This window comes from Paenarthrobacter sp. NPDC056912, from assembly GCF_042786555.1.
Lineage (GTDB): Bacteria > Actinomycetota > Actinomycetes > Actinomycetales > Micrococcaceae > Arthrobacter.
Window position 1 is genome coordinate 57,672 of sequence record NZ_JBHUCD010000004.1, and the last position, 113,559, is coordinate 171,230.

At 63.0% G+C, this 113,559-nt stretch carries 103 protein-coding genes, 3 tRNA genes and 1 riboswitch (1 of these 107 cut by a window edge); of the genes, 67 read left to right on the top strand and 39 right to left on the bottom strand.

Annotated elements, in window-relative coordinates; translation table 11 throughout:
* Window positions 1-1,434, top strand: partial view of a CitMHS family transporter gene (locus ACFRJ9_RS05685; protein ID WP_377665329.1) — the 3' portion only. The gene continues 69 nt to the left of window position 1, outside the view; only the last 1,434 of its 1,503 coding nucleotides appear in the window; its start codon lies off the left edge, out of view; it ends in the stop codon at window positions 1,432-1,434.
* A gap of 140 nt (window positions 1,435-1,574) precedes the next feature.
* Here the strand turns inward: ACFRJ9_RS05685 and ACFRJ9_RS05690 are convergent, their stop codons facing one another.
* From ACFRJ9_RS05690 to ACFRJ9_RS05705, 4 genes are all read right to left on the bottom strand, one after another.
* A complete protein-coding gene (locus ACFRJ9_RS05690) occupies window positions 1,575-2,033 on the bottom strand; it encodes a hypothetical protein (protein ID WP_377665331.1) in 459 nt (152 codons plus the stop codon).
* A 111-nt stretch (window positions 2,034-2,144) separates the two neighbouring features.
* Complete coding sequence (locus ACFRJ9_RS05695; RefSeq protein ID WP_377665333.1) at window positions 2,145-2,603, bottom strand: hypothetical protein; 459 nt, start codon at window positions 2,601-2,603, stop codon at window positions 2,145-2,147.
* Window positions 2,604-2,677: 74 nt separating this feature from the next.
* Complete coding sequence (locus ACFRJ9_RS05700) at window positions 2,678-4,636, bottom strand: alpha/beta hydrolase (RefSeq protein WP_377665336.1); 1,959 nt, start codon at window positions 4,634-4,636, stop codon at window positions 2,678-2,680.
* Between the two features lie 10 nt (window positions 4,637-4,646).
* Window positions 4,647-5,075 carry a DUF6507 family protein gene (locus ACFRJ9_RS05705; protein WP_377665338.1) on the bottom strand — a complete coding sequence of 143 codons (429 nt, stop codon included), beginning with the start codon at window positions 5,073-5,075 and terminating at the stop codon, window positions 4,647-4,649.
* Window positions 5,076-5,236: 161 nt separating this feature from the next.
* Here ACFRJ9_RS05705 and gatC point away from each other — a divergent pair, with 161 nt between their 5' ends.
* The 6 genes from gatC to ACFRJ9_RS05735 all read left to right on the top strand — a co-directional run bounded on the left by gatC (window position 5,237) and on the right by ACFRJ9_RS05735 (window position 11,750).
* On the top strand, window positions 5,237-5,533 hold the full coding sequence (gene gatC / locus ACFRJ9_RS05710; RefSeq protein ID WP_211711130.1) for an Asp-tRNA(Asn)/Glu-tRNA(Gln) amidotransferase subunit GatC: 297 nt from the start codon (window positions 5,237-5,239) through the stop codon (window positions 5,531-5,533).
* Window positions 5,534-5,538: 5 nt separating this feature from the next.
* Window positions 5,539-7,101: an Asp-tRNA(Asn)/Glu-tRNA(Gln) amidotransferase subunit GatA gene (gatA, locus tag ACFRJ9_RS05715; protein ID WP_377665342.1), complete on the top strand. Its 1,563-nt coding sequence runs from the start codon at window positions 5,539-5,541 to the stop codon at window positions 7,099-7,101.
* Window positions 7,101-8,609 carry an Asp-tRNA(Asn)/Glu-tRNA(Gln) amidotransferase subunit GatB gene (gatB, locus tag ACFRJ9_RS05720; protein WP_377665344.1) on the top strand — a complete coding sequence of 503 codons (1,509 nt, stop codon included), beginning with the start codon at window positions 7,101-7,103 and terminating at the stop codon, window positions 8,607-8,609. Before gatA ends, gatB begins: the two co-directional genes overlap by 1 nt.
* A gap of 359 nt (window positions 8,610-8,968) precedes the next feature.
* The gene (locus ACFRJ9_RS05725; RefSeq protein ID WP_377665346.1) at window positions 8,969-10,060 is read left to right on the top strand and encodes a Gfo/Idh/MocA family protein; all 1,092 of its coding nucleotides are present in this window, start codon (window positions 8,969-8,971) and stop codon (window positions 10,058-10,060) included.
* 4 nt (window positions 10,061-10,064) lie between these two features.
* Complete coding sequence (locus tag ACFRJ9_RS05730) at window positions 10,065-11,096, top strand: Gfo/Idh/MocA family protein (protein WP_377665348.1); 1,032 nt, start codon at window positions 10,065-10,067, stop codon at window positions 11,094-11,096.
* A 93-nt stretch (window positions 11,097-11,189) separates the two neighbouring features.
* A complete protein-coding gene (locus tag ACFRJ9_RS05735; protein WP_377665350.1) occupies window positions 11,190-11,750 on the top strand; it encodes a DUF5666 domain-containing protein in 561 nt (186 codons plus the stop codon).
* Here ACFRJ9_RS05735 and ACFRJ9_RS05740 read toward each other — a convergent pair whose 3' ends face one another.
* Entirely contained in the window at window positions 11,751-12,734 is a 984-nt protein-coding gene (locus ACFRJ9_RS05740) for a formylglycine-generating enzyme family protein (RefSeq protein WP_377665352.1), read from the bottom strand.
* Window positions 12,735-13,133: 399 nt separating this feature from the next.
* Here ACFRJ9_RS05740 and ACFRJ9_RS05745 point away from each other — a divergent pair, with 399 nt between their 5' ends.
* The 5 genes from ACFRJ9_RS05745 (at window position 13,134) to ACFRJ9_RS05765 (ending at window position 19,275) form a co-directional block, all read left to right on the top strand.
* Window positions 13,134-14,165: an ABC transporter permease gene (locus ACFRJ9_RS05745; RefSeq protein WP_377665354.1), complete on the top strand. Its 1,032-nt coding sequence runs from the start codon at window positions 13,134-13,136 to the stop codon at window positions 14,163-14,165.
* Window positions 14,166-14,203: 38 nt separating this feature from the next.
* Window positions 14,204-15,127: a carbohydrate ABC transporter permease gene (locus ACFRJ9_RS05750; protein ID WP_377665356.1), complete on the top strand. Its 924-nt coding sequence runs from the start codon at window positions 14,204-14,206 to the stop codon at window positions 15,125-15,127.
* A gap of 61 nt (window positions 15,128-15,188) precedes the next feature.
* Window positions 15,189-16,847: a sugar ABC transporter substrate-binding protein gene (locus tag ACFRJ9_RS05755; RefSeq protein ID WP_377665358.1), complete on the top strand. Its 1,659-nt coding sequence runs from the start codon at window positions 15,189-15,191 to the stop codon at window positions 16,845-16,847.
* 143 nt (window positions 16,848-16,990) lie between these two features.
* Window positions 16,991-18,064 (top strand): LacI family DNA-binding transcriptional regulator, encoded by a 1,074-nt coding sequence (locus ACFRJ9_RS05760; RefSeq protein ID WP_377665360.1) that lies wholly within the window; start codon window positions 16,991-16,993, stop codon window positions 18,062-18,064.
* A 26-nt stretch (window positions 18,065-18,090) separates the two neighbouring features.
* The gene (locus tag ACFRJ9_RS05765) at window positions 18,091-19,275 is read left to right on the top strand and encodes a Gfo/Idh/MocA family protein (RefSeq protein ID WP_377665363.1); all 1,185 of its coding nucleotides are present in this window, start codon (window positions 18,091-18,093) and stop codon (window positions 19,273-19,275) included.
* Between the two features lie 14 nt (window positions 19,276-19,289).
* Here ACFRJ9_RS05765 and ACFRJ9_RS05770 read toward each other — a convergent pair whose 3' ends face one another.
* Window positions 19,290-20,207, bottom strand: a complete 918-nt coding sequence (locus tag ACFRJ9_RS05770; RefSeq protein WP_377665365.1) for a LysR family transcriptional regulator — start codon at window positions 20,205-20,207, stop codon at window positions 19,290-19,292.
* A 109-nt stretch (window positions 20,208-20,316) separates the two neighbouring features.
* Here ACFRJ9_RS05770 and tdh point away from each other — a divergent pair, with 109 nt between their 5' ends.
* From tdh to hutI, 4 genes are all read left to right on the top strand, one after another.
* On the top strand, window positions 20,317-21,363 hold the full coding sequence (gene tdh / locus ACFRJ9_RS05775) for an L-threonine 3-dehydrogenase (RefSeq protein ID WP_377665367.1): 1,047 nt from the start codon (window positions 20,317-20,319) through the stop codon (window positions 21,361-21,363).
* A gap of 31 nt (window positions 21,364-21,394) precedes the next feature.
* Complete coding sequence (locus ACFRJ9_RS05780; RefSeq protein WP_377665369.1) at window positions 21,395-22,588, top strand: glycine C-acetyltransferase; 1,194 nt, start codon at window positions 21,395-21,397, stop codon at window positions 22,586-22,588.
* A 420-nt stretch (window positions 22,589-23,008) separates the two neighbouring features.
* Window positions 23,009-24,106 carry an NAD(P)/FAD-dependent oxidoreductase gene (locus ACFRJ9_RS05785; protein WP_377665371.1) on the top strand — a complete coding sequence of 366 codons (1,098 nt, stop codon included), beginning with the start codon at window positions 23,009-23,011 and terminating at the stop codon, window positions 24,104-24,106.
* Between the two features lie 11 nt (window positions 24,107-24,117).
* Complete coding sequence (hutI, locus tag ACFRJ9_RS05790; protein WP_377665374.1) at window positions 24,118-25,350, top strand: imidazolonepropionase; 1,233 nt, start codon at window positions 24,118-24,120, stop codon at window positions 25,348-25,350.
* A 65-nt stretch (window positions 25,351-25,415) separates the two neighbouring features.
* Here hutI and ACFRJ9_RS05795 read toward each other — a convergent pair whose 3' ends face one another.
* The gene (locus ACFRJ9_RS05795) at window positions 25,416-29,804 is read right to left on the bottom strand and encodes an endo-alpha-N-acetylgalactosaminidase family protein (RefSeq protein ID WP_377665376.1); all 4,389 of its coding nucleotides are present in this window, start codon (window positions 29,802-29,804) and stop codon (window positions 25,416-25,418) included.
* A 271-nt stretch (window positions 29,805-30,075) separates the two neighbouring features.
* Between ACFRJ9_RS05795 and ACFRJ9_RS05800 the strand changes: the two genes are divergently transcribed.
* Genes ACFRJ9_RS05800 through ACFRJ9_RS05820 form a run of 5 tightly spaced genes read left to right on the top strand, consistent with a single transcriptional unit; the run spans window position 30,076 to window position 34,620 of the window.
* Window positions 30,076-30,993: an SIS domain-containing protein gene (locus ACFRJ9_RS05800; RefSeq protein WP_377665378.1), complete on the top strand. Its 918-nt coding sequence runs from the start codon at window positions 30,076-30,078 to the stop codon at window positions 30,991-30,993.
* A 9-nt stretch (window positions 30,994-31,002) separates the two neighbouring features.
* Entirely contained in the window at window positions 31,003-32,004 is a 1,002-nt protein-coding gene (locus ACFRJ9_RS05805; protein WP_377665381.1) for an ROK family protein, read from the top strand.
* Complete coding sequence (locus tag ACFRJ9_RS05810) at window positions 32,001-32,969, top strand: 1-phosphofructokinase family hexose kinase (protein WP_377665383.1); 969 nt, start codon at window positions 32,001-32,003, stop codon at window positions 32,967-32,969. The genes ACFRJ9_RS05805 and ACFRJ9_RS05810 overlap by 4 nt, the downstream gene beginning before the upstream one ends.
* Entirely contained in the window at window positions 32,951-33,805 is an 855-nt protein-coding gene (locus ACFRJ9_RS05815) for a ketose-bisphosphate aldolase (protein WP_377665385.1), read from the top strand. Before ACFRJ9_RS05810 ends, ACFRJ9_RS05815 begins: the two co-directional genes overlap by 19 nt.
* Before the next feature lie 23 nt (window positions 33,806-33,828).
* The gene (locus ACFRJ9_RS05820) at window positions 33,829-34,620 is read left to right on the top strand and encodes a DeoR/GlpR family DNA-binding transcription regulator (RefSeq protein WP_377665387.1); all 792 of its coding nucleotides are present in this window, start codon (window positions 33,829-33,831) and stop codon (window positions 34,618-34,620) included.
* 25 nt (window positions 34,621-34,645) lie between these two features.
* Here ACFRJ9_RS05820 and ACFRJ9_RS05825 read toward each other — a convergent pair whose 3' ends face one another.
* Window positions 34,646-35,326, bottom strand: coding sequence for a histidine phosphatase family protein (locus ACFRJ9_RS05825; RefSeq protein WP_377665389.1), 681 nt, complete (start codon window positions 35,324-35,326; stop codon window positions 34,646-34,648).
* An 89-nt stretch (window positions 35,327-35,415) separates the two neighbouring features.
* Between ACFRJ9_RS05825 and ACFRJ9_RS05830 the strand changes: the two genes are divergently transcribed.
* A complete protein-coding gene (locus ACFRJ9_RS05830; protein WP_377665391.1) occupies window positions 35,416-36,186 on the top strand; it encodes a CPBP family intramembrane glutamic endopeptidase in 771 nt (256 codons plus the stop codon).
* 154 nt (window positions 36,187-36,340) lie between these two features.
* Here the strand turns inward: ACFRJ9_RS05830 and ACFRJ9_RS05835 are convergent, their stop codons facing one another.
* Complete coding sequence (locus tag ACFRJ9_RS05835) at window positions 36,341-36,979, bottom strand: VOC family protein (RefSeq protein ID WP_018777448.1); 639 nt, start codon at window positions 36,977-36,979, stop codon at window positions 36,341-36,343.
* 201 nt (window positions 36,980-37,180) lie between these two features.
* On the opposite strand from ACFRJ9_RS05835, the gene ACFRJ9_RS05840 reads away from it, so the two are divergent.
* Together ACFRJ9_RS05840 and ACFRJ9_RS05845 are read left to right on the top strand one after the other, a co-directional pair.
* Window positions 37,181-38,521, top strand: a complete 1,341-nt coding sequence (locus ACFRJ9_RS05840; RefSeq protein ID WP_377665393.1) for a bifunctional o-acetylhomoserine/o-acetylserine sulfhydrylase — start codon at window positions 37,181-37,183, stop codon at window positions 38,519-38,521.
* Between the two features lie 174 nt (window positions 38,522-38,695).
* Window positions 38,696-38,811, top strand: a riboswitch (SAM riboswitch).
* 14 nt (window positions 38,812-38,825) lie between these two features.
* The gene (locus ACFRJ9_RS05845) at window positions 38,826-39,947 is read left to right on the top strand and encodes a homoserine O-acetyltransferase (RefSeq protein WP_377665395.1); all 1,122 of its coding nucleotides are present in this window, start codon (window positions 38,826-38,828) and stop codon (window positions 39,945-39,947) included.
* Between the two features lie 18 nt (window positions 39,948-39,965).
* Here ACFRJ9_RS05845 and ACFRJ9_RS05850 read toward each other — a convergent pair whose 3' ends face one another.
* The 3 genes from ACFRJ9_RS05850 to ACFRJ9_RS05860 are packed head-to-tail and all read right to left on the bottom strand — an operon-like array spanning window position 39,966 to window position 42,446.
* The gene (locus ACFRJ9_RS05850; RefSeq protein ID WP_377665397.1) at window positions 39,966-40,379 is read right to left on the bottom strand and encodes a hypothetical protein; all 414 of its coding nucleotides are present in this window, start codon (window positions 40,377-40,379) and stop codon (window positions 39,966-39,968) included.
* 43 nt (window positions 40,380-40,422) lie between these two features.
* A complete protein-coding gene (locus ACFRJ9_RS05855) occupies window positions 40,423-41,574 on the bottom strand; it encodes a winged helix DNA-binding domain-containing protein (RefSeq protein ID WP_377665399.1) in 1,152 nt (383 codons plus the stop codon).
* Window positions 41,575-41,603: 29 nt separating this feature from the next.
* Window positions 41,604-42,446 (bottom strand): SGNH/GDSL hydrolase family protein, encoded by an 843-nt coding sequence (locus ACFRJ9_RS05860; protein ID WP_377665402.1) that lies wholly within the window; start codon window positions 42,444-42,446, stop codon window positions 41,604-41,606.
* Window positions 42,447-42,516: 70 nt separating this feature from the next.
* Here ACFRJ9_RS05860 and ACFRJ9_RS05865 point away from each other — a divergent pair, with 70 nt between their 5' ends.
* A complete protein-coding gene (locus tag ACFRJ9_RS05865; RefSeq protein WP_377665404.1) occupies window positions 42,517-43,167 on the top strand; it encodes an alpha/beta hydrolase in 651 nt (216 codons plus the stop codon).
* Here ACFRJ9_RS05865 and ACFRJ9_RS05870 read toward each other — a convergent pair.
* Entirely contained in the window at window positions 43,164-43,391 is a 228-nt protein-coding gene (locus tag ACFRJ9_RS05870; RefSeq protein ID WP_377665406.1) for an RNA-binding S4 domain-containing protein, read from the bottom strand. The genes ACFRJ9_RS05865 and ACFRJ9_RS05870 overlap by 4 nt on opposite strands.
* 23 nt (window positions 43,392-43,414) lie before the next feature.
* On the opposite strand from ACFRJ9_RS05870, the gene ACFRJ9_RS05875 reads away from it, so the two are divergent.
* The 14 genes from ACFRJ9_RS05875 (at window position 43,415) to ACFRJ9_RS05940 (ending at window position 58,465) form a co-directional block, all read left to right on the top strand.
* Window positions 43,415-44,419 carry a DMT family transporter gene (locus ACFRJ9_RS05875; RefSeq protein ID WP_377665408.1) on the top strand — a complete coding sequence of 335 codons (1,005 nt, stop codon included), beginning with the start codon at window positions 43,415-43,417 and terminating at the stop codon, window positions 44,417-44,419.
* A 154-nt stretch (window positions 44,420-44,573) separates the two neighbouring features.
* On the top strand, window positions 44,574-45,959 hold the full coding sequence (locus ACFRJ9_RS05880) for a glycine--tRNA ligase (protein WP_377665410.1): 1,386 nt from the start codon (window positions 44,574-44,576) through the stop codon (window positions 45,957-45,959).
* Window positions 45,960-45,961: 2 nt separating this feature from the next.
* Window positions 45,962-46,924 carry a GNAT family N-acetyltransferase gene (locus ACFRJ9_RS05885; RefSeq protein ID WP_377665412.1) on the top strand — a complete coding sequence of 321 codons (963 nt, stop codon included), beginning with the start codon at window positions 45,962-45,964 and terminating at the stop codon, window positions 46,922-46,924.
* A gap of 227 nt (window positions 46,925-47,151) precedes the next feature.
* Window positions 47,152-48,525 carry an FAD-binding oxidoreductase gene (locus ACFRJ9_RS05890; protein WP_377665414.1) on the top strand — a complete coding sequence of 458 codons (1,374 nt, stop codon included), beginning with the start codon at window positions 47,152-47,154 and terminating at the stop codon, window positions 48,523-48,525.
* A gap of 54 nt (window positions 48,526-48,579) precedes the next feature.
* Entirely contained in the window at window positions 48,580-50,049 is a 1,470-nt protein-coding gene (locus ACFRJ9_RS05895) for a YibE/F family protein (RefSeq protein WP_377665416.1), read from the top strand.
* A gap of 101 nt (window positions 50,050-50,150) precedes the next feature.
* A complete protein-coding gene (locus ACFRJ9_RS05900) occupies window positions 50,151-51,089 on the top strand; it encodes an ABC transporter ATP-binding protein (protein ID WP_377665418.1) in 939 nt (312 codons plus the stop codon).
* Complete coding sequence (locus ACFRJ9_RS05905) at window positions 51,086-51,862, top strand: ABC transporter permease (protein WP_377665420.1); 777 nt, start codon at window positions 51,086-51,088, stop codon at window positions 51,860-51,862. The genes ACFRJ9_RS05900 and ACFRJ9_RS05905 overlap by 4 nt, the downstream gene beginning before the upstream one ends.
* A 30-nt stretch (window positions 51,863-51,892) precedes the next feature.
* Window positions 51,893-53,005, top strand: a complete 1,113-nt coding sequence (locus tag ACFRJ9_RS05910; RefSeq protein ID WP_377665422.1) for a sensor histidine kinase — start codon at window positions 51,893-51,895, stop codon at window positions 53,003-53,005.
* A complete protein-coding gene (locus ACFRJ9_RS05915) occupies window positions 53,002-53,613 on the top strand; it encodes a response regulator (protein ID WP_377665424.1) in 612 nt (203 codons plus the stop codon). Before ACFRJ9_RS05910 ends, ACFRJ9_RS05915 begins: the two co-directional genes overlap by 4 nt.
* 41 nt (window positions 53,614-53,654) lie before the next feature.
* Window positions 53,655-54,836, top strand: coding sequence for a tRNA dihydrouridine synthase DusB (gene dusB, locus ACFRJ9_RS05920; protein WP_377665426.1), 1,182 nt, complete (start codon window positions 53,655-53,657; stop codon window positions 54,834-54,836).
* 64 nt (window positions 54,837-54,900) lie between these two features.
* On the top strand, window positions 54,901-56,217 hold the full coding sequence (locus ACFRJ9_RS05925) for a deoxyguanosinetriphosphate triphosphohydrolase (protein WP_377665428.1): 1,317 nt from the start codon (window positions 54,901-54,903) through the stop codon (window positions 56,215-56,217).
* Between the two features lie 17 nt (window positions 56,218-56,234).
* On the top strand, window positions 56,235-58,118 hold the full coding sequence (gene dnaG / locus ACFRJ9_RS05930; protein ID WP_377665430.1) for a DNA primase: 1,884 nt from the start codon (window positions 56,235-56,237) through the stop codon (window positions 58,116-58,118).
* An 85-nt stretch (window positions 58,119-58,203) separates the two neighbouring features.
* Window positions 58,204-58,276: transfer RNA gene (locus ACFRJ9_RS05935), tRNA-Asn, on the top strand.
* 116 nt (window positions 58,277-58,392) lie between these two features.
* Window positions 58,393-58,465: transfer RNA gene (locus ACFRJ9_RS05940), tRNA-Asn, on the top strand.
* 45 nt (window positions 58,466-58,510) lie between these two features.
* On the opposite strand, the gene ACFRJ9_RS05945 is transcribed toward ACFRJ9_RS05940, so the two are convergent.
* The 5 genes from ACFRJ9_RS05945 to ACFRJ9_RS05965 form a co-directional block, all read right to left on the bottom strand.
* Entirely contained in the window at window positions 58,511-58,918 is a 408-nt protein-coding gene (locus tag ACFRJ9_RS05945; RefSeq protein ID WP_377665432.1) for a hypothetical protein, read from the bottom strand.
* A 68-nt stretch (window positions 58,919-58,986) separates the two neighbouring features.
* The gene (locus ACFRJ9_RS05950; protein ID WP_377665434.1) at window positions 58,987-60,270 is read right to left on the bottom strand and encodes an alpha/beta hydrolase; all 1,284 of its coding nucleotides are present in this window, start codon (window positions 60,268-60,270) and stop codon (window positions 58,987-58,989) included.
* 22 nt (window positions 60,271-60,292) lie between these two features.
* Entirely contained in the window at window positions 60,293-62,791 is a 2,499-nt protein-coding gene (locus tag ACFRJ9_RS05955) for a bifunctional lysylphosphatidylglycerol flippase/synthetase MprF (RefSeq protein WP_377665436.1), read from the bottom strand.
* A gap of 122 nt (window positions 62,792-62,913) precedes the next feature.
* Window positions 62,914-63,093 (bottom strand): hypothetical protein, encoded by a 180-nt coding sequence (locus ACFRJ9_RS05960; RefSeq protein ID WP_377665438.1) that lies wholly within the window; start codon window positions 63,091-63,093, stop codon window positions 62,914-62,916.
* A 23-nt stretch (window positions 63,094-63,116) separates the two neighbouring features.
* A complete protein-coding gene (locus tag ACFRJ9_RS05965; protein WP_377665440.1) occupies window positions 63,117-64,346 on the bottom strand; it encodes a multidrug effflux MFS transporter in 1,230 nt (409 codons plus the stop codon).
* A 173-nt stretch (window positions 64,347-64,519) separates the two neighbouring features.
* Between ACFRJ9_RS05965 and ACFRJ9_RS05970 the strand changes: the two genes are divergently transcribed.
* The 8 genes from ACFRJ9_RS05970 (at window position 64,520) to ACFRJ9_RS06005 (ending at window position 72,305) form a co-directional block, all read left to right on the top strand.
* Complete coding sequence (locus ACFRJ9_RS05970) at window positions 64,520-65,368, top strand: phage holin family protein (RefSeq protein WP_377665442.1); 849 nt, start codon at window positions 64,520-64,522, stop codon at window positions 65,366-65,368.
* Window positions 65,369-65,415: 47 nt separating this feature from the next.
* The gene (locus ACFRJ9_RS05975) at window positions 65,416-66,039 is read left to right on the top strand and encodes a CDP-alcohol phosphatidyltransferase family protein (protein ID WP_377665444.1); all 624 of its coding nucleotides are present in this window, start codon (window positions 65,416-65,418) and stop codon (window positions 66,037-66,039) included.
* A complete protein-coding gene (locus tag ACFRJ9_RS05980; RefSeq protein ID WP_377665446.1) occupies window positions 66,039-66,944 on the top strand; it encodes a DMT family transporter in 906 nt (301 codons plus the stop codon). Before ACFRJ9_RS05975 ends, ACFRJ9_RS05980 begins: the two co-directional genes overlap by 1 nt.
* A 109-nt stretch (window positions 66,945-67,053) precedes the next feature.
* Window positions 67,054-68,250 carry a glycosyltransferase gene (locus tag ACFRJ9_RS05985; protein WP_377665448.1) on the top strand — a complete coding sequence of 399 codons (1,197 nt, stop codon included), beginning with the start codon at window positions 67,054-67,056 and terminating at the stop codon, window positions 68,248-68,250.
* A gap of 83 nt (window positions 68,251-68,333) precedes the next feature.
* A tRNA-Ile gene (locus tag ACFRJ9_RS05990) sits at window positions 68,334-68,407 on the top strand.
* Between the two features lie 783 nt (window positions 68,408-69,190).
* Window positions 69,191-69,457: a hypothetical protein gene (locus tag ACFRJ9_RS05995; RefSeq protein ID WP_377665450.1), complete on the top strand. Its 267-nt coding sequence runs from the start codon at window positions 69,191-69,193 to the stop codon at window positions 69,455-69,457.
* Between the two features lie 136 nt (window positions 69,458-69,593).
* Window positions 69,594-70,643, top strand: a complete 1,050-nt coding sequence (locus ACFRJ9_RS06000; RefSeq protein ID WP_377665452.1) for a hypothetical protein — start codon at window positions 69,594-69,596, stop codon at window positions 70,641-70,643.
* A 471-nt stretch (window positions 70,644-71,114) separates the two neighbouring features.
* Window positions 71,115-72,305 (top strand): acyl-CoA dehydrogenase family protein, encoded by a 1,191-nt coding sequence (locus tag ACFRJ9_RS06005; protein ID WP_377665454.1) that lies wholly within the window; start codon window positions 71,115-71,117, stop codon window positions 72,303-72,305.
* Window positions 72,306-72,343: 38 nt separating this feature from the next.
* Here the strand turns inward: ACFRJ9_RS06005 and ACFRJ9_RS06010 are convergent, their stop codons facing one another.
* A complete protein-coding gene (locus ACFRJ9_RS06010; protein ID WP_377665456.1) occupies window positions 72,344-72,838 on the bottom strand; it encodes a M23 family metallopeptidase in 495 nt (164 codons plus the stop codon).
* Between the two features lie 407 nt (window positions 72,839-73,245).
* Here ACFRJ9_RS06010 and rpsB point away from each other — a divergent pair, with 407 nt between their 5' ends.
* The 6 genes from rpsB (at window position 73,246) to ACFRJ9_RS06040 (ending at window position 78,146) form a co-directional block, all read left to right on the top strand.
* Window positions 73,246-74,127 (top strand): 30S ribosomal protein S2, encoded by an 882-nt coding sequence (gene rpsB / locus ACFRJ9_RS06015; RefSeq protein ID WP_377665458.1) that lies wholly within the window; start codon window positions 73,246-73,248, stop codon window positions 74,125-74,127.
* Between the two features lie 122 nt (window positions 74,128-74,249).
* Window positions 74,250-75,086, top strand: a complete 837-nt coding sequence (gene tsf / locus ACFRJ9_RS06020; RefSeq protein WP_377665460.1) for a translation elongation factor Ts — start codon at window positions 74,250-74,252, stop codon at window positions 75,084-75,086.
* A gap of 121 nt (window positions 75,087-75,207) precedes the next feature.
* Complete coding sequence (gene pyrH, locus ACFRJ9_RS06025) at window positions 75,208-75,945, top strand: UMP kinase (protein ID WP_377665462.1); 738 nt, start codon at window positions 75,208-75,210, stop codon at window positions 75,943-75,945.
* Between the two features lie 101 nt (window positions 75,946-76,046).
* Window positions 76,047-76,604 (top strand): ribosome recycling factor, encoded by a 558-nt coding sequence (frr, locus tag ACFRJ9_RS06030; RefSeq protein ID WP_377665464.1) that lies wholly within the window; start codon window positions 76,047-76,049, stop codon window positions 76,602-76,604.
* A complete protein-coding gene (locus ACFRJ9_RS06035) occupies window positions 76,604-77,539 on the top strand; it encodes a phosphatidate cytidylyltransferase (protein ID WP_377665466.1) in 936 nt (311 codons plus the stop codon). Before frr ends, ACFRJ9_RS06035 begins: the two co-directional genes overlap by 1 nt.
* 22 nt (window positions 77,540-77,561) lie before the next feature.
* The gene (locus ACFRJ9_RS06040) at window positions 77,562-78,146 is read left to right on the top strand and encodes a DivIVA domain-containing protein (protein WP_377665468.1); all 585 of its coding nucleotides are present in this window, start codon (window positions 77,562-77,564) and stop codon (window positions 78,144-78,146) included.
* Window positions 78,147-78,158: 12 nt separating this feature from the next.
* Here ACFRJ9_RS06040 and ACFRJ9_RS06045 read toward each other — a convergent pair whose 3' ends face one another.
* The 5 genes from ACFRJ9_RS06045 to ACFRJ9_RS06065 all read right to left on the bottom strand — a co-directional run bounded on the left by ACFRJ9_RS06045 (window position 78,159) and on the right by ACFRJ9_RS06065 (window position 82,679).
* Complete coding sequence (locus tag ACFRJ9_RS06045) at window positions 78,159-78,851, bottom strand: hypothetical protein (RefSeq protein ID WP_377665470.1); 693 nt, start codon at window positions 78,849-78,851, stop codon at window positions 78,159-78,161.
* Window positions 78,852-78,912: 61 nt separating this feature from the next.
* Window positions 78,913-80,379, bottom strand: coding sequence for a cation acetate symporter (locus ACFRJ9_RS06050; RefSeq protein ID WP_377665472.1), 1,467 nt, complete (start codon window positions 80,377-80,379; stop codon window positions 78,913-78,915).
* Complete coding sequence (locus tag ACFRJ9_RS06055) at window positions 80,376-80,738, bottom strand: DUF485 domain-containing protein (RefSeq protein ID WP_377665474.1); 363 nt, start codon at window positions 80,736-80,738, stop codon at window positions 80,376-80,378. The genes ACFRJ9_RS06050 and ACFRJ9_RS06055 overlap by 4 nt, the downstream gene beginning before the upstream one ends.
* Window positions 80,735-81,454 carry a LytR/AlgR family response regulator transcription factor gene (locus ACFRJ9_RS06060; protein WP_377665476.1) on the bottom strand — a complete coding sequence of 240 codons (720 nt, stop codon included), beginning with the start codon at window positions 81,452-81,454 and terminating at the stop codon, window positions 80,735-80,737. The genes ACFRJ9_RS06055 and ACFRJ9_RS06060 overlap by 4 nt, the downstream gene beginning before the upstream one ends.
* Window positions 81,455-81,476: 22 nt before the next feature.
* On the bottom strand, window positions 81,477-82,679 hold the full coding sequence (locus ACFRJ9_RS06065; protein ID WP_377665478.1) for a sensor histidine kinase: 1,203 nt from the start codon (window positions 82,677-82,679) through the stop codon (window positions 81,477-81,479).
* Window positions 82,680-83,048: 369 nt separating this feature from the next.
* On the opposite strand from ACFRJ9_RS06065, the gene ACFRJ9_RS06070 reads away from it, so the two are divergent.
* Window positions 83,049-83,429, top strand: coding sequence for a DUF485 domain-containing protein (locus ACFRJ9_RS06070; protein WP_377665480.1), 381 nt, complete (start codon window positions 83,049-83,051; stop codon window positions 83,427-83,429).
* Entirely contained in the window at window positions 83,426-85,042 is a 1,617-nt protein-coding gene (locus ACFRJ9_RS06075) for a cation acetate symporter (protein ID WP_377665482.1), read from the top strand. Before ACFRJ9_RS06070 ends, ACFRJ9_RS06075 begins: the two co-directional genes overlap by 4 nt.
* Window positions 85,043-85,106: 64 nt before the next feature.
* Here the strand turns inward: ACFRJ9_RS06075 and ACFRJ9_RS06080 are convergent, their stop codons facing one another.
* The 5 genes from ACFRJ9_RS06080 to ACFRJ9_RS06100 all read right to left on the bottom strand — a co-directional run bounded on the left by ACFRJ9_RS06080 (window position 85,107) and on the right by ACFRJ9_RS06100 (window position 88,735).
* Window positions 85,107-86,126, bottom strand: a complete 1,020-nt coding sequence (locus ACFRJ9_RS06080) for a PHP domain-containing protein (RefSeq protein WP_377665484.1) — start codon at window positions 86,124-86,126, stop codon at window positions 85,107-85,109.
* Between the two features lie 76 nt (window positions 86,127-86,202).
* On the bottom strand, window positions 86,203-86,805 hold the full coding sequence (locus tag ACFRJ9_RS06085; RefSeq protein WP_377665486.1) for a hypothetical protein: 603 nt from the start codon (window positions 86,803-86,805) through the stop codon (window positions 86,203-86,205).
* A 64-nt stretch (window positions 86,806-86,869) separates the two neighbouring features.
* Entirely contained in the window at window positions 86,870-87,277 is a 408-nt protein-coding gene (locus ACFRJ9_RS06090) for a DUF4383 domain-containing protein (protein WP_377665488.1), read from the bottom strand.
* Between the two features lie 129 nt (window positions 87,278-87,406).
* Window positions 87,407-88,120, bottom strand: a complete 714-nt coding sequence (locus ACFRJ9_RS06095) for a hypothetical protein (protein WP_377665490.1) — start codon at window positions 88,118-88,120, stop codon at window positions 87,407-87,409.
* 144 nt (window positions 88,121-88,264) lie between these two features.
* On the bottom strand, window positions 88,265-88,735 hold the full coding sequence (locus ACFRJ9_RS06100) for an Lrp/AsnC family transcriptional regulator (RefSeq protein ID WP_377665748.1): 471 nt from the start codon (window positions 88,733-88,735) through the stop codon (window positions 88,265-88,267).
* Between the two features lie 195 nt (window positions 88,736-88,930).
* Here ACFRJ9_RS06100 and pdhA point away from each other — a divergent pair, with 195 nt between their 5' ends.
* Genes pdhA through ACFRJ9_RS06115 form a run of 3 tightly spaced genes read left to right on the top strand, consistent with a single transcriptional unit; the run spans window position 88,931 to window position 92,501 of the window.
* A complete protein-coding gene (gene pdhA / locus ACFRJ9_RS06105; protein WP_377665492.1) occupies window positions 88,931-90,100 on the top strand; it encodes a pyruvate dehydrogenase (acetyl-transferring) E1 component subunit alpha in 1,170 nt (389 codons plus the stop codon).
* Window positions 90,100-91,110, top strand: a complete 1,011-nt coding sequence (locus ACFRJ9_RS06110) for an alpha-ketoacid dehydrogenase subunit beta (RefSeq protein ID WP_377665494.1) — start codon at window positions 90,100-90,102, stop codon at window positions 91,108-91,110. Before pdhA ends, ACFRJ9_RS06110 begins: the two co-directional genes overlap by 1 nt.
* Complete coding sequence (locus ACFRJ9_RS06115; RefSeq protein ID WP_377665496.1) at window positions 91,107-92,501, top strand: dihydrolipoamide acetyltransferase family protein; 1,395 nt, start codon at window positions 91,107-91,109, stop codon at window positions 92,499-92,501. Before ACFRJ9_RS06110 ends, ACFRJ9_RS06115 begins: the two co-directional genes overlap by 4 nt.
* A gap of 94 nt (window positions 92,502-92,595) precedes the next feature.
* Here ACFRJ9_RS06115 and ACFRJ9_RS06120 read toward each other — a convergent pair whose 3' ends face one another.
* From ACFRJ9_RS06120 to ACFRJ9_RS06130, 3 genes are all read right to left on the bottom strand, one after another.
* The gene (locus ACFRJ9_RS06120; protein WP_377665498.1) at window positions 92,596-93,468 is read right to left on the bottom strand and encodes an NAD-dependent epimerase/dehydratase family protein; all 873 of its coding nucleotides are present in this window, start codon (window positions 93,466-93,468) and stop codon (window positions 92,596-92,598) included.
* 242 nt (window positions 93,469-93,710) lie between these two features.
* On the bottom strand, window positions 93,711-95,576 hold the full coding sequence (locus ACFRJ9_RS06125; protein WP_377665500.1) for a DUF222 domain-containing protein: 1,866 nt from the start codon (window positions 95,574-95,576) through the stop codon (window positions 93,711-93,713).
* Between the two features lie 78 nt (window positions 95,577-95,654).
* The gene (locus ACFRJ9_RS06130) at window positions 95,655-96,287 is read right to left on the bottom strand and encodes a TetR/AcrR family transcriptional regulator (RefSeq protein ID WP_377665502.1); all 633 of its coding nucleotides are present in this window, start codon (window positions 96,285-96,287) and stop codon (window positions 95,655-95,657) included.
* Between the two features lie 143 nt (window positions 96,288-96,430).
* Between ACFRJ9_RS06130 and ACFRJ9_RS06135 the strand changes: the two genes are divergently transcribed.
* From ACFRJ9_RS06135 to ACFRJ9_RS06165, 7 genes are read left to right on the top strand one after another with little or no spacing between them, the layout of a single operon-like run.
* Window positions 96,431-98,041 (top strand): carboxyl transferase domain-containing protein, encoded by a 1,611-nt coding sequence (locus ACFRJ9_RS06135; protein WP_377665504.1) that lies wholly within the window; start codon window positions 96,431-96,433, stop codon window positions 98,039-98,041.
* A 2-nt stretch (window positions 98,042-98,043) separates the two neighbouring features.
* Window positions 98,044-100,200 (top strand): acetyl/propionyl/methylcrotonyl-CoA carboxylase subunit alpha, encoded by a 2,157-nt coding sequence (locus tag ACFRJ9_RS06140; protein WP_377665506.1) that lies wholly within the window; start codon window positions 98,044-98,046, stop codon window positions 100,198-100,200.
* Entirely contained in the window at window positions 100,197-101,360 is a 1,164-nt protein-coding gene (locus ACFRJ9_RS06145; RefSeq protein WP_377665508.1) for an acyl-CoA dehydrogenase family protein, read from the top strand. The genes ACFRJ9_RS06140 and ACFRJ9_RS06145 overlap by 4 nt, the downstream gene beginning before the upstream one ends.
* Before the next feature lie 20 nt (window positions 101,361-101,380).
* Window positions 101,381-102,163, top strand: coding sequence for a CoA transferase subunit A (locus ACFRJ9_RS06150; protein WP_377665510.1), 783 nt, complete (start codon window positions 101,381-101,383; stop codon window positions 102,161-102,163).
* 2 nt (window positions 102,164-102,165) lie between these two features.
* The gene (locus tag ACFRJ9_RS06155) at window positions 102,166-102,918 is read left to right on the top strand and encodes a CoA transferase subunit B (protein ID WP_377665512.1); all 753 of its coding nucleotides are present in this window, start codon (window positions 102,166-102,168) and stop codon (window positions 102,916-102,918) included.
* Window positions 102,915-103,400 carry a MaoC family dehydratase gene (locus ACFRJ9_RS06160; RefSeq protein ID WP_377665514.1) on the top strand — a complete coding sequence of 162 codons (486 nt, stop codon included), beginning with the start codon at window positions 102,915-102,917 and terminating at the stop codon, window positions 103,398-103,400. Before ACFRJ9_RS06155 ends, ACFRJ9_RS06160 begins: the two co-directional genes overlap by 4 nt.
* A 40-nt stretch (window positions 103,401-103,440) precedes the next feature.
* On the top strand, window positions 103,441-104,313 hold the full coding sequence (locus ACFRJ9_RS06165; RefSeq protein ID WP_377665516.1) for an HpcH/HpaI aldolase/citrate lyase family protein: 873 nt from the start codon (window positions 103,441-103,443) through the stop codon (window positions 104,311-104,313).
* 58 nt (window positions 104,314-104,371) lie between these two features.
* Here the strand turns inward: ACFRJ9_RS06165 and ACFRJ9_RS06170 are convergent, their stop codons facing one another.
* From ACFRJ9_RS06170 to ACFRJ9_RS06200, 7 genes are read right to left on the bottom strand one after another with little or no spacing between them, the layout of a single operon-like run.
* Window positions 104,372-105,475 (bottom strand): Gfo/Idh/MocA family protein, encoded by a 1,104-nt coding sequence (locus ACFRJ9_RS06170; RefSeq protein WP_377665518.1) that lies wholly within the window; start codon window positions 105,473-105,475, stop codon window positions 104,372-104,374.
* Window positions 105,460-106,158 carry a ThuA domain-containing protein gene (locus ACFRJ9_RS06175; protein WP_377665520.1) on the bottom strand — a complete coding sequence of 233 codons (699 nt, stop codon included), beginning with the start codon at window positions 106,156-106,158 and terminating at the stop codon, window positions 105,460-105,462. The genes ACFRJ9_RS06170 and ACFRJ9_RS06175 overlap by 16 nt, the downstream gene beginning before the upstream one ends.
* Before the next feature lie 52 nt (window positions 106,159-106,210).
* Window positions 106,211-107,215, bottom strand: coding sequence for a sugar phosphate isomerase/epimerase family protein (locus tag ACFRJ9_RS06180; RefSeq protein WP_377665522.1), 1,005 nt, complete (start codon window positions 107,213-107,215; stop codon window positions 106,211-106,213).
* A complete protein-coding gene (locus ACFRJ9_RS06185) occupies window positions 107,212-108,456 on the bottom strand; it encodes a Gfo/Idh/MocA family protein (protein ID WP_377665524.1) in 1,245 nt (414 codons plus the stop codon). Before ACFRJ9_RS06185 ends, ACFRJ9_RS06180 begins: the two co-directional genes overlap by 4 nt.
* Window positions 108,457-108,485: 29 nt before the next feature.
* Window positions 108,486-109,391 (bottom strand): carbohydrate ABC transporter permease, encoded by a 906-nt coding sequence (locus ACFRJ9_RS06190; RefSeq protein WP_377665526.1) that lies wholly within the window; start codon window positions 109,389-109,391, stop codon window positions 108,486-108,488.
* Between the two features lies 1 nt (window position 109,392).
* On the bottom strand, window positions 109,393-110,322 hold the full coding sequence (locus ACFRJ9_RS06195) for a carbohydrate ABC transporter permease (RefSeq protein ID WP_377665528.1): 930 nt from the start codon (window positions 110,320-110,322) through the stop codon (window positions 109,393-109,395).
* Window positions 110,319-111,644 (bottom strand): extracellular solute-binding protein, encoded by a 1,326-nt coding sequence (locus ACFRJ9_RS06200; protein ID WP_377665530.1) that lies wholly within the window; start codon window positions 111,642-111,644, stop codon window positions 110,319-110,321. Before ACFRJ9_RS06200 ends, ACFRJ9_RS06195 begins: the two co-directional genes overlap by 4 nt.
* Before the next feature lie 249 nt (window positions 111,645-111,893).
* Here ACFRJ9_RS06200 and ACFRJ9_RS06205 point away from each other — a divergent pair, with 249 nt between their 5' ends.
* Together ACFRJ9_RS06205 and ACFRJ9_RS06210 are read left to right on the top strand one after the other, a co-directional pair.
* Entirely contained in the window at window positions 111,894-112,946 is a 1,053-nt protein-coding gene (locus tag ACFRJ9_RS06205) for a LacI family DNA-binding transcriptional regulator (protein ID WP_377665532.1), read from the top strand.
* A gap of 248 nt (window positions 112,947-113,194) precedes the next feature.
* Window positions 113,195-113,545 carry a hypothetical protein gene (locus ACFRJ9_RS06210; protein WP_377665534.1) on the top strand — a complete coding sequence of 117 codons (351 nt, stop codon included), beginning with the start codon at window positions 113,195-113,197 and terminating at the stop codon, window positions 113,543-113,545.
* The last annotated feature ends 14 nt before the right edge of the window (window positions 113,546-113,559 follow it).

The following is a 113,559-nucleotide window of genomic DNA, read 5'->3' on the forward strand; positions in this document are numbered from 1 at the left end:
CCCGTTCTGGCGCTGGTCATTGTCCCCACCGTCTTTGGCCTCTTCGCCGGTGCCGGTCTTGGCATTGGCCCCATGGTCATGGAATCAATGAAGTCGATGACATCGACGGCCGCGCTCCTGATGTTCGCCATCATCTACTTCGGCCTGATGATCGACGTCGGACTGTTCGACCCCCTGGTGAAGTTCATCCTCCGAAAGCTGGGCAACGACCCCGCAAAGGTTGTCCTCGGCACCGCCATCCTGGCTGCCGCTGTGTCCCTTGACGGCGACGGCTCCACTACCTTCATTCTCACCACGGCCGCGATGCTGCCGGTCTACCTGCGCCTCAAGATGAGCCCTGTGGTCCTCACCTGTGTGGCGGGCCTCGCCAACGGCACCATGAACATCCTTCCGTGGGGTGGTCCCACCGCCCGCGCCGCCACCGCGCTGCACTTGGACGTCAACGATGTTTTCGTCCCCATGGTCCCGTCCCTCATCGTTGGCCTCATCGTGGTGCTGGTCTTCTCCTGGCTGCTGGGCCTCCAGGAACGCAACCGCCTCCGTACCACCGCTCCCGAGATCTGGGGCGACGTCGCCGATCCTGCTGACGCGTTCGACGGCGGCAACGGCCGCGGCGGTTCAGTCGCCGCCGGTTCGGGCTCGGGTTCGGGCAAGGGCCGCTTCGGCTTTGGCCGCACCGGCTCCACCACAACCGCAGGCAAGCCGGGCGCCGCCGGAGGTTCCGGCGTCGCGGTCCTGGAAGATCCGGCAACCCTCGTTGACGACCACGACACCGCCATGGCCGACACTGCGCTGGACCCCAACCGCACCACACTGCGTCCCAAGCTGTTCTGGTTCAACCTGGGCCTGACTGTCGCGGTAATGGTGGTGCTGGTGGCCAACATTGTTCCTCTTCCGTTCGTTTTCATGGTTGGTTCGGCCATCGCCTTGCTGGTCAACTTCCCCAAGGTCAAGGAACAGGGCGCCCAGCTGATCGCCCACGCACCGTCCATAGTGGCCGTCGTCAGTATGGTCATGGCTGCTGCTGTGCTCACCGGTGTCCTGAACGGCACGGGCATGGTCAAGGCAATGTCCGAATGGCTCGTCCAGATCATCCCCGCAGACATGGGCCCGTTCATGGCGGTAATCACCGGCCTGCTCAGCATCCCGATGACGTTCTTCATGAGCAACGACGCCTTCTACTTCGGAGTCCTTCCGGTCCTCAGCGAAACCGCCGCGCACTACGGGGTCGGAGCAGCGGACATGGCTCGCGCTTCCATCACTGGCCAGCCCTTCCACCTCCAGAGCCCGCTGGTCCCGGCAATCCTCCTGCTGGTCTCCCTCGCCAAGGTAGATCTGGGCGACCACCACAAAAAGGTCCTCTGGCGCACGGCAGTGATCTCGATCGTCATGCTGGGAGTCGGAGTCCTGACCGGAGCAATCGGCATCGGCTAACCAGTTACCGCTTCAAGTGTCGAGTTCGCGGGTTCGCTACCAATTCGCCGTTCAGCAACAGCGCATTGTGCAGCGGACCCGCGATTTGGCGTTAAGGTATCTCTTCGGCCGAGCGGGCGGGATCGGGATGTGGCAGCCATTCAGGTGGTCTTCTTCCTGGCGGCCGGGTCCAAAGTGCATTCGCCCATCACCATGATGTAGCTTGTTTCTTTGGACGGCGTGAACTGTACGAGGAGCCTTCTTGGGCTTTCTGCATTGAGTTGGATGCCTGTGGTGTTTCCGCCCATGTTTTCGAAGATATTTCCAATGGTGTATCCCTTGGCCTCCAAATGAGCCTTCATTCGGTCAACAGCAGCCTGAGGGTCTTCTACGGGGCCGCCTTCGATCTGGCGCTGGTATAGCCGGCCGTCGGCCCGGGCGTGCACCCCACAAGGTTCTGACACGTAATCCGCTGTGTCGTTGCGGTCCCACCCGGGCCATGTCGTGCCCGAGTGCTGAACTGTGTCGTGAACAGCATCCATGAAGTCCGTGAACACCTCTTCAGCGGTCCGCTCACCGGGTCCCTGCTCGCCTTGCTGACCATCATTCGTCGAGTTCATGCCACATCCTGTCATCACCAAACACCCGACTGTGAGTATTGAGATCAAGAAATGCTGCGGGCTGTGGGGATGTCTACGTTTGAGCGGGCGGGGCTGGGAGGAGACGCCCACTCAGGTGGTCTTCTTCCTGGCGGCCGGGTCCAAGGTGCATTCACCCATCACCTTGATGTAGCTTGTTTCTTTGGACGGCGTGAACTGTACGAGGAGCCTTCTTGGGCTTCTGGCATTGAGTTGGATGCCTGTGGTGTTTCCGCCCATGTTGTCGAAGATGTTGCCGATGGTGTATTCCTTTGCCTTCAGATGTGCCTTCATTCGTTCCACAGCGGCCTGCGGATCATCGACGGGACCACCCCTTATCTGGCGCTGGTATAGCCGGCCGTCGGCCCGTGCGTGTACCCCACAAGGTTCTGACACGTAATCCGCTGTGTCGTTGCGGTCCCACCCGGGCCATGTCGTGCCCGAGTGCTGAACTGTGTCCTCCATGGCATCCATAAATTCCGTGAACACCTCCTCGGCGCTTCGCTCGCCGGGTCCTGGCTCGCCTTGCTGCCCATCATTCGTTGAGTTCATGCCACACCCTGTCATCATCAAACACCCCACCATCATCGATACCAACCACGTTTTGCGATTGGGTTTTGTCGTCGTCATTTGCTCCGCTCCTCGGTGAGTTCTTCCGGGGTGAGATCACGCTCGATCAAGGGCCCGGTGGGGTAGTCCATCCCGCCGTAGCCGGGCCTCGCTTCGTGGCGGAGCGGAATCAGTTCCTTGATCAGATGGCCGCGACCGGTTGAGGTCAACGCGATGTTATGGGCGGACTCCGTCCTCGGGTCCAGGTAGCCGTGGTCGCTGGTGGCGGCGAAGACGGTGTCGCCGCTGCCGTCGGCTGCCCATCCTTTGGCATCGTGCCCGGTCGTTCTCGTGTAGACCGTGCCCGTGTCCGGGTCGTAGCCGCCTCCGGAGGAGAAATTCTTTCCCCCGAACCAGTCACCGGTAGGATCCCACCGCCCCTCTCGACCCCTGAGCCCGCTGCCGAGGATCCCCAACGGGGCGACCCGATCCTCACTGGCCGCGGTCACATACACTTCGGGTTTTCCGGCCGGGTCTTTGGCCACATGCAGGTCCGCCGCGGAGCCGATTTCCCGCCACTCGATACCCGCAGACCCGAAAAACGTCGCCGTCGCTACCTCATGCCTGGTTGCCTTCAGCGCGTAGGACGCCGTAGTGGTGCCGTAGGAGTGGGCCACCACGTTCAACCGCGGCCGACCGGCGTCGTCCTCTGGGGTCGCCCGGGTTTCGGTGAAGCCATCCAACGCGGCGGCGAGTTTAGCCCCGCCAGCTTTGGCCAGCTCGGTCGACAACACCTCGCCGCTCGGTGGCTCCTCCGGACTGTCATACCCAACCCACGACACAACGGAATTGGACTCTTTGTCCTTACTGATTAGATCGGCAAACACCTGCCCGTCATAGAGGTCCTGGGCTGATTTTGTCCATGATTCCAGCCCGTCTGCCACGGTGGTTTTCATGCCCGGGACGTTCCAGGTCACGTTCGTGGCGGTGTCCAGATCCCCGATCGCAACCGCCACCAAGGGTTTTCCGTTCTCGTCCGGGGTGAAGGACACGATGCTCCGCGGGGGCGCCAGCAACTTGTCAGCGGGCTTAAGCGCTTTGTAGATGACCTGCAGCGCGGCCTTGTCCTCTGCCCTGGTCCGGGGGTCCTTGAACACGGCGTCAAGGTTGATCCGGTTCGCTTTCGCCCTGGCTTTGTAGGGGATCCCGTTCAGGTTCCCGATCACCCCGGGGGCGGCGACCATCAACGCGGCCTGCTGTTCCGGGGACAACCCCGCCCACCAGTCACGGACCTGGTCCACCGGCGGAGGGGAAGCAAGGCCGGAGCGAAGGAAATCGGCTTCGGCCATCCCGTAGTCAAGCAACTGGCCCGGCGTCAACGATTTCAGCAGCGCCAGCATTTCCAGCGACCCGGCGGCACCGGCCTCTGCGGTGCTCTCCAGGTACTGCAGCCGGGACCGGGTCCGGTCCACCGCGAGGTCCGTCGCCGTTCCGGCGTCGTAATATGCCGGTACCGGACCGTCCGCCGGAGGCACGCTGTTGATCCGGCGGGCGCAATCGTTCTCGGCCTGCTCATGCTCAGCCGCCAGCGAACGGACACGCCGTTGCAGATCGTCGGCCTCGTAAGCCACCGCCGTACCGCTCATCGAGGCCGATTCATCACCCATACCCTCCATGAGCGCCATCCGCTCCAGGTACGTGTCCCGCTCACGGTAGAAAGCCTCGATCTCATCTAGCAGCAACCCACGGCGCCGGTTCAAATCCCGGACGGTGTCCGCGTAGCCCAGCAACGCCCGGTACACCACCACCACACCCGTCCGGAGCGCCTCACTCACTTGCACGGGCTTCCCGAACGCAGCCACCAGCTCCGCCGCTTCCGGAGCCCGGTACACATCCGCCAGGCCCGACCATTCCGACGCCGCAGCCTGCACCACATTCACAACACCCTGCGCGTGTTCCAGCAACGGAGCCGCTGCTTCCTCCAACGCCGCAGGATCCGGCCACCCCTCCACCACCGATGTATCAATCTCGTACATGGCCGGGCCCCTAACCCACCGGCACCGGACAGAACCTGCCCACCCGGAAACCCAGCCCGGACCAAGCCACCACGCTTCCGGAATGAGCCAGCGACGTGGCCACCATCTGCTCATCACCGGTGACATACGCGGTGATCGCAGCCTGCGCACCACCAAAGATATTGGCCGTCCGCTGCGCCAAGGCCCGCAGGCCAGGGACCAGCACCGTCCCGCCATAAAGCCGGAGGGCAACATGAACGGGGCCCCCGTGGAGAACTCCGCTCAACTCATCACCAACATGCCGGAACTTTGCCTGCACCGGACCAAACCCACCGGTGCGCTGCTTCACTGCAGCCACCACGGCCAACACCCCGCCAGAATCAATGTCGTACGCCAACCAATCGCCTTCCACTAGGTCAAACCCGCCCCGTTCATCCATCGAAATGACAAACTCGGGCATGGGCATATACCTATGACGTGACCTTTCAGGCCAAAACGTGACGACGAATCAAGTCTCGGGCTGAGGCCCGCACGTCCTGGGCGCCAGCCCACCGTCTGACCGGCACACCCAAGCCAAGTAGACTGGTCCGGAAAACCATTTGAACTTTGCAGGGGAGATCCATGGCTGCGATCAACCGTGACGACGTCGCGCATCTGGCGCGACTCGCTCACATTGAAATGAGTGCCGAAGAACTGGACAGGATGGCCGGGGAGCTTGCCGTCATCGTTGATTCGGTGAAGTCCGTCAGCGAAGCCGCCGGGGAGGATGTCCCGGCTACGTCCCACCCGATTCCGTTGACCAACGTGTTCCGTGAGGACGTTGTGGGGCACACGTTTACGGCTGAGCAGGCGTTGTCCGGTGCGCCGGATGCTTTCGAGAACCGTTTCAAGGTCCCGGCAATCCTGGATGAGGACTAATCACTATGACTGAGCTGAAGAACGAACTCATCCGCCACTCCGCTGCTGATCTCGCTGCGAAGCTGGCCGCCCGCGAAGTTTCCGCCGTCGAGGTGACGCAGGCGCACCTTGACCGCATCGCCCTTGTAGATGGCGGGGCCGATGGCATCCACGCGTTTTTGCACGTTAACAGCGAGGAAGCTTTGGCTGTCGCAGCCGAAGTTGATGCTGCTCGCGCTGCCGGCGGTGCTGCTGCCGAGGAACTGCACGCCCTTGCCGGTGTGCCGATCGCGGTCAAGGACCTCATTGTCACCATTGGCCAGCCGACGACAGCTGGTTCGAAGATTCTTGAGGGCTGGCACAGCCCGTATGACGCCACCGTGGTGAAGAAGCTCCGCGCGGCCAAGATGCCCATCCTGGGCAAGACCAACCTTGACGAGTTCGCCATGGGTTCCTCCACGGAGCACTCGGCATATGGTCCTACCCGCAACCCGTGGGACCTGGACCGCATTCCTGGTGGTTCGGGCGGTGGCTCCGCTGCCGCCGTCGCCGCTTTTGAAGCGCCGCTGGCGCTCGGCACGGACACCGGTGGATCCATCCGCCAGCCCGGCGCCGTCACCGGAACTGTGGGCATGAAGCCGACGTACGGTGCCGTTTCCCGCTACGGTGCGATCGCCATGGCGTCGTCGCTTGACCAGATCGGCCCGGTGTCCCGCACAGTACTGGACTCCGCCCTGCTGCAGGAAGTCATCGGCGGCCACGATCCCTTTGACTCCACGTCCCTGACGGACCCGTTCAACAACCTGGTTGCTGCTGCCCGCGTGGGCAACGTTGCAGGCATGAGGATCGGCATCATCAAGGAACTGCACGGCGAGGGCTACCAGGCCGGCGTCGAGAACCGCTTCAACGAATCCCTGCAGCTGCTGAAGGATGCCGGTGCCGAAATCGTCGAGGTTTCCTGCCCCAACCTGAAGTACGCATTGGGCGCCTACTACCTGATCATGCCGTCCGAGGTGTCCAGCAACCTGGCCAAGTTCGACGGCGTCCGCTACGGCATGCGCGTGCTGCCCACGGACGGTCCGATGACCATTGAGCGGGTCATGGGTGCTACCCGTGCTGCCGGCTTCGGTGACGAGGTCAAGCGCCGCATCATCCTTGGCACGTACGCACTGAGCGCCGGATACTACGACGCCTACTACGGCTCGGCGCAGAAGGTCCGCACGCTGATCCAGCGCGACTTCGACGCCGCGTTCGCGCAGGCCGATGTCCTGATCTCTCCCACGGCGCCCACCACGGCGTTCAAACTGGGAGAGAAGCTGGACGATCCTTTGGCCATGTACCTCAATGACGTGGCCACCATTCCCGCCAACCTGGCCGGCATCCCGGGGCTTTCCTTGCCCGGTGGCCTGGCTGACGAGGACGGCCTGCCTGTTGGTATCCAGTTGCTGGCTCCTGCCCGCGAGGACGCCCGCCTGTACCGCGTCGGTGCCGTGCTCGAAACCATCCTTGAGGAGAAGTGGGGCGGCCCGCTCCTGGCGCAAGCCCCGCTGTTAGGCTCCGCTTCCAACAGCGCCGGAGGTTCCAACTAATGTCCGTCGACGCAACCCTGAGCTTCGAAGAGGCCATGGAGAAGTACGATCCCGTCCTGGGGTTCGAGGTCCACGTGGAGCTCAACACCAAGACCAAGATGTTCTCCTCCGCGCCAAACGTCTTTGGCGACGAGCCGAACACCAACGTCAACGAGGTTGACTTGGGCATGCCCGGTGTTCTCCCGGTGGTGAACAAGACCGCGGTGGAATCCTCCATCAAGATCGGCCTTGCCTTGAACTGCAAGATCGCCGAGACCTGCCGCTTCGCCCGGAAGAACTACTTCTACCCGGACACTCCCAAGAACTTCCAGACCTCACAGTACGACGAGCCGATCGCCTACGACGGTTACCTCGACATCGAACTGGAGGACGGTACGGTCTTCCGCGTGGAGATCGAACGCGCCCACATGGAAGAGGACGCCGGCAAGCTCACCCACATGGGTGGCGCCGCGGGCCGCATCCAGGGCGCCGACTACTCGCTGGTGGACTACAACCGTTCGGGTGTTCCGCTGGTTGAAATCGTCACCAAGCCGATCGAAGGCGCCGGCAGCCGCGCGCCTGAGCTGGCCAAGGCTTACGTCGCTGCCGTCCGTGAGATCGTGAAGAACCTCGGCGTTTCCGACGCCAAGATGGAGCGCGGAAACGTCCGTTGCGACGCCAACGTCTCCCTGCGCCCCCACGGCCAGGAGCGTTTCGGCATCCGCTCGGAGACCAAGAACGTGAACTCGCTGCGCGCGGTTGAACACGCCGTTCGCTACGAGATCCAGCGCCACGCTGCCGTCCTGGATTCCGGCCAGCCGATTGTCCAGGAGACGCGCCACTGGCACGAGGACACGCGTTCGACGACGTCGGGCCGGCCCAAGTCCGACGCCGACGATTACCGCTACTTCCCGGAGCCGGACCTGGTTCCCGTCGTTGCCTCCCGTGAGTGGGTGGAAGAACTCCGCGCCACCCTTCCCGAGCCGCCGGCAGAGCGCCGCAAGCGCCTCAAGGAAGCCTGGGGCTACTCGGACCTGGAATTCCGCGACGTTGTCAACGCCGGTGTCATGGATTCCATCGAGGAGACCATCGCTGCAGGTGCGTCCGCCGATGTCGCCCGCAAGTGGTGGATGGGCGAGATCGTCGGCCGCGCCAAGGTTGCCGACGTCGATCCCGCCGAACTCGGTGTCACGCCGCAGGTCATCGTTGAGCTGAACAAGCTCGTCGAAGACGGCAAGATCAACAACAAGATGGCCACTCAGGTCCTGGACGGTGTCCTTGCCGGCGAGGGTACCCCGGCGGAGATCGTCGAGAAGCGTGGCCTGGCTGTTGTGTCCGACGACGGTCCCCTCCTGGAAGCCATCGACGCCGCATTGGCTGCTCAGCCGGACGTCGCGGAGAAGATCCGCAGTGGCAAGATCCAAGCCATTGGCGCGATCGTTGGCGGTGTCATGAAAGCCACCCGTGGCCAGGCTGACGCTGGCCGCGTCAAGGAACTCATCCTGGAGAAGCTCGGCGTAGAGGGCTAAAGCTCCGGCGGTCCCACGCCCAAGTAGCTCGCAGTTGTGGTTGTTTTGAGAGTTCAGAACAACCACAACTGCGGGCTACTTTTTTGTGCGCGGGGCGCCATCGGACGCGGACACTCGATCCGGACTGATGACAGCTGATTTCTGCGAGCAGTTTCGATCATGATCTTGCAAAAAGAGATGACCGTCACATATGGTTTTGTTAAACGATTAACGAGTATGGCCTGAATCACAGTGAGGTTTTCGCTGAGTCGCAGTTAGGCGCATTTTGGGGGCTCAAAACGTGCTGTACTGCGACCTGCTTGGGATAGCGGGGTCTGGAAAGCCCGGTCATGACGGCTTGTAGTGACTCATCAACCGTGATGACCGGTGCCCTTTCCTGTGTTTCCGGTCGGGCCGCCGCGCGGCGGGTGCAACATCAACCTGTAAAAACTGCAAACGATAGAAGGAAAATGACACAGAAGACCAAGACGCCCCGCATCGGACTTGTTGGCGCCGGTGGAATCAGCCACCAGCACCTTCCGCACCTTCTAAACCTGGGAGCCGACGTCTACGTCTACTCCCAAGAGGGGGCTTCGGCGCTTGTCGCTCAATATGGGGGTACTGCCGTTGACAGTCTGGATGAGTTGTTCGAGAAGGTCGACTACGTCGACATTGCAACTCCGACGCACACCCATGCTGATCTGATTCGAAAGGCTCTTGAAGCCGGGAAAGATGTCATCTCAGAGAAGCCGCTGACCCGAACAGACGCCGAAGCCGCAGAAATCGTCGCATTGGCCCAGAAGCTCGGGCGGAAGCTTTACCCCGGACACGTAGTTCGATTCTTCCCCGAATATGTTCGGCTCTTCGAAGCTGTCGCTAAAGGAACCTTGGGCGACCTTGCCGTTCTCAGGTTCTCCAGGTCGGGCGCCTTCCCCACCAGGACTCCATGGTTCGCTGATCGAGAGCTATCTGGAGGCCTCATCATGGACCAAATGATTCATGACCTAGACACTGCCCGATGGATCGCCGGCGAGATCACTAACGTATCGGCAGTCTCCTTCCGAACCGGTACTTCATATGAACCCGTCGAAGCAGCACATGTGCTTCTGACGCACGCATCAGGGGCGATCAGCCACGTAGCTGGACTATGGGGACCGAAGCATATCCGCTTCACGACCGAATATTCGGTAACCGGAACCAAGGGAAGCCTGCAACATTCCTCTGCCTCGGAGCTGAACTACTTGGCCGACCTAGCCGCACCAACAACGGGTGGCGAGCTCGTTCCTGATAGTGATCCAGCGGAGAGCCCCTACTTCTTGGAAATTCGGGAGTTCGTTCAGTCCTTCCTTAGCGACGATGAACCCAGAGTGTCCATGCACGACGGCGCCGAGGCCGTACGAATCGCGAACGCGGCCCTCCTGTCGTTGGAAACTGGCCAGCCTGTAGAACTTCTCACGACATCAGGAAAGTGACCCGATGAACTACAGCCCTGAACAGCCTCTCAAAGTTGCTGTCATGTCCTTCGCCCACACTCACGCTATGGGGTATGTAAGGCTCCTGCAGGGGAGTCAAGGTGTAACTGTCCTGACATCTGACCCAGGCCCGCACCCGGTTGGCGAATTACGGGGACGGGCGATGGCGGAGCGGCTGGGCGTGGACTATGTGGATACTTTTGAGGAACTGCTGGCTTGGCGCCCGGATGCCGTCGTCATCACCAGCGAGAACGCCCGCCACCGGGAACTGGTAGAGCTTGCTGCAGCTGCCGGTGCAGACATTCTTTGCGAAAAGCCGCTCGCGACCACTCTTGAGGACGGCATTGCAATCCGGAAAGCAGTAGAGGGCGCGGATGTCATGCTCATGATGGCCTTCCCGGTGAGGTTTGCCAGTACCTTCCAAAAGCTCAAAGCCGCCCACCTTAATGGCGCCTTGGGTCAAATCGTGTCAGTGCGTGGCAGCAATAACGGCCAACTTCCCAGCATGCGTTCGTGGTTTTCCGATCCCGCGCTCTCGGGCGGAGGTGCGCTGGTGGATCACGTAGTTCACATCGCTGATCTCCTTGAAGGCCTGATGGGTGCGAACCCGCTAAGCGTTACCGCAGTCGTCAACCAAAAACTCCACTCCGAACGCGCTCGGGCTGAAACAGCGGGATTGGTCACAATCTCCTACGACAACGGTGTGATCGCCGGAATCGACTGTTCCTGGAGCCTTCCGGATACCGCCCCTACCTGGGGTGGCGTGAAGCTGAGCGTTGCCGGAACAGCCGGAACGGTTGATATCGACTTCTTCGGCCCGAGCGCCCGTGGCTTGGAAGCTGCGACAGGTGCCCCGATTGAGCTGCCCTATGGCCCCAATTTTGACGGTGCTCTTCTGAGGGCCTTCCTCAAGGGCGTACGAGGGGGAGTGCAGCCGCAGCCTGATGTAAACGTTGGACTACGAACCCTTCGCATCGTCCTTGCCGCGCAGAAGTCTGCCCTGACGGGCGCGACGGTGAGCATCTCCGACGTTTAGTGCCCAGGTAGCTCGCAGTTGTGGTTGTTTTGAGAGCCCAGAACAACCACAACTGCGAGCTACTTTCTTATGCGAGGGGCGCACAATGGATGCATGGCCACCATGACACCGGGCCTTCACCGGGCCCTTCTCGCCGGCGGGATCGCCGTTGTTCTGACCGGCGGCGGTGCAGCTGCCGTGTGGGCAGGCACCCAACCCAGCCCTTCGCCGTCGAGCACTACACCAAGCGCCACCGATTCACCGAGCCCCTCCGCCCCTGCTGACGAGAAGCCTGGTGAGGGACGCGGACATGCCATCCATGGCGAGCACGTCGTGAAGAACCCGGACGGAACGTATCGCACGGTGATCACGCAGGCCGGAACCATCGAAGCAGTCAGCGATTCCGAAGTGACCGTCAAGAGCGAGGACGGCTTCACGCAGCGGTACGACATCAATGCCGACACGCGTATTTCCAAGCTTCCCGGAGACCTGTCGGAGCTGCGGAACGGCAAAGGAAGGCCCACTCTGCCGTCTGCCAGCGCGGCGGACCTGAAAATCGGTGACACTGTCAGGGTCGCCGGCACCAAGAACGGCACAGTGACAGCAACGCGCATCGTGTCAGGCGAGTTCCCTGCTGCGCTCAAGGGGCACGGCATGAAGCACGCCCACAAGTAGTTACAGCGCTACCGTCCTGAAGCCGAGGTTGGCGCTGGCCGAATCCGAGGTGTTCGAGCTCCTTGCGGCCAGCCGGTAACGGTTGCAATACGAGTCGTGGCAGAGGTAGGAGCCGCCACGCATCACCCTGCCGCGCCCGATCGTGGGTCCTTGGGGGTCTTGGACCGTCCCGGCAGAGAGGCACGTCTTGTAGTACTTGGGCAGGAACCAGTCGCTGCACCACTCCCAGACGTTCCCGCTGGTCTGGTACAGGCCGTAGCCGTTGGGCGCAAATGAACGGACCGGTGCCGTGGTGAGGTAGCCGTCCTCGACGTCGTTACGGACCGGAAATTCACCCTGCCAGATGTTGCAGTTGTGGGCTGCCGCGCCGGCGGCCTTGTTGTGAAGATCGTTGCCCCAGGGGTAGCGCTGACCGGCCACACCGCCGCGGGCAGCGTACTCCCATTCGGCCTCGGTAGGCAGGCGTCGCCCGGCCCATTCGCAGTATGCCAAGGCATCGTTGTGCGACACGTGGGTCACGGGGTGGTCCGGGAAGTCCTGCCAGTTGGAGAGGGGGCCGGCCGGGTGGGCCCAGTCCGCGCCGCGCACGTTGAACCACCACGGCACGCCGTTGACCCGGTTGAGGATGTCCTGTTCGTTCGCTTCGACGGCCAGGTGGAACACAGCCGAGGTCCCGAAGACCTCTGACTCCGTGCGGTGACCGGAGGCATCGATGAACTCCGCGAATTCTTCGTTGGTCACGGTGGTGGCACTGATGCGGAAGGGGGACATCGTCACCTGGTGTACCGGGGACTCGCCGTCGCCCTCGTACCCTTCATCGAAGGGGTCGCCCATGGCGAAGCGCCCGGCCGGGATATCGACGTCGGGCTGGCGCGCCGCTGCGGAACGGGTCACGGGAGGCGACCCCTGAGCGGAACGCACGACGACGGTGCTCTCGCCGCTGGCTCCGCCCGCCTCGGTCAGGGGGAGAGCCAGACCTGGCATCGAATGATCCCTGGCGCCTGCGCCCGGACTGCAACAATCTGCCATACCAACCCCTTGTGTGATTCCACCGCTGCCCGCCTCGTCTGCCGGCAGCGCACCTCTTCCCGCTACGCGCACCACCCTTTCCCCGGCAGTGCACCTTTTCCCGCCGCGCGCACCCGCTCCTACTGGTGCGAACGGCGGCAACGGGTGCGGCGCTGCCAGCCAACCCTCGGCAGGCGTGCCGCTCGTCAAATTCTACCGGTGCCCATCTCCCGCAGAAATGATGAAAGCTGATTTTTGTGAGCAGTTTCGATCACGATCTTGCAAATGAGACGGCGGTCACTTATGGTTTGTTAAACGGTTAACGAGCGTGGCTTGAATCACATGTGGTTCTAGCTCAGCACTTGAGGAGACAGTATGAACTCGACGACGAAACAAGCTCCGGCATTGCCGGAAGCGCGCCGAGTCCCGGAGTCCGAGGCAGGAAGAACCTTGGCCGGCCCGCGGAAACGCAAGGGCAGCAAAGCCCCCAAGCAGAGCTTCCGGTCCCGTCTGAAGCGCGACAAGCAGATGCTCCTCATGATGGTCCCGGGCGTGGCCTTCCTGTTGCTCTTCTTCTACATCCCCATCCTGGGCAACGTTATCGCTTTCCAGGACTACCAGCCTTACCTCGGCATCGGCGACAGCCTTTTTGTCGGATGGCAGAACTTCGTGGACCTGTTCGCAAACCCGGACTTCACCCACGCCTTCTGGAACACCCTGTACCTGGCGGCCTGGCAGTTGGTCTTCCTCTTCCCGGTCCCGCTGGTCCTTGCGCTGATCGTTGATTCACTGATCAGCACACGGGTCCGCAAGGTCTTCCAAAGCATCGCCTACCTCCCTCACTTCCTGTCCTGGGTTCTGGTGATCGCCTTCTTCCAGCAGATGCTGGGCGGCGCAGGCTTTGTCAACAATCTGCTCCGGGACTGGGGCATGGACCCGATTCCCTTCATGACCAACCCCGAGACCTTCCCCTTGATGGTGGTGGTCCAGATGATCTGGAAAGACGCGGGCTGGGCCATGATCATCTTCCTGGCCGCGCTGGCGAGCATCGATGCCTCGCTGTACGAAGCGGCCGCTGCGGACGGCGCAGGACGGTGGCGCCGGATGTGGCACATCACCCTTCCAGGTCTGAGGCCGGTCATCGTGTTGCTCCTGATCCTGCGTATCGGCGACATTCTCTCGGTTGGTTTCGAGCAGTTCATCCTCCAACGGGATGCCGTGGGAGCCGGCGCCGCCGAAGTACTGGACACCTTCACCTACTACACCGGTGTAGTAGGAGGCGGGTGGAGCTCTGGCGCGGCAGCCGGCCTGGCGAAGGGCGTGGTCAGTGCCCTGCTGATCTACGGAGCCAACAAACTTGCCCACCGCTTCGGCGAAGACGGAATTTTTGCAAAGCAAGCACGCTAAGCCCGGTTAGCACGCCGCTTTCAGATTAGGAGACACCCATGGCAACAACACTTTTCACCAGGAAACCCCGGGAACTGACGTACAGCCCCAAGCGCCCGGTGTGGAAGGAAAAGCCTTCCGCCCTGTACCAGACGGTCAAAGCAGTGGTCTTGATCGTGTTCAGCTTGTCCATCCTGACGCCCATCCTCCTGGTGGTCTCAACCTCACTGGCGGACACCGAACAACTCGTGAAGGCCGGCGGCTTCGTCCTCTGGCCCGAGCGACCCACCTTGGAGGCCTACGCCACCATCTTCAAGGGCCCCATGGTCCTGCAGTCACTCGGCGTGAGCATGCTGATCACCGCAGTAGGCACCATATTGGCCCTCTTCGTGACCATCACCATGGCCTATGCCACCAGCCGTACCGTCCTCTTTGGCCGTCCTGTGATCCTCGCGGTGCTGTTCACGCTCCTGTTCGCCCCGGGCCTCATTCCGTCCTTCCTGATGATCCGCCAGCTTGGCCTGCTGGACTCGTTGTGGTCCCTGATCCTCCCCGGCATTTTCGGGGCGTTCAACTTTGTGGTGATGCGCTCGTTCTTCATGAACATCCCCAATGAACTGATCGAAAGTGCCAGGATCGACGGCGCCAACGACTGGCAGATCCTGTGGAGGATCGTCATGCCGTTGTCCAAGGCAGTGATCGCGGTTGTCGGTTTGTTCTACGCAGTGGGCTTCTGGAACTCGTTCTTCAACGCCCTGCTGTACATCAACGACCACAGCAAATGGCCCATCCAGCTGCTGCTCCGCAACTTCGTTGTCCAGGGAAGCGGCGCGGCAGACCAACTGGGAATCACCACCACGCCTCCGCCGCAGTCCATCCAGATGGCCGTTGTGGTGGTGGCACTGGTCCCCATCCTGATGGTCTACCCGTTCCTCCAAAAGCACTTTGCCAAGGGCGTCATCACCGGCGCCGTCAAGGGCTAGCCCCAAGAACTGCCCACCAGTACTGAAACCCCAACCAAAAGTAACCAGAAAGGGTTATGCCATGACGAGCACTTCCTCACAGGCTGGATTCAGCCGCCGCGGTTTCCTTGGCCTTGCAGGCCTGGCCGTGACCGCCGTCGGCCTGTCTGCCTGCGGTGGTGGCGGAGCCGCGAGCAGCGGAGGCGCCGCTGCCTCCGCCTCGGTCAAGTTGCCCACCTACAAGGAATTCACCGGTGTGACCCCGGATATTGCAGGCAACGCCAAAGGCCTCCAGGCCGGCTACTTCAAACTGCCCACCGCTGTGCAGTCCGTGAAGACGCCGCCCCTCAAAGGCAAGGTGAGCGGTCTGACAGAAACGTTCGACACCATGAGTCCGGGGCTGCACGACAACCCCTTCTGGCAGCGCCTCAACGCCAAGCTCGGCGGCGACCTTGAACTGCAGATCGCCGAAGACATTGGAGACGGCTACCCGGCCAAGTTCGCCACCGTCCTGGCCAGCAACGACCTCCCGGACATGATGTGGGTTCCGCCGAACCAGGGCATCCCGAACGTGGGTCCCATGCTGGAAGCCAAATTCCAGGACCTCACGCCGTACCTCTCCGGTGACGCTGTCCTCGAGTACCCCAACCTCGCTGCGCTTAAGCCCGATTCCTGGAAGACCGCCGTCGTCAACGGCAAGATCTGGGGCGCACCCATCCCGAGCACCCCGTTCGGCCAGGTGTACCTCGGCAACCACGACGTCTGGGCTCAGGTGGGCGGCTTCGAGGCCAGCAGCGCGGAGGAGTTCCTGGACAAAGCCAAGGAGCTGACCCGTCCAGGCGACCAGAAGTACGCTTTGGAGCCGGCCTACACCAATGCCCTCCACATGGTCACCGAATGGTACGGCGCCCCGAACAGCTGGGCAGTGAACGAAGACCGTACGCTCACGCACCTCTTCGAAACGGACGAGTACGCGGCCGGCGTGGAATTCACCGCCAAGATGTTCGCGGCTGGCGTGTTCTACCCGGACTCGAAGGCCACGGATATCCGTTCGCGCGTGGTCAACGGCAGCGTCGCAGCCCAGGTGGTCTCCGGCCCTCACGACATCCGCGGCTACCGGGCACTGAACAAGCAGACCAAGTTCGACATCCTGGTTCCGTTCAGCGCCGACGGCAAGGTCAAGCCGACCTACGACATGGGTTACGGCACTGTTGGATTCACGCCGTTCAAGAAGGCTGACGAGGGCAAGATCCGCGAATTGCTCGCGCTCGTCAACTACCTGTCCGCACCGTTCGGCACGGTGGAGTACATGCAGAAGAACTTCGGCGAGCTGGGCCAGGACTACACGATTGACGCCTCGGGCAACCCGGCCCGCACGGAAACCGGAACCACCAACGCTCCGGGCCTGGTCTCGGCGCTCAACATCATGTCCAGCCCGGAGAACGTCATCTTCAACCCGGGCTTCGACGACGATACCCGCTATGTCAGCCAGCAGGAAGAGAAGTTGCTCGAACTGGCGTGGCGCAACCCGACCAACGGGTCCTACTCGGACACCAACGCCAAGGTGGGCGCCAAGATCACCAAGCAGCTCCGGGACAAGGTGGTGGACATCATCACGGGCCGCGCCAAGATCGATGAGCTCAAGGATGCTGTCAAGCGCTGGAAGAGCGAAGGCGGCGACAAGATGCGCGAGGAGTACCAGGCAGCACTGGACCCGGCCGCACCGGTCTTCAAGAGCTGACTTCACGTTGCGGGGCCCGCTCTGCGCGTCGTGGACGCTTCCGGACACGCAGAGCAGGCCTCTCAACACAACATCATTCGGCACGTAAGAATGACACAACAAGCGGGCTCACCAGCCGCCGACCACAGACACCAGGGGGAAACATGGCAAAAGCGAGCAGTACGGGAATCCGTCCCACCATCCGGATGGTGGCCGAGCTTGCCGGCGTTTCCACAGCCACGGTTTCCTACGTGTTGTCAGGACGGCGCGGCGACGGCGGCCCGGGCGTTTCGGACCCGACGGCGGAGAAGGTCAAGTCGGCTGCAGAGCGGCTGGGGTACCGGCCCAACCAGGCGGCCCGAGCCATCCGGACTGGCCGGACCAACACAGTGATTCTTTCGCTGACGATGCTGTCCGATCCGTGGTCGTTGTCCGTCATTGAGGCAGTGCAGCGGGCCGCGGCACCGTTCGGGATCACGCCGATGATCCTCGGCGACGCCGACTGGGTCAAGGTTCTGGGCACCCACAACGCCGACGCTGTGTTCGTGGACGCCGTCCGTGAAGATCAGCGGGACGCGCTGCGGCGGCTGGCCGATCACGGGACCACGCTCGTGGTGTTTGACGAGGAGCTTGAGGCCGAGAAATTTGACGTCATCCGTTCCATCGCCGAACCGGGATGCCGGATGGCTGTGGAGCACTTGTTGCACGGTCACCGTCGGATCGCTTGCCTGAGCCGGGCCACGCCGGACGGTACGGCCGGGGGAAACCGTTACCGCGCATACTCGGATGCCCTGGCAGGCGCGGGAATTCCGGAACGGCAGGACTATCTGGGCCTGTTCGATGGAACCACGGCCGGAGCGTACGCAGCGGCGATGCGTTTGCTGGCAATGCCGGACCGTCCCACCGCGATCTACGCCACCACGGATTTCGCGGCGGTCAGTGCGGTCAACGCCGCGCAAAGGCTGGGTCTGGTGGTGGGCAAGGACGTGGACATCATCGGTGTGGGCAACACGGTTGAGGGTGAGCGGATGACGCCGTCACTGAGCACTGTTGGTCCCGTGGACTTCTTCGACAAACTCGCCCGTTTGCTCCTGCGGCGGGCAAGCGGCCAGGACGTGGCAACCAACGAACGGGCAACTGGCGGGGACGCCGGAGCCCCCTTGGTCCTTGACTTCCCGTGGCACTTGTTCGTGCGCGAATCGGCGCCGCATCGCAGCGCCGCAACCAGACTTTATTAGGAAACAGCAGAAGGAAATTGCACACCATGGAAAAGGATTTGAAGGTCGGAATCGTGGGCTTCGGCCTGCGTTCGGGATTGTGGCGACACGCCCACAAGCCGGGGCAGGGTTCGGAAGTCACGATTGTCTGCGACTTGAGCGAGCGCGGTCGGGCGGATGCGGCAGAGCGCATCCCCTCTGCCCGGGTCACGGGCGACCTCGAGGAACTGCTGGCCAGCGGTATCGACGCCGTTCTGGTCCTGACCCCCGATAACCAGCACGCCGCCGTCGCCGTTCTTACGCTCAAGGCAGGCATCCCGACGTTCTGCGAGAAGCCGCTGGACGTCACGCTGGATGCTGCGGACTTGATTCTGCAGACCGCTTATGAGACCGGGACCCGGTTGTACGTGGGGCACAACATGCGTCACATGCCGGTTGTAGTACAGATGCGCCAACTCATCGAGGACGGCCGGATCGGCGACGTCAAGGCGATCTGGTGCCGACACTTTGTGGGCAATGGCGGCGACTACTACTTCAAGGACTGGCACGCGCAGCGCGCCAACGTTACGTCCTTGCTGCTGCAAAAGGGTGCGCACGACATCGACGTTATCCACTGGCTGGCCGGTGGCTACACCAAGCGTGTTTCCGCGGTAGGCGACCTCGCCGTGTATGGCGATGTGACCAGCCGCAGCAACAACGACGGCAAGCGCATGGGCGAGTGGTTCTCGGTGGACAACTGGCCGCCCACGGAGCAGAAGGACCTGGCAGAGGTGATCGACGTCGAGGACATCTCCATGATGAACATGGTCCTGGACAACGGGGTGCTGGCCTCCTACCAGCAATGCCACTTCACGCCGGACTACTGGCGTAACTACACCATCATCGGTACCAAGGGGCGGATCGAAAACTTCGGCGACGGTCCCGGAGAGACCATCAATGTGTGGACCAGCCGGACCTCCGGTTTCGCGGCACCGGACGAGGTCATCGAGATCCAGGACGGCGAAGGTGGCCACGGTGGCGCGGATCCGCGCCTGATCGAGGAATTCCTCCGGTTCGCCTCGGAGGGCGGCCAGACCCAGACGAGTCCCATCGCCGCTCGCCAGGCCGTGGTGGCGGGTATCCTCGCTGCCCAGTCACTGCGCGGCGACGGCTCGGCTTTGGAAGTCCCGGAGCTCCCGGCTGAGCTCGTGGAGTACTTCGACGCCGGCCAGCCCGCCTTGGTCCGCGACTGACCGACCTACTTGGGTTAGCGGGGTTTTGAAAGCCCGGTCATGACGGTTTGAAGTGACTCGCAAACCGTCATGACCGATTTCCGTTTAAGTGTTTCCGGGCGGGCCAGGATGTCGATCTTGCGCACCGAGTTCACACCCGCGAGGGGCCGCAGCACCACCCCGGCATCCAGGACGCGGCGCGCCGTGAACCTCGGCAGCAGCCCGATCGCGCCACCTGCCGAGACGAGCGCGGCAACCGTTGAATAGTCATTGATGCGGTGCAGCACCTCTGCCGGGCGCCCGCTCACGGCAACGACGGCGGCCAGGACGTCCGCGGGGGAGTAGCCATCGCGGCTGGTCACCCACGGTTCATCGACGACGTCGGACGGCTCCAGTTCGCTACGGGACGCCAGCGGGTGATCTGCGGGCAACGCAATGTCCAGCGGCTCGTCGGCCAGCGAAATAACGGCCACTTTGTCTTCGGGCCATGGTGGGCTGTTGTCCATCCGATGCGCCAGGACCAGGTCGTAGCGGGCAACGAGGCCCGGGAAATCCTCCTGTGCCACATCCTCGTCCGAGAGTCGCAACCTCGGCGAGTTCCCGCCGTCGGACGCCAACAGGGCCGCCAGCGGCGCGAACAGCGCCTGCCCCGCACTGTGGAAGGCGCTTACGCTCACGGGTGCGTCGGGAGCATCGTGGTACGCGCCGATTGCTGCCCGCGCATCTGCCATGGCGTTCACGACGGCGGCACCGGCCTCAGCGAGGACCCGGCCTGCGTCGGTCAGCACCAGGGCCCGGCCTTCCTTGCGCGTCAACGGCACATCCACCGACCTCTGTAACAGAGCGAGTTGTTGGGAAACGGCCGACGGCGTGACCATCAAAGTCTCCGCCACTGCCTTCACGCTGCCAAGGTCGCCGAGTTCCCTGAGCATCTGCAACTGATGGATTTCCATTAGCAAATCCTAAATCGTTGATTGAGAAGAATCTAGTTGTGCTAAATCGTAGGCGGGGCTCTAATGGACTCAGCAGCAGTGAAGCAGCGACTAGCCAGTGAGGAATTCCATGAAGGCTCTGTACAAATCCGGACCGCACGCAGGGTTCGAACTCGTCGACCGCCCCGAGCCCGAGGCCGGTCCGTCCGACGTCAAGATCCGTGTCATGACCACTGGCATCTGCGGCACCGACCTCCATATCCAGAGCTGGGACGCCTGGGCGCAGGGCATCATCGAGGCGCCTCTGATCGCCGGCCACGAGTTCTACGGTGAAGTGGTTGAAATCGGCGAGGACGTCCGCGACGTCAAGGTGGGGGACAGGGTCTCCGGTGAAGGCCACGTAGTCTGCGGGATCTGCCGCAACTGCCGCGCCGGGCGCCGCCAGATGTGCATCCACACGGTGTCTGTCGGCGTACAGCGCGACGGCGCATTCGCAGAGTTCGTTGTCATCCCGGAAACGAACGTCTGGGTACACCACGACGAATCCGTCACCCCTGAACTCGGTGCCATCTTTGATCCCTTCGGCAACGCCGTCCACACGGCCCTCAGCTTCCCGTTGGTCGGAGAAGACGTGCTCATCACAGGCGCCGGGCCTATCGGCCTCATGGCCATCGCCGTCGCCCGCCACGCCGGCGCACGCAAGATCGCCATTACCGACGTCTCGGCTCCGCGCCTGGAACTCGCCCGGCAGATGGGCGTGGACCTCGCCGTCGACGTGTCCAAAATGCGGGTCCGTGAGGCACAGCAGGAACTCGGCATGCGCGAAGGCTTCGACATCGGACTCGAAATGTCCGGACACCCCACGGCGCTGCCTGAGATGATCAACAACATGAACCATGGCGGCCGCATCGCCATGCTGGGCCTTCCCAGCCAGTCCATCGACATCGACTGGGGCAAGGTTGTCACGCACATGCTGACCCTCAAGGGGATTTATGGCCGCGAAATGTTCGAGACCTGGTACGCCATGAGCGCCATGCTGTCCTCCAACCCCGTGCTGCACCGCAGCATCTCCGCCGTCGTCACCGACAAGCTGTCCGCAGCCGACTGGGAAAAGGGCTTCGAAATCGCCCGCAACGGCACCGGCGGCAAAGTGGTCCTCGACTGGACTGAACTGTAAGCGGATCCCCGAAAAACTTTAGGAGCACCCCATGTACTCAGCCATCAAAGACCAACTGCAGGGCGAACTGGACCAGATCCGCGAGGCCGGACTGTTCAAGACCGAGCGCCACATCGATTCCCCGCAGGCCAGCCACATCGCGGCAGGACAGCTCGGCCAGCCCGCCAACAGGGTTCTGAACTTCTGCGCGAACAACTACCTTGGCCTGGCCGATCACCCGGACATCATCGCCGCCGCCAAGTCAGCCATGGACGAGCGCGGCTTCGGTATGGCCTCCGTGCGCTTCATCTGCGGCACGCAGGACCTCCACCTGGAACTTGAAACCCGTGTCTCGGCCTTCCTTGGCACCGAGGACACCATCTTGTTCTCCAGCTGCTTCGACGCCAACGGCGGCGTGTTCGAGTCCTTGTTCGGCCCCGAAGACGCCATCATCTCGGACTCCCTGAACCACGCATCCATCATCGACGGCATCCGCCTGAGCAAGGCCAAGCGTTTCCGCTACGCCAACCAGGACATGGCCGACCTCGAGGCGAAGCTGGTTGAGGCCGAGGGCTCCCGCCGGAAGATCATCGTCACGGACGGCGTGTTCTCCATGGACGGCTACCTCGCGCCGCTCGAAGCCATCTGCGACCTCGCCGAGAAACACGACGCCCTGGTCATGGTGGACGACTCCCACGCCGTGGGCTTCATGGGCTCTACCGGCGCCGGAACCCCTGAGCACGCTGGTGTTTCCGAGCGCGTGGACATTTACACGGGCACGTTCGGCAAAGCACTTGGCGGCGCCTCGGGCGGTTACGTGTCAGGTCGCGGCGAGATCGTCGCCATGCTGCGCCAGAAAGCCCGCCCGTACCTGTTCTCCAACTCCCTCGCCCCGGCCATCGTTGCGGCCACCATCAAGGCGATCGAACTTGTGCAGGAATCCGGTGAACTTCGCACCCGCCTCTTCGAGAACGCTGCGCTCTTCCGCAGCCGCATGAGCGAGGAAGGCTTCGAACTGCTCGACGGCGAACACGCCATCATCCCGGTAATGTTCGGCGACGCCGTGGTGGCAGCCAAGGTTGCCGACGAAATGCTCAACAACGGCGTTTTCGTCACGGCCTTCAGCTTCCCCGTAGTGCCCAAGGGTGTGGCCCGTATCCGCGTCCAGCTCTCCGCCGCGCACAGCACGGACGACGTCGAAGCGTGCGTTCAGGCGTTCGTCAAGAGTCGCGCCGCGGTCGCCTAAGTACGTCGCTCTTTCACCTACCGTCACTTTCCGACCGACGCCCTCTCACTTTCTTGACGGAAGTGAGAGGGCGTTTGGGTTAAAGGGCTATGAGGTGAGCGAGCGTCTGCAGGTAGTTGCTCGCCAGGCAGAGCGCCGACGACGTCGAAGCGTGTGTTCAGGCGTTCGTCAAGAGTCGCGCCGCAGTCGCCTAAGTACGACGCTCTTTCACTTACCGTCACTTTCCCACCGACGCTCTTTCACTTACCGTCTCTTTCCCACCGACGCTCTTTCACTTTCTTGACGGAAGTGACAAAGCGTCGCGTTCTTGGGGGTGGTGATGTGGGAGAGGGCGTGGGGTTAGGGGTGGTGATGTGAGAGAGCGTCGGGGGCAGGAGCGGAATCCTGTCCCTGCCCGGCACCGTCTGAAAGGATGGCACCATGGCATCGAATTATGACGTGGTAATCGTTGGCGGCGGGATCGCAGGTCTGTCCTTGGCTTCGGCCCTCGCGGGAAAATGCACGGTGGCTCTCGTAGAGGCAGAACAAACCCTTGCCTTCCACACGTCCTCCCGGTCGGCTCGCCAACTGATTCCCAGTTGCGGGCCGACGGTGGTGCAGGAGCTGACCGTCCGGACGCTGGAGATGCTCGCGGAAAGGGATGCTCAAGCCGCCCAGCCGATCCTGACACCCAGAGGCTTCATGCTGGTGGGGGACCAGGAGACGGTGCGCGCAGAGGCCAGAGGCAACATGCATCCCATAACCCACGAAGAAGCCATGCGCCTGTGCCCGGCGCTCAACCCGGAATCCTTTACGGCTGCGGGGCTGGACAACGGCTCCTTCGGCTGTAATGCACCATTGCTGCTCGAGGAACACCGGCAGGTTGCAGAAGCCGCCGGCGTTGACATCATCACCGGCGCCAAAGTGCATTCGGCCCAGCGCTTGGGGAGCGGCTGGCAGGTAGGGGCAGGCACGGAAGGCTTCCAGTCCGCCGTCGTGGTTAATGCCGCTGGTGCGTGGGCTGACGAGCTGGCTGTCATCAGCGGCGTGGAAAAGCTGGGACTTCAGCCGTTCCGGCGGACCGCTGCGATCGTGAATGTACAGAACCCGCTCACGCCGGAAACACCCATGGTGTGTGCCGCTGACGATACGTTCTACTTCCGGGCCGAGGGCAACCAGGTGCTGATCTCGCCGTCGGAAACCGTGCCGAGCGGCGCTGAGGATGCCAAGCCCTACCCGGGTGACATTCAAAAGCTCATCAACAAGCTCAACGCTGTGACCACCTTGGGCATCCATTCCGTGGACCGTGCTTGGACGGGATTGCGGACCGAGGCCGCGGACGGCGTTCCCGTGGTCGGCTTCGACGCCGAGGCAACCGGCTTCTTCTGGCTGGCCGGTCAGGGCGGATACGGTTTCCAGACGTCGTCGGCCATCGCCGAGCTGGCCGCCGCACTGATCCTCGGCACGATTCCACCGAACAGTCCGGAATCCCGGACAGCGGAGGACCTCGCGGCTGTCCGCTGGTCCATCCGGCGCTGAACAATAGGGTCATGAGCGGAAACACGAACGGGACCAGCACACTCATCACCAACATCGGCGAGCTGATGACCCAGGACCTGGAACACCGGGTCCTGAAGGACGCGGCGATCGTGTTCGACGGTGAACGCATCGCGTGGATAGGGTCCAGCAAGGACGCCCCCGCGGCTGACGAGAAGATCGACGCCGAAGGCCGCGCCGTCCTGCCCGGTTGGGTCGATTCGCATTCCCACCTTGTTTTCGCGGGTGACCGCACAGCGGAGTTCGAAGCGCGAATGGCCGGCGAAAGCTACAGCGCCGGCGGAATCGCGGTCACGACGGGCGCCACCCGCAGTGTCAGCGACGACGAACTGACCCGCCTCGTGCGGGAACGCGTGGCTGAGGCCGTCTCGCAAGGCACCACGTACCTGGAGAGCAAGACCGGCTACGGACTGGATGTTGAGAACGAAGCCCGCAGTGCCCGCATCGCCGCGGCCGAAGTGGACGAGGTCACCTACCTTGGCGCGCACTTGGTCCCGAACGGCGCCGATCCGGAGGAATACACGGACCTGGTGTGCGGGGAAATGCTGGACGCCGTCCTGCCGCACGTCCGCTGGGCGGATGTCTTTTGCGAACGTGGAGCTTTCACGGAGGACCAGTCGCGCCGGGTCCTCACCGCGGCCCGCAACGCCGGCCTGGGCCTGCGCGTGCACGGCAACCAGCTCGGAGAGGGGCCCGGTGTGGCGTTGGCCGTGGAGTTCGCAGCTGCGAGCGTGGACCACGTGAACTACCTTTCGGACAAGGACGTCGCAGCGCTCGCTGAAACGTGGGCCGGTTGGGATCCCGCCACAGCTCAAGGAACAAAGGGCACCGTCGCAACCTGCCTTCCCGCTTGCGACTTGTCCACCCGCCAGCCCCTGGCACCTGGTCGCGAACTGCTCGACGCCGGCGTGCAGATTGCGCTCGCAGCCAACTGCAACCCCGGAACCTCGTACACCAGCTCCATGGCATTCTGCGTCACTACAGCCGTGCTCCAGATGCACCTCAGCGTCCACGAAGCCGTTCGGGCGGCCACATTCGGCGGCGCCTTGGCGTTGGGCCGCGAGTCGGGGAACGACGTCGACGGCGAACGGGCGGTGGGGTCGCTCGCGGTCGGTCATCGCGCAGACCTGCACATGCTGAAAGCGCCGTCGGCCACGCATCTGGCCTACCGTCCCGGGATCCCGCTGACACACTCGGTGTGGCGGGCTGGCGTGCGCGCCGTCTAAGACGACACGAAGAAGGGCGGTGTTCCGGTAGGAACACCGCCCTTCTTTACTGAGGCGTGAAAGGACTAGGCGCAGCTGAACTTCGCGTCCGCCCAATCACCCCAGTCGTCGCCGGCATCGTCACCGTTCTTGTCGGCGATCAGCTCGACGTTCTGGACACCTGTGATGTCCACGTTGAGGGGCAGTGCTGTGGAGTCGGCGCTGAGGACGGGTGTGCGGAGAAGTTCGCGGCCATCGCCCTTCACAATGAACACCACCGATCCATGCAGGCCCTTGTTCAACTTGGCGTCGTCCACGCCCACCACAGCGGCGAAGGCCTGGCACTTGGCCTCGGTGGCGATGCTGATTTTCGAGTCGGCGTGGACGCCGATGCCCTTCGGGTACACGACGCCGTCGAGCCGCAATGCGGGACCGTCGCCGGCGTTCTGCTCACCGTTGGCGCGGTCCCGTTCTGCCGGTCCCCAACCGTTGGTGCTGCCGATCCAGGGCAGGTCCGAGGCGAAGACTGTGCCCTGCAGGACGGGCGCCGGTGGCTCCTGGGACGTGGAGGAGCAGGTGAACTTGGCATCGGCCCAGTCCGCGTGGTCGTTGCCGTTGGAGTCGCCGGCGTCGTTGGCTACCAGCTCCACGTACTGGGCGCCTGTGACGTCAACGGTAAGCGGCAGGGGAGCGCTGGTGGCTCCCAGTACCGGGGTTGTGACCTTTGTGGTGCCGTCCGCCACCACGGAGAACTTCACGCTGCCCCGCGTCGGCTGGGCGTCATCAATGCCTACCGTGGCGGTAAAGGCAGTGCAGTAGCCGCCGAGGTAGTAGCGGACATTGCCGTTGGCGTGGGCACCCAAGCCCTTGGCGTAGACAGTGCCGTTCAGGGTGAGCGGCGTTCCGTCCCCGGCGCCTGTTCCGCCGTTGGACTGATCCTTCTCAACAGGACCCCAGCCGTTGGTGGCACTGACCCAGGGGTGATCGCTGGCGAACACGGTGGTCTGCGGCGGCTTGGGCAGGGTCCGGACGGTGGCAGTGGTGCTGATGGTTCGGCTGCCTGCCGGCGAAGAAGTAGTGGTGTAGCTGGCTTTGGCCGTGATGGGGTAGTCGCCGTCAGCCGAAGGGGGTGCGGTGACTTTCCACGTGGTTGCAAGGGTGCCTCCTGCGGGCAGGGTGGCCGCGGTTGCCGGGGTGGACGGGGTTGCCGTCCAGCCCTCGGGCAGTTCGAGGGCAACGGCCAGTCCGCTGATGGCGGCCGGTTCGTCAGAAACAAACGTGGTCACGAAATCCTGTGCCTTGCCCTGCTGGACTACATCGCCCTGAAGTGCCGCTGAGAGCTGTGCGCAGGCCGGGACAGCTTCAGAGGCGCCGAGGTCCTCCACCAGGAGGTTGTCCAGGGTGAAGTCGGAACCATTCGAGCTGCCCGTGCGCTGCAGCCCCACGAAGTAGTCCCCGCAGAAGCCGGTATCCAGGATCTGCTCGAACCGTCCGGTGGAGGTTTTCGCGTCGATTGGCTGGCTACCTGTGACTGCGGGGCCTGCCTGCGAGTCATAACCGGAAACCCAGGCGTACTGACCGGCCTTGGAGTTCTGGTAATCGAAGGACACCTTGTACTTGTGGCCCGCCTGGAAAGGGACTGTGGCTTCGGTGGTGCGGTACACCATGCCCGGACCGTCGTCGGGGGCGAGGTTCTCATCGTGGGCAATCAGTGACCAGTTGCCGTCCAGCACTTCGTCTATGACGTTGCTGTCCCAGCCCTTCTGGGTGAAGGGTTCGCGGCGTTCGGTGATGTGGGTACGGGGGTCGGTGGAGCCGCCGGCGTCGCCCTTCACGAATGGCCCCCAGCCCTGGTCGACGTTCTCGAAGTCCTCGCTGAGCACTCCACTGGTGGCGACGCGGGTGGTCTTCACCGCCCGGAAGTCATCGACGCGCACTGTGGCATCGCCGTCGGCCGCTTTCACGGAAACGGTGGCCATGGTGTTGTTCTTGGGCACGTCCACCAGGACCCTTACACGCTGGAACGCGGTACCGTGCTTTTCGTCGCCTGCCACGTAGTTTTCGGCGTTGGACGAATCGATGGTGATGCTCTCCGTCTTGCCCTTGATGTCTACCGACAGTGTGGTGGGCCGGGTCTTGCCAGGCTGGATTTCGATCCACGCGCTGACTGATTGCGTTCCGGCGTCGAGCTTTACTTCCTGACTGATGGACGACGCCGCTGCCCCCATTTCGGCGAACCGGCGGCCTTTGTCGTCGCGGACCTGGGTGACGGTTCCGGCCGGGTTCCACGGGGAGAGGTCGGTGCCGTTGAAGCCGGGATCATTGAACGCCGTGCCGTCGCCGAAGTCGGCCTTCTTGGGGAGATCGGCCTTGTTGTTCTTCGGGGCAAGGACGTAGGGCGTCTTGGCGTCTGCCGTGATGCTGACCTGGCCGTTGACGACGGGAACATCCGCGACCTTCACGCGTCCGTTGTCCGTCAGCTTGAACAGTTCCAGCGAGGTGGACTTGGCGAACTCCTTGGTGAGGGTCCAGGTGCTGGCGCCACCGGCAGGGTTGTAGTGGTAGAGCTTGTCCGCCTTGCCGTTTTCCTTGGAAGACCACGGAAGCAGATACGTGCCGCCTTGCAACACGGATGTCCCGCTCACCGTGATGTTGCGTTCGGCCGCGGTGTTTCCGGTGACGGCCACGCCGTCGGCGAGGTCGATGCGTTCCGGGGTCCACTTGGTGATGTCGTGGTGCTGCAGGAACTTTGCCGGAAGGTTGGCCGTCCAGACGTTCTCACTGAACGCGTTGAAGTCGTTTTGTCCGGTCCAGCCTTCGAACTCCACGATGTGGCTCACACCGAGCTTGGGGTCCGGGTTCCAGACGTCGGACTGGGTGTTGTTGATGAAGCGCAGGATCTGGGAGTTGATGCCCTTGTTGGTGGAGCCGCCGTATTTCTCGTCGTTGGCCCAGTGGGACCAGGTGTTGTTCCGGGACAGGTGGTCAGCCCATTCGGAGCCTACCCGGAAGCCGTTCTTGACGAGTTCCTGCTGCAGGCGTTCGGCGAGCCAGCCGAACTCGTAGTAGACGTCCACGTAGACGAAGTCCAGGTTCTTGTCCGTGGCTTCGCGGAGTTCCTTGATGCGTTGGGCGAGCTTGCCGGAGTTAATGTCCTGCCGCTGGTTGATGTAGTAGGACTGGTCCAGCCAGTTCCATCCCAGCCCCTTGTCGGCGCGGAGCAGGTCTTCGCTGAAGGACTTGGCTTCAGGGTAGATCTCCGTGGCGTTGATGTGGACGCCGAAGCTGGCGTTCCAGTCCTTGCCTTCCTTGACCAGCTTGTTGAGGTCTTCGAGCCCACCGGCGCGGGTGTTGAAGTTGTTTCCGTAGTCCGTGTTGGCTGAGTCGTGGCCTTCGCTGGTGTAGCCCTTGAGCATGGCCACCTGGCCCAGCCCGTCGGTTGCCAGGGAGATGCGCTTGACGTCGTCCAAGGTCCGCAGGAACGGGTGGGTTGCCTGGGAAGCGAAGTTGAACGGGATATGGGTGATCACGTTGTCCGGAGTCTGTTCGCCCTTGTTCGGGCTGACTTGGATGGATCGCATGGCGATCGCTGCGTCCTGCCAGTCCACGCCACCATCGGCGTTGGCGTCGGCAGTGATGGCAACGCGGGTCCAAGGGAGTTCCTCGGTGGTGGCGGAGCCTTCGGCACGGTAAAGCCACTGCCCGCTGGCTACGCCCATGGACACGCCGCCCGCGCCGTCAGTGACAGCTTGGCGCCAGAAGCGGCCCTTGTCTTTCGATCCGGGACCGGACGAGGTGTCGTAGAGGGCGTTCGACTCGAAGGCAGCACCCAAGGATGCGGTGTTGGCCAGCGCGTAGGCCGAACTCTTGGCGGCGGCATCCAATGGAGTCGCAGCAGTAATAGGAGTGAACTCGTCGCCGGTGACGCTCCTGTCCACGGAAAGGTTCGCCGTGGACACCTGGGCTCCGGGCTGCGCTGAGCCCACGGTCACCAGGTTCAGTCGTGGCAGCTGCAGCGTCTTGACCTGGTGCTCTGCCGAGTCCTTGATCTCCGTGACATTGAAGGAGACCACGTTCTTTTTCACGGACAGCCGGGCTTTGATGACGGTGTTGCCGAAATCGGGCACGGTCAGGACGTAGTCCCTTGTGTCTTTTCCGGCGGCGGTGGAGGTCCCGCTGACCGCGTACTCCGTGCCGTTGAGGGTAATGGTGCCCAGTCGCGTGGTGGTGCCATCGAGCCGGGCTTTGGTGGATCGGTCCGTATAGCCGAGGACTTGGGGGAAGACAGTGGAGACGTCAACGCTCAACTGGCCTGACGAGATGGTGGCAGTGTCGGCGGCGCTGACGATGTCTGCTGAGCGGTTGGTGGCCGCCGCGGCGGCCGGGTCAATGGCCAGGAGGCCTAGCGAGGATGAAGCGACGACGCAGGCCAAGCTCAGCGAGGCGAGGCGTCCAGGGGATGGCAAGCCGGGCATTATGCTCCTTCTTGATTTTTCCAAGCGAGTAACAATCATGTTCTTGCGGACCGTCTAAGACTGCTGCATCGGACAGAAGTTGACAAGAGTTCACGAAATATTGACTAAATCGAACAACTCAGAACACGTTTTCGCCTCTCAAGGACGGCATGACGCCTCCTGCGTGTCGTGAGCGCTTTTCTCCTGTGGATGATCCTTGTGAGATCGAAAATGATCGTTTAGTGTTTCTATAGATCAGAAAACGTCATTAACTGAGCGGGAGCGGAACACGATGAGCGAGAACACACTGGGCGCCTTCATGGAGGAAGAGCTGGTCTCCCAGCCGGAGGTTTGGCAGCGCGCCGTCGAGCAGGCACGCGCCGAGCAGCTGCTCCCCGCAGATGGAAAGCGCATCGCAGTCATTGGCTGTGGAACGTCCTGGTTCATGGCCCAGAGCTATGCAGCCGCCCGCGAATCTGCCGGCAAGGGCGTGACGGATGCGTTCGCAGCGTCCGAGGCCTTCCTGAACAGCAACAGTGCGGACCGCCAGTACGACGCCGTTGTGGCCATTACGCGCTCAGGCACCACCACGGAGGTACTTGAGATCCTGGCGGAGCTGAAGGGAATCGTCCCCACCGTTGCGATCATCGGCGACACGACCTCGCCGATCATCGAGCTGGCAGACGCAGTGGTTGGCCTCCAGTACGCCGATGAGCGTTCGGTGGTGCAGACCCGCTTCGCCACCACGGCATTGGTTTACATGCTGACCTCCCTTGGCATCGATGTGCAGCAGGCCATCGCCGATGCACGTGGCGCCGTAACCGCTCCGGTTTCCCAGGAGCTCCTGGATGCTGAGCAGTTCACCTTCCTCGGCACCGGATGGACCGTTGGCCTGGCCCACGAAGCCGGCCTGAAGATGCGCGAAGCAGTTCAGGGCTGGACCGAGTCCTACCCCGCCATGGAGTACCGCCACGGTCCTATCTCCATCGCTGCTCCGGGCCGCGTCACCTGGTTGTTCGGAACCCAGCCGGAGGGGCTGGACAACGACATGGCCATCACCGGCGCCCTCTACATCCACACGGACAAGCACCCGCTGGCCGAATTGGCACGCGTGCACAAAGTGACCCTGGAGCGTGCACGCGTCCGCGGACTGAATCCGGACCTGCCCCGCAACCTGACGCGTTCCGTCATCCTCGACGCCTCCGCCTAGGTACCTGTCATGGTTCTCGGAGCCGCCGCAGCACCGGTCCTCTCATTCGACGTTGGCGGGACCGACATCAAGGCCGGGTTGGTAGATGCCCATGGTGCCGTTCTTGGCATGCGCCGCGTTCCCACGCCGCTGGACTCGGCACGTCCCGGGGAGGCGGTCCTGGACCGGCTCGCGGAACTTGCGGCCGAACTGGCATCCGAGTTCCCGGGTGCCGCGGCCCAGGCTGCAGGCATCATCGTCCCCGGCATCGTTGACTCGGCAGCCGGGGTGGGCGTCTACTCTGCCAACCTCGGATGGCGGGACTTTCCGTTCACTGCCGAAGCGCAGAAGCGGCTCGGGATTCCCGTGGCGTTCGATCACGATGTCCGTTCGGCTGCAGCTGTGGAGCACAGCTTCGGTGGATCGAAAGAGTTCAACGAGGTGGTTGTGATGGTGGTGGGCACCGGCATTGCCGCCGCTGTGTTCTCAGGCGGCCAAGCGGTCACCGCCGGCGGTTTCGCCGGTGAACTGGGCCATGCCCAGGTGCCGGATCCCGACGCCGGTCCGGGAACCGCTCGCTCGACCATCCTGGAAGCTGTCGGTTCCGCCGGTGCGATTGCCAAACGCTATGGCCATGCGTCAGGCAGCAAAGTGGACGGTGCGCGTGACGTCCTGCTCAAGGCAGGCTCAGGGGATGCCCTTGCCGCCCGTATCTGGGCCGACGCCGTGGATGCCCTGGCCTTCACTATCTGCCAGTGCGTGAACATCATCGGGACCGAAGCCGTAGTGATCGGTGGAGGACTTGCCGAAGCCGGTGACGAATTGCTTGAGCCGCTCCGGGAGCGGGTGGAGCAGATCCTCGATTTCCAGCGGCGTCCCCGGCTGATCCGGGCACAGTTGGGCCAGGACGCAGGTCTGCTGGGCGCTGCCTTGAACGCGCGGGCCCTCCTGGAAAACAATGCCGTCCAGTCGACACCCACTGTCATTCCGCAGCACACCGTTGCTGCCGCACCGCACGGAGGCACGCAGTGAACCGATCATCGGTGAACCGCATCATCACGGTCACGCCCAACCCGGCCATCGACATGACGTACACCGTCCAGGGGATCACCGAGGGGGCCAGCCACCGAGTGCCCACGCCTTTGAGCCGCGCCGGTGGCAAGGGAATCAACGTTGCCCGCGTGACTCATCAAATCGGATACCCGGTCCTTGCCATCGCCCCCACTGGCGGTGCGGCGGGCCAGACGCTCGCAGCTGAACTGTGGACCAGCGGGGTGCCCCACACATTGGTTGGAGTTGCCGCCGAGACCCGCCGCAGCATCGCGCTCGTGGACACAGTGGCCGGCGAAACGTCCATCTTCAACGAGGAAGGCCAAGCCCTCCTGCCGGACGAGTGGCGCTCGCTGCGTGCCGCGGTTGTGGAGGCCGTGAGCGGCAACCGCAACCTGCCCGCTTCGGTCCTGGTGGGCTCCGGCAGCCTTCCGCAGGATGCGCCAGCTGACTTCTACCCGTCACTGATCCGCTTGGCCCACGACGCCAGCATCCCGGCCATCATCGACACCTCCGGACCCGGAATCATCGCCGCAGCCAAGGCAGGCGCCGACATCCTGAAGCCGAACCACCACGAACTCGCCGAGGCAACGGGGGAGTCCAGCCTGGAAGCTGCGGCGTTGTCGCTGATATCCATGGGTGCCCGAACAGTGCTGGTCAGCGCCGGGGCCGAGGGCATGCTCGCCTTCGACCATGCCGCCCCCGGCGGCTACTGGACCGCCCGGCTGCCGGAGGCTTTGAGCGGCAACCCCACAGGAGCGGGCGACGCCGGTGTGGCGGCTGCCGCCGTCGCCCTCGCCGAAGGCATCACAGCGCCTCGCGACATTCTTCGCCGGGCTACCGCATGGTCCGCCGCGGCAGTGCTCATGCCCGCCGCGGGCGAGATCTCCCCGCGGTTCCAGGAGCTGGAAGACCAACTGATCGTGACATGGAAGGAGACCCGGTGACCCTGGTCAACACACGGGAACTGATGGACAAGGCCGCAGCAGACGGCACAGGCCAAGGCGCGTTCAACATCATCCATGTGGAAACAGCTGAAGGATTGGTTGCCGGCGCAGAAGCCGCCGGTGTTCCGCTGATCCTGCAGATTTCCGAGAACTGCGCCAAATTCCATGGCGGTCTGGAACCGATCGCCTCCGCAGCGCTGGCAATCGCCCGCGCGGCCTCAGTACCCGTCGCCCTCCACCTTGACCATGCGGAGTCAGAGGACCTCGCGCTGGCCGCCGTGGACCTTGGATTCGGATCGGTCATGTACGACGGCGCCCACTTGCCCTATGAGTGGAACGTGGAGGTGACACAGCGGGTGGCGCGGTACGCCCATGAGCGCGGTGTCTACGTTGAAGCTGAACTCGGCAAAGTAGGCGGCAAGGACGGAGCCCACGCACCGGGAGTCCGGACCGACCCCGAAGAAGCGAAGGCGTTCGTCGAAGCCACGGGGGTGGACGCACTTGCGGTCGCGGTTGGTTCTTCGCACGCCATGACCGAACGCAGCGCAGCTTTGGACCTGCACCTGATCGCCCGGCTCAAGTCCGCAGTGGGAAAACCGCTGGTCCTTCACGGTTCCTCCGGCGTCACAGATGAGATGCTCGTAGCTGCTATCGGCGCTGGTATGACTAAGATCAACGTATCCACACATTTGAACGGGTTCTTTACCCGCGCCGTCCGTGAGTACCTCGATGCCAACCCCGCAGTGGTGGATTCCCGGAAGTACATCAAGGCCGGCCGGGACGCCCTGGTGCTGGAATCCGCACGTATGTTGACGCTGTTCGCCAAAGCGAAATAGCCGGAACCCGCGAAAGGCTTGTCATGACCCGCACCGATCGGCTGACCGCCATCCTTGATCTCCTGGCCGAATCGGGCCATGTGGAAGTCGAGGACATCGTCACGCGGCTCGGCGTGTCACCCGCAACGGCCCGCCGGGATCTTGACAGCCTCGCCAAGCAGCGGCTGCTGAGCAGAACCCGCGGTGGCGCCACCACTGGATCGGTGTCCTACGACCTGCCTGGACGCTACAACCGTGATGACCATGCGGAGGCCAAGCAGGACATTGCCCAGGCTGCGTCGGCGCTGATTCGTCCCGGAGCCGTGATCGGCCTGAGCGGAGGAACCACCAACACGGCGTTGGCGCAACTCCTGTCCACCCGTGAGGACCTCAATGCGCCGTCCAACAGGCCTACGCTCACCGTGGTGACCAACGCGATCAACATTGCCTCGCAACTCGCCGTCCGCCCGAACATCAAGATCATGGTCACCGGTGGCATCCTCAATCCGCGGTCCTACGAGCTCGTGGGCCCCTACACGGACGTCATCATGCAGAAGGTTGCCTTGGATATCGCGTTCATCGGCGTCAACGGCGTGGACCCGGACCTTGGACCCACCATCACGGACGAGGGCGAAGCCATGGTCAACACCGTGATGGCGCGGCGCGCCACCGAGTCCTACGTGGTGGCCGACTCCTCCAAAGTGGGTCGCCGCTCCTTCGCCGCCATGGCAGGGTACGAGTTCCGGCACCTCATTACGGACTCTGGTATCAGCGCCGAAGACAAAGCTGCGTTCGAGGCCAAGGGCACCGAAGTCATCGTCGCGCGCCCCAGTTAGTCCTCGGGGCCTGGGGGCAGTCTTCCTAGAACCGCATTCTCGGTGCATGCAGGACTGAATCGTCCACATCCCTGGGCACCCACTGGCTAAACGGTGAATCCAGGCTGTACTGGTCGCCGTCGTTCCTGATCAGTGTGCGCAACTCGGCATTGTCCGGGTTGTTGAGTGACTCGAAGTACTCCACGGTCCAATGGAACCAGCGCATGCAGAACAGGCGCATGGTCAGTCCGTGTGTCACCAGGAGCGTGTTGGGCGCATACGTGGGCTTCTGCCAGTGACGGTAGAGCGTCTCCATGAACGAGGACACGCGGTCGTACACATCAGAGCCTGATTCCCCCTCGCGGAACCTGTAGAAGAAATGGCCGTAGAGATTTCGAAGTTCCTTTTGGTCTTCGATTTCTCCTGCGATCTGGAAGTTGGCCCAGTCCTGTTCCCGGAGCCGCGGTTCCTCTATCACGCGTTCGATCAGCGGGCCAAGGTTCATGGCTTCGAGTGTCTGGTAGGCGCGAAGGTACGGCGAAACGTATACGCAGACCTGTTCACCGTCGAGCTTGCGCCGCAGTCCCTCGCCAGCGATCCGTGCCTGCTCCACGCCGCGCTCCGTGAGAGGGATCCGGTAGTCCGGTACGCGGTTGTAGATGGTGGTATCGGCGTTGGCGGCTGACTGTCCGTGCCGGATCATGAAAATTCTCGCTGGGGCGCCCATCCCACCAAGCATAGGGTGGCCGTTCTCCAAGGCGCGGCAAGGCGGCCGGTTCCCGGGAAAGTGGCAGCTACAGCGGGCAAGATAGGTACATGTTCCTTGCTTCCCATCGCCGGCTCCGTGCCGAAGTCCTCATTGTGCTCGGTCTGTCGCTGGGCCAATCGGCCGTGTACTCCGTGGTGCAGTTGTTGGACAAGATGACCCGTGCCCCGCTGTCTGAGGCGACGTCAACGCTGAACAGGTCCCAGAGCACCCGCGAGTACTTCGACCTCACGTACCAGCTGCTGGACATCTTCTTCGCGTTGGTGCCCGTGGCGTTGGTGTTCTATTTCCTTTCCATGCCCGGCCGTTCACAGGCGGAAGGCAGCACCTCGGCTTTTGCCCGGCTCGGTTTCAACTTCGCGCGGCCGGGCAAGGACGTGCTGCAGGGGCTTGGACTCGCAGCTGCCATAGGGATACCGTCCCTGGGCCTCTACGCTGCGGGCCGGGCTCTGGGGATCACCACGGAGATCGTGCCCAGCGGTTTGGATGCGTACTGGTGGACTGTGCCGGTGCTGGTTCTCTCCGCCGTGCGCCACGCGATCGTGGAAGAAGTGATCGTGGTGGGGTACCTGCTGGACCGTTTCGGGAAGTTCGGTTGGAGTACGCCCGTTGCCATCGTTGTCAGCGCGTTGTTGCGGGGCAGCTATCACTTGTACCAAGGCTTCGGGCCATTCATCGGCAACGTCGTGATGGGCCTGATCTTTGCCTGGATCTACACCAAGACCAAACGGGTGATGCCGCTGGTGATAGCCCACGCGACCTTGGACATTGTGGCTTTCGTGGGATTCAGCCTGTTCGGCAAATCGATCGGCCTCGGCTGACCCGCATAGGCATTGGTGGTCAGTTGGGTCACCGGCGCGTTAAAGATATCCGGCCGCCATCGGTGGGTGACGTCATTGGCACCCGCTGATGGCGGCCGAAGTTTTACCCGGACATGGTTGACCGGGGCGGGACGAGCCCGTTGGGATGGAGCGATCAGATGGTGACGGCTCCGGATGCTGTTTCGAAAGTGACGGCCATGATGCCCGGGGTGCCACGCGGTGCGATCCACTGAACCGCGACGTCCTCGAGCGGCTTTTCCACCGGCTCACCCAGCCACTCAGTGACCCGTTCTGCCGAGCCCGCAATGGTGAGGCTGGACATCTTGACGTCACTTTCGTAGACCTTGGACGGGTGCAGTGAGGGGTCGCCCTCCCACTTGAGCAGGTACGGCACCTGGGGATCGGCGATCAAGCCGAGGATGCCGATCTGCTGCCACACCAGTTCGCGGCCGTCCGGGAACTTGCGGTTACCGGGGACGGCAGCGCGTCCGAGGCGTTCCTCGAATGGGGCGAGGTCGTCAACGGCGACGCACCATCCCATCCAACCGCCTCCGGCGGCAGAACGTGCTCGGACTGCTTGGCCAAAGGGGGCTTTGTCGGACGCCGGGTGGTCCAGGACCTCCACGACTTCCAGGTATTTGTTATCCGCCAGGGGAATGATCATGTTCCGGGTACCAAAGCGCGGGTGCACTCCGCCCCGGACTGCGTCCACTCCCAGAGCCGCGGAAATTCGTTCGGTTGTGGCCAAAAGGCCATCTCGTTCACAAGCGTAAGAGACGTGATCCATGCGCATGGCTTCATCTTGGCACTTTGTGATCGGGGTCTCAGCTAAGGGAAGCCTAACTAAGGTGGGATGTTGAGCGCGGGTGGCGGGAGGCGTCATGGCGGGACGCGGAAAGACAGAAAAATTCTGCGCGCGTCACAAAGCTGTCCCGGACCGCGGACACTTCCTAGACTGGCCCCAGCTCACACCAAGCAGATCAACGTCGAACCCATGCGCCACGATAAGGAGAACGCCATGTCCCAGGGATGGTCTTTCGAAACCCGCCAGATCCATGCAGGCCAGGAGCCTGATGCCGCCACGGGAGCGCGTTCGCTGCCGATCTACCAAACCACGTCCTTCGTTTTCCCCAGTGCCGAAAGTGCTGCCAACCGATTTGCCCTGGCTGAGTTGGCGCCGATCTACACCCGCATCGGCAACCCGACGCAGGACGCCGTGGAGCAGCGGATTGCCGGCCTTGAGGGCGGTTTGGCTGCGCTCCTGCTCAGCTCGGGACAGGCCGCTGAAACCTTCGCCATCCTCAACATTGCCGAGGCCGGAGACCACCTGGTGGCCAGCCCCAGCCTCTACGGCGGTACCTACAACCTGCTGGCGCACACCTTGAAGAAGTTCGGCATTTCCGTCACGTTCGTGGAGGATCCGGACAACCTGGACCAGTGGCGTGACGCGGTGCAGCCCAACACCAAGCTGTTCTTCGGCGAGGTCGTCTCCAACCCGCGCCAGGACGTTCTGGACATCGAGGGCATCGCCGGCGTGGCACACGAGGCCGGAGTTCCCCTCATTGTGGACAATACGCTGTCCACTCCCTACCTGATCCGTCCCATCGAGTGGGGCGCAGACATCGTGGTCCACTCCGCCACCAAGTATCTCGGCGGCCACGGCTCGGCCATCGCCGGTGTGATTGTGGACTCCGGCAACTTCGATTTCGGCAAGGATCCGGAACGTTTCCCCGGCTTCAACACCCCGGACCCCAGCTACAACGGGCTGGTCTACGCCCGTGACCTCGGCAAGGATGGCGCGCTCGGGGCCAACCTCTCGTACATCTTGAAGGCGCGTGTCCAGTTGCTTCGCGACCTCGGCTCGGCCGTGTCCCCGTTCAACGCCTTCCTTATCGCCCAGGGCCTGGAGACCCTGAGCCTGCGCATCGAACGTCACGTAGCGAACGCCACCAAGGTGGCCGAATGGCTGGAAGGCCATAACGACGTCGAATCGGTCGCCTATGCCGGTTTGCCCTCCAGCCCTTGGTACGACCGTGGACGCAAGTATGGTCCCAACGGTACGGGCGCCGTGGTGGCATTCAACATCAAGGGCGGCGTGGAGGCCGGCAAGCGGTTCGTGGACGCCCTGGAGCTCCACTCCCACGTTGCCAACATCGGCGACGTCCGCTCCCTGGTCATCCACCCGGCGTCGACAACCCACAGCCAGCTGACGGTGGAGCAACAGGTGGCCGCCGGCGTCAACCCCGGCCTGGTGCGCCTGTCCGTGGGCATCGAGCACGTGGACGACATCCTCGCCGACCTCGAAGCTGGATTCAGGGCCGCCAAGGGCGCCTGAGCGCTGGCCGGAATGACCGCCTGACACCTTTGGCTGGTGTGCCGCCCGGACCGTAGATTATTCGCCGGGCGGCGCTCCAAAGTGCTTGCTCATGAACGAACCAGCCCCAAACCGTCACACTGCTGTCACATTCTTCGCCAGAACAGCAGTGTTTTTCCTAGACTCTACGTATTAGGTCATGAGTGCCAGTGACAGCCCCGGCTTGCTGGCCGGCAACCCTCCTTCCGCGGTGGGGTGCCCCGGGTGAGGACCTGGCCTGTCGCACGCAAGGCGACGGGCAAGCGCGAGGTTAGGTGTCAAAGGAATGACCATTACTGCTACAGCCCTATCCACATCCGAGGAACAAGACGGAACGGTCAAGTACGCCAGCATCGGTTCGCTGGAACTTGAGGCCGGAGGCTTCCTTCCGGATGTTGTCTTGTCTTTCGAGACCTGGGGACAGCTCAACGCCGATGCATCCAACGCAGTTTTGGTGCAGCATGCACTCACCGGAAGCACGCACGTTGCCCGCGGAGCCACGGATGAAGAGGGCTGGTGGGAACAGCTCGTCGGTCCGGGCGCCACTATCGACACCAACAGGTTCTTCGTGGTCTCCATCAACATCCTGGGCGGCTGCTATGGCAGCACCGGTCCATCCTCCGAAGCACCTGACGGGCGGCCCTGGGGCTCCCGCTTCCCCTTGATCACGCTCCGGGACAGTACTTTGGCAGAGGCTCGCCTGGCCGACGCCCTGGGCATTGATGCCTGGCATGCCGTGCTGGGCGGGTCCATGGGTGGAGCCCGGGCGCTGGAGTGGGCCGTGACGTTCCCGGAACGCGTCAAGCGGTGCGCCGTGATTTCGGTGGGTGCCTACAGCACTGCCGAGCAGATTGCCTTCGCGCAGTCGCAGACCCTGGCCATCCGGCAGGATCCCCACTTCAACAATGGCGACTACTACGGTGGCCCAGCCCCCGAAAACGGCCTGGCCCTGGCCCGGCGGATCGCCCACATCACCTACCGCTCCGCGCTGGAGTTGGACTTCCGCTTCGGCAGGGAGGCGCAGCCGCAGGAGAAGCCGCTGGCAGCAGCAGTACTGGGGGAGCGTGGCCGCTATCAGGTGGAGAGCTACCTCGACCACCAAGGCACCAAGCTGGTTCGCCGGTTCGATGCCAACAGTTACATCGCCATCACCGAGGCACTCATGAGCCACGACGTCACGCGCGGCCGCGGCAGCCTCAGCGAGGCCTTGGCGCGCGCCAGTGCGGAGTTCTTCGTCGCGGCCGTGGACTCCGACCGTCTCTACTTTCCGGCGCAGTCACGGGAACTGGCCGAGGCCCTTCCCGGCGATGTTCCCGTGCATGTCATCCAGGCACCCATCGGCCACGACGGCTTCCTGACGGAGATCGGTCAGCTCTCGGCACAGCTCCGCTCGGCCTTCTTCGCCTAGAACAGCGGGGCTTACCGCTTAGCCGTTCATGATTTCGCCGCGCTGCTTCATGTAGTCCTCCATGGCGATCTCGCCGTTGCTGAACTTCGCGTCCAGTTCTGCCAGCTTCCGTGCGCGGTAGCCCTGCGGTTCCGGGCTGCCGCCGGCTGGTGCCGGTGATGAAGCGTTCGACGGCGTGACCTCCGGCGGTGGTGAGCCTGCCGGGCGGACGTCGGCTGGCCCGGTGGGGTAGCCGGGGTAATTTTGGGGCGGGTAGCCGGGGCCGGGGTAATTTTGGGGCGGGTAATTTTGGGGCGGGTAGTTCTGCGGCGGGTAGCCGGGACCGGGGAAGTTGCCGTCCTGGAGCCGGCGTGCCCGGGACCTGTTGTACATGCGGATTCCCACGGGGATGATCCACGAGCAGACGATGATCCAGAAGATCAGATTGTTCACAGTGCAGGCCTCCTAGGTCTTATCCCAGCTTAGCCCCGTCACTTCACACCAGTTTTGTCTCCATTCCCAGGAAGCGGCCGTAGCGAGCGGCTTCGGCTTCCAAGGCCTTCTGTTCGGCGGTGCTAGCCGGCCGGTTCATGCGGACGTCGAGTTCGCAGGCGCCGGCGGAGAATCCGTGCCGCCACCATCCTGCCAGCCGGCCGTCCAGCAACACCACATGCATGGGGCCGTTGTCTTCCGGAAAGAAGGGTGCCGTGCCGCCCAAGTAGTGCCTGGACTGGGAATAGCCCATCACGTACTCGTCGTAGCACTGGATGAGGTCCACACGGGGCGAGGACCCTTCAGCCTGAGCGGAGTCGTTGGAGACCACCTCGGCTTCCTCCGCGGCCAGGTGGAAGTCCAGACCGTCGTGCCGCACGGTAGCCAAGGCTCCGGGAGACAAGATGTGGGCGGCCTGGATCCCCAGCTTGATGTCCCGCATGGTCAACCCGGACCAGGCCGCGCAGTCCTTCACCGTAGCGGGACCGCGGCTCCGGAAGTACCGCAACGTCAACTGGCCCAGGGCCTTTTCGCGCTGGTCTCCGGTCAGGGGGCCAGGGACACTGTCCGGTACCCGTTCTTCGAACAGGGCGTAGGTCTGCTTCAGGGCTCCAGCGGCCGAACGGACGGGGGAGCCGCTGACCAGGATCTTGCTGATCTCCGCGTGCATGAGGTGGTAGATGAAGCCCAGGCCCTTACTGGGAAAGCCTGCCTGTCCCAGGACCTCGGCGAGTTCTTCACGTGTTTTGTGGGCACCTCCGGCCACGGTTTCTGCCAGGATTTCACCGCTGCGTGCGGCGGCTGCCGGGTCGATGCCCGTCTGCCGGTACATGCCTTTGTTGCCTTGGTGGAGCCGGTCCGCGGACAACCCCATCAACCAGCCCAGATCGTCACGGTGCACAAAATGCCACGTGGGCCGGAGGATGTGGGTGCGCAGGATGGTGCCGTCGGCAACCGCCTGCTCCACGTCCGCGGCGGTGGCCCGTGGTGTCCTCTGCGCAAGGGTCCAGCGCGCATAGGGGAACTCCTGCGATTGGACGGCCAGGAGGTTCCGGACTACGTCACCGGGAGTCGCAGCCAGGGGAGTCCGCAACTGTTGCCGCCTGAGCCGGACCTTCACCACCGTGTCCGGGTTCAGGGCGGCTTCAGCAATCACAGTGATCTCCTTCGTGCTTGAACGGCACATTAGTTGCGTGGCAGCAAGGTGCCGCTGGGCCCGAAGACGGGTCCCGGCGTCGGACGTTTGGGTGCGATGCCGTCGCCGGAAGACTGGTGCCGGATCCGGCGGATGACCCACGGGACGAAGTACTCGCGTGCCCACACCAGATCGGATGAGCGGGCCTCCCGCCACGTACGCGGGGGAAGCGCCTTGGGCATCAGGGGCTCCAAGGTGTGTTGGACGTTCAATGCGTCCAGGACCATCATGGCGATGGTGTGGTGGCCAAGAGGTGAGAAGTGCAACCGGTCGGCATCCCACATTTGGGAATCCGCCAGCTGCCGCAAGGACCACATGTCCGCAATGACGGCGTCGTGGCGGGCAGCTACCGTCCTCAGGTTCTCGTTGTAGATGGCCACCTTGCCGCGGATGCGGCCCAGCACCGAAGCTGCAGTATCCGGACCGTTGAACAGGACCACGGTTGCCCCGCCCGAGCTCAGGTCTCCGACTGCGACGTCGAGTTTCTCTGCCAGCAGGTCGGGATCGCCGCCGGGGCGGATGAGGTCGTTGCCGCCGGCAGAAATGGACACCAGATCCGGCTGCAGTTCCAGGCATGGGCCAACTTGTTCATCGAGGATCTGCTGCAGCAGCCGGCCGCGAATGGCCAGGTTGGCGTACGCGAAATCCTCGTGCCCGCGTCCCAACTCTTCAGCAACACGATCCGCCCAACCGCGGTGGCCGCCGGGGTTTGCCGGTTCGGGGTCGCCGATCCCTTCAGTGAACGAGTCGCCCAGGGCCACGTAACGGCTCCAAGGGTGCTTTTGAACAGACTCGCCGGGTTTCAACAAATGATTGTTCTCACTCACGTTCATATCCTGCCCCCTGACAGCCGACCTACGCCACCGTAGGTTGTTACCCGGGGGTAACTGCAAGAATGGACGCATGACTGAAGCCCCCGCCTTCCCTGAGCCCGTAGTCCTGTGGTCCCACGACGAAGCCGAACGTTCCGGCAAGCCACTCCTGGTCCTGCTGCACGGTTACGGATCCAACGAGGAAGACCTTTTCAGCCTGGCCGGGCTGCTTCCCGAGGGGTTCGTCGTGGCTGCGCTTCGCGCTCCGATGCCCATGGGTCCGGGGTTCACCTGGTTCCCGCTGACGGCATCCATTGACTACTCTCTGGATGCCGTGAAGCTCGCTGCCGACTACGCACTGGAGTGGCTGGACACGGTCAAGGCCAACCATTCTTCAGTGACGCTGCTCGGTTTCTCCATGGGCATGGCGATGGCGACCACCATGTTCCGGTACCGTCCCGCGGACTTCGCTGCCGTCGTCGGGCTTTCAGGGTTTGTGATCGACGCCGGCGCTGACGCCGCCTTCCGGGATGACGAACTGGACGGTTCCGTGCCGATGTTCTGGGGCCGGGACCAGCAGGATCCCGTGATCACCCAGGACAAGATCGAATACACCATGGGCTGGGTGCGCAAGCATGTGGACCTCACCAAAGTGCTCTATACCGGCATGTGGCACGGCATCAACCAGCAGGAGATCGGGCACGTGGGCGAGTTCCTCACCCACAAAGTACTGACTGACTAGGCTGCGGTGATCCGGACCGTCTGTCCATTGACGGTCACGGTATCGCCGGCGTGGAGTTGGCGGCCGCGTCGCTCGTCGATCTCGTTGTTGACCTTGACCAAGCCGTTCTTGATGAGCTCCGTGGCTTCAACGCCGTCCTCCACCAGGTTGGCAAGCTTCAGCAGTTGGCCGAGGCGGATCATGTCGTCGCGGATGGGGATCTCTTCGATTTCGGGGTTGCTCATACAGCAATGATGCCTGAAGTAGTGTGGTGACGGTGCCGCAGCCTTCTCCCCGTTCCGCCCTTCCGCTTACCGTAGGCCTCCCCATTGCCGTAGCAACGGGATTGGTCATTCCGCTCCAAGGAAGGATCAACGGAGCTCTCGGCGCCACACTCGACGACGGCATCGCGGCCGCTGTGGTGAGCTTCACCACAGGCCTGGTGCTGATCAGCGCGATTTCGTTGGCGACACCCAAAGGAAGGGCCGGTCTCCAGCGCATCATCCCCGCGGTCCGGAACCGCAGCTTTCCCCGCTTCTATGTCCTGGCCGGTGCCATCGGCGCGTTGTTCGTCTTCGCGCAATCGTTCACCGTTGCCCTGCTGGGCGTCGCACTGTTCACTGTGGCCGCGGTGACGGGACAGACCCTCAGCGGGTTGCTCGTTGACCGCATGGGCATCGGCCCCGGTGGCCGCCGTGCCATCACGGGCGTCCGGGTCCTAGGCAGCGTCCTGACCGTTGCCGCCGTCGCCTGGGCTGTTTCACCTAGGTTCGGCGGCGACGCCGACATGGCCTCGCTGGTGCTGCCGGTCCTCCTGCCGCTCGCTGCCGGGTTCCTCATGAGCTTCCAGCAGGCCATGAACGGAACCGCCACAGTTCACTACGGGACGCCGGTAGCGGCCACGCTGGTCAACTTCATTGCCGGTTCCACCATTCTGTGGATTGCGTGGCTCATCAAGCTCGCCGTCGCGGGACCGGGCAATCCGCTTCCGGCCGAATGGTGGTACTACCTTGGCGGACCCATGGGCTGCCTCTTCATCGGCCTGGCAGCGTTGCTGGTCCGCAGCCTTGGTGTACTGATCACCGGACTGGGCATGATTGCCGGGCAGCTGGTTGGGTCGCTGGTGCTCGACGTCGTGATCCCCAGTCCCGGCGCGGTGGTCGCCTTGCCCACGGTGCTGGGGACGATCCTCACCCTGGCCGCGATCATCGTAGCCACCTTGCCCTGGCCCAGGGGAGCATTCGCACGGAGAGGTGCGGCCAAAGGCCGGTAGGCTAGGAGGCGCAGTGCCCTGAAGTACTTTTTCCAGTAGTCTCAAGTACTTTGCAGTAAATTTCCCCCAGCACCCCGCCGGACAACCTCGTCCGGAATCCGGGGCAACCACCGCGGACCGCACCCAGCGGCCCTGTAGAACAAATGGAGTACCCATGGCAGCAAAATCCGTCCTTGACCAGGTCATTTCCCTCTCCAAGCGGAGGGGCTTTGTCTTCCAGGCCGGTGAAATCTATGGTGGCTCCCGTTCTGCCTGGGACTACGGTCCCCTCGGTGCGGAACTGAAGGAAAACATCAAGCGCCAGTGGTGGCAGAGCATGGTCCGCGGCCGCGAAGACGTCGTAGGCCTGGATTCCTCCGTCATCCTTCCGCGCCAGGTATGGGAAGCGTCCGGCCACGTGGAGGTCTTCTCTGACCCCCTCGTTGAGTGCCTCTCCTGCCACAAGCGCTACCGCGCTGACCACCTCGAGGAAGAGTACGAGGAAAAGAAGGGCCGCCCGGCAGAAAACGGCCTGAAGGACATCGCCTGCGCCAACTGCGGCACCCGTGGCGAATGGACCGAACCGCAGGAATTCTCCGGCCTGCTGAAGACCTTCCTCGGCCCTGTTGCCAGCGACGAAGGCATGCACTACCTGCGCCCCGAAACCGCACAGGGCATCTTTGTGAACTTCAACAACGTGCTCACCACGTCCCGGAAGAAGCCGCCGTTCGGCATCGGCCAGATCGGCAAGTCCTTCCGCAACGAGATCACCCCGGGCAACTTCATTTTCCGTACGCGCGAGTTCGAGCAGATGGAAATGGAATTCTTCGTAGAGCCCGGCACCGATGAAGACTGGCACCAGTACTGGATGAAGGAGCGCATGTCCTGGTACACGGGCCTGGGTATCCGTGAAGACAACCTGCGCTTCTTCGAGCACCCGCTGGAGAAGCTCAGCCACTACTCCAAGGGCACCACGGACATCGAGTACCGATTTGGTTTCCAGGGCTCCGAGTGGGGCGAGCTTGAGGGTATCGCCAACCGCACGGACTTCGACCTTTCCACGCACGCCAAGGCTTCCGGCACGGACCTGAGCTACTTCAACCAGGCCACCAACGAGCGCTACACACCGTTCGTGATCGAGCCCGCCGCAGGCCTGACCCGCTCCTTCATGGCATTCCTGATTGACGCCTACACCGAAGACGAGGCACCCAACGCCAAGGGCGGCGTCGACGTCCGCACGGTACTGAAGCTGGATCCGCGCCTGGCCCCGGTCAAGGCTGCCGTCCTGCCGCTGAGCCGTAACGAGGACCTGTCGCCGAAGGCCAAGGCCCTGGGCGCCCAGTTGCGCAAGAACTGGAACATCGACTTCGACGACGCCGGCGCCATCGGCCGCCGCTACCGTCGCCAGGACGAGATCGGCACTCCGTTCTGCATCACCGTGGACTTCGACACCCTTGAAGACCAGGCTGTGACCATCCGCGAGCGCGACACCATGAGCCAGGAACGCGTTTCCCTGGACAAGGTTGAGGGCTACCTGGCAGCACGACTGATCGGCGCCTAATCGTGGCTTTGGAATACCGCGAATGGAAAGAAGGCGACGACCTCGCCCTTCTGGAAATCTGGGGCGGTCCGGAGACACTTCCCGCTGAGCAGTTCCGGGCCGCCTTGGCGCCGTCCAGCAACCAGCCGTGGCGCCGGTGCATCGTAGCCGAGGACGTGGTGGACGGTGTGCGGATTCCCGTTGCCGCAGGCGTGGTCCACGAGGCTTCCCTGCACCCGGAACGTCTTTGGGCTTACATCGAGGTTGCCAAGGATCATCGCCGCAGCGGCGTCGGTGCCACCCTCCTGACCATGCTTCGCCGCGAAGCCGGGAACTCGCCGTCGGGCGTTTCCAAGCTCCGCAGCAAAGTGGAACCGGATACTGCAGGGGCGGCTTTTGCCGCGGCCGCGGGGCTCGCCCCGATCCAGCGTTCACAGCTGGTAGTGGTGGAACCCGAGCCGCTAAGGCTGCCGCGTTTTGGCGATGGTTCCGAGGAAGCAGCCTCAGAACGCGTGGAGGATCTGGCCACTGGTTCGGTTGAGCTTAGCGACGTTGTTGGCAAGTACTACTCGCACGTCCACCACTGGGACAGCCCGGGGGAGCTCAGCATTGCCACCGTGCAGCGCTTGTTCCTGCACGACCTCACGGGAGCGCACGGCGCTATTGTGTTGCGTGCGCCGAAGGCTTCCGCTTTCGGCCAGGGCGTCCCGGCCAGCCGCAAGGGAAAAATCCAGGCTTTTGCCATCAGTTACGCCCAAGGCGACTCCGATGAGCCATCGGATGTCTTCCTGGGGCATGACCCTTCGTTGCAGGCAGAGGATGCCCAGGCTGCTGTGCGGGATCTGTTGGCGCTTATCGCCTATCAGCACCCCGTGTTGTTGGAAGTTGATGAATCCATGACTGCCTTGCGCAGTGTGCTCGGCCCGTTGCTGGAATCCGGCAAAGCCAGCGTGCGCGGCGCTGACACGGTGATCGTCAGCGACTGACCTGAGTTTCCGCACTTCATCGGTCCACCCACAATCCTGCCCCACCCGGTGTCCCCGGGAAGGGCAGGATTGTGTGTTTAAGGAATGTCACCTCGTTTACCAAGAGGTTCTTGACGCCGCCCGGGCTGAGGAGTAGGCCTATCGACGTAAGCCCCCACGCCATCACATCTGGAGGGGAGAGGCGTGTGGAACAGTCGGTCTCACGTCTGAATCGGTGGTAACAAGCAATGAACGAAATAGCCCTGGATGGGCTGCGGGAACAGCTGCGCGGGCAACTCATCACTCCCGAAGACCCTGACTACGACTCGGCCCGCGCGGTCTTCAACGCCATGGTGGATAAACGGCCCGCCGGAGTTCTCCGCGTCGCACAAGTCTCCGACGTCATTGCCGGCGTGAACTTCGCCCGGGAAAACGCCATGCCCTTGGCCATCAGGGGAGGCGGACACAGCGCCCCGGGGTTCGGGACCTGGGATGACGCTTTGGTGCTGGACTTCGTCAACCGCACGGGTGTGAGGGTGGATCCGGAAAAACAGACTGCCCGGGCCGAAGCCGGTACCACGTGGGCGGACTTCAACCACGCCACGCACGCGTTCGGGCTCGCAACAACCGGCGGGATCGTGGGTTCCACGGGAGTAGCCGGACTGACGCTGGGCGGTGGTATTGGCTACTTGACCCGTAAATACGGCTTGTCATGCGACAACCTGATCTCGGCTGACGTGGTGACCGCGGACGGGAAGTTCCTGGTGGCCAGCGAAGACCGGAACGAGGACCTGTTCTGGGCCCTTCGCGGCGGCGGCGGCAACTTTGGCGTGGTGACGTCCTTGGAGTTCAAGCTCCATCCGGTGGACATGGTCTACGCCGGAATCGTCCTTTACGGGGCAGAGAACACTCCAGCGGTGGCCAGGTTCTATCGGGACTACATTGCCTCGGCGCCGGAGGAATTCGGTGCCTTCCTGGGCTTCCACCAGGGTCCTCCGGTGCCCTTCCTCCCTGAAGAATGGCATGGGAAGCCAGTGTGCGTGGTGGTGGGAATGTGGACCGGTGACTTGGCCGAGGGAGCTGCCCGATGGCAGCCTTTCCTTGACGCTGCGCCGGTTGCGGGGTCCATGGTGGGGCCCATGCCGTATCCGGCCTTGAACGTGGCCTTCGACGGGCTGAACCAGAAGGGCATGCAGGGCTACTGGAAGGCCAACTTCCTGCGCGAACTCAATGACGGTGCGATCGGTGCGCATGCCCAGTTCGGAGCTACCGTCACCAGCGTCAATACGTCGGTACACGTGTACCCGATTGACGGGGCAGCATCCCGGGTTGGTGTCCAGGACACGGCGTTCGCCCACCGGGACATGAAATTCTCACCGGTGATCGCTACGCAGTGGGTTGATCCGGCCGACAATGAAGCCAATATTGCGTGGGCCCGCGGCTACGCCGCCGCGTTGGCTCCCCATTCGGAAGCAGGGGGCTATATCAACTTCATGGACTCGGAGGACCAGAACCGCGTCGCAGACAACTACGGGCCCAACTGGGACAGGTTGGTGGCCGTCAAGACAAAATATGATCCCGGGAATTTCTTCCGCGTCAACCAGAACATCGCGCCAGCCTGAGTCCAAGGACGTCGTCCTTCCCGCGTAGGGTTGTTGCATGAGGTTTTGCTGCTGATGGGCCACGGTCACTCCCACGGTCATCCTGAAAGTTCCGAGCTCACCGCGCAGGCACTTGCTTCGCGCAAAAGGGCCAATTGGCTCCTGGCAGCGGTCCTGGTGCCGCTGGGTGTCCTGACAGTGGTGGCCATGTTGGTCATGTGGCCCTCGGGCAGCCGGGACGGGATTTCGTTCGCGAGCCCGTACCAGGCCGCCCCGGGGGTCACGTTCGACACCGGTCGGATCCAGAGTGTCGTCCAGGAGAGCTGCACGCAGACCGGCCAGTCGGACACCGGCCAAACCGGCCAGTCGGACACCGGACAATCCGGCCAGTCGGGCGGATCCCAATGCACCTTCGCCTTCACCCAGCCGGACAAGGGCGGGGACGTGGTCAAGGTGGTCATCAACCCTGACGTAGCCAAGTCGCATGGCGTGGACGTGGGGGACTCCATCCGCTACCTGAACCTCTCTGCAGTCCAAGGGGCAGCCGCCGGCAGCGGCTCGCCGTCGTACGTTTTTGTCGACTTTGTCCGCAGCGCTCCCATCGCCCTGCTGGCCATCTTGTACGCGGTAGTGGTGATCGCGGTGGCGCGCTGGCGGGGTTTCCGTGCCCTCCTGGGCCTGGTGGGTGCCTACTTCGTCCTGGTCAGCTTCATCCTGCCCGGCCTCGTGGAAGGAAAACCACCGCTCCTGTTGGCTTTGGTGGGGTCAACGGTAATCATGATCGGGGTGCTGTATTTCGCGCACGGGTTCTCGGCGCGAACGTCCACGGCGTTGCTGGGTACGATTTTCGGGCTCGGCATAACGGCCCTTCTTGCGGCGTGGGCCACCGACGCCGCAAACCTGGCCGGTGTGGGGGACCACGACGCGTCCACTCTTGTGAACATGTCGGACCAGATCTCGATTTCCGGGATCATCCTTTGCGGCCTCATCATTTCGGGCCTTGGCGTGCTCAACGACGTGACCATCACGCAGTCCTCGGCCGTGTGGGAACTGTATGAGCTGGCACCGACCACGAGTGCCCGCAAACTCTTCTCCTCGGCCATGAGGATCGGCCGGGACCACATTGCCTCCACGGTGTACACCATCGCCTTCGCCTACGCCGGTGCCGCATTGCCCATCCTCATCATCGTGATGCTGTATGACCGTCCGCTGGACGAGGCCCTTACCAGCGCGGAACTGTCCGAGGAAGTGATCCGCACCCTGGTGGGTTCCATTGGCCTGGTCCTGGCCATTCCGGTCACGACTCTCATCGCCGTCCTGGTGGTGAAGGCGACCGGACTGAAGCGCCTTTCCGCGGACGGTGCCACGCCGGTCAGCCCGGAGGACGTGGACGATACCGGCGCGCTGGCCGCAGCGGCCGCCGTCGTGCGTTCCGATGCGAAGGACAAGCCCGGCGGCGGTTCTCGCCGTGACCGGGACGGCGGGCCGGTGCTGCCGGGGAGCCGGCGTGCCCAGCGGGAAGCGGAACGGCGCGGAACGGAGTAGGCCGGATGACATTTGTCATCCAGGATGCATGACACCCGCTAGGGGTGCTGGCGGCCAAGCAGGGCTTGAATGGAGAGATAAGACCTACGCCAGGGAGAGCAATGACAATAGCGGGTGTGCCGGCCGTCCACGCTGCCGGACTTCACAAGAGCTTCGGAAAGGTCCACGCTGTCCGCGGCCTGGACCTGACCGTGCAGCAGGGGGAGGTAGTGGCCTTCCTGGGCCCCAATGGTGCCGGCAAGACCACCACTATCGACATGATCCTGGGCCTCAGCGCCCCGGACAAGGGCGAGGTCGCAGTCTTCGGCCACACGCCGCGGGCAGCGATCGCCAGGGGACAAGTGGCCGCGGTGATGCAGACCGGCGGCTTGCTGCGCGATATCAGCGTCCGCGAGACCGTCCAGCTTACCGCCGCGATGTTCGACTCCTCCCGCCCGGTCAACGAAGTCCTGACCCGCGCGGGCATCCTGGACATCGCGGACCGCAAGGTGGAGAAATGCTCAGGCGGTCAACAGCAGCGCCTGCGCTTTGCCATGGCGCTGGTCTCCGATCCCGGGCTGCTGATCCTCGACGAGCCGACCACCGGGATGGACGTTGCCGGCCGACGCGATTTCTGGTCCGCCATCCGGGCTGACGCGTCACGGGGACGGACAGTCATCTTCGCCACGCACTACCTCGAGGAAGCCGACGCCTACGCCGACCGGATTGTCCTGGTCCGCCAAGGAGCCATCGTTGCCGACGGCACGGCGGCGCAGGTCAAGAACCTCGCGTCCGGCCGGACCGTGCGGGCAACACTGCCGCCGGAGGACCGGGACCTCCTGGCCGGCCTGCCGCCGGCAGCCAAGGTGGATTACGACGCCGGACGCCTCACCGTCCGAACGGCCGACTCGGATTCCGTAGTCCGCTACCTGCTCAACACCACCGGCGCCCACGATCTTGAAGTGGTCGCAAACAACCTCGAGGAGGCCTTCGTGGCACTCACCGCGGATGAACCCGGCACGGAAGCCGCCCGCCACGCATTCGAAGGAGACCGGGTATGACCCAGGCAACAGCCGTCCAGGACCGGAAACCCTCCGCCGGCGGCGTCAACAGCACATTCCTGTGGATCGAGATCAAGCGGATGCTCCGCAACCGGCGAACCATGATCTTCACGGTCCTGATGCCGGCAATCTTTTTCTTCATCTTCGGGTTGTCGAACAAGGACCAACTGCTTCCCAACGGACATAGCTACGGGCAGTACATCCTAATCAGCCTGACCGTCTATGCGGCCATGACGGCAGCCACTGGCGCGGGCAGCCAGGTGGCTGTTGAACGGGCACAGGGCTGGAGCAGGCAACTGCGGCTCACTCCGCTCCTGCCGGGTGCCTACATTGCCGTCAAAGCCGCGGCCGCGCTGACCCTGTCCCTGGTTGCCGTCATCGCCCAGTTCATCATTGGTGCCTTGGCCGGGGTGACCATGGACGCGCAGACCTGGCTCACGGCGGGGCTTGTCGCCTGGTTGGGATCACTTGTCTTCGCGGCCCTTGGCTTGTTTGTCGGGTACCTCATGCCCAGCCAGAACGTCATGCAGATCCTTGGCCCGGCACTGGCCATCCTGGCCATGCTCGGCGGGTTGTTCATGCCGATCGAGATCATGGGTGACACCTTTGGAGAGATTGCCCGGTTCACGCCCGCCTACGGGATCGGACAGCTGGCCCGGAGCCCCATCACCGGCGAGTTCGATGCCATGTGGATCGTCAATGTGCTGGTGTGGCTTGCCATCTTCGTTGGCGGGGCAGCCATGGCCTTCCGCCGCGACACCAAGCGTGTGTGAGCACGTCCCGCGGTGACTAAGGTGGGATCCATGACCAGTCCTGCCCTTGCCGATACCTTCCGTGGGCCCGGACCCCGCAAATGGTTCGTCGGTGCAGGGTTCTCCATCGTTCTCTGGGCCTGGCCCACGTGGAACCTGGTGTGGTCCGTCGATGAACCGGTGGTGTGGAAGTTGGCGGCCTCAGCATCATTGGTGGCCTTCTTCGCCGCCTACGCCGTGCTGCCGATGTTCAGCCGGCGCCGCGGATCCCGAACGGGACTCGCGTGTGCCGGGATCTTGCTGGGACTGAACGGCGTGGTGATTCTCCTGGTCGGCAAGGAGGCACTGTGGACCTGGCCATTCCTGGCCTGCGCCCTCGCGATGACGGTGTTGCCGCCCCGCGTGGACTTCGCCCTCATTGTGATCCTGGCCGCCATTTCCCTGGCCACTGAGCTGGTGACGGGCAACCCGGCGGAGGCATTCTTCCAACCGGCGCTCATCTTGTCCCTCGGCTTCATGATGTCTTCCTTTGCGCGATTGATCCGACAGACGGCCCAGCTCCGTGAAGCCCAAACCGGGCTCGCTGACGCCGCGGTGGCGGCGGAGCGGAGCCGGGTTGCCCGGGACATGCACGACATCCTCGGCCATTCCTTGACGGTGATCGCCGTCAAGGCCGAATTGGCGGGACGGTTGATGGAAGGGGCACCTCCGGGGCCGGCCGCGGACAGGGCCGCGGCGGAGATCAGCGACGTGCAGGACCTCGCGCGGGGTGCGCTCGCGGACGTTCGGGCAACGGTAGCGGGTTACCGCGGAGTCAATGTCCTTGCGGAGCTCGCAGTGGCACGAACGGCGCTCGAATCTGCCGGGATCGAGGCTGAGCTGCCCGGCACCGTCGAGCAGGTTCCGGCCAGGCACCGGGAACTGTTCGGATGGGTGCTCCGCGAAGGCGTCACCAATGTGATGCGGCACTCAGGTGCCGGCCGCTGCCGGGTCCTGTTGACGGCGTCGAGCGTCTCGGTGGAGGACGACGGCGTGGGGCCGGATGCCGCTGGTTCCTTCGGTAACGGCCTGGCAGGGATCCGCGAGCGAGCAGCAGCGGCCGGTGGACACGTCCGCGTCGGCCCGAGTGACCTGGGAGGGTTCAGATTGGCAGTTGACGTATGAGTATCCGTTTGGTGATTGCCGACGACCAGGCATTGGTGCGGGGAGCCCTGGCCGCCTTGTTGGGGCTTGAACCGGACATCGAGGTGGTGGCAGAGCTGGGTGACGGCACCGGAGTGGCTGACGCAGTGGTGGAATTTTCGGCGGACGTGGCGATGCTCGATGTCGAGATGCCCGGGCTGGACGGGATCAGTGCCGCGGCCGCTGTCCGTCGGGCGGCTCCCTCATGCCGGGTATTGATGGTCACCACGTTTGGGCGCCCGGGCTACCTTAAGCGCGCCATGCAAGCAGGTGCTTCCGGTTTCGTGGTCAAGGACACCCCTGCGCGGCAGCTCGCGGAGGCTGTGCGGCGCGTGCACAGCGGCCTCCGGGTGGTAGACCCCGTGCTCGCTGCGGAATCGTTGACGTTTGGGGACAGCCCCTTGACCGAGCGGGAAGCCGAGGTGCTCCGGGCAGCGTCCGACGGCGGAACAGTGGCAGACATTGCCAAAACCGCGATGCTCTCGGAGGGCACCGTGCGGAACTACCTCTCCGCTGCGATGGCCAAGACGGGCGGCCGGACCAGGGCGGAAGCTGTTCGGCTGGCGGAGGACAACGGCTGGCTTCTCTAAGCGGGTCGAGCCGATTTGCCCGCATTTGAGACAATGGACGGGTGACTGTAGTAGCGACGCCCCCTGCACCAAAGCTTGAGCTCCCGCCATTGAAGCTCGGTGGGATCACCGTGGACACCCCGGTAATCCTTGCTCCGATGGCTGGCATCACCAACTCTGCCTTCCGCAGGCTGTGCCGTGAATACGGCGGCGGCATGTACGTGGCCGAGATGGTGACTTCGCGTGCCCTGGTGGAACGGACCCCGGAATCCCTGCGGATCATCTCCCACGATGAAGATGAAAAGGTCCGCTCTGTTCAGCTTTACGGTGTGGATCCGGTGACGGTGGGCGCAGCGGTGCGGATGCTCGTCGAAGAAGACCGTGCCGACCACATCGACCTCAACTTCGGCTGCCCGGTTCCCAAGGTCACCCGTCGTGGCGGCGGCTCTGCCCTGCCGTGGAAGATCGACCTCTTCACGTCCATCGTCAACACAGCGGTCAAGGAAGCTTCCAAAGGCGGCATCCCGCTGACCATCAAGATGCGCAAGGGCATTGACGAGGACCACCTGACGTACCTCGACGCCGGCCGCATCGCCCGCGATGCCGGCGTGGCAGCGGTTGCCCTTCACGGCCGCACCGCCGCACAGTTCTATTCCGGCCAGGCCGATTGGTCAGCCATTGCACGCCTCCGTGAAGCGCTGCCGGATATCCCGGTGCTGGGTAACGGTGACATCTGGTCGGCTGAGGACGCAGTCCGCATGGTCCGGGAAACCGGTGTGGACGGGGTAGTCGTAGGCCGTGGCTGCCAGGGGCGTCCCTGGTTGTTCGGCGACCTGCAGGCCGCCTTCGAAGGCAGCGACCAGCGCCACCGGCCGGGCCTTCGCGAGGTGGCTGAGGGGGTCTACCGGCACGCTGAGCTGATGGTGGAAACGTTCGGAAACGACGAATACAAGGCGCTTCGCGAAATCCGCAAGCACATGGCCTGGTACTTCAAGGGTTACGTGGTGGGCGGTGAACTGCGCTCCAAGCTGGCCCAGGTACCCACCCTTGAGGTCCTGCGCGAACTCCTCGAGGAGCTCGACATGGACTCGCCGTACCCGGGAGTCGATTCGGAAGGTCCCCGGGGCCGCGCGGGCTCGCCCAAGAAGCCCGCCCTTCCCAAGGACTGGCTGGTCAGCCGCCAGCTGAACGCGGAACAGAGCCGCGAAATCTCCGCCGCAGAGCTGGACGTTTCGGGCGGCTAGCCTCACACGTGTAAGACTGGCTCAAGAGGCACCACACCACGGCGCTTGAAGGAGGCAGATACCCATGGGAACCGAAGCGATGCTCGGCCAGAACGGAACGTCGCACGATTTCGTGCTGGCAATCCCCGGCTACACCGAAGCGGATTCTGCGCGTTGGGTTGAAGAGCCGCGCAAGAACACGTACCGCTCCGACTTTGAGCGGGACCGGGCGCGCGTGCTGCATTCCTCGGCCTTGCGGAGGCTGGGGGCCAAGACGCAGGTCGTGGCCCCGGACACTGACGATTTCGTTCGGACCCGCCTGACCCACAGCCTGGAAGTAGCCCAAGTGGGCCGCGAACTTGGCCGTTCCTTGGGCTGCGATCCGGACGTGGTGGACACCGCGTGCCTGAGCCACGACCTTGGCCACCCGCCTTTCGGCCACAACGGCGAGTCCGCGCTCAATGAGGTGGCCCACGCAATCGGCGGTTTTGAAGGCAATGCCCAAACCCTTCGGCTCCTGACCCGGCTCGAACCCAAGGTCCTCGCCGAGGATGGCAGGCCCGCCGGCCTCAACCTCACCCGCGCCAGCCTGGATGCGGCGTCCAAATACCCGTGGTCCGCCGTCGATGCCCCGGTCATCCATGGACACCGCACCAGCAAGTTCGGCGCCTACGAGGACGATCTTCCGGTCTTCGAATGGCTCCGGGAGGGCGCTCCGGGAAACCGTTCCTGCATCGAAGCGCAGGTGATGGACCTGGCCGATGACATTTCGTATTCGGTTCACGACGTCGAGGACGCGATCGTGGCCGGGCATTTCCAGTTGAAATGGATGGAGAACCCGGACCATCGCGCACGCGTGGTGGGCTACACCAAGCAGTGGTACCTTCCGCACAACGACCCCGCCGACATCGATGCCGCCTTGGCCCGGCTTGAAGGCACGGCGGTCTGGGTCCGCGAGGCCGACGGCAGCCGCAAGTCGATGGCTGCCCTGAAAGACATGACCAGCCAGCTCATCGGCCGTTTCTGCCAGAGCGCCATGGAGACCACGCGCAACCATTTCGGCCCGGCACATCTGACGCGCTACGACGCTGAGCTCATGGTTCCAGAGGACACCGTGACAGAGATCGCGGTCCTCAAAGGCCTGGCCACCACCTTCGTCATTTCCACCGATCACCGCCAGCCCGTGTACGAGCGCCAGCGCGAAGTTCTGCATGCGCTGGTAGGCGTTTTGAACGCCTCCGGTGACCGCCATCTGGAGCCGATGTTCGCCGCCGACTGGCGCGACGCCGTCGACGACGGTGCCCGGCTGCGCGTGGTGATCGACCAAGTGGCGTCGCTGACCGACGTCTCGGCCCTGGCCATGTACGAGCGCCTGGTAGGAAGCCTGCCCTCCCTCTGGTAACCCACTAGGATGGTCACGTGGCTGGCTTGATAAAACGTGAAGATATCGACGAAGTACGCCAGCGCACGGACATCAAGGAAGTCGTTGACGGTTACGTCACGCTCAAGGGTGCCGGTTTGGGCAGCTTCAAGGGGCTCTGCCCTTTCCACGATGAACGCTCGCCCTCTTTCACGGTTCGTCCCCAAGTCGGCAGATATCACTGTTTCGGCTGCGGTGAGGACGGTGACGCGATCTCCTTCGTCCAGAAGATGGATCACAGCTCCTTCCATGAGGCCGTGGAAAAGCTCGCCGCCAGGATCGGTTACGAGCTGCGTTACGAGGACGGCGGAACGGGTCCCAGCCGCGAGGAAGTGGGCAAGCGCCAGCGCCTGCTGGATGCCCACAAGATCGCCGATGAATTCTTCCGCGCCCAACTGCTGACGCCCGGAGCCGCCGAGGGACGCAACTTCCTGGACGGCCGTGGCTTCGACCGCGCCGCAGCCGAGCATTTCGGCGTCGGCTATGCGCCGCAGGGGTGGGACGCGCTGCTGAAGCACTTGCGCGGGCGCGGCTTCACTGACGCGGAGCTGAAGCTCACCGGCATGTTCTCAGCCGGGGGATCCGGAAACCAACAGAGGATCTACGACCGCTTCCGCGGCAGGCTGATCTGGCCCATCCGCGACATCGCCGGCGACACCATCGGCTTTGGCGCGCGGAAGCTCTACGAGGACGATCAAGGTCCCAAATACTTGAACACCCCGGAGACCACGCTCTACAAGAAGTCGCAGGTCCTCTACGGGATCGACATCGCCAAACGCAATATCGCCAAGGAACGGCAATTGGTGGTGGTTGAGGGGTACACCGACGTCATGGCCTGCCACCTTGCAGGAGTCACGACGGCGGTAGCCACCTGCGGTACTGCCTTCGGCACCGAGCACATCAAGATCGCCCGGCGGCTGCTCTCCGACGACGGCACCGGGGGAGAAGTGGTCTTTACCTTCGACGGTGACGCCGCGGGCCAGAAAGCAGCCCTGCGCGCCTTCGAAGAGGACCAACGGTTCACAGCTCAGACCTATGTCGCAGTGGAACCCACGGGTGCCGACCCGTGTGATCTTCGCCAACTCAAAGGTGACGCCGCAGTCCGGGACCTCATCGGCAGCCGGAAACCCCTTTTCGAGTTCGCTATCCGGGCCACGCTCCGGCGGCACAACCTGGACACCGTGGAAGGCCGCGTGGCTGCGTTGCGCGAGGCCGCCCCTGTGGTGGCCCAAATCCGGGATTCGGCCACCAGGCCTGCCTACACCCGCGAACTCGCCGGATGGCTGGGCATGCCGATTGAAGAAGTCAGCCGCTACGTAGGCGGTGCGGCCAAACGCGCCGCTGCCGGCGGCACGGCTGAACCAGCGACGACGGCGGCGGCACCGCCGTCCACAGGTACCGTTTTTCATCGTCCCGACCCGCGTGACCCCGTGGCCGGCATGGAGCGCCAAGCGCTCGAAGTGGTCCTCCAGGAGCCAGCCGTGCTCGGTGGCGGAGCCTGGGAACGGTTCGAGGCGTCCTACTTTGCTACGCCCGCCTATTCGGCTGTCCACGCTGCCATACGGGCCGCAGGCCTGGCCCATGTGGCTGATCCCGTGGCGTGGGTGGAACAGGTCATGCAGGAAGTCCCTGAGCCCCTGCGCCCGTTGGTGTCAGAGCTGGCGGTGACGCCCTTGCCCGCCAGCACGCCCGAAGCCATGCAGCGGTACTGCAGGGATATCCTCGCAAGGCTCTTCGAACTGCAGATCACCCGCATCAAGGCGGACAAGATGGGCCAGCTCCAGCGGCTCGATTCTGCTGCCAACCCGGAGGAGTTCCAGCGGCTGAACCGTGAGCTGATGGAACTCGAGATGCAGCGGCGTGCCCTGCGATCGGATGCCTGACGTGCCGTACGGGGCCGCCCGCCAGTGGTTCCGGGGCTCGATTTCGTTTTCCGGCAGCCCCCTGTTAAGCTAGTAACCGCTTCATTCCTCCGTAGCTCAATTGGCAGAGCATTCGACTGTTAATCGAAGGGTTACTGGTTCAAGTCCAGTCGGAGGAGCGCGCAATACCCCCGTTCCGAATCATCGGAACGGGGGTATTTTTTATGTGCGAATCGTCTCAGGAAGCCGATTTCGCATTCCGGTAGAACCTTTGCTAAAGTCATAACCGCTTCATTCCTCCGTAGCTCAATTGGCAGAGCATTCGACTGTTAATCGAAGGGTTACTGGTTCAAGTCCAGTCGGAGGAGCACACGACCCCGTATCGGCTTCAGGCCGATACGGGGTCTACTTTTTTAGACGAAATCCATCTCCACCTGGAGGAAGCGGGCCGCCTCTGCCACGGCCGCCAGGAAGGCTTCCTGTTCGGTGGGCGGAGTGCGGGGGTCGCGTGGGTGCCATTCGTGGGGAGCGGAGTACACGCGGGTGAATCCACCGCCAGGCGGGGCGTAAAAGATGCCGAACCGCTGTACCGGCCATTCGGGCGAGGTCTCCGGCGCAACCAGCAGGGCGGCGTCGGTTTCCGGGTTGTACCACTGGGCGATGGGCCGGCGTCGGTCTTCCACGAAAAGTCCGGCAGCGTAGAGCGCCGCAGATTGGGGACTGGTCACTGAGCACAAGCGCTCCCACCACAGCGGCAGGATGCGTTCATCCCGACGCTGCCAGGGTGCCGGAAGCGGCTGAAGCTCTTGCCAATGTGGCACAACTCAACTTTATCGCCGGGGCCGGGCGCAGAAAAGGGGGCTCGCGGGAGGTCTTGGGCAGTCCTTGCCTACTTGGAGAGGCCCAAGCGGGGATAGAGCACCTCGAAGCCCTTGGTCAGGCCGGCGTTCAGCGCGATCCCCACGTGTCCGCCGTTGGGAATCTCGTAATAGGTCACGTTCATCCCCGCGGACCGTGCCGCCGCGGACACCGCCTTGGCAGCGGCTACGTAGGTGACGTCGTCAGAGCCCACCGTGAAAACGGCGGTGGTGTCCGGGAACTGCTTGCCCTTCATGATGTTGATGGGTTTCTGGGCGTCGTAAGCGGCCTGGTTGCCGCCGAAGATGGTTGCCAGGTTGCCCGCCGGATCCTCGGCGCCCGGGAATTCCTCGCCCGAAATGTCCACGACATTGCCCCACATCTCCGGGTATTTGACACCGAAGGAGATGGCGCACTGGCCGCCGTTGGAGTATCCGGCAATGGTCCAGTGGTCTCGGTCCGGGAGGATGTTCAGGTTGGCCTTGGCCCAATTGACCACGTCCACGTTGATGTACTTCTCCACGTTGCCGTACTTGGCGGTATCCAGGCAGAGCGTGTCATCCTGGTCCGGACCGATCTGGTCCGCGACGATGGCAATCGGGGCCAGGCCGTTGTTCCTGGCCGCGAATTCGTCCAGCGCAGCAGAGACGTACTGCGGATCGGGAAGGCCAGGCTGGCCCATCATCAGGACAAACAGGGGCAGGCGCGGTGGATTCGCCGTCAGGGCCGCCGGAGGCAGGTAGATGCCAGCCGGCCGGGCGTTGAATCCTGATGCGGTTGCCGGAATGACCTGTGTTCCCACTTCGCCCTTGGCCGGCATATCGGCCGGCGGGTTCCAGCTCTGCCAGAGCGGGCCTGCAGGGATGGAACTGTCCGGGTCCGGCTTGCTGAGTTGGATGGCGCCTTCGGTGGAGATTCCCAGTGCCGAGCCAAGCGTCTTATTGAGTCCGAACTCCGTGTTGACGCCCAGCGCCGTGACCAGGAGGAACACGGGGACGGAGATTGCGGCCACCACCTTCCGCCACCGCGGGCTCCCTCGGAAGCTGACCACAGCCAGCCCCAAGCCTGCAAAGCACGTGATCGCCCAGAACCATACACGGGGAGTGAGCCCCACGTGGAAGACATCCATGACGTCCTCCACCATCCACACCGTGAACCACCCCACCAGCGCGGCCACAACGATCGCCGTGGCCGCGATCCGCGCCCAGCGGGCCGAAGGCCTGAGGAACAGGACCAGAAAGAGCCCGACGCCGATCACCACAGCCGTGGTCATCACGCCAGGGCCGCTGATTTCGAGTTTCAGGATGTCGTTCATGGCTGCACCAGCGGTTCAGGGCTCATGCGGCCGGCTCCCTGGCCACCATCTGCCGCAGCAGGCCCGCACTTTGTGCGGGGGAGAGGCCAGGCAGATAGGCCGAGCCAACGGCGATACCGATCGAGGGCAGCGCCAAGGGGTCCTGGTAATACATGTACAAGGTGCGGTGCTCCGGTTGGAACCGTGATTTGAAAGCAGCCAGCGATTTGAAGCCGTACATCGGTTCCAGTGCGTTGCCCAGCAGTGCCAGGACACGGTCCAGCGCAGTATGGTCACCCTCACCGGCGTCTGCGCCGGCGTTGGCCAAGGGAGAGCCGGACAATGAGATCTGCGGGACTTCTTCCTTGAAATGGGTTACCGCGGAGGCGATCAGGAACTCCATGACGCCCTTGAAGCCGGTGGTCCGGCGCCGCATGAAGTCCAGGGTCCAGCCGGCCACGGCACCGTTGTCGAAGACGGGAAGCCAGCTGGTCACGCCGTGGACCAGTCCGTCGTCGTCCACAGCAACGCAGCAAAGTACTTCGTGGTCTTTCAACTCGTTGAGTCCGCCCAACGTGAAGCCCATCTCCGGAAGGGCCTTGTCAGCCACCCATTCTTCGGAGATTTCGGCCAGTTGGGCCCGCGTCCCCGGCGGCATGTCCACATAGCGGTACCAGTGGTCCTTGATGGACAGCTTTTCTGCCCGGTTCAGGGCTGTGCGGACATTCTGCCATTCCTTGCCTTTGAAGGTCATGGCCTGGACATTGAGCAGGGTCTCCTCGGCTACCTCCAATTTGCGGAAGCCCCTGGGGAGGAGCGGGGCATCCAGCTGGGCTGTGGCCGAGTAGAAGCACGGTATGAGGCCAAGGCTTGAGCAGTGGGCGAGGAAGCCGGTAGCGGCAGCACCATGATGCTCGGTGCCGCCGAACGGGCCGGCCACGGTCAACGCCACGCCGTTATGGACCTGATAGGCGACGCCGGCCTTCCGGTCGGGGGTGAACCAGTACTGGTTGTTGTCCCACAGCGCCATCCAGGACAGTGTTCCGCCGCCGTCGTGGAGAAGCTCACGGGCGTGGCCCAAATCCGCGGTCGGATCGGTGGCCAGCATCCGGAAACGCTGGAAGTTGTTCAAGACCAGCACCAGGATGCAGAGCCAGATGACATCCCCGCCCAAACCGTAGAGAACGGTGCTCAGCAGGCCCTGGGGTAGCTCCACGACGAATGGAACGGGGAAGGGCACCAGGATGTGCGTCAGCTGGCCGGCGAGGTCCCACAACGTGGAACGCCCGGGGTTGCCCTCAACGAACCAGAACACCACATACAGAACCACTGCGGCGACGGCAAGGATCAGCGAGGTCCTGCCCAGGAGGCGGTAACTGGCATCGCTGGATTCCACCCGGAATTTGTGGCGGTTCAGCAGCAGCAGGGCCACGATGATCACCGGTGCCAGCACGGCCGGGACCGCATAAAGCAGGAGGTATCCGAAGTCGTCATCGCCCAACGTGACCTCGGGATCCGTGACGTATTGCAGGATGGACAGGACGGTCACCGCTGCCAGGTAGGTCTGGATGACCAAGGTCAGCCGGTAGGCGAGCCGGCGGCCCCTGCGGAGTCCTTCAGCGCAGACGAGCAGCAACAACACTGGAATCAGCGTCAGGATGGCCGCGCCGAAGCTTTGAACCCCCACTATGCCCTGGAGCGTTACGCAGCTCTTGTCGTTGTCGCAGGCTTCCTGCACCTCGTCGGCGCCAGGGCTGGCCTGCAGCATCACCTCCGAAACCACCGAGAGCGGCCCGATCTCCAAGGTGCCCGTGAGCTGGGTCAGCAATGGTCCCACCGCAAAGACCCCCACCACGGTGCCCACCAGGAACCGGGTTTCGCGAATGGTCGATGAATGGAGCGACCCCGCCCTGCGGCGCAGCACCAGCGATTGGACCGCCCAGCCGGCCAGTATGCCGATGACGGCACCGGCGAGTGCCTGAAGGGTTTGGGCGACGCCCACGAAGAGCGCGAACATTACCGTTGCGGCCAGCAACCACGTCCGCAGGCGCCGACGCCACAGGGACTCAAGTCCCGCCGTCGCGCATCCCAAGGCGGCAGCCGCGCCGCCATAGGCGCCTACCACGTATTCGCCGCCCAGGAAACTGAGCCATTGGTCGCTGTTGTCCGTTCCGAAGGCAACCAGCCCAATGAGCACCAGAGCGCTGAGGGCCGAGCCCGCCACGAAAGCAGCGAGCGCAAGCCACGGGCCCATGGTTCGCTCGGCGATCCCGACGCCCACCAGGATCGCCACGGTGCACGCAAGATAGTCCAGCAGGGAAGTGGCAAAGAAAGCTGAGGTAAAAACAGACCACCAAGGTCCCGGTTCCACAGCCAAACCAAGGCCCACCTGGTCCAGCAATGATTCGCTGGGACCGGCAAGAAGGCTTCCGGTGGCAGCGCCCAAGACCCACAGCAGCGCCACGAGTCCCAGTGTCAAGGGCAGCCGCCGCACGGCCAACAAGCCGCGTACAGAACCCCGATATCCCACAGCCGCACTCATGTGATGTCCCCTTCACCGGTGAAGCACGGGTTAGCCCCGGCTGGCCACCATTCTGCCCTGCCCGACGCCGGAAAGGGAGAGGCGCGGACGGACGACGACGGCGCGTCGCCCGGCAGGGTCAGCTAGTCCCGGTTCCAGGGACCCGGATTCACGCGGTACAGCACGGCAGCCCCGATCACCGCACCCAGGATGGCTCCGAAGAGCGCACTCCCGGCAAGACGGCCCAGGAGGGCGCCGGCGACGGCGCCCAACAACGCGCCCAGGAAGAGGCCACGGCCGTTGCGGTGCGGTTTCTTGGTCATAATCACAGCCTACGGGGCCACTGCTAATGGATGGACGGAACGGTGCGCGGGCGGACCACCAGCCACAGCGCGGTCATGGAACCGGCAATACAGACGGCCTGGACTGCACCCATGGGAACGGCAGAGCTGACACCCAGCCAGCCGACCACCGGGGGGACGATACCGGCCATCATGAACTGGGCCGCACCCAAAAGGGACGCGGCGGTACCGGCCTGGGCGCCGTGCTTGGCCAACGACAACACCTGGACGCACGGGAACATGAAACCAGTGGCGCAGATGTAGAACCACAACGGAATGAGGATGCCCCACAAACCAACGTGGAGCAGGTCCAGGACGATGATGAGGATGGCCATGAGCAGCATGAAGGCAGTTGCCCCGGCCACAATCCATTGGGGTGCGATCCGCCTGATCAGCCGCGAGCTGATCTGGACGCCGGCAACAATGCCCAACGAGTTCACGCCGAACAAGAGGCCGTACTCCTGCGGAGAAAAGTCGTAGATGTTCTGGAACAGGAAGGTGGAGGCGGAAAGGTACGCGAACAAACCGCCGAAGTTGAGGCTGCCCACCATCAGCATGCCCACGAAGATCCGGTCCGTCAGGACTGTCTTGTAGCGCTGGCGCACGGTGACGGTGGACTTTCCTCGCTGTTCGGCCGGCAGGGTTTCCTTGATGAAGAAGATCGCGGCGATGATGACCAGCAGCCCGTAGCCGGCAAGGAAGAAGAAAATGCCCGGCCACGGGAAGACCAGGAGCAGCTGGGAGCCGATGATGGGAGCAAGGATCGGTGCCAGCCCGTTGACCAAAGACATCCGGGAAAACATGCGAACCATGGAGTAGCCGTGGAAGAGATCACGAACCATTGCCATGGCAACCACTCCGCCACCGGCCGCGCCGATGCCCATGAGTACACGGAAGAGTGACAGCATCCCGATATCAGCGGCCATCGCCGCGCCGAGCGAGGATCCAATGTGCAGGGCCGTAGCGAGGATCAGTGGAAGGCGACGCCCGAACTTGTCGCTGAACGGACCCACTACCAGCTGACCTAGACCGAAGCCCACCGTGGTACCGGTCAACGTGAGCTGGATTGCCGCCGCCGAAACGTCGAAGCTGTCCTCCAGGGCCGGGAACGCAGGCAGGTAGAGGTCCACGGTAAAGGGACCCAGGGCCGTCAAGGCGCCCAGCAGGACTATGTAGACAAGTTTTTCGCGTCGGCTCAGGGAATCGCCCGGAGCAATGGGGGAGGTCACGATCATCAATCCTATGGCCCAGATCATATTTATTGGGCGAATGACTGGCGCGTCGCAGCGCGGCCCCGAAAGTTCAGCCGGAACCTGAATGATAGTTTTGTGGACAGGTGTGCGCGGCGATCCATTTCCGGCCGCGTTCGCCCAACACGATGCCAAGAGGAAGCAGTTAGGCGGAACCCATGAGTGGACGTCACACCGGCCGGACCAGTCAAGGACCAGCCATTCGAACTTTGCCGAAGACCCTCAAGCTCGTTGCACGGTTGGCCCCGAGGCAAATCAACGATGAAATTGCCTTGGCCAAGGTGGAACTCAAGCGCAAGGCCACCCAGGTAGGGATCGCAGGTGCCTTCTTCGGCGTTGCGCTGGTGTTCCTCTCACTCCTGGTGATCGCGCTGGTTGTGGCGGCGATTCTCGGACTGGCAACCATCATGCCGGGCTGGCTTGCAGCGCTGATCGTCGCAGCCTTCTTCCTGTTGGTGGTGGCAATCTCCGCCCTGATAGGCACCGCCAAGTTCAAGAAGGCCATGCCATTGGTCCCCGAGGACACCATCCGGGGCATCAAGCACGATCTGGGTATCGCCAAGGAAGGGTCCGCATTCGACGAATCCATCCTGGATCCCAACTCGCCCGCTGCCAAGGCAGCGAAGGCCGCTAAGGAAGCCGCCGCGGAGAAGGCAAAAGCCGAGAAGGCCGCCAAGGAAGCAGCCAAGGAAGCAGACGCAGTCAAGGCGCCCACCGAAGCCGAACTTCGCTCGCGTTTGAACAAGCGCCGCGAACACCTCACCGGCGTCCGGGACGAACTCGGCGAGCAGTTGGACGTCAAAAAGCAGGGTCAGGCCCTGCTGGAGAGTGCCAACGGCAAATTCCAGGAGGGCAAGGAATTCGCTTCCGCGAAGCTGGCCGACCTTGGAGAGTCCGTTCCACAGGACCTTTCGGAGAGGCTTGCCGCCCGCTGGAAGGACCTCGTCGCTTTCGCCACCGCCGCTGCCGTCCTGGCGGTTGCCCTCAGGAAGCTGCTGAAGAAGTAGCTGCCGATCGCAGCAGCACAGACTGAAGATACAGAAAGGGGGACAGGATGAGACTGATCGGTGCTGGATCGCGGCCCGACCGGCCGCAGGTTGACCACGACCTCATCTTCACTGTCCCCAACCTCCTCACCGTTCTTCGCTTCATGGGCGTGCCGCTGTTCGTATGGCTCGTCCTGTGGAAACAAGAATATGGATTGGCCGTTCTGGTGCTGGTCATCATGGGAAGCACGGACTGGGTTGACGGCTACATTGCCCGCCGCTTCGACCAAACGTCCAAGCTTGGCAGGATCCTGGATCCCATGGCGGACCGGGCCGCGCTCCTGGCTGTGGCCGTCACCTTGGCCATTGCCGGCGTCGTGCAGTGGTGGTACTTGGCCGCGCTGATGGTGCCTGATGCCATCCTGGCCGTTGCCTCACTGATCTATTTCCGCAACCATCCGGACCTTCCGGTGAGCATCGTCGGAAAGATCCGAACGGCCTTGCTGCTGGTCGGTACGCCACTGCTGGTCCTGTCCAAGCTGCCGATCCCGTTCACCGAGTTCTATTTCGTGGCAGCATGGACTTTCCTGGGCCTCGGACTGCTGGGTCACTGGATTGCGGCCTACAACTACTTCTGGGCGATCTTGCGTAAGGGTAAAGAACTGAAAACCAACGACGACGGACGCGGCTGATGGTGTGGCTGGCGGTTTTCCTCGCGCTGCTCGGTGCCTTTTTCCTTGCCATCGGTGCCCAGCGCCAAGGCAGTGCGGTAAAGGCCGACACGGGTGGCCTGGCGCTCAGTTCCAACGGCTTCCTTCGGCTGCTGCGTAATCCCCGCTGGATGCTCGGTTTGTTGTTCCTGTGCCTGGGAATGGCATTGAACGCGGTGGCCCTGGTCTCCGCCCCCCTGACAGTGGTGCAACCCATCGGGGCGATCGCCTTGGTCATCACTACCGTGGTCAATGCCAAGGACCAGAACCTGAGCATCAACCGGGCCACGGTGGTGGCCATTACTGCCTGCGTTACCGGTTCGGCGCTGTTCGTGCTGCTGGCAGTGAACGTCACGCAGGAAAACCATCACGTGAACGCGGAGGACGAGCTGACCATTGTCCTTTTGCTTGCTTTGGCCGTAGGCATTTTCGGAACGTTGGCGGTTCTCTTCAAGCACCGCATGAGCGCGTTTGTGTACATCCTGGGAGCCGGGGTCCTGTTCGGTTTCGTCGCGGTGCTGACCCGGATCATCGGCAAGCACTTGCTCGATCCCAACGGCATGTTCCTGCTCAACGTGCAGTGGTACACGGTGATCGCCATCATCGCTGCCGGAGGTCTGGGATCATGGTTCGTCCAGAGCGCGTACTCGGGCGGTCCGCCGGACCTGGTCATCGCTGGATTGACCGTCATCGACCCCATGGTGGGCATCGCGATCGGCATCGTCATCCTTGGTGAGCTTCGTCCCGATGTCCACGCCGTGATGGCGATCGCGATGGCTGCGGCGGCTTCCCTTGCTATCGTGGGGGTTATTGCCCTGAGCCGGCACCATCCGGAAGTCACCAAACGCAAGAAGGACGCGAAGGCGGCTGCCAGCCGGAAGGCTTAGGGGAGCGCTTTACCTTGCGCCACCGCTACACGCGGACCGGCAACCCGGCGACAACGCAGCATTGCCATAATCAACGCTGTCCGCACCGTGACCATCAGGAGTTCTCCACGTGACCATTCCCGACACCAACAAACCCCTCACCCTTTTGATTGCAGCGGATACCTACCCGCCGCACGTCAATGGTGCTGCCCAGTTCGGCTACCGCCTGGCCAAGGGGATGACGGCACGAGGACACAACGTGCACGTGTTGGCTTGCCGCCCGGACACAGGCAAAAGCTACTCCGAGTTCCGCGATGAAGCCACGGTGCACCGTCTCCGTTCCCACGGCGTGTTCACCCACGAGTACTTCCGCATCTGCTTCCCCTGGGAAATCAAGAAGGAAATCAGCCTCCTGTTCGACAAGGTTCAGCCTGACGTCGTTCACATCCAGAGCCACTACATGATTGGCGAGCAGGTCCTATACGAGGCCGTGAGGCGCGGCATCAGGGTAGTTGCCACCAACCACTTCATGCCTGAGAACCTGAACCCGTTCCTGCCCTTCCCGCAGTGGTTCAAGGACATCGTGGGTCGGATCTCCTGGAAGGACATGGGCAAAGTCATGGGCCAGGCCGACGTCGTCACCACGCCCACGCCGCTGGCGGCAAAAGCCATGCACCAGCATGCTTTCCTGCGCAAGGTGCTGCCGTTGTCCAACGGCATCGACTCTTCTGCGTATGAGCTTCAGCCGGGCGAGACCATCGAGCCCCACAGCAACCCGACCGTTCTCTTTGCCGGTCGCCTCGCCGAAGAGAAGCACGTCGATGTCCTCATCGACGCCGTGGCCAAGACGCCCAAGGAACTCAACGTCCACTTGGAGATCGTAGGCGGCGGCGAAGTGCGGCCCGCCCTTGAAGCCCAGGTCGCGAAACTGGGTCTTGGAAACCGGGTGAGGTTCCTGGGCCTCGCCAGTGACGAAGACCTTCGTGAGGCGTACATCAAGGCTGATATTTTCTGCATGCCCGGCACCGCCGAACTGCAGTCCTTGGTGACCTTGGAGGCCATGTCCGCGTCAACGCCCGTGCTGCTGGCCAATGCCATGGCCTTGCCGCACCTGGTCCGTGACGGGGAAAACGGCTACTTGTTTACGCCCAACGACAGCACCGAGCTGGCAGGGAAGATCACGGCGTTGGTTGAGCTTCCCAAAGACCAGCTCCAGGCCATGGGCAAGCTGAGCCGCGAGATGGTTGAGCCCCACAGCATCAACGGCACACTCCAGACGTTCGAGGACCTTTACCGCGGGGCTTCGTACGAGGACATGGTGGTGTGACCGAAGCACTCCCCGCTAGCTATTAGTATTGCTAGAGTGCTTTGCCCGTACCGATGCTTCCGAGCGTCGGCACGGGCCATCACGGGGCTATAGCTCAGCTGGTTAGAGCGCGGGACTCATAATCCTAAGGTCCTCGGTTCAAGTCCGAGTAGCCCTACCGCTAGATTCTGCGGGTTTCAGCGTGTTTTGCGTTGAACCCGTAGAATCTCGTGGCACTACGGTGTCACTATCTCAAGTTATCCACAGGTTTTCGAAGAAAGCTCTGTGAATCCGATCACATTGAAGCCTTGATGACGCCTGATGCCCATCGGGAGATTCGGATCGCGTTGGCAGCTCGTCCCGATGTCACAGCGGAGCAACTCGCGTGGGTAGCCGACTGTGATGACGTTTAATTACTGAACCGAGCGGTGTCGCATCCTCGAACCTCACCGGCGACGATCCAAACCATTCGTCAGCGGGCTGAGGATCGGGAAGGCGACACGTGGAAGCACCTCCGTGCCTTCATAGAACGGAAGTGTGGCCCTTCTCAAGATAACTTGATGACATGAGGAAAACTGGGGGAGCAGCCGCGGTACTACTTCTGGCTGGACTGGCGCTGACTGGATGTGCCAATAGCGAGCCAAGCCCATCATCGTCGGACCAAACAACGACGCAGCAGGCCTCCGGAGCTTCCTCCGGCACTGCGTCAAAGGCGATGACGGCTGAAGAAGCTCGCGGCGCTGATGGGAACACGCAGAAGGGCTCAGTTCTGAAGTCAGGTGAATGGGCCACGTTCAGTAGGTCCGGCGACGTGACTCGGATAAGGGTGACAGTGCTAGGTCGTGCGGACATTCCTGAAAGCAATCCGAAGAAGGATCGTCTTTCACACTCCGTCATAGCCCGAGTGGAACGCGAAGTCGTGAGCGGCGGTGGAGAGTCTCTCAACTTGAGTATGACTCCCATGCTCGGACTGAACTGGGCAGTCATTGGCGACGACGGATTTGAGGCTGCATCGCCAGCATCAGGCGTGAATCTGTCCTACCCAGCCGAATGCGGAGTTCAGCCAGTTGGTTCTGTAAAGATGACTCCGGGTACAGTCGCCCAAAAGTGCTTAGCTTTCGATATTGATGCGCGCGATGTCTACAACGGCAAAGCCACTACATTCGCGCCTGAACTCGCTGACTATGACATCTTCTGGTCTGATCCTCTGTTCGCTCCTGAGAAGTAGGCCCAGCGGCGCAGCGATGGTGTTGGAAGCTCCTGGTATCTGAAGTCGCAGCGTTCCCCCGTGCCCACTAGCCGTTCTGTCGGACCGGTTTTTCCTCGGATAGGCTTTACAGAATCATTATCGGGGAGAGGACTACATGCAGGACCACGTCGCCCAGCTCGTGACCAGCGCGTTAGACGCCTTCGATCAGCCGGGAAAGTCAGTGGCCGCCCTTGTGCGGCAGGCGGCCCGTATCGCGGCCTTGCGTCAGGACTACCTTGCGCAGTACCGGTTTCAGATGGAATTAATCGATGTCGGCACGGGAGCGGCTAAGACCGACCCCACCATCGCAATGATCAACGGAAACCTTGTCACCCTTCTTGGAGCCGCGGATGCCGGTGCCCAGGTAGTCGAGATGTACATGCACTATTACAGCGGGCGCAAGATATCAGGCAGTGACAACTTGTACGTCATATCCGTGGCTCAGCTTGAATCGTATCTGGCTCAGGCGCGAGGGGTGTACAACGAATACTCAGTCGCTGACAAGACAAGCAACTACTACGCCCACACGACTGCAGTCGCGGCTGATAAGCAACAGGCGAAGCTACTTCCGATTATCCATCAACACGAGTCGATCCTCGAGCGCATTCGGCAGGACGTTTACAACTACCTGCTTCAAACAGAAACTAGCCTGCACAGCGGTAAGCCATCCAGCAGCGTGTTTGAACGAGGACTTGAGTACGTCCGGGCGTCGCTGGCTGAATACGCGCCTGCGGCTTTGGAGAAGTTTGCTGCGGCGGAGGCAAGCCTTGCGGCAGGAACACCTGAAGACCTAACGCATGCGCTGACCAGTACCCGGCGAATGATTAAAGACCTCGCCGACGCCTTGTACCCACCTACCGGGCAAACCATCATCGGTGAGGACAGGATAGAACGGGTCATGAATGACGATGCTTACAGGAACCGGCTTATTCAGTTTGCCAAGGAAATGCTTGGCAATAGCCTGAGCGGCAAGGTCCTTGGGGAGACGCTTGCTAGCTATGGCAAGCGCATCTCCAATCTTGACTCCATGGCGAACAAGGGCGTGCACAGTGATGTCACTGCTTCTGAGGCGGAGCAATGTGTCATTTGGACCTTCATGCTGGCTGCTGACCTGTTGCGAATTGCCGACGGAACATCGCAGGACCTGAAGCCCGCATCCAAGTAACTGTGCTCGTCGCAATACAACGGTTGAGAACGCCTACTGTCTCCGGACGCTACAGGCCGACGGTAAGGAGACGGTTAGAATCCGAACATGATCTCTGATTCTGTTCCATGGCGGTACGAACTCCAGCCAATAGCCAGCCGCTTGGAACGCAAGATGCGTCAAGAGCACTGGACGGAGCAGTCGAGTTAGCGTGTGGGGAAGGACTTGATGATGGCGGGATACGCAATTTCCTAAGGTCCTCGGTTCAAGTCCGAGTAGCCCTACATCTCACACGGGAACCGTGGTTGACGATAAGTCGTCGGCCACGGCTCTTTCGCGTTCGCCCGTCCGTGCGGTATGTTACTCAGCAGTAACTTACTACTCGCCGGTAACCTGTCCGCCCTGCCGCCTCCTGGTGCAGTGCCGTCCGGCCGCGAACAAGAAGCCGCGAACAAGTAGTGGTCGCAGAAGACCACCTTTGAAGGAGCGAATATGTCCAACGCCGCATTCGACGCCAGCACCCTCCCTTACGCCGATGGCGACTTCTATGCCTTCGAGCAGATGCTGACCGGCAAGGAGCAGGACCGTCTCGCCGAGGTTCGGGAGTTCCTGGCCCGCGAGGTCAAGCCAATAGCCGTGGACTGCTGGAACCGTGCCGAATTCCCCATGGATCTCATTCCGAAGCTTGGAGAGCTCGACCTGGTCAGCCCTGTGCGCCGCCAGGGCTATTCGAACCTGTTCGCCGGCATGCTCCACGCGGAAGTGACCCGGGCCGATGCCTCGATTGCCACGTTCATGGGGGTCCATGACGGCCTCTTCACGGGATCCATTGAAGCCTTGGCGTCCCAGGAGCAGCAGGATGCCTGGCTGCCGGACATCTATTCCCTGAAGAAGATCGGCGCCTTCGGCCTGACCGAGCCGCTCGGCGGTTCCGATGTTGCCGGCGGAACCCGTACCACCGCCCGGCGCGACGGTGATAACTGGATCCTCAACGGCGCCAAGCGCTGGATCGGCAACGCCACCTTTTCCGATTGGGTAGTCATCTACGCCAAGGACGTGGCCGACAACCAGGTCAAGGCCTTCCTTGTGGACACCACGCTGCCCGGTTATTCCGCCAGCAAGATCGAGAACAAGATTTCCCTGCGGACCGTTCAGAACGCGGACATTGTGCTGGACAACGTGGTGGTACCGGACTTCTTCAAGCTGGCCAACGGCAACAGCTTCCGGGACACCAACAAGGTCTTGAAGGTCACCCGGCTGGCTGTCGCGTGGCAGGCTGTGGGTCTCCAGCTTGCAGCCTTCGACGTCGCACGCGCCTATGCCGTTGAGCGTCAGCAGTTCGGCCGTCCCCTGGCCGCATTCCAATTGGTGCAGGACCAGTTGGTTCAGATCCTCGGCAATACCGTGGCTTCCATGGGCATGATGGTGCGCCTTGCCCAGCTTGAGGATGCCGGCATAGCCAAGGATGAGCAGTCCGCGTTGGCGAAGGCGTTCACCACTGCGCGCATGCGCGAAAGCGTAGCCATGGGCCGGAGCATCCTGGGTGGCAATGGCATCGTTACGGACTACGGTATGGCCAAGGTTTTCTCTGATGCCGAGGCCATCTACTCCTACGAGGGCACCCACGAGATCAACACCTTGGTGACGGGCCGTGCCATCACCGGAGTCTCCGCAATCGTCTGAGCCCTTCCTTTCGTTGGGGCGCATGTAGTGCGTCCCTGTCAATGGAGCGGAAGCAGGACGGACGGCCGCATGTCCTCCACAAAGCCCAAGGGGTTGACGTAGTCGTCGCCGCTGCGAACGCCCCAGTGCAGGCAACTGCTGTTCCTGCAATGGCCCGGCTCAAGGGAACCGATGACCTGGCCTTTGTGCACAGTGTCTCCCTCCTTCAGTCCGCTGGTCACCGGTTCGAAGCTGCTCCGCAGGCCGTCGCCGTGGTCGAGGGTAAGGACCGGGCGGTCGACCACGACGCCGGCAAAGGTCACCACGCCATCCGACGGCGCGGTGACTGGTGCGCCGTCGGACGTCGGACCCAAATCCACGCCTCGATGCCCGCTCAGCCACGGTTTGTCGGGTGGATCGAATAGCCTGAGGGCGCTTGGTTTGGGGGAGAGCGGCCAACTCCATGAGGCCGTTGCCGGGGCGGCCGCGGCGGGTGCTCCTGCCAGGATTGAGGCAGCAATGATTGTGGACGCCAAAAGTTTCGGGAATGCCATGGATCCAGCCTTTCGCGGAGGCGGCGGCATGGCTATCCGGGGCCGGCCGTATGTGGACAATGCCGAGGTGCGGGCGGTCAGACAGGTGGGGCTGCTGTAGTACACTTGGTGGAGCAGTTTGCTGTGCCCTCAAGCTATTTCAGAAGCGCGTCTCATTCAGATGTGTGAAGGTCCCAAACTGACTACGCGTATCCAGCCCTCCACCAGCCGAGCCATGTGGTTTCCGGTTGCGGAGGATTGTGCCTCTTGCGGTCCGGCTGAGCCTATGGCTCCTTGCCGGATGAGAAGTGCAATGGATGCCAGGAGCCGCGCCCGTCCGGGCAAGGCTAAACAACCGTCAACTATTGGCAGGGTAAGAGCAGCCCCATGGGCTCTCTCATGAATGACCTGCCGGAAGGAGCGTCGGCATGCCCGTCGTAACTATGCGCCAGCTGCTTGACAGCGGCGTCCACTTTGGACACCAGACCCGTCGTTGGAACCCGAAGATGAAGCGCTTCATCTTCACGGAACGCAACGGCATCTACATCATCGACCTTCAGCAGTCGCTGTCCTACATCGACCGCGCTTACGAGTTCGTCAAGGCTACTGTCGCCCACGGCGGCACCGTCCTGTTCGTCGGCACCAAGAAGCAGGCTCAGGAAGCAATTGCCGAGCAGGCTACCCGTGTTGGCCAGCCGTACGTCAACCAGCGTTGGTTGGGCGGTATGCTCACCAACTTCCAGACCGTCGCCAAGCGCATCCAGCGCATGAAGGAACTCGAAGAGATCAACTTCGAGGACGTCGCCGGCTCGGGCTACACCAAGAAGGAGCTCCTGCTCCTCAAGCGTGAACTCACCAAGCTGGAAACCAACCTCGGTGGTATCCGCAACCTGACCAAGGCTCCCTCGGTCCTCTGGGTTGTTGACACCAAGAAGGAACACCTGGCTGTTGACGAAGCCAAGAAGCTGAACATCCCGGTTGTTGCCATCCTGGACACCAACTGCGATCCCGACGAAGTCGACTTCCCGATCCCGGGTAACGACGACGCCATCCGCTCCGTCAACCTGCTCACCCGCGTTGTTGCCGACGCCGTTGCTGAGGGCCTCATCGCCCGCAACCAGCGCGCAACCGGCACCACCGAAGCTCCGGAAGAGCCGCTGGCTGAGTGGGAGCGCGAGCTCCTCGAAGGCAGCAAGGCTGAAGAAGCTCCGGCCGCAGAAGCAACGGAAGCCCCCGCTGCCGAAGCAACTGAGGCTCCGGCCGCAGAAGCAACCGAAGCTGCCTCCGGCGAAGCCGAAGAAGCCAAGTAAATTTGGACCTTCCCTGACGCCGGCAACGGCGGCAGGGGCCACTGACAGGATGGCGGCTCACATGGTGGGCTGCCGTCCTGTCGGTTCGTAATCACATAAATTTTCTAGACAGAGGGGTTCACATGGCGAACTACACTGCTGCTGACATCAAGGCCCTGCGCGAGCGCACCGGCGCCGGCATGATGGACGTCAAGAAGGCTCTTGACGAGGCCAACGGTGACGCCGAGAAGGCCATCGAGATCATCCGCATCAAGGGCCTCAAGGGCGCTACCAAGCGCGAAGGCCGCTCCACCGCTGAAGGCCTGGTTGCTGCCAAGGTCAACGGCGGCGTGGGCGTAATGATCGAGGTCAACTGCGAGACCGACTTCGTCGCCAAGGCTGACAAGTTCATCCAGCTGGCTGACAAGGTCCTCACGGTTGCTGTCGAGTCCGGCGCTGCCGACCTCGAAACCCTGCTGGCCACCGAGGTTGACGGCAAGCCGCTGTCCGAGGTTGTCATCGAAGAGGGCGCAGTCCTCGGCGAAAAGGTTGTTGTCCGCCGTATTTCCCGCGTTGAGGGAACCACGGTTGACGCTTACCTGCACAAGACCTCCAAGGACCTCCCGGCCCAGGTCGGCGTTCTGTTCGCTGTTGACGGTGAAGGCGAAGCCGCTGCCACCGCAGCGCACGACATCGCTGTCCACGTTGCAGCCATGGCTCCGAACTACCTCACCCGCGAAGACGTCCCGGCCGAACTGGTCGAGTCCGAGCGCCGCATCGCTGAAGAGACCGCCAAGGCTGAAGGCAAGCCGGAAGCTGCTCTCCCCAAGATCGTTGAAGGCCGCGTAACGGGCTTCTACAAGGGTGAAGTTCTGGTTGACCAGGCATTCGCCAAGGATTCCAAGAAGACCGTTGCACAGGTTCTCGAAGAAGCCGGTGTGAAGGCCACTGCAGTTACCCGATTCCGCGTCGGAAACTAGTAAGTCGTGAAAAGGGGTGGTCACTTCGGTGGCCGCCCCTTTTTCATGCACCCGTCCGGGTAGTACCTGCGCGGACCCACAGCACGATAATCTAGCCAGAGTCCACCAACGGGAAGGCACCATGGAAACCGTCAACACTGCAATCCAGCCCGATAAACCCCGCCGACGTGTACTGCTGAAGCTTTCCGGCGAGGTCATCGGCGGAGGCAAGCTCGGCGTCGATCCCGAGACCGTCAGGGCAATCGCCAAGCAGATCGCCGCAGCCGTTACGGATGTGGAAGTAGCCATCGTGGTCGGTGGCGGAAACTTCTTCCGCGGTGCCGAACTGTCCCAAAGCGGTATGGACCGCTCCCGCGCCGACTACATGGGCATGCTGGGGACGGTCATGAACTGCCTCGCCCTCCAGGACTTCCTGGAGCAGGCCGGCGTTGAAACGCGTGTCCAAAGTGCCATCACCATGGGCCAGGTTGCCGAGGCCTACATTCCCCGCCGCGCCATCCGCCACATGGAAAAGGGCCGCGTCGTTATTTTCGGTGCCGGTGCTGGCCTGCCCTACTTCTCCACCGACACCGTGGCTGCCCAGCGTGCGCTCGAGGTACACGCGGACGTTGTCCTCATGGCCAAGAGCGGCGTGGACGGCGTCTACACTGCTGATCCCAAGAAGGACCCCACGGCCGAAAAGCTGGATGTGCTCAGCTACGACGACGCACTGCGCCGCGACATCCGGGTCATGGACCAGACCGCCATGACCATGTGCAAGGACAACCAGCTCTCCATGGTGGTCTTCGGCATGGAAGGCGAGGGCAATGTCACCCGTGCCATCCTCGGCGAAACGCTGGGAACCCTGGTTACTCCCTAGCAAGGGCTAGGATATTTCTAGGACCGTCCGCCCCTTGTGGCGGATCTTTACTGTGCATTGCCGCCCGCAGCCGGGCAGCAGCTATTTCTGAGGAGAAACCCGTGATCGAAGAGACCTTGCTTGAAGCTGGCGAGAAGATGGACAAGGCGGTAGAGGTCGCCAAGGATGACTTCGCCACCATCCGTACCGGCCGGGCCAACCCCGGGCTCTACAGCAAAGTGATCGTCGAGTACTACGGCACGCCTACTCCGCTGCAGCAGCTGGCCTCCTTCGCGGTGCCCGATGCCCGGACCATCCTGATCACCCCTTACGACAAGACCGCTCTCCGTGACATTGAAAAGGCGTTGAGCGATTCCGAGGTTGGCGCCAATCCTTCCAACGACGGCAACGTCATCCGCGTGACCATCCCGGAGCTCACCAAGGAGCGCCGCAAGGAGTACGTGAAGATCGTCAAGGGCAAGGGTGAAGACGCGAAGGTCTCTATCCGCAGCATCCGCCGCAAGGCCAAGGACACGCTGGACAAGCTCGTCAAGGACGGCGAAGCCGGCGAGGACGATGGCGCACGCGGTGAGAAGGAACTCGACGCCATTACCAAGCAGCACGTTGACAGCATCGACGAACTGCTCAAGCGCAAGGAAGCCGAGCTGCTCGAGGTCTGATGAACCAGGCTGAGCCGGCGCCCGCTGACAGGGCCCCGACACGCGACACACCCAAACGGGCCAGGCGGTTGCGGGAGAACCCCACGCCGAAGGCGGGCCGCAATCTGCCGGCCGCGATCGGCGTCGGGCTTGCCATGCTTTTCGCCGTACTGGGTGGATTGCTTTTCCTGCCGCTCGGGTTCGTCCTTGTCACCACGGCCTTCGCCGTGCTGGGTGTGTGGGAAGTTTTCCGGGCGCTCGAGGCCCAGGGCACCAGGCTGCCGATCATTCCCGTAATGATCGGCACCTTGGTGATGCCGGTGTCGGCCTACTTCGGCGGCCTTGAAGGCTTGCTGTTCACCATGACGGCCAGTTCCGTGGCCGTACTGCTGTGGCGTTCCATTGAGAGCGCTGCAGGCGCACCCCGCAGCGTATTCGCCGGTGTGTTCACTCTGGCCTGGATTCCGTTCCTGATCAGTTTCGCGGCGCTTCCGCTCCATGCTGCCGGCGGCGCCACCCCGGTGGGTTTCTGGCCGGACGGGATACCTGCCGGTGCCTGGCAGATCGCTGCGATGCTGCTGTTGGTGGTCTCCAACGACACCTTCGGGTACATCGTTGGTGCGTCGTTCGGCAAGCATCCCATGGCGCCCAAGATCAGTCCCAAGAAATCCTGGGAAGGCTTCGCGGGGTCCGTGGGAGGGGCCATGGTGATAGGTGTCCTCGCGTGCATCTTCATGCTGGACAAGCCCTGGTGGGTTGGTCTGGTGCTGGCCATCGGCATGGTGGCCGCGGCTACCGCGGGTGACCTTGCGGAGTCCATGGTCAAGCGTGAACTCGGAGTCAAGGATATGAGCAGTATCCTTCCCGGTCACGGTGGCGTCATGGACCGTTTGGACTCCATAGTTTTCGCGGCCCCTGTAGCCTATGTTCTGTTCGCGCTGCTGAGCGGCGTCTGACAACCCCGATGAAGGAAAAGTAGTGGCCTTGGATATTCGACGCCAGATTCCCGCAACGTTCCACCGCGTGGAGCGCAGCAAGTACGGCTATAACGCCAAACAGGTGGACGAGTTCCTCCAACGCGCCCGGACCTCGTTTGAGAATCCTGTGGGCACAGCGAACCAGGTGGCCAGCATTGATGTCCGTTCGGTCGCATTTGATCCCGTCAAGGGTGGCTACGACGCGCAAAGTGTCGACGCCGCCCTGGACCGATTGGAAGACGCTTTTGCCCGCCGTGAACGGGACGACCTCATAGGCCAGCAGGGCGAAGACGCCTGGCTGCGCCAGATTGGCAAACTCTCCGGAATCCTGCGCGGCAGGCTGCATCGGCCCGATGGTGAGCGGTTCCGCCGCCCCACCAGGAAGAGTATCCGCAGCTACAACGTCCAGGACGTTGATGACTTGTGCCTGGAACTCATCGGCTACCTCGAGAACGATCAACCCTTGAGCGTAGATACAGTGCGCCGGGCCGTTTTCCGTGCCGCCAAGGGCGCTGAAGGCTACGAGGAAGCCCAAGTGGACGCATTCCTGGCGCGCGTTGTTGAACTCATGGCAGCGATCGACTAGGAAGCAGATCCGTCAGACTTCGGTGGGGAAGATAGCTTTGTAGTTCTTCCACACCGCGAAGTAGCGGCGCCCTCCGCGGGCCATTGATATGCCAAAGAACGTCAATGCGGCCGCTACGGCCACGGCTACGCCCAACGGCACCGGAAGACCGGCGGCCACCATGGCTGAGCCAACCAGCAGCGCAATCAGGGCAGAGTTCGCAGTCACCATGAACACCATGCTGCTGCCGGCTACTTGGCTGAAGTCCCTTCTGCCCCCGAAGAAGTAGTAGGTCCGCTTGGCACCTTCCTCGTCGTCGCTATAACCGGCCATGAGGTATCGCGCCATGCCGGGATCCAGGTCCACGTAGGCCGCGCGCAGCCGGTTCATGGCTACGACATACATCAGGTCCTCCATACCTACGCTCATGACGCGTATCTGCGTGAGCAAACCGACCACGACGTCGATGCTGAGGATGGTCAGCGCGAAGGCCCGGAATGCCTCGGAGAACTGTGTCGCCTGACCGACGAGCGCGACGCTGAGCAGGCTTGCTGAAGTGAACGTCAGGAACATGCTGATGCGGGTGAGAACCTCGCTTTGAGTGGTGCTCCTTGAAGCGAGCAGGCTCCAGTGCTCGGTCGCCAGGAACTGGGCCCTGATGCCCGGCGATACTGCCGGTTGGGCGGCTGGCGGTTCGGGGGTGGCATCTCCCGGTTCCTCGGACATGGCGTCATTGTCCACCTTGGAGGATACGCGGACAACAGGCCGCCCCTTGGAGCATCAGTGGCTATCTCTCTGTTACCACCGGCCGCTCCGGCACATGCAGGCGCGACATCACCCGGCTCACCGACTCCGGCACACGGTTCTTCGTTGCCAGGGACACGACAGCCGTCACAGCAAACGCCGCGGGGACAGTCCAGGCCGCCGGCTGCGCAAGCCAAGCCGGCGCGCCGGCCGGACTCATGACGGTCCCAGCCACCATGGCGCCGCCGCACAACAGGGCGCCGGTCAGCATGCCGGCTATGGCACCGGCGTCGGTCAATCCCCGCCACCAGATCCCCAAAAGCAGGACCGGGCAGATGGTGGAGGCCGTGAAGGCAAACACGAGGCCGACACTTCCAGCCAAAGCCAGGGTGTCGGTCATGAAGGCAAAACCCAAAGGCACGACGGCGGCCAGCAGCGCTGCGACACGGAAACCTTTGACGCTACCGCCGAAGAGGTCCTGGCTGATGACCCCGGACAACGACACCACCAGCCCGGACGTGGTGGACAGGAACGCGGCGAAGGCGCCGGCCACGACAAGCGCGGACAACATGTCCCCGGCCGCGCCGCCCACCAGCTTGCCGGGCAGCAGCAGGACCAAGGCATCGGCTTGACCTGCCTGCGCGAGTTCGGGGGCGAACATCCTCCCCACCGCGCCGGAGATCGTTGGAAACAGATAGAAAACAGACAGCAACCCCAGCACGATCAGGGTGGTCCTGCGGGCGGACTGCCCGTCCGGGTTGGTGTAAAAGCGCACCAGTACGTGCGGCAGGCCCAACGTTCCAAAGAGCAACGCCACCAACAACGAAATGTGCTGATAGGCGCCGGCGGCCGGTTGATTGGTCGGGTTTACCGGGAGAGAGGCCTCCGGTTGCACCCCGTTTCCGGCGAGCACCAACAGCACGAATACCACTGGCACTGCCAGTGCGGTCAACTTCAGCCAATATTGGAAAGCCTGGACGAAGGTAATCGATCGCATGCCACCTGCCACGACCGTCAGGCACACCACCACCACAACGGCAGTGGACCCCACCCAGGACGGCAAGCCGGTGGTAATCCGGATGGTCAGGGCGGCGCCATGGAGTTGCGGAACAATGTACAACCAGCCCACGGCTACCACTACCAGGCTCGTGACGCGGCGGACCGCCGCGGAATCCAGCCGGGCTTCAGTGAAATCGGGGATGGTGTAGGCGCCGGAACGTCGCAGCGGAGCGGCCACGAAAAGCAAAAGCATCAGGTAACCGGCGGTGTAGCCCACCGGGAACCAGAGCGCATCCGTTCCTGAAAGCAGGATCAGCCCGGCGACGCCGAGGAAGCTCGCCGCGGACAGGTACTCACCACCGATCGCCGAGGCATTCCACCAGGGCGGGACGGTCCGGGAGGCAACGTAGAAGTCGCCCGTTGTACGCGAGATGCGCAGACCGTAGAAGCCGATTGCCGCCGTCGCAAGTGAAACGGCGAGGAAGGCAACCAAAGCAACCGCAGGGTTCATTTGTCCTCCACAAGGTCCCGGTATCGGGCCTCGTTGCGGGCCGCCGCACGATTGTAGAGCCATGCACTAAGGCCGATCACCGGATAGACTCCGACGCCGAGCAGGAGCCAGGCGAGCGGTATGCCCAGCACGCGGGTATCCGCAACCCCTGGCCCGAAGACCAGCAGCAGCGCGAAGGCGCCAAGGATCACCAGGAAACCGCAGGCAACCACTACGGCGAGCCGCAACTGGGAGCGGATGAGGGAACGGATGAAGACCTGTCCGGCGTCGGAATCCTCAGCGACCTCACGCGCGTAGGGCGGCCGCCCTGGCGTGGCGGTGGCTGATTGGCGCGGTGCAGTGACGCGGACGCGAGTCATCCCTGCGGCCGGATGCGGGTGGACTGAAGCTTGTCCCTGACCGAGGGCAGGTGCCGTCGGCTGATGGGCAATTCAGCGTCCGCCACTGTGACGCTCGGGCCGGTCGCGGAAAGTTTGAGGTGTTCCACATGGTTCAGCGCGATCAGATACGAGCGATGGATCCGGATGAACCCGGCCTCCGCCCACTTTTGTTCGAGGTCGTTGAGGGGTACCCGGATAAGGTAGCTGGCCTCGGCAGTGTGCAGCCTGGCATAGTCACCTTGGGCCTGCACATAGCTGACATCATCGCGGCGGATCATGCGGGTGGTGCTGCCCAGATCTACCGTGATCATCTCCGGAGCGGGAGTTCCGTCCTTGATGAGATCGCTGATGCGGTCCACCGAACGGGCCAGGCGTTCCGCCCGAAGGGGCTTCAACAAGTAGTCCACGGCGGCAAGGTCGAAGGCTTCCAGCGCGCAATCTTCATCCGCGGTGACGAAAACGACGGCGGGCGGGCTGCTGGTGCGGGCAATGGCACGGGCGATGTCCAGGCCCGACAGCGCCGGCATGTGGATGTCAAGGAAGACAGCGTCAATGGATTCCGTTTCCAACGCCCGCAGTGCCTCGGCTCCCGAAGACGCACGGTGGATGGCACCAATCCTGTCGTCCCGCCCGAGCAGGAAGGCCAACTCCTCCACGGCGGGAAGTTCGTCATCAGCGACGAGCACATTGATCATGACTAAAGATTAGCCCCGCGGCTCAGGCATCGTGGCCGGGCTGCGACTTTGGCACCCGCATGGTGATCAACGTTCCCTCGCCGGGGGCTGTGTCGATGACAAGTCCGTGGTCGTCCCCATAGACCTGCCTCAAGCGGGCGTCCACATTGCGCAGTCCCACATGGTCGCCGTCTGTGTGCCCGGCCAGCACCGACCGCAGGTGGTCCGGGTCCATGCCCACGCCGTCGTCCTCGATGGTCACTTCGGCGAACGCTCCGGAATCGTTCGCGCAAATGGTGATATGGCCCGGGCCTTCCTTGGCTTCCAGGCCGTGCCGCACGGCATTTTCCACGAGCGGTTGAAGGCTGAGGAAGGGAATGACTGTGCTCAAGACCTCGGGGGCGATCCGCAGGCTAACCTGGACGCGCTCACCAAACCGGGCCCGCTCCAATAGGAGGTAACGGTCGATGCAACGCAGTTCCTCGGCCACCGTGGTGAAGTCTCCATGCCGGCGGAACGAGTATCGGGTGAAGTCGGCGAACTCCACCACTAGCTCCCTTGCCCGCGCCGGATCCGTATTGATGAACGAGGCGATCGCGTTCAAGGAGTTGTAGATGAAGTGAGGGCTGATCTGGGCACGCAACGCCCGGACTTCGGCTTCCATCAGCAGCGTCCGCGAAGCTTCAAGTTCTGCCAGCTCAAGCTGGGCGGCGATCCAGTCAGCTACCTCGCTGGTGGCCCGCACCAGTCCGGCCCCGGCAGCCGGGGCCAAGGCGGCCACCGAGCCCACCACCCTGGACCCGGCCCGGATGGGGGCGATAACGGCGCTGAAGCCGTGGTTGCCGTGGTCGTATTTGCCGGTGTGGGGGTGCCCGGCGTGCGGTACGACGGCGGTTCGGCCCGTGGCCAAGACTTCGGCCGCCAGACGCATCAGATGCGGCCGCAAGTCCTCTGCGACGCCGTCCCAGGCAAGGACAGAGTCGGTATCCGTGATGGCCAGGGCGTCACAGCCCAGGAGGGTCCGGAGCTGTTTGCTGGCCTTGGCTGCCCCTGCTGGTTGCAGACCGCCGCGAAGATGCTGACCGGCCCGCGACGCGGCGTGCAGCGTGTTGTAGGTTGCACGCTCGGCGTCCGTTCCAAGGTCACGGAAGGAGCGGATCACCTTCAGGCCAACACCCACGACGACGGCGACGGCGAGCACGATCACGGCAATCGCGGCTGCTGTGAAGAGCGGGGAGTCGGGCATAAGCCCAGCGTAGCCAATATGCGCGACCTCCTTTGCCGGGAGGGGTGGGATGTGAGTGAGGGTCTGCCGGGAGGGGTGGGATGTGAGTGAGGGTCTGCCGGGAGGGGGTGGGATGTGAGTGAGGGTCTGCCGGGAGGGGTGGTTCGAACGCTCTCTCATGTCCCGTCGGGTTTCCTGGGATGCTCTCTCATGTCCCGCCGGGGTCTCCGGGATGCTCTCTCACATGCCGTTTGGCGCAGGGCCGCGACCGTTGAGCGACGGCAGCGGGCCAACCTCTGGAACAGGCGCAGGACGGCGTTCGATAGTGATTGCAGTCACATTGGCAAGGCGTGTGGAGCTGATGTGGACACATCCCAATCAGGAGGAACCATGGGTAATGAGGCCCAACCCCAGGACGCAGCGGCGTCCGTGGACTTCCAGGAAGTCCAGCAGACGGAACGGTTCAAGACACTGCGAAAGCGGCACCGCAGCTTCGTCTTCCCGATGGCAGTAGCGTTCCTGCTCTGGTATTTCGCTTACGTTCTCTTGGCCGCCTATGCGGTCGACTTCATGTCCATCAAGGTCTGGGGCAACATCAACGTCGGCCTGATCCTCGGCCTGCTCCAGTTCGTCACCACCTTCGGCATCACGGCGTGGTACGTGAGCTACTCCAACAGGAAACTGGACCCGATCGCGGCGGAAATCCGCCACGAAATCGAGGGCCACGAATTCGATAAGGACGGCAATGTGATCAGCGGGGCAGGAAAATGAACACCATGGTCCCGGCAGTCAACGTTGCTGCCCTGAAAGACACCACGCTCCTCAATATGGGCATCTTCGCCTTGTTCGTCGCGGTCACCATGGTGATCGTCTTCCGTGCCAGCCGTAACAACAAGACCGCAGCCGACTACTACGCCGCCGGACGGTCCTTCACCGGATCACAAAACGGCACGGCCATCGCCGGCGACTACCTCTCCGCGGCGTCGTTCCTGGGCATTACGGGCGCCATTGCCATCAACGGGTATGACGGGTTCCTCTACTCGATCGGTTTCCTGGTTGCCTGGCTTGTGGCACTGCTCCTAGTGGCCGAATTGCTGCGGAACACCGGCAAATTCACCATGGCCGACGTCCTGTCCTTCCGGCTGCGGCAACGGCCCGTCCGTATCGCCGCGGCGCTATCCACGCTCGCTGTCTGTTTCTTCTACCTCCTGGCCCAAATGGCAGGAGCTGGCAGCCTGATTTCGCTCCTGCTGGGCATCAGCGACTGGGGCGGACAAGCTTTGGTGATCATCGTCGTCGGCGCCTTGATGATCATGTACGTGCTCATCGGCGGCATGAAAGGCACTACCTGGGTCCAGATCATCAAAGCCATCCTGCTGATCGCCGGCGCCGCGGTCATGACGGCTATGGTGCTTGCGATCTATGGTTTCAACCTGTCCAGCCTCCTGGGGTCCGCAGCTGAGGCCGCCAACAACCCGGCTGTCCTCAACCCAGGCCTGCAGTACGGCAAGACTGAAACGTCCAAGCTCGACTTCATGTCGCTCGGCCTGGCCCTGGTCCTCGGAACAGCAGCCCTGCCGCACGTGCTGATGCGCTTCTACACGGTTCCCACCGCCAAGGAAGCACGCAAGTCGGTGGTCTGGGCGATCTGGCTGATCGGCTTGTTCTACCTCTTCACCTTGGTGCTGGGGTACGGCGCGGCCGCCCTGGTGGGTGCGGAAACCATCAAATCCGCACCCGGCGGAGTCAACTCGGCAGCCCCCTTGCTGGCCTTCCACCTTGGCGGTCCGCTGCTTCTTGGCTTCATTTCAGCGGTCGCCTTCGCCACCATCTTGGCGGTGGTGGCCGGCCTGACCATCACGGCGGCGGCATCCTTCGCCCACGACATCTACGCGAACGTCATCTCCAAGGGCAAGGCGGACGCAACCACTGAGGTGAAGGTCGCACGGCGCACCGTCGTGGTGATCGGTGTCCTTGCCATCCTCGGTGGCATCTTCGCCAACGGCCAGAACGTGGCCTTCCTGGTGGCGCTTGCCTTCGCTGTGGCAGCATCCGCGAACCTGCCCACCATTGTGTACTCCCTGTTCTGGAAGAAATTCACCACGCAAGGCGCTGTGTGGAGCATGTACGGTGGCCTGGCAGCGGCCATCCTGCTGATCACGTTCTCGCCGGTGGTGTCGGGTGCCAAGACATCCATGATTCCCGGCGCCAACTTCGCATTCTTCCCGCTGAGCAACCCGGGCATTGTGTCCATCCCGTTGGCCTTCTTCCTGGGCTGGCTCGGAACGGTGCTGGACAAGCGGCGTGAAGATCCGGCCAAGCAGGCGGAGATGGAGGTACGCTCCCTGACAGGTATCGGTGCCGAGAAAGCTGTGGATCACTAGATCCGCAACAAAGAGGCTCCTCCTTTTGCACGAACAAGGAGGAGCCTCTTTGTGCAGGCGGCTGTCACTTCTTCAAGCTGAGCCACTCCTGCAGTTGTTCCAGTGGCCACGTGGTGACAATCCGTTCCTTCGGAACTCCGAGGGCTTCGGCGCGTTCGGCGCCGTATTGCAGGAAATCGAGTTGCCCGGGGGCGTGGGCGTCACTGTCGATGCTGAACAGGCAGCCAGCATCGAGGGCCACTTTGATGAGGTTGTCCGGAGGGTCCTGCCGTTCGGGCCGGGAGTTGATTTCGACGGCGACACCCCACCCGGCGCACTCTTCGAAAACCTTGGCGGCGTCGAATTCGGACTCAGGCCGGGTGCCCCGCGATCCCTGGACGAGGCGGCCGGTGCAATGCCCCAGGACGTTGGTGTGAGGGTCCCGGATGCCACCTAGCATCCTGGCGGTCATGGTCTTTTTGTCGGCGCGAAGCTTGGAATGGACGCTGGCTACCACTACATCCAACTTGTCCAGCATGTCCGATGTCTGGTCCAGTGTTCCGTCCTCAAGAATGTCCACTTCGATGCCCTTGAGCAGCTTGAATCCATCCTGGGAGGAGTTGATGCCTTCCACTACACCGAGCTGCTTCTCCAGTCGCTCGACGCTGAGGCCGTTGGCGATAGTCAAATTGGGGGAGTGGTCGGTGAGGGCGAGGTAGTCGCGGCCGAGGGTCCTGGCTGCTGCCACCATGGCTTCGATGGGGGAACCGCCGTCGGACCAGTTGCTGTGGCTGTGCAGGTCGCCCCGCAACGCTGACCGGAGGCTGTGCCCGCCAGCGGTCAGGGCTTCGGTGCCGCGTTCACGGAGATCTGCCAGATAGCCAGGGACCCGGTCTTCCATGGCCTGGGTGATGACTTCGGCACTGCGGTTGCCGACGCCCTTGAGGCTTGTAACCCGTCCGGCGAGGACAAGCCTCGCCAACTCTTCGGGCGGCAGTTGCCGTACGACGTCGGCAGCCTTACGAAAGGCTTGGACCTTGAAAGAGGGGGCCTGGCTGCGTTCCAGCCAGAAGGAGATTTCGTCGAGCGCCTCAATGGGATCCATGGCTCCATGATCCACGAACCGGACACACCACCAACAGAGGGCAGAGTCAACGGTGTGCCGGTCCTGGCCAACTCACCTAGTGGTGGTGGCTTGGAGTCAGGGCGGGATTCGTGCCCTGGGACGGGTCCGGTGCCTGGCCGTGCTCGCCATGTGGGACAGCGTGCTGGCCCGCCATGGACGCGGCCAGGCCCGGCGTTGCCACTGAAGCAACAACGACGGCGGCTCCGAACGCGGCTGCCAGAAGCCGCCCGGTCCTTGGCTGGCCGTGGGCGCCGCCGCCGTTGGTCTTGTGCTGCCGCCGTAGCCAGCCTGCTCCGGCAAGTGCCATGAGCGTCAGGCCTACAGCGGCAAGATGGCTCACATCGAGTGAGCGCGGTGTTGCAGTCAAACCCACGGCAAGGACTGCGACGTGCGTTGCGGCCGCCGCAGCCAAGACGGGAATGGCATATCGAGGAAAGACGAGGGAGTTGCGGTGCAGCCCCCACAGCGACCAAGCCAGGAAGGCAAGGCCGGCTGCGAGGGTAGCCACACCGGCAACCACCATGGCAGGTGTCACTGACGAGGCACCGGTGAGGTAGCCGGCGGCAAGGGAAAGCTCAACCATCCCGGCTGCCGTGGCAGCGAAATAGACGAACAACACGGTTGCCGCGCTCAACGTCGGGTGGTTCTTGGTCTCCATGGCTCTTGCCGGCCTCTCGCTCAGTAACCGTGATCAGTGTCTGTAACTCGGGTCAGTGCAGGGATCAGGCTCGGGCGGAAGCGACAGTTGCCTTGTCCTGGGAGAGGGCGACACCCAGCAGGACAACGGCGCTGGCAAGGTGCAGCACATTGTCTGCGCCGTTAAGGGCGATGATGTTCAGCGAGGTTCCTACGAGGAACAGGCCGAGGATACCCACCAGGAGGTAGACGCCACCCACGGCGGTGTTGACGGACTTGGACAGCGTGACGCCGTTGAGTCCGGCGTACAGCAGGGCAGCGCCGATGGCCAAGTGGATCACGTTGTGAAGCGGGTTCACATCAAAAATGATCAGCGTTGCACCTTGGGTGGCGAAGAAGCCGATTCCCGAGGTGACGAAGAATCCGAGGACGCCTACCAAGAGGTAAACGGCTCCGAAGATGGTGGCGATCAAGCGATTGGGCGAAGTACGCATTGGTCAGAACCTTCCGGTGATGGCCGGAATTTCCGGCCGTCCTGCTGAGCCCCGGGTGGGGCTCTCAAGCAGTGATTCGGACCATGCGTCGTGGTGGATGGGTGGAAGCCGGGTTATTTTTTTCCGTCGCTACGGACGGAGGCGGATACTGCTCATTTTGAGGTCGTTGCCGCCCTCGAAGACGTACTTGAGGTCGATGGTCTTGCCGTCGCATTGCAGCTTTCCGGCAATGTCGGCTTTGTTGTTGCCGTTCTCCGAATTCACGCTCACGGAGGTGTAGTTCGGCTTGCAGGAGCCATCCAACTGGAGGCTGGCAATGCCATCGACGAAGGACTGCTTGTCCAACTCGTCCTTCAGCGCCTGGTTCAGGTAGTTGTCGTAGGCCTGCTCCGTCTGGCCTGACACCACCAGGGTGGTGAATTCGTCTGCCAGCGACCTCGCCTTGGACGTCGCGTTGCCCACTAGGTTGACGAGGAGCAGGACCCCAACCACTGCCAACACAATCACGCCCGCAACAATGCTGAGGACAATCCAGAGAACTTTCCTGCTTTTCGCCGGTGGCGGAACCTGCTGGCCGTACTGGCCTGGCGGGTACTGGCCCGGCGGATACTGGCCGGGCGGGTAGGGGTTTTGGGCTTGCGGATAAGGGTTGCCGACCTGCGGATATGGGTTGCCCGGAGGTGCATACTGCGGTTCGCCTGGGGGAGCAGCGGGCGACGGCGGCTGTTGCCATTGCGGACTCGCGGCGGGCTGCGGCGGGTACCCGGGACCGGGCGGCACTGGTGGCGGGTTCTGCCCCGGCTGGTTTTGTTCGGGCTGGGTGGGTTCTTGCGGGTTGCTCACGATAGTGCCCCTTTCGGCGGCCTTTGCCGGCGCCGCCACCTGGTCGGGAACCGCTGGCCGGCCCCCAATGCGTCCACTTGAATCAAATCGCATCTGCCGTTCCGCGGGCAATAGGCGCACCGGCAGCTGCTCCGGATGGCGCCTTTACGCCTCTGATCTCCTGCCCAGCAGCGGTTGTACGCGATAGGGGATCATTTCTCGCATGGCCAGTGCGGTGTCCGTGCGATCAACTCCATCGCAGGCGAGGATCTTGCCATTGATGCGGTAAAGGTCTTCAGCGTCCAGGGCCACTACACGCAGGAGGAGGTCCGCCGATCCTGTGAGCCCAAAACCTTCCAGGATCTCCGGAATGTCGGCCAGGTCCCGGGCCAGGGAGGCAAGCTTCTGTTGCTGCACGTGGACTGTGATGAAAGCTGTGAGCGGGTAGCCCAAGGCAACCGGATTGATACGCCTCTCGAAGGACAGGAATGCGTGCTTCTTTTCGAGTTGGGCCACGCGCGCCTGGACGGTGTTCCGGGACAGGCCAAGCTTTTGGGCGAGGGCAACCACCGTGCCGCGGGGGTCCTGGGCCATCGCGGAAAGAAGCCGGGTGTCAGTGCCATCCAAAGGTTGCATAATGCGCAAGATTAGCACGGTGGCGATGGTCGAAACAGGGCATAATGCTCAACTTCCTTCGGGGTAGTTGTACCCGATGCGTCTTGTGAGTAGGGTCACAGTTAACTTCGGCGAAGGTGCCGGAGGGCCGGTCTGCGGCAGGATCAAAAGTCCAGCCAGCGCCGACGAACACGAGCCGGAAGGTTGCGATCACCTGTGTTGACGGATCAGGCGGGCAAGGGAGTGCTTCAAGACACTCCCGGCCCAGGACAAAGTGCACAAAATCCCCTGCGGACTGGCGGCAATCTGCTCCAGTTGGTGTCGCCGGAAGGCGACCGCATCAGCCATCCCGAATTCGATGTCTGGGTTAAGGACATCGGCGATGAGCAATTGTGCTCCCTCTATGAGGACATGACCGTCATCCGCCGTATCGACACCGAGGCCACGGCACTCCAACGCCAAGGTGAACTGGCGCTGTGGCCACCGCTTCTTGGCCAGGAAGCAGCCCAGATCGGCTCGAGCCGCTCGCTGCGGGACGACGACTTCGCCTTCCCCAGCTACCGCGAAAGCGGGGTTGCCTATGTACGCGGCGCGCACCTTTCCGAGATCGCCCGGGTGTGGCGCGGCAATGCGTCCTATGGGTGGGACCCGCAGCGCATCAATCTGGCAACGCCCCAGATCATTATCGGTTCACAAAGCCTGCACGCCACGGGCTACGCCATGGGGGTCCAGTTGGACGGCGCCAACACCGCGGTCCTTGCGTACTTCGGCGACGGTGCCACCAGTGAAGGCGACGTGAACGAGGCCATGGTGTTCGCTGCCAGTTACAAGGCGCCCGTGGTGTTCTTCTGCCAGAACAACCATTGGGCCATCTCCGAGCCTGTCCGTATCCAGTCGCACGTCCAGTTGGCTGACAGGCCCACCGGGTTCGGCATCCCGAGCATGCGGGTGGACGGCAACGACGTCCTGGCTGTCATGGCGGCTACACGTGCAGCGCTGGACAGGGCACGCACGGGTGGTGGACCTACCTTCATCGAGGCCGTCACGTACCGCATGGGTCCGCACACCACTGCCGATGACCCGACCCGGTACCGCGACCCCATCGAGCTGGAAGACTGGGCCGCGAAGGATCCGATCCTGAGGCTGCGCAAGCTCCTGGAGGCCAAAGGCCTGCTCACCGAGGACGTGGAAGCACGAGTTAAGGCCAAGGCGGATGCTGTGGCCGCGGAGCTCCGGTCCAGTTGCATCGACATGCAGGATCCGCAGCCCCTGGACGTGTTCAACCACGTCTACAGCACACCCAATTCCTGGATTGAACGCCAGAAGGATCACTACTCGCGTTACCTGAACAGCTTCAACCAGCCCGTCGAGGAAGGTGCACTCTGATGTCCAAGCTCACATTTGCCCGAGCCATCAACGCCGGACTCCGGAAGTCGCTCGAAAACGATCCCAAAGTGGTCCTCATGGGCGAAGATATCGGTGCCCTGGGTGGCGTCTTCCGCGTCACGGACGGCCTGCAGAAGGACTTTGGAAAGCACCGCGTGATCGATTCGCCGCTGGCCGAGTCCGGCATTATCGGCACCGCGGTTGGCTTGGCCTACCGCGGCTACCGCCCTGTGTGCGAGATCCAGTTCGACGGTTTCATCTACCCGGCGTTCGACCAGATCGTCAGCCAGGTGGCAAAGATGCACTACCGCACGCAGGGCCGCGTCAAGATGCCCATCACCATCCGTGTTCCTTTCGGCGGCGGCATCGGATCTCCCGAGCACCACTCCGAATCACCCGAAGCGTACTTCACACACACCTCGGGCTTGCGTGTGGTGGCTGTCTCCAATCCGCAGGACGCGTACACGATGATCCAGCAGGCCATTGCCTCGGACGATCCCGTGCTCTACTTCGAACCGAAGCGCCGTTATCACGACAAGGGTGACGTGGACGAGTCATTGGACCTCTCCGCAGCTCTGCCCCTGGATAAGGCGGCTGTGGTGGCCACTGGCTCGGATGTCACGCTGGTTGCCTACGGGCCTCTGGTCAAAACCGCCAAGGACGCCGCGCTGGCTGCCGCCGATGAAGGCATCTCCGTGGAGGTGATCGACCTCCGGTCCCTGGCACCCGTCGATTACCCGGTGGTGGAAGCCTCCGTCCGCAAGACCGGGCGATTGGTGATAACCCACGAAGCCGGGCAATCCGGTGGCCTCGGCGCTGAAATCGCGGCCAGCATCACCGAACGCTGCTTCAACTACCTTGAGTCCGCCCCCGTTCGCATTACCGGATTCGACGTGCCGTATCCATACTCGAAGCTTGAAATGCATCACTTGCCGGATCTGGACAGGATCCTCGATGGCGTGGACCGCGCCTTGGGCCGCCGCAACTCGTTGAGTGGACTGGAAGGATGACCGCCACCATGATCAAGGAATTCAGGCTGCCGGACCTTGGCGAAGGCCTGACCGAGTCGGAAATCCTGAGCTGGAAGGTCGCGGTGGGGGACACCGTCACCCTCAACCAGGTCATCGCCGAGGTTGAGACCGCCAAGGCCGTGGTGGAGTTGCCATCCCCGTTCGCCGGTGTGGTGGCCGTTCTCCATGAGCAGCCCGGAACTGTTGTGGAGGTCGGCAAGCCGATCGTGTCCTTTGAGGTGGACGACGCCGGTTCTTCCAACGGGGGTGGCGCACCGGCCGCTGGTGACCGGTCCGCCGTCGAGACTTCTGCGAAGGGTGCGCCGGCCGCTGGCGGGATTGAAGCGGTGGGTGCCCCCGCCAAACGCGAGCCGAACCTGGTAGGGTATGGCGCCGTCGTCGAACATTCCGGCCGTCCCACCCGTCGTGCCCGTGCCCAAGTACAGGAGGTTAGGTCCGCAAGGCCGGAGACTGCTGCGATCGCCGAGCCCGTCGTGGCACGTCAAGCAGAGACCGAAATCCCTGAACGTCCGCGGTCGACCCCGCCTGTCCGCAAACTTGCCCGCGACCTAGGCATCGACCTGCAACTGGTTTCGGGAACCGGACCGGGCGGACTCATCACCCGGGCGGACGTCCAGAACTTCTCCGGCGCAGTGGAAGCCCCCGCCGAGGTTGCCGCAGGGCAGAGCGAGCGCGAGACGCGGACACCCATCAAGGGTGTTCGAAAGTTCACGGCGGCGGCCATGGTCCAGAGTGCGTTCACGGCACCGCATGTGACCGAATTCCTGACCATCGATGTCACTGCCACCATGGAGTTGCTGAACCGCCTCAAGGGCAGCAGGGCCTTTGAAGGCTACAAGCTGACCCCGCTCACCATCGCAGCCAAGGCTGTCCTGGTGGCCCTCAGGAACAACCCCACCCTGAACTCCCGCTGGGATGAGGCCAACCAGGAAATCGTCCAGTTCAACTACGTGAACCTGGGAATCGCGGCCGCAACGCCGCGCGGCCTTACGGTCCCGAATATCAAGGACGCTGAGCGATTGTCGCTGCGTGAGCTCTCCACGGCGTTGACTGAGCTGACGGACACCGCCCGGTCCGGGAAAACGTCGCCGTCGGACCTCTCGGGAGGGACCATCTCCATCACCAACATCGGTGTGTTCGGGATCGACGCCGGAACGCCCATCCTGAATCCGGGCGAGGCAGCCATCGTGGCCTTGGGCGCCGTACGGAAAGCACCATGGGTCCACAATGACCAGATTGCCGTCCGGCAGGTCATGTCCCTCAGCTTGTCTTTCGACCACCGCTTGGTGGACGGAGAACAGGGTTCGAGGTTCCTGGCCGACCTGGGTGCCATCCTGGCAGATCCCGCCATGGTCATGACCATGATCTGACGCGACCGAAAGCTGCGCCGGCCCATCCCTTTACGAGTGCTTGCAGGAAACTGCGGCTAAGGGGTGGGCCGTCGCGCGTCAGCGGTCATGAAGGCTAATCTTCGGTGGGCGTGGTGCGGTTGGAATGAACGTCGCGCCAGCTGTGTTCGGGTTCGAAACCAAGCTGCCTGCGCGCCTTGTCGATGGAGAGCATCGTTTCGTGTTCGCCCAGTTCCTTGAGGACCTCGACGCCGGGGAACACTTCCGCTGCAAGTTCCGCGCTGCTCCGGCTCATCACGGTATCCGAAGCGGCAATGATGAAGGTCTCGAAGCCCGGGGCGCCGTGTTCCAGCGCCCGGACCACTGCCTGGGCGCCGTCCCTGGCATCGATGTAGCCCCAGAGATTCCACTTTCGCAGTGTGGCATCGGAGTCGAAGGACGGGAAGGCGTCGTAGTCTTCGGGGTCCATGACGTTGGAGAAACGCAGAGCTGTAATGCTCAGATCCGGGTCCCAGCGCGTGAGCTGGATGGCCATCTGCTCCTCGAGGTGCTTGACCAGCGAATAGGTGCTTTCCGGTCGAGCCGTGTATTCCTCATCCACAGGAATGTAGGGAGGGGCGATGTCGAAGGGGAGGCCCAATACGGTCTCGCTGGAAGCGTAAACCACCTTCTTGACGCCAGCTCTGCGTGCCGCCTGGAAGACGTTGTAGGTGGACACCATGTTGTTTTCGAAGATCGCGGCGTCTGGCGCGAGCCCCGGTGCGGGAATGGCGGCCAGGTGAACGATTGCGTCCAAGCCGTCGTGTTGGTCGTCCAGGCCCATGATGACATCCAGGACCTGACCGTAATTGCGGAGGTCCACGTTGACGTAGCCCCGGCCGCGGGTGCCGACGCGATCCACGTTGAGGACCTGGTGGCCATCCTGCGTGAGTCGCCGGACCACGCTCCTGCCCAGTTTCCCGCTTCCGCCGGTGACGGCAATCCTCATGGTGCGCTCCTTGATCGTGGCTGGACCTTACCCGCGGTACGTTGCCGGTTTCAGCATGGGTTCGGTTTTCCAGCCTAAGGGGCGCAACTTCTGAGCACAGCCCCTAAGGCAGGCCCTGTGAGTCCTAGGAAAATTGGAACGACCCAAAGGACATCGCGATGCTGGCGGGGCGTACGGCATTGGCCGTCCCGGTCCGTAATGAGCGCCCATAATTCCCGGCGCGCACCAAGCGCCACCCCCCCTCATGTTTTGAGGGGTGTGTGGTGGTGGTTTTTGCGGGGTGTTTGGTGGGGGTCGATGTGGGGTGGGGGGATGAACCAGGGCACGCCGGTTTTCATGGTGATGGTCCAGTGTTCTTTGTGGATGAGGTGGTGGTGGTGGCTGCAGAGGAGGGTGCCGTTGTCGGTTCCTGTGGTGCCTTGTTTGGACCAGTAGGTGATGTGGTGGGCTTCGCACCAGGGTGCGGGCATGGTGCAGTCGGGGAAGGTGCAGCCGCCGTCGCGGGCGGTGATGGCGTGGCGGATGTGGGGTGGGAAGATCCGGGTGGTGCGGCCGATGTCCAGGACGCGGGAGTCGCTGCCGAGCAGGATGGGGATGATGTCGGCGTCGCAGGCGATTTTGCGGATGGTGGTGGGGTGGATGGGGCCGGTGAAGGTTGCGGTGGCGGTGCTGGTGCTGGGTTGGTTCGGGTTTGAGGCGTTGACTTGGTTGAGGAGGTCGCGGTGGTCGATGGTGACTCTGAGTTGGGGTCGGAGTCCGCCGTTGGCGGGGAGTTTGCCGGTGGTCATCGCGACGCTGCAGGCCCCGACCAGGCCGTCGAGGAGTTTCTGGGCCCGGGAGCGCCGGTCCAGGACCGGGGAGGATCCCGCGCCCATAACGGTACCCGCGCCCTCCCCGGTGCCTCCGCCCTCCCCGGTGCCTCCGCCCACGCCGTTACTCGCGTCGTTGGCGGGGTTTCCGTCGATGGTGGTGGTGTCGGGGGTTGTGGTGTTTTGGTGTCGGGGGTTGGTGGCGGTGTTCATGGCGGTGAGGAGGGTTTCGTATTGTTCGGCGGTGGCGAAGATTTCCAGGTGGTGCAGGCCGTGGCGGGGTTTGCGGCGGAGGAAGGCGCCTTGGAGGTGCCGGAGGGTTTCTTCGGAAGGTTCCGGTCCGTCCTGGTCGAGGGCGTCGGTCCAGCGTTTGGCTATTTTGGTGACGAAGTCCGGGTCGGAGTCGATGGCGGTGGCGGTGAGGGCTTGTTCCATGGTCGCGGCGGTCTCGTCGGTGATGAGGTGCCGGACGGTGTTCAGTGCGGTGCTGATGATCGTCGCGGACCGGGACGGTACTTGCGCAGAAACGAGGGCGTCGGCGAGGATTTCGCGGCGGGCCGGGATGTGTTGGCCGGTCATTCCCACACCGGGGAGCACCTCGGCGGCGAGGGCGAGCCGGCGGCGTGCTTCGCTGATGCCGATCCGGAGCCGGGCACGGAGGAACTCCGCGGCGTTCCGGTACCCATCATCCGACGGGCTGGTATTCGCTGCTTCCGCCAGTGCTGCGCATGTGTGGGCTGCTCCCGCCACCGCCGTGGCTCCCGCTGAGGCCGCGGCTGCCGCCACCGCCGTGGCTCCCGCTGGTTCAGTCCACCCGGTCCGCCATTCCGGCGCCGCTGCTGACGACCGTGCCGGCGATGCTTGCTGCGCTTCGCTTCGGGTCCGTTCAACAGCCTGCGCCGCGACAACCTGAAGGTACTCGATCGACCGCGAGATGTCCTCGATCCTGCCGGCGAAGTCTGCCGCTTCTGCCAAGGAGAACAAGGGAGCTTGGGCGGCAGCGGCCAGCCGTGCGGAGTCCAGAAGAGCCTCGCCGTCCTCAAGAAGGGTCCTGAGATTCGATGCCGCAGCCGAAGCAGGTTCCGGACGTACGGAATTCCCGGCGACCGTGTCCGGCCCAGTGAGCAGCCCAACACGGTGGAAGTGGCCGATGACGGTGACGGGCGTCGTCGAATCCTTGAACCCAGCCTTGAACAAGTGCGGCTGGCCCACATATCGCCGTGAACGGATCGCGGCCAGGGCAGCGACAGCAGGGGACGAAGCCGCCCATGATGCCGTCAACTGCCCCATATCTTCCATGAACAGATCATTTCAGCGGGGTCCGACACTATTAGCGGCAGTTCCGAAGGCCGCTCAAACCTTCCGGAAACTCAACGATCAGGCCGACGTCAGAGCTGCCAAAGCCATCTGCTCCAGGATGGGGCGGGCGGACTTCACCGCGATCTTCCGGCCGTGGTGGCGCACCGAGTGCGGGGTTGAGTTGATCAGGCCAAAGGCCGCGTGTGCCCGGACGCGCAGGCCGGGAATGTCCGCGCCTTCGTGGATCCGTGCAAGGACGTCCACCCACGTTTCCACGTAGCTCCGCTGCAAGGACCTGACCTCGGATTTGTCGACTTCGCTGAGGCTGCCAAAGTCCCGGTCCTGGACCCGGATGACGTCCGGATGGCTCAGGGCGAAGTCCACGTGGAACTGGATCAGCCCCTTCAGTGCGTCGGTGGGGTTGTCCGCCTCCGAGACCACACGTTGGCCACCGTCCAGCAGGTCCCGGCTGACGCTGAGGAGAAGTTCGCCCAGGACGGCCTGTTTGCCGGGAAAATGACGGTAGACCGCGGGACCGCTGACGCCTGCCGCCGCTCCGAGGTCCTCAAGCGACACCCGGGTGAAGCCGTTTTCCGCAAAGAGACCAGCAGCGGCGGACAAAAGGGCCAACCTGCGCAGTTCCTTGGCTTGGCCTCGCTGTGTTGCTGCGGCTCTGGTGCCGTCAATGCTTGTTTCCGGGTCTCCGGTCACGTTCTCCTCCTAGGCGCCAGTCCCGGCACGGCGGGCTTGTGGGCTCAGCTCTGCTGGACATCACAGTTAATAAAGACTAACCTAAATTTCAGTTACGTGGCACTAACCGAAATGGCCTGTGGCCGGGAATGGAACAGGGGTCGATGGAGACAATTACCAGCCTGACGGGAGCCGCCGGCGGCACCTTCGAGGCCAACCAGACGGCACAAGTGGCCTTGGTAGGGGAACTGAAGGAGCGCCTGGCGACGGCGGCCCTGGGCGGCCCGGCCAAGTCCAGGGAGCGGCATATCGCCCGCGGGAAGCTCCTGCCTAGGGAACGCATCGACTACCTGCTCGATGACGGCAGCCCGTTCCTCGAGATCGCACCCCTGGCGGCCAACGGCATGTACAACGATGATTCGCCAGGTGCCGGGGTGATCGCCGGCATTGGCCTGGTCCATGGCCGCTATGTGCTGGTGATTTCCAACGACGCCACCGTCAAGGGCGGTACCTATTACCCCATGACCGTGAAGAAGCACCTCCGGGCGCAGGAAATCGCCCTGGAGAACAAGCTTCCCTGCATCTACCTCGTGGATTCCGGCGGAGCGTTTCTCCCCAAGCAGGACGAGGTTTTCCCCGACAAGGAGCACTTCGGCCGGATCTTCTTCAACCAAGCCAGGATGTCTGCGGCCAAGATCCCGCAGATCGCCTCCGTGATGGGCTCGTGCACGGCTGGCGGCGCCTATGTGCCGGCCATGAGCGACGAGACAGTCATCGTCCGCAACCAGGGCACCATCTTCCTGGGTGGCCCGCCCTTGGTCAAAGCAGCCATCGGCGAGATCGTCACTGCCGAGGAATTGGGCGGCGGTGACGTTCATTCAAGGATTTCCGGGGTTACGGACCACCTCGCCGAGAACGATCAGCACGCACTGGAGATCGTTCGGGACATAGTAGCGACGTTGCCGAAGCCGGCGCAGCCGGCCTGGGACGTGCTCGACGTCGTCCTGCCGCCCGTCGTCGATCCTTCAGAGATCTACGGCGTGGTTCCCACAGACGTCAACGCCCAATACGACGTCCGGGAAGTCATCGCGAGGCTCGTGGACGGCTCCGAATTCCATGAGTTCAAGAAGAACTACGGCACCACCTTGGTGACCGGCTTCGCGCATCTGCACGGCCATCCCGTCGGCATCGTGGCCAATAACGGCGTCCTCTTCAGCGAGTCGTCCTTGAAGGGCGCCCACTTCATCGAGCTCTGCGACCAGCGCGGTATTCCGCTGATCTTCCTGCAGAACCTCTCCGGTTTCATGGTGGGCAAGGACTACGAGCAAGGCGGCATCGCCAAGAACGGCGCCAAGATGGTCACTGCCGTGGCGACGGCCCGGGTGCCCAAACTCACGGTGGTCATCGGCGGCTCGTTCGGCGCAGGCAACTACTCCATGTGCGGCCGGGCATACTCGCCACGGTTCCTGTGGATGTGGCCGGCCGCCCGCATTTCCGTGATGGGCGGCAACCAGGCCTCCAGCGTTCTCGCCACGGTCAAACGCGACCAATACGAGGCAGCCGGCCAGGAATGGTCAGCCGAAGACGAAGAAGCCTTCAAGGCCCCCATCAAACAGCAATACGAAGACCAAGGAAGTCCCTACTACTCCACCGCCCGGCTGTGGGACGACGGCATCATCGATCCCGCCGACACCCGCCGAGTCCTGGGCATGGCCCTGGACGTCGTTTCCCGCCAACAACTGCCCGAGACCTCTTTCGGCCTCTTCAGGATGTGACCATGAGCCTGCCAACAACAGAGACGGCCCCGCCCGCTGAGGCCGCCCGAACATTTACTGCCGTCCTCGTAGCCAACCGTGGTGAGATCGCCTGCCGTGTCATTCGGACGCTGAAGGAGATGGGTGTCCGCTCCGTCGCGGTGTACTCGGACGCGGACAAGGACGCCAAACACGTGGCACTCGCCGATACTGCCGTCGCCATCGGCGGCACGGCACCTGCGGAAAGCTACCTGAAAATCGAGGCCATCATTGACGCCTGCCGCCGCAGCGGGGCAGAGGCCGTGCACCCTGGGTATGGTTTCCTGTCCGAGAATGTGGAGTTCGCCAAAGCGCTGGACGCTGCGGGCATCACGTTCATCGGACCCGGTATTGGTGCCATCGAAGTGATGGGCGACAAGATCCGCTCCAAGAACCACGTGCTGGCCTACGACGTTCCGTGTGTTCCCGGCATCGCCAAACCCGGACTCACCGACCAGGATCTGCTGGAAGCAGCACCCGAAGTCGGCTTCCCCTTGCTGATCAAGCCCTCGGCAGGCGGTGGCGGCAAGGGCATGCACGTGGTGGAGCGGGCCGAGGACATGCCAGCCATCCTCCAGACTGCGCGGCGCGTGGCGGCCTCTGCTTTTGGTGATGACACGCTCTTCCTAGAACGGCTCATCCGGGCTCCCCGCCACATCGAAGTTCAGGTTCTCGCGGACAACCATGGCAACGTCATCCACCTCGGCGAGCGGGAATGCTCCCTCCAACGCCGGCACCAAAAGGTCATCGAAGAAGCTCCCTCCGCCCTCTTTGAATCGCTGGCCGACGGCGGCGCCCAGCGGACACGGATTGGTGAAGCGGCCTGCAACGCAGCGCGTTCGGTCAATTACAGCGGTGCCGGAACCGTGGAGTTCCTGGTGTCCGATGAACACCCGGACGAGTTCTTCTTCATGGAGATGAACACCCGGCTTCAAGTAGAGCATCCCGTCACGGAGATGGTCACCGGAATCGACCTCGTGGAATGGCAGGTGAGGATCGCCGCCGGCGAGGTACTCACCGTGGCGCAGTCCGACGTCGTACTTAAGGGCCATGCTGTGGAGGCGCGTGTCTACGCGGAGGTGCCCGAGCGGAACTTCATGCCTTCCATGGGGCGTATCGTGGCGCTCGCCGAGCACGGTGCGGTGGATGCAAGAGTGTCCGGTCAGCAGCAGGCCCATGCCAATGTGCGGATCGACTCCGCCATGCGGGACACCCTGCAGATCACGGGGGACTACGATCCCATGCTCGCCAAGGTCATCGCGTGGGGCGAGGACAGGGCAGAGGCGCTGAACACCCTGGACGCTGCGCTGGGCCGCTACACGCTGCTGGGCGTGGACACGAACGTCGAGTACTTGCGCCTGCTGATCAACGACGCCGACGTCCGTGCCGGGCACCTCGATACCGGGCTGATCGAGCGCAAGCTGCCGTCCATGCAGTTCCGGCATGCGGGTCTCAAGGAGCTGATCGCCGCAGCCCTCACACTGTGGCTGGAACGCCAGGGCTCGGCGCTCGCCGGTGATGCGTGGAAGACGCCCGATGCCTGGCGCGTTGGCGCCCGCGGTGCATGGACCGCCACCTTTGGCGTCCCAGGCGCTGGAACAGCAACGGTGTCCGTCACGGAACAGGACGGTTCAGTCACGGCAACGGTCGACGGTGGTGGCCCGGTCAACGTCCGTGTGGCCGACCGTAGCGGCACCAGCATTGTCCTGGAGTTCGACAGCGGACTGGTCACCTATGCGGTTGGCGTGGCGCCGGGCGCCGTTCGGGAGATTTTCGTGGGCAACGATGGGTGGTCCTGCCGCCTTGAGGCCTTGGACCGCGCCGAGCGCCTGCGCAGGATGCTGGCAGGCATTCAACGGGACGAGGGAGCGGCGGACCCCGAGGTGCGCTCGCCCATGCCCGGGACGGTGGTGTCCGTGTCCGTGGCGGACGGTGACTCCGTGGAGGAAGGACAGGTCCTCCTAGCCGTCGAAGCCATGAAGATGGAGCACCAATTGGTGGCGTCCGTCGCAGGAACCGTCCACCTCAGCAGCAAACCCGGCGACCTGGTCAAAGCAGACCAAGTACTCGCCACCATTCACGTAGCCGTCACCGCTGAAGAAACGGCCGGCAACAACACAGACAAGGAAGTCCAGGCATGAGCACGTTTGAACTCACTGAGGAATACCAGGACCTCAGCGACTCCGTCCGGGAGTTCGCCGACGAGGTAGTAGCCCCCGTTTCCGCCAAGCACGACGAAGAGCACAGCTTTCCCTACGAAGTGGTCAAGCAGATGGGGGAGATGGGCCTGTTCGGCCTGCCGTTCCCCGAAGAGTTCGGCGGCATGGGCGGGGACTACTTCGCCCTAGCATTGGCACTGGAGCAACTTGGACGCGTGGACCAGTCCGTGGCGATCACCCTGGAAGCCGGAGTGTCGCTGGGCGCCATGCCTGTCTACCGCTTCGGCACGGAGGCCCAGAAGCAGGAGTGGTTGCCGGCGTTGGCGTCCGGTCGGTCCTTGGCCGGTTTTGGATTGACGGAGCGTGAGGCCGGATCTGATGCCGGCGGCACCAAAACGCACGCCCACCTGGAAAACGGGGAATGGGTTATCAACGGCAACAAGGAGTTCATCACCAACTCCGGCACGGACATCACCACCCTGGTCACGGTCACTGCAGTGACGGGCCAGAAGGAGAACGCCGACGGCAGCACCAAGAAGGAAATCTCCACCATACTGGTGCCCACGGACACACCGGGTTTCACCGCCGAAAAGGCCTACAACAAGGTAGGCTGGAACGCCTCCGACACCCACCCGCTGACCTTGGACAACGTCCGGGTTCCCGAAGCCAACCTGTTGGGGGAACGCGGCCGAGGCTACGCGAACTTCCTCTCCATCCTGGACGAGGGCCGCATCGCGATCGCCGCGCTGGCTACAGGAGCTGCCCAAGGGTGTGTGGACCAGTCCGTGAAGTACGCCAAGGAACGCAGCGCTTTCGGACAGAACATCGGCAAGTACCAGGCCATCCAGTTCAAGATCGCCCGGATGCAGGCCAGGGCCCACACAGCCCGCTTGGCGTACTACGACGCCGCCTCCAGGATGCTCGCGGGCAAGCCGTTCAAGACCGAAGCGGCCATCGCTAAGATGGTCGCAGGCGAGGCAGCCATGGACAACGCGCGGGACGCCACCCAGGTGTTCGGCGGCTATGGCTTCATCAACGAATTCACTGTGGCACGGCATTACCGCGACTCCAAGATCCTGGAGATCGGGGAAGGCACCACCGAAGTCCAGTTGATGCTCATCGCCCGCGAGCTGGGTCTCTAACCGTACGGGAAGGATCAAGGATGATTGACAAGGTTGTTGCCAGCGCCGCGGAAGCGGTGAAGGACATCCCGGACGGAGCCTCGCTCGCGGTGGGAGGTTTTGGCCTATGCGGTATCCCCGTCTCCCTGATCGATGCGCTCCACAGCCAAGGCACTACCGATCTTGAGACGGTCAGCAACAACTGCGGGGTGGACGACTGGGGCTTGGGAATCCTCCTCAAGGACGGGCGCATCCGCCGAACCATCAGCTCGTATGTGGGCGAGAACAAAGAATTCGCGCGGCAGTACCTGGCAGGGGAGCTGGAAGTGGTCCTGACCCCGCAGGGTACCTTGGCCGAGAAGTTGCGCGCCGGCGGCGCGGGCATCCCGGCGTTCTACACCAAGGCCGGTGTGGGAACCCAAGTATCCGAAGGTGGCCTGCCGCAAAAGTACGACGCCGACGGCAACGTTGCGCTTGCCTCATCGCCCAAGGAGGTGCGCACCTTCAAAGACGCCGACTATGTCCTGGAAGAGTCCCTGACTCCGGACTTCGGGCTGGTCCATGCGTGGAAGGGTGACCGACACGGGAACCTCGTCTTCCATGCGACGGCCATGAACTTCAACCCACTCTGCGCCATGGCGGCAAGGACCACCATTGCCGAAGTGGAGGAGCTGGTGGAACCCGGTGAGCTGGACCCGGAACACATCCACACGCCCGGCATTTTCGTCCAGCGTGTGGTGGTGGCGCCGTCCAGCGAGAAGCGGATTGAGAAGCGGACCGTCGCCTTGCCGGCATCGGCAAGCAGTGAAAAGGCAGGAGCCTAGCCATGGAATCGAACAGTCTCCAGGACCTGCCGCCACGCCCCGAAGCCGTGCGGCACGAATACCGACGTGCCGACGTCGAACATCACGAGGCCAAAGGCTGGACGCGTAACGAACTGGCCGCCCGGGTAGCCAAAGAGCTGGCCAACGGACAGTACGTCAACCTTGGTATCGGAATGCCCACCTTGATCCCCAACTACATTCCGGACGGTGTGGAGGTCATCCTGCATTCCGAGAACGGCATCCTGGGGGTAGGTCCCTACCCGGCGGAGGACAAGGTGGATCCGGACCTCATCAACGCCGGCAAGGAAACGGTGACCACCAATGCGGGGGCCGCGTTCTTTGACTCTGCGTCGTCGTTCGGCATGATCCGTGGCGGGCATGTTGATGTGGCGGTCCTGGGTGCCATGGAGGTGGCGGCCAACGGTGACCTCGCCAACTGGATGATTCCCGGCAAGATGGTCAAGGGCATGGGTGGCGCCATGGACCTGGTGTTCGGTGCCAAGAAAGTCATCGTCATGATGGAACACGTGGACCGCAACGGCCGGCCGAAAATCGTCCAGGACTGCACGCTCCCACTCACCGGGAAGGGCTGTGTGGACCGCATCATCACTGACCTTGCGGTGATCGATGTGGTGAAGGACGAAGGAGACCCACGTCTGGTCCTCCGCGAGCTGGCCCCCAACGTCACCCTGGACGACGTCGTGGCAGCCACCGGCGCTGAACTGTTCGAAGAGGATCAGGAGCTCACTGTATGACGCGGGTCGTGGAGCAGCGCGGGCTGTATTTCGATGAACTTGAAGAGGGCGTGATTTACGCCCACAAACCCGGACGCACGGTCACCGAGGCGGACAACGTCCTCTTCACCACCATGACCATGAACACCCAGGCGTTGCACCTCGATGCGGCCTGGAGCTCCTCGCAGCCGTTCGGGCAGCGGCTCATGAACTCGATGTTCACGTTGTCCACCATGGTGGGGCAGTCCGTGACCCAACTGACGCAGGGGACCATCATCGCGCAGTTGGGGCTGACCGATGTCACCTTTCCGCACCCGCTCTATCACGGGGATACCCTGTACACGGAAACGGTGATCACCGGGAAACGGTTGTCGTCGTCCCGTCCCGGACAGGGCGTGGTGACCATGCAGCATACCGGCCGCAACCAGGACGGGGCAGTGGTGGCGTTGGCCACCCGTACCTGCCTGATGTGGACCAAGGAAGCGCACGCTGCGCAGTCCTAGTTTTCCGAACGTGTCAGCACCTCACCAGCAAGGAACCCGCATGCCCTCTCCCGACTCATCGTCCACCACAGCGGTGCCGCCGTTCACCATGGGTCCGGCCCTTCTGTTCTGTCCTGCAGATCGCCCGGAGCGATTCGGGAAGGCCGCCGATCGATCCGATGCCGTCATCCTGGACCTGGAGGACGCCGTGGCTCCTGCGGACAAGCCGGGGGCCCGCGAAGCGATCCTTGAGCAGTCCGGTACCGGTGGGCTGGAGCCGGGCCGCACTATTGTTCGGGTGAATCCCGTGGGGACGCCGGAGTTCGAGCTCGACCTCGAGATGCTCGCGAAGACGCCTTACCGCACCGTCATGCTGGCCAAAGCGGAGAGCGCAGCGCAGCTCAGGTCTTTGGAGGGCTACCAGGTTGTTGCGCTTTGCGAGACGGCCGCCGGGATTGTCCATGCCTCGGCCATCGCGGCCGAACCGAACGTCGTGGGACTCATGTGGGGTGCCGAAGACCTGCTGGCTTCCTTGGGCGGCCTCTCCAGCAGGAACGACGACGGCGGGTACCGGGCCGTGGCGCTGCACTCACGGTCCGCTGTGCTGCTGGCAGCGAAGGCAGGGGGCAAGGAAGCAATCGATTCGGTGTATGTGAACATCCCGGATCTTGAGGGACTCGGTGCGGAGTCCAGGGATGCCGTTGCCAGCGGCTTCGGAGCGAAGGCCTGCATCCACCCGAACCAGGTTGCGGTGGTCCGGGAGGCCTATGCGCCGACCCCCGAATCCGTAGCTCAAGCCACCGAGCTCTTGGACGCCGCAGCCGCCGCGGGCACCGGCGTGTTCCAGTTCAAGGGCAAGATGATCGACGGCCCCATCCTCAAGCATGCCGAGGCGACACTCCGCCGCGCCGGGCACCCGCGAGATGCCAGTTAATGCCAATGTTTCCCCAAAACATTGGCATTAACTGTCAACTCGGCGTGAGGTTGGAGCGCTAGGCGCGGACCGCCGTCGCGAGTTCGGTCAGTTCAACCGTGGCGGGGCGAGCTGCCGTGCTCTTGATGGGCACGGCGTGTCCGCTCTTGGCCGACTCCAGAACCGATTCCATGACGTCCAGCGCATGGAACGCCAGTTGGCCGCCGGCACGTGGTTCTTGCCCGGCCGGTGTTGCTGCGAGGTCGGCGATGCCAAAGCCCCGGCCGGAGTCCACGTAGCCCGCTGAGACGGGGAGCGTCTCCCAATCCTCGGCGCCGAGCGCGAAGTGCTGCACGTCGCCGTCGAAGTGGTTGGGGTCCGGAACAATGAGTGAACCCGTCTCGCCGTGGATCTCGATGTTGGGGCTCTTGGTTTTCACGGCGTCGAAGCTCATGAACAGCGTAGAGAGGGCACCAGACGCGTGGACCAGCACACCGGTAACATGCGAGTCGATGTCCACGGGGACTTTCTGGCCTTCCCTGGGTCCGGAACCAATGGTGCGTTCGCTGCGAGTATGGCTGGCCGCGCCCACCACCGACACCACCGGCCCCAGCAGCGTGACCAGCGCCGAGACGTAATAAGGCCCCATGTCCAACAACGGTCCGCCGCCGGGCTGGTAGTAGAAGTCGGGGTTCGGATGCCAGCGTTCGTGCCCTGGTGTGGCCATGGTTGCCGTGGCCGAAACCGGCGCGCCGATCAGTCCGTCGTCGATCGCTTTCCTGGCAGTCTGGACGCCCGTGCCCAGAACCGTGTCCGGTGCGCAGCCAACCGCCACTCCGGCCGCTTCGGCGGCGTCGAGAACCTGCCGGGCCTCGGTGGTGGTGGCAGCCAGCGGCTTTTCACCGTAGACGGACTTGCCCGCGGCGATGGCCTTGAGTGCAATCTCGGCGTGGGCGGCGGGGATGGTGAGGTTCAGGACCAGTTCGACGTCGTCCGCGGACAGGAGTTCGTCCACGGTCAGTGCCCGGACACCGTCGTACGAGTCGGCGACGGCCTGTGCGCGGGCGGCGTCGAGGTCCGCCACCGCTACGAGGTTGATGGAATCCAGGCGGCGGAAGTTGGTCAGGTACTGGGCGATGATGGCGCCGCAGCCAATGACTCCGACGTTTAGCGGCTTGCCCACAGCATGCCCCTTTCAATGATGGTGCGGACGTTGCTGTCTTGGAGGACTTCCACCCGGTGGCCAGGGGTGGAAACGAAGATTCTGCCTTTGCCCCATTGCCGGGTCCAGATGGCCGGCGAAGTGACTTCGCGGTTCCAGGGATCCCATTCCCGGACTTTTTGGGTGGTGGTGGCCAGGACGTCGATGTAGTCGTCGCTGAGCACCCAGTACTGTTCCGTGACGAGGTCGAAATCGCTGAGGCCTTGCGTGATCGGGTGCGCGGCAGCGGCCGGCAGCATGTTCACGGTGTAGGGGATGTAGTTGTCCGACTGCTCGCCGATCGTCTCGTCAGCATGCTTGCCGGGGTGGCATGCGAACTGGCCGCCGATCAGGTGCAAATAGTCCGAGTTGTTGCGGTAGGAATCGGCGATGCCACCGTGCCAACCGGCAAGTCCCGTGCCGTTTTCGACGGCGGTGCGGAGCCCCTCGAACTCGTCCTTCTCGATGGTGGTCATGGTCATGCACTGCACGATCAGGTCCACGCCGGCCATGTAGTCGGGATCGGCGTAAATCTTGGGGGACTCCTCAACCCGGACGTCGTAACCGTTGTCCTTCAGGTAGGGGATGAACAGCTCGGTGGCCTCCACCGGCTGGTGTCCGTCCCAGCCGCCGCGAACCACCAGTGCTGTTTTGTTGTTTGTCATGGTTTCCTTCGTATCGGGCGTAATCAATCGAGTCAGGGATTGCGTGTGGCCATCAGCGGGTAGCAAAAGCGGCGTCGAAAGCGGCCGCAGGAGGACGGATGGCCGCCAGTTCGCGGACCATGTCCAGCGCTTGGGGCGCGCCGACCAGCCGGTCCATGCCGGCGTCCTCCCACTCGATGCTGGTGGGTCCTTCATAGCCGATGGCGTTCAGTGTGCGGAAGATCGGCTCCCAGTTCACGTCACCGTGGCCGGCCGTGACGAAATCCCAACCACGGCGGGGATCCGCCCACGGCAAGTGCGAGCCAAGCCGGCCATTGCGTCCGTTGAGTTGCCGGACCGATTCCTTCACGTGGACATGGAAGATCTTGTCAGCAAAGTCCTGGAGGAACATCACGGGGTCGAGGTCCTGCCAGATGAAGTGGGAGGGATCGAAGTTGAGGCCGAAGCTGTCCCTGTGTCCGACCGCTTCCAGCGTGCGCTTGGCAGTCCAGTAGTCGTACGCGATCTCTGAAGGGTGGACTTCAAGGGCAAAGCGGACCCCGGCTTCATCGAACACGTCCAGAATGGGATTCCAGCGGTCGGCAAAGTCCTGGTACCCGCGTTCGATCATGGCATCTGAAGCCGGCGGGAACATGGCGACGCATTTCCAGATGGAGGAGCCCGTGAAACCTGTGACCGTCTTGACGCCAAGCCTGGCCGCGGCGAGCGCAGTGGTCTTCATTGCCTCGGCGGCCCGCTGACGGACGCCCTCAGGCTCACCATCGCCCCACACTGCAGGCGCAAGGATGTCCCGGTGGCGCTCATCAATGGGGTCATCGCAGACTGCCTGCCCTGTGAGGTGGTTGGCGATTGCGTGGACTTTCAGCTGGTGCTTTTCCAGGATGTCCAGTTTGCCTTGAAGGTAGGCGTCATCTTCGATCACCCGCTGTGGATCCAGGTGGTCGCCCCAGCAGGCGATTTCCAGGCCGTCAAAGCCCCATTCGCCTGCGAGCCGTGCCACTTCCTCAAACGGCAGGTCGGCCCACTGGCCAGTGAAAAGGGTAATAGGCCGGGTCATGATGCTTCCTTGTCGACGTTCTGCCAGTGGCTTGCGTTCTCCGCGCTCGCCTCGACTGCGGCCAGTACCTTCTGCACCTGTAAAGCATCCGCGAACGACGGCGAGGGCTGCTCGCCTGCGCCGATGGCATTGACGAGGTCCACTACCTGGTGGGTGAACCCGTGCTCGTACCCCAGGCCGTGGCCGGTGGGCCACCAATTTCCCGTGTACGGATGCGAGGGTTCGGTCACCATGATCTTCCGGAATCCGGCGTCAGGTTCCAGTGCGGAATCGTAGTACTGCAGGGAGTTCATGTCCTCGAAGTCAAAGGCGATGGAGCCCTTGGTGCCGTTGAGCTCAAGGCGCATGGCGTTCTTGCGTCCCAGGGCAAACCGGGTTGCTTCGAAGATGCCGATGGGGCCGGCAGTAGTCCCCAGGCCGGGGCCGCCCAAGCCGGCGTCAGCGTCGCCGTCGTGCCTTGCCTCAAAGCGGGCAGTGAACAGGGCGGCGTCGTCCACGGTGACAGGACCACGCGGACCGTCGGAACCGCCGTGGCCGCCGAGGCCCACAAAGTCCCCGCCCACGGGCCGCTCCTTCACGAACGTTTCCAGCAGCGCGGAGACGCCCGTGATGTTGAGCCCGGTGATCCATTGGGCAGCATCGATGCTGTGTGCACCGATGTCGCCCAGCGAACCGGACCCTGACTTGGCCTTATCCAGCCGCCAGGTCAGCGGCGCATCGGCGTCGCTGAGCCAGTCCTGCAGATACTGGGCGCGGACGTGGCGAATGTGGCCCAAGCGGCCGTCATCCACCATCCGCTTGGCGAGGGCCAGGGCAGGGGTGCGGCGGTAGCTGAAGCCGCACATGGACAGCACACCACGCTCAGCTGCGGCCTGGGCCACGGCCGTCATCTTCTCCGCCTCCTCCACGGTGTTGGCCAAAGGCTTTTCGCAGAGGACATGCTTGCCGGCTTCCAGGGCGGCGATGGCGATCTCTGCGTGGGTGTTGCCCGGTGTGCAGATGTCGATGAGGTCGATGTCGTCCCGCTCGATCAGGCGGCGCCAGTCAGTCTCCACCGAGTTCCAGCCGTACTTGGCGGCCGCAGCACGTACACCGTCCTCGTTCCGGCCGGCCACGGCCGTGAGTTCCGGGGAAAGCGGGAGATCGAAGAAGCGCGGCGCTGTGCGCCAGGCGTGGGAGTGGGCGGCGCCCATGAAGGCATAGCCCACCATGCCTACTCGCAGGGGTTTGGGTTCTGTCATTGGGAGGTCCTTTCTACTGGAGCAACCAGTTACTTGCTGAAGCCGGCGGTGAGCCCACTGACCAGCTGCCGGCGTCCAAGGACGTAGATGACGAGGATGGGCAGCGTGCTGAGGACCACGGAAGCAAGTACGGCGGGGATGTTGACGCTGAACTCGCCTTGGAAGGTCCACAAGCCCAAGGGAAGGACGCGCAATTCCGGGCTCTGGGTGAGTACCAGCGGGAGCAGGAATCCATTCCAGACGTGCAGGCCGTTGTAAATTGCCACGGTAACTATCGCCGGACGCGTCAAGGGAAGTGCCAACCGCCACATGGTCTGCCACTCGCTGCAGCCATCCAGCCGCATTGACTCGAACAACTCATTGGGGACGTCCCGGATGAAGTTGGACAGGATCAGGACAGTCAGAGGTATGGCGAAGGCAATGGAGGGAAGCATGATGGCCAGGAGGCTGTCGTACAGATTCAGCCGGATGATCATCAGGTAGATAGGAATGATCGTGGCTTGGAGCGGAATGGCCAGACCCATGAGGAACATACCGTTGACAAGCTTCAGGTACCGTCCGCGCCCCCGGACAATCGCGAATGCCGCCATGAAGGAAATCAGCACAGTGGGGATCACTGAGCCCAGCGTGACGAAAACGCTGTTCATGAAGTACGTCGTGAAGTTGGCTTCAAGAACCAGCTTGTAATTCTCCAGGGTAGGTGCTGACGGGGGAGCCAACGGGTTCTGACCGAAGTACCCCTCGGAGCTTTTCAAGCTGGTGATGACGATGTAGTAGACCGGAATGATGATGATGGCCAGCCATATCCAGCCGCCGAGGCCGCCGGGAATGTTCAGCCGCTTGATCCGGGTTCCCAGGCTTTGCTTGGCCTTGACTGAATGGGCCGGGGAACTGGCTGGTGCGGTGTCCGAATCGCTTTTAAGGACAGTACTCACGTTACATACCTTCCAATTGGCTGCCCTGCTTGTCCTTGCCTCCAAGGCGTTGGAGGAACAAAGCAAGCGCCAGGCCTATGACGACCAGGATGACGGCGATGACGCTTGCCGGTCCCATGAGGTTGGCCCGGAAGCCGCGCAAGTACATGTCGAGCGCCAGGATGCGGGTGGAGTTGCCCGGACCGCCGCCTGTGAGGACGAAAATGAGGTCAAAGTAGGTCAACGATCCGACAACCATCAGCGTTGACGAAGTGATGATGGTGTATTTCAGCTGCGGAAGCGTGATGTGGAAGAACTGCTTAATGGTTCCCGCACCGTCGATCTGGGCCGCCTCGTAGAGGGACTTGGGGATCTGCCGTACGCCACCTTGGTAGATGAGGGTATGGAACGGAACGAACTGCCAGGCGATCACAAAGATGACCAGTCCAACAGCCAGCTGGGGTACCCCCAGCCAGTCCTGGGCAAGGAACGGGAGCCCGAGTCCCATGGCCAAACCGAAGTTCGGGTCCAGCAGGGCCTTGTAGGCGATGGCCACTGCTGCTGAGGAGAGAAGCAGGGGTAGGAAGTACAGCACCGCCAACGCGGCCCTGTAGCGTTGCGTTCCCGCTGTGAAGACGCCAAGGAGGAGGCTGATGGGCGTCTGGACAAGCCAGGAAACGATCATGATCATGAAGGTCAGGCCCAAGGAGTGGTAGAGCTCCGGGTCGGAAAGCACCGACGTCCAGTTCCCCATCCCGGCTGCTCCAATGGCGCCGATGCCGTCCCAATTGGCGAAACTCAGGATCAGTACGCCTACCAGGGGGACAACGGCGAAGACGAGGAAGAAGATCACCGCCGGAAGCGTCAGCCATGCCAGGGCAGACTTTTGCTGCCTGGTCCGTTCGGTATGCCCGGAACCGGTGGCAGCTCTATGAGTCGTTGCAGTGCTCATTTGCCCAGGGTGGCATTCATGTTCTCAGCGAACTGCTGCGGAGTGATCGACTTGAGGAAGAGCTGATCGATATTGTTCAGCAGCGCCTCGGCAGCAGTCGGGCTCAGTGCCTGGTCCCAGGACTGCTGGAAGTTGGGCGCGTTCTTGCCGAGATCGTAGACGAAGTTCAGGAAGTCCTTGTCCGGTGACGAAGCAAGTTTGTCCTCGATGCCGTTGACGATGGGGACCGAGCCGGAGTTGATGTAGGCGTCGATGACCGTGTCCGTCATGATGCCGTCCTTGAAGAACTTCTTCGCTGTTTCCTTTTCCGCGTCGGTGGCCTTGGCCGAGATCGACATGTATTGGGCGGGGTTGCCGACGCCGTTCTTTGGATCGCCCTTGCCACCGGGGATCGTCGGGAAGGCGCTGAATCCCAGCTTTCCGTTCTGGACGAAGTTCTGACCGTCTTTCTTCATGGACCCGAAAGTCCACGAACCATGGAGCATCATGGCGGCTTTGCCCGTAAACAGCAGCGCCTGATCCGCCTTCGAATCCGCAGTGATGGAGGAGAAGCCCTTGATGAAGCCATCCGCCGACACAAGTTCCTGGATCTTCGTGCCCGTTTCAACCACGGCCGGATCCATCCAGGCATTGGGTTTGCCGTCAAAGATTGCCTTGAACACTTCCGGTCCACCGATGCGATCAAGGAGATACTGCAGCCACATCATGGAGGTCCAGCGGGACTGACCGCCCAAGGAGAAGGGTGCAACACCCATGTCGTTGAACGTCTTTACCAAGGACATGACGTCGTCCCAGGTCTTCGGTGGCTGAGCGCCGGCCTTGTCAAAGAGGTCTTTGTTGTAGAACAAGACGATGGGGGCAATGTACTGATTCGGCAGCGCATAGATCTTGCCGTCAACGGTGGCTGCGCCGAAGGAAGACGGGAAGAACTTGTTCTTGAGGTCCGGGTTGGCATCGAACCAGCTCGTCAGGTCCTCCACTTGGTTGGCTTCGGCATAGGTCTTCAACGTTCCGCCACCCCAGCCGTAAATGATGGTGGGTGCCTGTCCGGCGCCGATCGCCGTCTTGATCTTCGTCTTGAACGCGTCGTTCTGGAAGTACGTCACGGCGATCTTGTTGTCGGAATTCGACGCACCGAAAGCATCAACGGCTTTCTGCATGGTGGTTTGGTTCGGCTCACCGGACAGGAACCACATACTGGCCCCGCCTCCGCTCGCGCTGCCCGGGCCGGAAGTTCCACAGGCGGTCGTTGCAATTGCTGCGAACGGCGCGATGGCTGCGAGAGCTAGAAAGGAACGCCGGGATGATTGGAACTGCTTCATTGCTTCTCCATGTGTAGTCGCCTCATTGAGCACGTCGCCGTACTCATGTCCTAAATGGTGGCCATTCGCGAAAAGTATCGAAATATTTCGGAGACTCTTTCGGAAGTGCCCACCAAATTTAGCTGTGAGGGGCGTCACCGTCAAGCCCATAGATTGCACAATCTCTCAAGGTTTGGATGTGGCATTGACGACCGGAGTCTGAATGCTGCACACTGAATCGACCCGAAATATTTCGAAAGCAGGTGCAATGTGGATCGAGCAAGTCGCCCGTCCAAGCTCACCTTGGCCGCCGTCGCCGCAGAAGTAGGCGTCTCGGCGCCCACCGTATCCAAAGTGGTCAACGGCCGCGAAGACGTGGCCGAAGCCACCCGCGCACGGGTCTTGGCCGCGCTCCAACGCACCGGCTACAAATCGCCGCTCCAGCGCAAAAGCATCCCCGAGCACCGAGCGGTGGAAGTGGTCTTCGATTCCTTGAACTCGGCCTACGGCGTGGAAGTCCTCAATGGAGTGATGGAACACGCGGCCGTATCCGAAATGGAAGTCATCCTGTCCATCACCGGACGCCAGGCCGCATCGCCGCTGGGACCCGAGGAACGGGCCCAGCGGATGATCGACGAAGGCCGTGCCGGCATGATTGTGGTGACGTCCGCCTTTGGATCCGCGCAGTTGGAGGCGTTCAAGCGCCGCCAAATTCCCATCGTGGTTGTTGACCCGCTGAACCCGCCGCCCGCAGACGTCTTCAGCGTTGGCGCCAGTAACTGGGCCGGCGGGAAGGCAGCGGCATCGCATCTATTAGAGCTAGGGCACCGGAAGATCGCCTACATGGGCGGTCCGTCGACTGCCGAGTGCAGCCAAGCCCGTCTCCACGGGTACATGGCGGCCTTGATGGCAGAGGGAGTCGCAGTGGATGACGACTACATTTCGTCGGGTCCCTTCAAGCCGGAAAACGGTGTACGTGCCATGAAGGCCCTGTTGGCGCTCGACGATCCGCCCACCGCGATCTTTGCCGGCAGCGACAGCATCGCCCTCGGTGTCCTCGCCGAAGCGCGCCGTCAGGACGTGCGCATTCCCGAGGAAATGAGCCTGGTGGGTTTCGACGGTACCCAACAGGCCGAAGAATCCGTGCCGCCGCTCACGTCCGTGTCGCAGCCCCTGCAAGAGATGGGTCGTTCTGCCCTGAGCTTCATCCTCCGTCAGAAAAATGGCGAGGAAATAGATTCACGCAGAGTGGAACTGGCCACGCACCTCGTTGTCCGCGAGTCCACCACGGCGCCCCGGCGCAGTGCTCAGCTAGTCAGTTGAGTGCATAAGGGCGTTTGTCCTTGGTGCTGACCCGTACCGGTCAAATCTGTGCTCGTTTCTGCGTCATGTTTGGTGCATTTCGGTCACTTCTTGATTGTGACCGGTGCGATCTTGGCCGGTCTTGACCACTAGCAGGTCAAAACCGGGCGCATCTTTTCGCGCAGGTCAAGCCAAGGAAGGAGGAGCACGTGCATGATCCTCGAAGCCAAGGGGCCGCGAAGCAGCCACCACATCGATACCGCCTGAACGTGCCTAGCGCAGATGAGGCCGTGTTCGCATGGATGGAAATGCAGGACAATCTCTCACTTTCCATACGTATGCTGATCCGCGACAGTATCGAGCGTGACGGCTACGTGGACATCGTCAACCGGCCTGTGGTGCAGCGTCCCGTTGGGTCCAGCCTTGGCCAGCAGCCTACGGACGACCGTTTGGCAGCCAACCAGACTGAGGGCATTCCGGCCATCGGGCTATCCGTGGGCGAGAGTCCAGTAACTGCCGGGGAGGGGAGTACCGCTCCCACGCAGGAACCCGGAGAAGGAAAGCGGACTTCCAACGTACAGGTCGACGTCAACGACCTCTTCGCGCAGCTGCGCCGCTGACAGTCGCCAGCGGA

Excerpts from the sequence above, each read along its gene's own strand:
- ACFRJ9_RS05690 (WP_377665331.1), bottom strand. The coding sequence starts at position 2,033 with ATGAACTCGACGAATGATGGTCAGCAAGGCGAGCAGGGACCCGGTGAG.
- ACFRJ9_RS05695 (WP_377665333.1), bottom strand. The coding sequence starts at position 2,603 with ATGAACTCAACGAATGATGGGCAGCAAGGCGAGCCAGGACCCGGCGAG.
- ACFRJ9_RS05700 (WP_377665336.1), bottom strand. The coding sequence starts at position 4,636 with ATGTACGAGATTGATACATCGGTGGTGGAGGGGTGGCCGGATCCTGCG.
- ACFRJ9_RS05705 (WP_377665338.1), bottom strand. The coding sequence starts at position 5,075 with ATGCCCGAGTTTGTCATTTCGATGGATGAACGGGGCGGGTTTGACCTA.
- gatC (WP_211711130.1), top strand. The coding sequence starts at position 5,237 with ATGGCTGCGATCAACCGTGACGACGTCGCGCATCTGGCGCGACTCGCT.
- gatA (WP_377665342.1), top strand. The coding sequence starts at position 5,539 with ATGACTGAGCTGAAGAACGAACTCATCCGCCACTCCGCTGCTGATCTC.
- gatB (WP_377665344.1), top strand. The coding sequence starts at position 7,101 with ATGTCCGTCGACGCAACCCTGAGCTTCGAAGAGGCCATGGAGAAGTAC.
- ACFRJ9_RS05725 (WP_377665346.1), top strand. The coding sequence starts at position 8,969 with ATGACCGGTGCCCTTTCCTGTGTTTCCGGTCGGGCCGCCGCGCGGCGG.
- ACFRJ9_RS05730 (WP_377665348.1), top strand. The coding sequence starts at position 10,065 with ATGAACTACAGCCCTGAACAGCCTCTCAAAGTTGCTGTCATGTCCTTC.
- ACFRJ9_RS05735 (WP_377665350.1), top strand. The coding sequence starts at position 11,190 with ATGGCCACCATGACACCGGGCCTTCACCGGGCCCTTCTCGCCGGCGGG.
- ACFRJ9_RS05740 (WP_377665352.1), bottom strand. The coding sequence starts at position 12,734 with ATGCCAGGTCTGGCTCTCCCCCTGACCGAGGCGGGCGGAGCCAGCGGC.
- ACFRJ9_RS05745 (WP_377665354.1), top strand. The coding sequence starts at position 13,134 with ATGAACTCGACGACGAAACAAGCTCCGGCATTGCCGGAAGCGCGCCGA.
- ACFRJ9_RS05750 (WP_377665356.1), top strand. The coding sequence starts at position 14,204 with ATGGCAACAACACTTTTCACCAGGAAACCCCGGGAACTGACGTACAGC.
- ACFRJ9_RS05755 (WP_377665358.1), top strand. The coding sequence starts at position 15,189 with ATGACGAGCACTTCCTCACAGGCTGGATTCAGCCGCCGCGGTTTCCTT.
- ACFRJ9_RS05760 (WP_377665360.1), top strand. The coding sequence starts at position 16,991 with ATGGCAAAAGCGAGCAGTACGGGAATCCGTCCCACCATCCGGATGGTG.
- ACFRJ9_RS05765 (WP_377665363.1), top strand. The coding sequence starts at position 18,091 with ATGGAAAAGGATTTGAAGGTCGGAATCGTGGGCTTCGGCCTGCGTTCG.
- ACFRJ9_RS05770 (WP_377665365.1), bottom strand. The coding sequence starts at position 20,207 with ATGGAAATCCATCAGTTGCAGATGCTCAGGGAACTCGGCGACCTTGGC.
- tdh (WP_377665367.1), top strand. The coding sequence starts at position 20,317 with ATGAAGGCTCTGTACAAATCCGGACCGCACGCAGGGTTCGAACTCGTC.
- ACFRJ9_RS05780 (WP_377665369.1), top strand. The coding sequence starts at position 21,395 with ATGTACTCAGCCATCAAAGACCAACTGCAGGGCGAACTGGACCAGATC.
- ACFRJ9_RS05785 (WP_377665371.1), top strand. The coding sequence starts at position 23,009 with ATGGCATCGAATTATGACGTGGTAATCGTTGGCGGCGGGATCGCAGGT.
- hutI (WP_377665374.1), top strand. The coding sequence starts at position 24,118 with ATGAGCGGAAACACGAACGGGACCAGCACACTCATCACCAACATCGGC.
- ACFRJ9_RS05795 (WP_377665376.1), bottom strand. The coding sequence starts at position 29,804 with ATGCCCGGCTTGCCATCCCCTGGACGCCTCGCCTCGCTGAGCTTGGCC.
- ACFRJ9_RS05800 (WP_377665378.1), top strand. The coding sequence starts at position 30,076 with ATGAGCGAGAACACACTGGGCGCCTTCATGGAGGAAGAGCTGGTCTCC.
- ACFRJ9_RS05805 (WP_377665381.1), top strand. The coding sequence starts at position 31,003 with ATGGTTCTCGGAGCCGCCGCAGCACCGGTCCTCTCATTCGACGTTGGC.
- ACFRJ9_RS05815 (WP_377665385.1), top strand. The coding sequence starts at position 32,951 with ATGGAAGGAGACCCGGTGACCCTGGTCAACACACGGGAACTGATGGAC.
- ACFRJ9_RS05820 (WP_377665387.1), top strand. The coding sequence starts at position 33,829 with ATGACCCGCACCGATCGGCTGACCGCCATCCTTGATCTCCTGGCCGAA.
- ACFRJ9_RS05825 (WP_377665389.1), bottom strand. The coding sequence starts at position 35,326 with ATGGGCGCCCCAGCGAGAATTTTCATGATCCGGCACGGACAGTCAGCC.
- ACFRJ9_RS05830 (WP_377665391.1), top strand. The coding sequence starts at position 35,416 with ATGTTCCTTGCTTCCCATCGCCGGCTCCGTGCCGAAGTCCTCATTGTG.
- ACFRJ9_RS05835 (WP_018777448.1), bottom strand. The coding sequence starts at position 36,979 with ATGCGCATGGATCACGTCTCTTACGCTTGTGAACGAGATGGCCTTTTG.
- ACFRJ9_RS05840 (WP_377665393.1), top strand. The coding sequence starts at position 37,181 with ATGCGCCACGATAAGGAGAACGCCATGTCCCAGGGATGGTCTTTCGAA.
- ACFRJ9_RS05845 (WP_377665395.1), top strand. The coding sequence starts at position 38,826 with ATGACCATTACTGCTACAGCCCTATCCACATCCGAGGAACAAGACGGA.
- ACFRJ9_RS05860 (WP_377665402.1), bottom strand. The coding sequence starts at position 42,446 with ATGAACGTGAGTGAGAACAATCATTTGTTGAAACCCGGCGAGTCTGTT.
- ACFRJ9_RS05865 (WP_377665404.1), top strand. The coding sequence starts at position 42,517 with ATGACTGAAGCCCCCGCCTTCCCTGAGCCCGTAGTCCTGTGGTCCCAC.
- ACFRJ9_RS05870 (WP_377665406.1), bottom strand. The coding sequence starts at position 43,391 with ATGAGCAACCCCGAAATCGAAGAGATCCCCATCCGCGACGACATGATC.
- ACFRJ9_RS05880 (WP_377665410.1), top strand. The coding sequence starts at position 44,574 with ATGGCAGCAAAATCCGTCCTTGACCAGGTCATTTCCCTCTCCAAGCGG.
- ACFRJ9_RS05890 (WP_377665414.1), top strand. The coding sequence starts at position 47,152 with ATGAACGAAATAGCCCTGGATGGGCTGCGGGAACAGCTGCGCGGGCAA.
- ACFRJ9_RS05895 (WP_377665416.1), top strand. The coding sequence starts at position 48,580 with ATGGGCCACGGTCACTCCCACGGTCATCCTGAAAGTTCCGAGCTCACC.
- ACFRJ9_RS05900 (WP_377665418.1), top strand. The coding sequence starts at position 50,151 with ATGACAATAGCGGGTGTGCCGGCCGTCCACGCTGCCGGACTTCACAAG.
- ACFRJ9_RS05905 (WP_377665420.1), top strand. The coding sequence starts at position 51,086 with ATGACCCAGGCAACAGCCGTCCAGGACCGGAAACCCTCCGCCGGCGGC.
- ACFRJ9_RS05910 (WP_377665422.1), top strand. The coding sequence starts at position 51,893 with ATGACCAGTCCTGCCCTTGCCGATACCTTCCGTGGGCCCGGACCCCGC.
- ACFRJ9_RS05915 (WP_377665424.1), top strand. The coding sequence starts at position 53,002 with ATGAGTATCCGTTTGGTGATTGCCGACGACCAGGCATTGGTGCGGGGA.
- ACFRJ9_RS05925 (WP_377665428.1), top strand. The coding sequence starts at position 54,901 with ATGGGAACCGAAGCGATGCTCGGCCAGAACGGAACGTCGCACGATTTC.
- ACFRJ9_RS05950 (WP_377665434.1), bottom strand. The coding sequence starts at position 60,270 with ATGAACGACATCCTGAAACTCGAAATCAGCGGCCCTGGCGTGATGACC.
- ACFRJ9_RS05955 (WP_377665436.1), bottom strand. The coding sequence starts at position 62,791 with ATGAGTGCGGCTGTGGGATATCGGGGTTCTGTACGCGGCTTGTTGGCC.
- ACFRJ9_RS05960 (WP_377665438.1), bottom strand. The coding sequence starts at position 63,093 with ATGACCAAGAAACCGCACCGCAACGGCCGTGGCCTCTTCCTGGGCGCG.
- ACFRJ9_RS05965 (WP_377665440.1), bottom strand. The coding sequence starts at position 64,346 with ATGATCGTGACCTCCCCCATTGCTCCGGGCGATTCCCTGAGCCGACGC.
- ACFRJ9_RS05970 (WP_377665442.1), top strand. The coding sequence starts at position 64,520 with ATGAGTGGACGTCACACCGGCCGGACCAGTCAAGGACCAGCCATTCGA.
- ACFRJ9_RS05975 (WP_377665444.1), top strand. The coding sequence starts at position 65,416 with ATGAGACTGATCGGTGCTGGATCGCGGCCCGACCGGCCGCAGGTTGAC.
- ACFRJ9_RS05980 (WP_377665446.1), top strand. The coding sequence starts at position 66,039 with ATGGTGTGGCTGGCGGTTTTCCTCGCGCTGCTCGGTGCCTTTTTCCTT.
- ACFRJ9_RS05995 (WP_377665450.1), top strand. The coding sequence starts at position 69,191 with ATGCTCGGACTGAACTGGGCAGTCATTGGCGACGACGGATTTGAGGCT.
- ACFRJ9_RS06000 (WP_377665452.1), top strand. The coding sequence starts at position 69,594 with ATGCAGGACCACGTCGCCCAGCTCGTGACCAGCGCGTTAGACGCCTTC.
- ACFRJ9_RS06005 (WP_377665454.1), top strand. The coding sequence starts at position 71,115 with ATGTCCAACGCCGCATTCGACGCCAGCACCCTCCCTTACGCCGATGGC.
- ACFRJ9_RS06010 (WP_377665456.1), bottom strand. The coding sequence starts at position 72,838 with ATGGCATTCCCGAAACTTTTGGCGTCCACAATCATTGCTGCCTCAATC.
- rpsB (WP_377665458.1), top strand. The coding sequence starts at position 73,246 with ATGCCCGTCGTAACTATGCGCCAGCTGCTTGACAGCGGCGTCCACTTT.
- tsf (WP_377665460.1), top strand. The coding sequence starts at position 74,250 with ATGGCGAACTACACTGCTGCTGACATCAAGGCCCTGCGCGAGCGCACC.
- pyrH (WP_377665462.1), top strand. The coding sequence starts at position 75,208 with ATGGAAACCGTCAACACTGCAATCCAGCCCGATAAACCCCGCCGACGT.
- ACFRJ9_RS06035 (WP_377665466.1), top strand. The coding sequence starts at position 76,604 with ATGAACCAGGCTGAGCCGGCGCCCGCTGACAGGGCCCCGACACGCGAC.
- ACFRJ9_RS06045 (WP_377665470.1), bottom strand. The coding sequence starts at position 78,851 with ATGTCCGAGGAACCGGGAGATGCCACCCCCGAACCGCCAGCCGCCCAA.
- ACFRJ9_RS06050 (WP_377665472.1), bottom strand. The coding sequence starts at position 80,379 with ATGAACCCTGCGGTTGCTTTGGTTGCCTTCCTCGCCGTTTCACTTGCG.
- ACFRJ9_RS06055 (WP_377665474.1), bottom strand. The coding sequence starts at position 80,738 with ATGACTCGCGTCCGCGTCACTGCACCGCGCCAATCAGCCACCGCCACG.
- ACFRJ9_RS06060 (WP_377665476.1), bottom strand. The coding sequence starts at position 81,454 with ATGATCAATGTGCTCGTCGCTGATGACGAACTTCCCGCCGTGGAGGAG.
- ACFRJ9_RS06065 (WP_377665478.1), bottom strand. The coding sequence starts at position 82,679 with ATGCCCGACTCCCCGCTCTTCACAGCAGCCGCGATTGCCGTGATCGTG.
- ACFRJ9_RS06070 (WP_377665480.1), top strand. The coding sequence starts at position 83,049 with ATGGGTAATGAGGCCCAACCCCAGGACGCAGCGGCGTCCGTGGACTTC.
- ACFRJ9_RS06075 (WP_377665482.1), top strand. The coding sequence starts at position 83,426 with ATGAACACCATGGTCCCGGCAGTCAACGTTGCTGCCCTGAAAGACACC.
- ACFRJ9_RS06080 (WP_377665484.1), bottom strand. The coding sequence starts at position 86,126 with ATGGATCCCATTGAGGCGCTCGACGAAATCTCCTTCTGGCTGGAACGC.
- ACFRJ9_RS06085 (WP_377665486.1), bottom strand. The coding sequence starts at position 86,805 with ATGGAGACCAAGAACCACCCGACGTTGAGCGCGGCAACCGTGTTGTTC.
- ACFRJ9_RS06090 (WP_377665488.1), bottom strand. The coding sequence starts at position 87,277 with ATGCGTACTTCGCCCAATCGCTTGATCGCCACCATCTTCGGAGCCGTT.
- ACFRJ9_RS06100 (WP_377665748.1), bottom strand. The coding sequence starts at position 88,735 with ATGCAACCTTTGGATGGCACTGACACCCGGCTTCTTTCCGCGATGGCC.
- ACFRJ9_RS06110 (WP_377665494.1), top strand. The coding sequence starts at position 90,100 with ATGTCCAAGCTCACATTTGCCCGAGCCATCAACGCCGGACTCCGGAAG.
- ACFRJ9_RS06115 (WP_377665496.1), top strand. The coding sequence starts at position 91,107 with ATGACCGCCACCATGATCAAGGAATTCAGGCTGCCGGACCTTGGCGAA.
- ACFRJ9_RS06120 (WP_377665498.1), bottom strand. The coding sequence starts at position 93,468 with ATGAGGATTGCCGTCACCGGCGGAAGCGGGAAACTGGGCAGGAGCGTG.
- ACFRJ9_RS06125 (WP_377665500.1), bottom strand. The coding sequence starts at position 95,576 with ATGGAAGATATGGGGCAGTTGACGGCATCATGGGCGGCTTCGTCCCCT.
- ACFRJ9_RS06135 (WP_377665504.1), top strand. The coding sequence starts at position 96,431 with ATGGAGACAATTACCAGCCTGACGGGAGCCGCCGGCGGCACCTTCGAG.
- ACFRJ9_RS06140 (WP_377665506.1), top strand. The coding sequence starts at position 98,044 with ATGAGCCTGCCAACAACAGAGACGGCCCCGCCCGCTGAGGCCGCCCGA.
- ACFRJ9_RS06145 (WP_377665508.1), top strand. The coding sequence starts at position 100,197 with ATGAGCACGTTTGAACTCACTGAGGAATACCAGGACCTCAGCGACTCC.
- ACFRJ9_RS06150 (WP_377665510.1), top strand. The coding sequence starts at position 101,381 with ATGATTGACAAGGTTGTTGCCAGCGCCGCGGAAGCGGTGAAGGACATC.
- ACFRJ9_RS06155 (WP_377665512.1), top strand. The coding sequence starts at position 102,166 with ATGGAATCGAACAGTCTCCAGGACCTGCCGCCACGCCCCGAAGCCGTG.
- ACFRJ9_RS06160 (WP_377665514.1), top strand. The coding sequence starts at position 102,915 with ATGACGCGGGTCGTGGAGCAGCGCGGGCTGTATTTCGATGAACTTGAA.
- ACFRJ9_RS06165 (WP_377665516.1), top strand. The coding sequence starts at position 103,441 with ATGCCCTCTCCCGACTCATCGTCCACCACAGCGGTGCCGCCGTTCACC.
- ACFRJ9_RS06175 (WP_377665520.1), bottom strand. The coding sequence starts at position 106,158 with ATGACAAACAACAAAACAGCACTGGTGGTTCGCGGCGGCTGGGACGGA.
- ACFRJ9_RS06180 (WP_377665522.1), bottom strand. The coding sequence starts at position 107,215 with ATGACCCGGCCTATTACCCTTTTCACTGGCCAGTGGGCCGACCTGCCG.
- ACFRJ9_RS06185 (WP_377665524.1), bottom strand. The coding sequence starts at position 108,456 with ATGACAGAACCCAAACCCCTGCGAGTAGGCATGGTGGGCTATGCCTTC.
- ACFRJ9_RS06195 (WP_377665528.1), bottom strand. The coding sequence starts at position 110,322 with ATGAGCACTGCAACGACTCATAGAGCTGCCACCGGTTCCGGGCATACC.
- ACFRJ9_RS06200 (WP_377665530.1), bottom strand. The coding sequence starts at position 111,644 with ATGAAGCAGTTCCAATCATCCCGGCGTTCCTTTCTAGCTCTCGCAGCC.